The following is a 115343-nucleotide window of genomic DNA, read 5'->3' as shown; positions in this document are numbered from 1 at the left end:
TCGAGCGAGTCATTAACATCGAGTACAGGCAAGTTATCGACATCGGCTTGAGTGCGAACTTGACGCTCAAACTTTGGCCCCTCACCCGTCTCAAAGTACAGGCCAAGCCCCATCGCATCAGGAATGGTCAAGATGTCACTGAACAAAATAGCCGCGTCTAAATCAAAACGGCGCAGCGGCTGCAAAGTGACCTCAGTTGCTCGGTCAGTGTCCTTGCATAGACTCATAAAGTCGCCGGCCTCGGCGCGAGTCGCCTTGTACTCTGGTAGATAGCGTCCTGCTTGACGCATCATCCATACTGGCGTCGTATCTATAGATTCAAAACGCAGCGCCCGTAGCAACCTGTCGTTTTTTAGTGGCGCAAAGTCATGATTAGGTGAAACGTGATCTGAGGCGCTCATGCGCAAATCTCCAAGATGATTTATTGTCATTATAAAATAAAGGATGAGTAAGCAAAGTCATATCAAGTAAAGCTACAGCAAGCAAATCACATGGACAGTGCCAGATTGTCACGATGTACCATAACGACGCGCTCTTCGCTACTACCCAAGATTCTATCGAACTGCTCGGTACGTTCGCGAGCGACGCGCCGCGCCTCATTGGATGAAAAGTTCACTTGTCCAACCGCTATGCGCTCGCCAGTATCTTGATGAATAATCTCGACGACATCGCCTTCATCAAAACCGCCTTGTACCTCTACTACGCCAACAGGCAATAAGCTACGGTTATGTTGCGTTAACGCTTTGGCAGCGCCGTCATCGATAATCAGGCTGCCTGACATACGTAAATGGGCGGCAATCCACTGCTTGCGCGCGATAATTTTATCCGCCTCATTAGTCGTAAGTAGTGTGCCTATCGCCTCACCAGATACCACGCGAGTAATGACGTTTTCGATCGCGCCGCTAACAATAACGGTTGGACAACCGCCCATAGCCGCCAAACGACCCGCTCGGATCTTGGTCAACATACCGCCGCGCCCAAGCTTGCCACCATCACCTGCAATATCAAACAAGTAATCTGCCATAGCACGCTCTTGGCGGATCATCTTGGCATTGGGATTATTACGCGGATTGTCGGTAAACACCCCTTCTTGATCAGTCAAAATAATATAAAGATCGGCATTGATCATAGCCGCTGACATAGCACCTAGAGTATCATTATCACCAAATTTGATCTCGTCTACAGTGATAGTATCGTTCTCATTGATAACTGGCAGCACGCGCCACTCAAGCAGCTGCGTCAGCGCTCCTGTCGTATTAAGATAACGGCGGCGATTAGAGAGATCATCATGAGTTAATAATAATTGTGAGCTCTGTACGCCGTGTTGAATGAGCGCTGACCACCAAGTTTCGATCAGACCCATTTGACCGATAGAGGCACAAGCTTGCAGAGCGGCTAGCTTCTTTGGACGCTCCTCCAAATTCATCCGTACCACGCCCTCAGCAACCGCGCCTGAGGACACCAGCAGTACTTCTGTGCCTTGATTGTGCAGTTTTGCGATCTGTTTTGCCCACTCATATATAGCAGTTCGATCAAGTCCGCGTCCGTTATTGGTTAATAACGAGGAGCCAATCTTGACAATCACGCGCTTGATATTGAAGTTGCGAGTTTGCTGAATAAATCTTGCTTCCTCAGACGTGTTCTGGTTGTCAACTGCCATAAAAACTCCTATGTATTTATAAGTGAGTATCGGTTTGTTCGTATAATATATCGGTTTATGTGCGTAATAGTGTACTGGTATCAAGGCACGTAAACGACTTCAACATCGTAATCATCGTCATCGTCATTACTATCATCAGCATCTATGCCCTCGCGCTGTGCTTTACGAGCTGCGCGGTAAGCTTCGCGCTGCGCTTCGGTATTGCGGCGTACTTCAGCCTCTAAGCGCTCAAAGCGCTCTTTTTGCGCTTCAGCGAATATCGGATCTTCTAACTCGCGTTCACGTTCACGCTCAATCTCATTCATCAAGTGATATTTGACCGCGTCAACGCCCTCACCTGTCAATGTTGAGGTGCGAAACACAATACCCGTCCAGCCAAGCTCTGCCACGATGTGCGTACATAGCTCATTAAGCTCGCTCTCATCAACCACTTGATCTATCTTGTTTAAAACCAAAATTTGCGGCAAATTAGCCAGCTCTGGCGAGAAGCGCTCAAGCTCAGTGAGAATAACTCTAGCGTTTTGCACCGGATCACTACCATCGATGGGCTTGATATCTACTAAATGCAATAATCGGCGCGTACGTGCAACATGTTTTAAGAAGCGAATGCCAAGGCCTGCGCCCTCTGATGCGCCCTCGATCAATCCTGGAATATCTGCCATCACAAATGAGCGATGACGACCGATATCGACCACTCCCAAATTAGGCACTAACGTGGTAAAGGGATAATCTGCAACCTTTGGCGTGGCCGCTGAGACTTGGCGGATAAAGGTGGACTTGCCTGCGTTTGGCAGTCCTACTAAGCCGACATCAGCGACAACTTTCAGCTCAAACTTTAATACCTTAAGTTCGCCTTCAAACCCTGATGTAGCCTTACGCGGTGCTTGATTGGTTGAGCTTTTAAAGTGGGTATTACCCAAACCGCCATCACCACCTTTAGCAACTAGTATCTTTTGATCAATCTCAATGAGATCACCGATAACTTCATCGGTTTCGGTATCGATAATAGTGGTACCAATAGGGACAGGCAACAGTACATCATCAGAGCCTTTGCCTGAACAGTTACGGCTATGACCATTCTCGCCGCGCATTGCATCATAACGGCGAGTATAACGATAATCAACTAAGGTATTAGTATTATCAGCGGCGATGACATAAATATCGCCGCCACTGCCGCCATCACCGCCATCAGGACCGCCACGTGGCACGTATTTTTCACGTCGAAAACTGGCGATTCCGTTACCACCGTCACCTGCTTTTACCGTTACGACGGCTTCATCAATAAATCGCATTTTTCAATCCTTATGGTACATATGAGTGGCTAGGCCAAATTACTACTGAGCTTAAGTTGTCATAAAAGCTAAATTGCCACCGCGTGTTTTTATCATGCTATTTATAACATACTCAAGGCTAAAACAAACTCAGCTTTATAACAATAACATCCGATAATCAATCAGACTATCGGATGCTTAAACTTTAACTAACTAGCGGTTTGATTTATGCAGGTATGTGATTGTAGCTAATACCTGCCATTTGCGTCGCTAAGCGCAATACTTGCGTGCTATAACCGACTTCATTGTCATACCAGATATAAACGGTAGCATGGTTGTCAGTGACGATAGTCGCTTGCGCATCCAAAATACCTACGTGAGTGGTACCGACGAAGTCTGTTGATACCGCTTCAGTTGAATCAGTATATGCGATTTGCGATTGCCACATACTGCTATTAGCCATTTGGCGCATGTAGGCGTTGAGGGCGTCAGCGTCTTTAGGGGCCGTCTTTAGATTTAGGTTCAATATCGCAAGACTGACGTTTGGCGTGGGTACACGAATAGCATTACCGGTCAGCTTACCGCTAAGCTCAGGCAAGGCTTTGCCCACTGCTTTGGCAGCGCCTGTGCTCGTCATTACCATGTTCAACACCGCACTACGACCACGGCGATCAGCTTTGTGATAGTTGTCGATCAAGTTTTGGTCATTGGTAAAAGAGTGAATTGTTTCTACATGACCGTTTTCGATACCGTACTCATCGTTCAGTACTTTTAGCGACGGGGTAATGGCATTAGTGGTACAACTTGCCGCACTCACAATAGTATCATCACCGATAGTATCGTTATTAACGCCGTACACGACGTTTTTGATCTCGCCGCCAGCAGGCGCAGTCAGTAGGACTTTTTGCACGCCTTTAGAGGCTAAATGCTTACCTAGGCCTGCTTCATCTTTCCATTTACCTGTATTGTCAATCACGATTGCATTATCGATACCATAAGCAGTGTAATCGATCTCGCTTGGATCGTTGGCATAGATGACTTGCACAAAACGGCCATTGATGATGATGCCGTTGTTAGCCTCATCAACGTCAATGGCGCCTGAGAATCCACCGTGGATAGAATCGCGCTCTAGTAGCGAAGCTCGCTTGGCTAAATCGCCCGCTGCTGCAGGACGCACTACAATTGCTTTTAGCTGTAAACCCTTGCTACTAGAAGCTTGCGACAATAACAAGCGCGTCAAGATACGACCAATACGACCAAAGCCGTACAACACAACATCAGTGGCTTCGTTTTTAGCGCTTGCAGCGGACGTTAGCGCTGCTAATGCAGAGGCAACATCATTGTTGCTGGTAATCAATTGACCGACATCAATGCGTACGGTTTGCACGTCACGATTTGCAGCAATCTCTTTGACCATTGCCAAAGTATCTTTGATATCGATAGGCTTTGAGTCTGCGCCGCGAGTGCCAGCTTTTTGATGCAAGGCCAATATACTACCGACAGAACTTGCGTCTAAGGTTTCTCCAAACAGGGTAATCTGCACGTCTTGCTCATTATAGAGCTTGTTCAATAAGCTCATAAGTTCAATGGCTTGTTGCTCTTGGTTGTTGTAATGGTTTAGGCGATCTTGATGTAGTTGGCGTAAGGTATCGGCTTGGCTCACGAGAAACATCCTTATGGTCAGTAAATTGAGAAATAATATTTAAAAGAAGATAAAACGAATGCGGCAACTATGACGACTGCTAATATAGAAATTACGGTTAGGGTCTTTTGAATGAGACGATTTTAGCCTAAAACGCCTTATTTTGCCAGTTATAACCGAACTACGCGGTTTTATAATGAGAGATATAAAGAATAAAGACAGCCACTAAAGTTGCTGTCTTTTATCAGGTGAGCGACTGTTTCTATAAATTGCTGTTAGCACAATAAAATCAAGGAACAAGATTTACCGTCTGACTGCTCTGCGGCGTCAAGCTAAATTCTTTTAGGTCATAACCTTGCTGCTGCGCAATTTGACGATACTTAGAGTATGTTTGCTGAGAGATATTAGGCGAGCGAGCAAGTAACCACAAGTTACTATTATCCGGCGTACCTACCAAAGCAGTTTGATAGTTGTCATCGCGTGCTAATACCCAATAGTCCCCGCGACCAATAGGCAACCAGCGGATCCATGATGGCAAAAAAGTTACCTTTAATTTGCTGCCTGTTTCATCAACTGGCATGGCAAGTCCTTCGCTACTAATAACGGTGTTATTTTCTCCACTACACTCATTGAGTACAGTAATGTCTGAGCTGTTGGGCTTTGCACGATAAGTGGCGGTAACATCGCCTACACAGTTGCGCTGAAAAAATAGTGGCATTCGTCCTATCTCGTACCATTTACCGCTATATTTCTCAAGATCAACTTCATCAACAGTTGTTGGCATGTTTGCTGATTTGTAGATAATATCGCTAGGTGTTACGGACAGTACTGGTGACTTTAAGCTTTCATTTGCTGTATTAGCAGTTGTCACAGGGGCAGCATAAGCAGAGATCGCAGCTAGCGGAATAATAATCACTAGCGCTATTGCAGTGTGCTTAATAAGTCCGTTCATAAATATCCTTTCTGATACTTGAGGTATTGAGTTTTGATGCGTCATGTTAGCACGCTCTTTTGTCTTCTTAGAAACGCCTTCTTCATTCTCTATAGATTTTGTACGCTCGTTTGATAAATAATTCCAAGTTGGCTGCATAGTAGGATTTTGATCATAGGTGCTACTGTTTGCACTGTTTTTATGCACATTTGGCTCTGTTTGCATCTGCTCTTCTATAGTTTGCATTTGATCTTCTATAAAAGATAGATCTTGAGCTTTGTAAGTTGAGTCATCACTTTTGTAGCTATCATCGTTACTGGCATTCGCCTGGAGATTATCATTGCTATGATAATCATAGTATTTGTCACTTCGAAAATTAGAATTTGAGACTTCTACCTCAGTCCATTTTGATTGAAATGAGTCATTAATCATAAAAATGCCCTTACAACCAGCACAATAAGCCCGTGTTTGGGTACATCATCAGCTGTTTTGTTACCTATTGAATTGAAAACTTCAAGGTTATGGTCTTTATCATTATCATCACAAAAATTTGTAATACTGACCCTTTATTACCTTCTAGTCGTTATGAGAGCATAATAGGTACATCACTCTTTAATATGTAGTGTGGCTATGTAGGAAAACGCAACGGTTTGTAAATAATATATTAACGTATATTAACTAATAACGGTCTCAGTCTTCAGGCTTACAAGCCTATCAACCGAATTATAAAACAATACCTTACTCACTATAAGTAACTCAAATATTATCAATGTGACTGTGTTCATGCGCTTGTATATCTTTATAACATTCGTTGTCACTTCTATAATCAGTTCAATATAAAAACGATACAGCAAGACAAGATTGAAATAGTTTTTTGTAGCACCTGTTGGCATAAGCACAGCACGCAAGAAAAATTATTTCAACCTTGCGCTATAATGCGGCGTATCTGTTTTATTTAGTATAGCCACTGTAAAATTTGCTTATTGGCGGCTGGTAGCGGGTAGTCTATGTCTAAGAGTTGATCTTTTGTTACCCAAGATAAGGGCTGTCCCTCTAAGCCTTTTTTTTGATTTCTATGCTGAGTATATTGAGCTGCTGTCAATGCAACTATATAAGTATACAAACTTACCTGTTTATCAACGTAATCATGCGTGATAAGGTCCATTTCAATCATCGTATTTTGACTGATGTCGATACCCACCTCTTCGCTAACTTCTCGCACTAATGCAGTCTTAGCAGTCTCCTCTGTCTCTATTTTGCCACCAACAAACTCATACAAGTTACCTTGATGCTGATCAGAATGACGATAGCTTAATAAATACAGGTCTTGATAATGTAAGACTGCAATAGCGACATGTATGGACTTGTTATTAGTACTTTTAGGTTTGGTCATTTTTGTCCTTTCAACCGTTAGAGTCTATGACAAGATGATAAATAAAATAATAGCTAGAATCAGTACTTGCAATAGCTTAAATTATAAATGATAATCATTATCGTTAGTAAAAAACTTTAGCAATGATTCACCTTAGTAATGATTCATAGTGCCATCAACAAGGAGATTGTCATGAATATAAGCTTAACGCGTTATTTTGGAAACCCTGAAAACCGCTTACCGACGTTACAATCAGAGCATCTTTTTGCCTTAACTAAAGAGGTACGAATTGAGCATGAGGGCGAAGAGTATCGTCTGCGCTTAACTCGCAATAATCGTCTGATATTGACAAAATAGCAGTGCTTACAGTAGTACCTATATCCATATTTACAACTGTAAAAAACGCCTTTAGATAAGGCGTTTTTTATTACTCTCAACTAGCAGCTCTTAAAACTGCCAGCTATATACCACATCTACAGCGTTTTCGGCAGCAGAGGTGGCCTCAACATAAATACGGCGCGTTAGTTGATAACGTGCTGATAGGCTGTTTTGGGCGTTAAAGACGCCGACGCCGTAGCGGATGTATAGATCAGGCGTGACGTAGCCAGTCACGTTGATATTAGTGTCTTCGCTACTGCCCGAAGCATCTACTGTTAAGCTCTGAAAACCAAATGCTTGACCTATCTGATTGGTAAAGTTGCGCGTACCACCGAGTCCAAAGTTGAGGCCAGCTGCTGCCAAATTATTGGTAACTTGCGACTTAAAGCCTTGCTCACTGATTTGAGTCGCGCTACCATTATTGATACGACCTGTAACCAAAGCATTCATTGCTTGCTGCTGGGTGAGACCTGCATCATTAAAGACGACGATGTTTGGATTTTCAGTCGTACCCGTTACTCGCACCCCTACTGTACTATCATCAATGATTTTGACCGCTTCAATGCTTAAATTTGGCTTCATGACATTGCCATTAAAACGCACTTGACCGTAGTTTAGCTCTAAGTTCTGTCCAAAAGCATCGATAGAGGTACGGCGAGCAACCTGCACTACCCCTTTAGCACGCATAACGCCTGTGCCATTTTGAGTAATATTTAAGGCGCCTGCAAGCGGAATGACCGCACCAAAGCCACGGAAATTGATATCGTCGCCTAAATCTATGCCGATATCAGCGTTAATAGACCAAGGTTTGGATACGGCTAATACTTCATCAATATTGCCGATCAAGCGTCGATCTAACACGACCACATCTTCGCTTTGGGTAATGATATCTTCACTCGCCTCTGGCGGACGAATAGTCGCAGACGGTACACTTACAGCACCTTGAATATTGACGTAACGATCTTCTGGACGCACGATAATATCAATATCTGGGTTGATCTCAGCGACCAATAACGGCGGCTGGGTGATAACTAAGCGATCACCGATAATGCTTAGTTTGGCTTGAAGCTTTTGACGCCAGTCGATCGTACCTGTCAGCGTGCCCGTTCCTGTCCCGCTGTTGAACTTGCCATCGATTGTTGCCTGCGTCCCGCGTATTTTAGCTGAGGCATTGATATTGGTTAAATTAACAGGCAAATCAAGCATAGCCACGCGACCATTTACGAGATCCACATCACCATAAAACTGCGGTTTGCTCAGCGTACCACCTAAGCCACCTGCCATAGTGATATTGCCCTCGAGTACGCGCATACCTGGGAAAAACGGTTTAAATACTGCTAAATTAAGCTCATTTAATACTAGTGCCCCAGAGATAGGTTTTGGCGTCTTATAAGGGTCAACGACTACCTCAGCATAACCGCGTGCGCCGCGACCCGTATTGATATCAGCCCGTAGCTTGATACCTTCAGGTACCGATAAAGCAATTAAAGATATGCGCTCATACGGTAGCGAAACAGGTGGTAACCCATCGTCTTGCATGAGACCAATTTTGCCGTTATCTGAATACAAAGTCGTATTAATCGTTGGTGGTTGACCACGCTGCCAGCCGATGATAGCTTTGCCATTAATTTGTGCCTGCCAATCGATGTCTTTTGGTAAAAATACTGATAATAGCGATGTATCTAGTTTTTGAAGGGCTAAATTAACCTGACCACTATCAGGCGAAGCAATCAGGTTCTCACGCAGACATAGTTTGCCCGTTTGATCCGACGCCTGCCAGCAGTGCGCGGCTAGCTGCACTTTTAGGTCGCGAGTAGTGCCGTTTTGTTCACGCGGCAAATCAACGATCAATTGCGCCGGTTGTAATTGGTTAAGCGTGGCGTATTGCGACTTGACTTGACCTTTGCCAATAGCACCCGACCATCTGAGCTGATTACGATCAAAGCCGCCTTTGATACGAGCTAATATTTGAGCTTGCTCATTGGCAATATTCAAATTGACGACATGCGCCTGCTCAGTACCGTTAAAGGTTGCATTGACCTGCTTAAAGCTTTGGCCCGCAACGTCTAAGCCCTCAGCACTAATAATAAACTGGCTTGGACTATTAGCAAGATTGACCAGTTTGCCGCGTATACGCCCCTCACGCAATATAAAACCGGGCAAGGCAATACGCTCACCGACCAGATCGACATAAATAGTAGGTAGTGCCTGTCCTGCAGGCTGCGATAAGGTCGCGCCGCCTGAGACTTTACCACTGAGCTTGTCTGAGAGCTGATCGAGGCTAGTGATATTGATCTTGGCTTGCAGCTGTTTGGCGTTGCCATTAGCGGTGAGGTAATTGTCACCCCAGCGTAGCACTAAATTGTTGGCATTTAATCTTTCGATAAGCGCGTTTACTTGCTGATATTGCGTCTCGGCGTCTTGCTTTTGTAGGCGCTCAAAGTAACTGGCGATGTCTTTGGGCAGATTAAGCTTAGCACTCAAGCTACCTTTGGCACTAAGCGGCTGACCTTTGAGTATACCACTTAGATCAATCTGATTGATATTGATAATCTGCTCGCTATCGCTCCAGCGCCCATCGGTATTGATTGTACCTGTGATGACACTCGGCGTGTCTTTTAGAAAATACCCTACATTAAAGCGATTCATGACCGCATTGATATCCCAAGCGATACCTCGGCGTACATCTACAGTACCGCTTGCGCGAATACTGCCTGCCGCGCCCACATGGCTAAAGCGCTTGATAGTAATCACTTGTGAATTGCCGCTGGCGTCTATTATTAGCTTGCCAGCAGGCAATTGCTCAGCATCAAGCACACCATCAAAATTGATAGCAAATCGTTGTAATTTACCCTCATTGTTTTGATTGGCAGGTTGCCACTGTCCGCTGGTACTCAGATCACCTGTCAAAATCGCAGGATTGTTAGGCAAAAAATAGCCCAAATCAAAATTATCAAAACGGCCTGTAACATTCCAGCCAATGTTGTTACGTAGGTCTATCATGCCTTTAGCGTTAACCGATCCCGCTTCACCAGCGTAGTTAAGTTTGCGAATGCTAATGACTTTTGGTGTACCCGCAGCATCTATAGATAATCGACCTTTAGGAACATCTTGGGTATCTATCTGTCCATCGAAACGGGCATCGAATACTGACAACTCACCACCGATCAAATCTATACTGGCATCGCCGCTGCCGCTGATACCGATACGGCGATTATCTTGTGAGGCATCAAGGGTAGCTTGCAGATCAGTGTTATTAAAGCTGATGATATGACGCTGACCTTTGACGCCGTTTTTGCTAATATTAATCAATCGACCACGAGCGCTCAATTGTCCTACTAGACGCTCAAGCGGTAGATCGCTGCGATATTGCTTGGGCAGTAGTCCATTGGTACGGGCATCTATCTGCCACGTCAGTGGACGCTGCGCGGTTGCCAGTAGTATCTGACCCTTCCCTGATAGGTCGCCGACAATGCCTTTGTAATTAACTCGATTGAGATCAATTGTATTGCCGTTTTTACGCATACGCACGTCATAGTTGCCTTTCGGTGCCGCATTGAGCTCATTAATAAAGGCATTGGCGTCAACTGAGAGCGTAGAGCCACGCACAATCACATCAGCACGTCCATACGGGCTATCGATATTGCCAATATTAGGCACATCGCGGCGCGTCAGATTCTGCCAGCTGGCATCGATATATAAAGGTGCGGCCTGCGTCGATTTAGCAGATGTCTTACCGCGAACGATATTGGCATTGACGTGCTCGCCATCGCGCTGACGCAAGTCAATATCCACCTCAAGATTGTTGCTGATGTTGCGCTGCTGAAAATGTAGTGATAATCGACCATCGAGCGTTTGCGGAGCATAAGCCTTATAGTCAGCGTACTGCTCTGGAATGGCTTGGCGAATATCAAAATTGCTGCCTGTCGCGCGTATTTTGGCATCAAAGCTGTCTTTCCAGTCCAAAATGCCTTGTAGCGTTAGACGGCCTGCTGGCACGTCTGCATCTAAGCGATCAATACGCAATTGACTATTGGCAATAATAGCGCGGCCCTTATAACGTCCTGATGGAATGTCTTTTGCGTCAAGCTCAGTATTAATACGCAGACGTATATCAGAGATGACGCCACTAGCGGTAGCGATACCGCTTTTGAGGTGAATGTTTTGCTCCTCAGCGTAAGGCAGCAAGATATCATCCCACTGCAATTTGGCTTGAAATGGCGCGTCTGGGTCTAGCCCCTGCACCACAAAGTTGCCGCTGACATCGCTATCGTTATAACGGCTACGTACGCGGCCTACGGTTCGTTTTAGGCTACCTGTTGCGGTCACATTAAGCGGGTCGATGTAGGCCTTTTCAAGCGCGCTTACCTCGACGATAGCGGACAGATCTAGCGGATAGTCGCCTTGCAGATCAATCTCGCCTTGTAGCGCATTGACTTTGACAATATCAGCATAACGCAGATCACCGCGACCAACGGTTACTAAGGTATCCACCCAAGTCAAATCACGAGCCTTAATGTCATGTAAGGTAACAGGATCTTTGGTGACTTGCTTGTAGATAATGTTTTTGATTTTTGCTTGATCAAAGCGTAGATTGACAGGCAGCTGCAAGGTTTTGTAGTCGAACGGCTCGCCCGTGGGCGGCTTATTATTGATGATCTCTATCGTTTGAATATCCGCGTCGCGTAGATGCACCTCTTTAGCAAATATAGCGCGCCAGCCTATCTTGACATAGGCTTTGTCCACGAGTATCTCAAGGTCTTCATTGGCTTTGATATCAATATCATTGACCCAGATACCATCACGCAAATTGCCACTACCATAAGTCAGCTCAATACCCGTCTCTGCACTGATTTTTTCTAACAAAAACTTGGTGCCTGATTCTGTCCCTGCCATATAAAAGAAAACGGCAAACATAATCACTAGCACAATCAAAATCAGCATCATTAATTTGATTAAAAATGACAAAGGATACCAGCGCTTTACGGCGCGAGCATCTCTTTGAGCAGGATCTTGTGAAGGGTCATTGGGCTGAGAGTTATTGGGCAACATGAAAGTCAACTGCGTTAGATAATGTCATTATTAGCACTGCTAATATACGAGTAATAACGGCTAAAGCTAAAGCGGCGAGCCGATAAAAAAGTGTAGTCTAACTGGAATACTATCCTCTGTCACGCCAGCCGCGACATCAACGCGTACGACGCCAACTGGTGACGCCCAGCGAATACCGACGCCAACGCCAACTTTGGTCTCGGTATCAAAGTTGGTGTCATAAGCATTACCGATATCGGTAAACAATGCCCCGCGAAACCCAGGTCTAAACTCATAGTTATATTCAGCACTACCGACAGCGAGGACTTGTCCGCCTGTCAGGTAGCCGTTTTTGAGGGGTGATAAGCTCTCATAATCATAACCGCGGATACTTTGATCACCGCCTGCGAAAAACCGCAGCTTATAAGGCACGCCCTCAAAATTATCCGCCCAAATATAACCGGTATTAAAGCGACCTAGCAGCTGATGCTTGTCGTCTTCACCAAAGCTATAAAGCCCGCTGACGCCAGCTTTGATAATCGCCATGTCCGTATCGCTTAGCACGTCCTCAGAGCCCGCTTCGATACTGTAATACTGACGCATACCGCGCGTGGGATTGAGCGCGTTATCAACGTCAGTTTTATTAAGACCATAACCAAACAACAAGGCCTCTTGCGTGGGTTTGGAGGAAATAAAGCGAATAGGCAAATCTTCTAAATCTGCATCGTCAACGCCCGTCTCTAATTCATCCAAGCGGTATTTGACAAAGTAGCTACGATTCCAACCATTCTCGCGGCGAATGTTACGCGCCAAAGCTGCTTTGAGCGTTCTGGTCGATAGATCAAAGTTGCCTTCACCTTGATCAATGACCTCTTCTTCGTAAGTTAAACGTGCATCTAGCTTATCATTGAGCGGATGCTTCCAAGGCCTACTACCATATATCGTTGCATTTTTAGTGATACGCGAATACTCAACCTCAGCCCCTGCTTGATAGCCTTGACGATTGATTAGGTTGTAATCTATTCTTGCGGTGGCGCGTACGCCTGTATCTGTGCCATAACCAATACCTACCTCAGCATCACGCGGTCTCTCAGATGAGACAAAGACGTATAAAGGCACCTTTTTGGTCTCAAGTACTTGCTCAGGGGTAATGCGACCCGCTAATGTTGGCGGGACAAAATTCTCATCTTCGAACACACTTTTGTCATCAGGGAAGATTTTTTCGGCGATATTACTGATTGAGTCGCTAATTTTACCTAGAATGTTCTCCGCCTTTTCTTCTTTTTCATCCAAAACCCGATCGTTTGGCAACTGGATTAGGCGCTCCGCTTTTTGTTTGATGGCTTGCAGCTTTTCGCTGGTTTGTTCATCTACTTCAAACTCAATAGGCGCAATGTCCTCTTCATCGACGGTCGCACCGCTATTGGCATTGATACTCTCAGAGCCCACGCCACTAGTACTGTTGCTGTCGTCATTGCTACCAGCGCTTAATAAGTTGTCAGCGTTGTTTACAGTATCGTTATTAACAGCATCGCTATCTACATCATCATCTAAGCTATTGTTAGTGGCAGGTGCATTATCAAAGGCTAAAGTGCTATTTTGCGTGCGTTCATCTGGCGGCAAAATAGACTCGACGTTAACGGTATTGAAATAGCGAGTCGCTGATAAATCGTTGCTAAATTTGGTAATATCAGGGCGATAGAAAGGGTCACCCTCATTAAAATTATAAAGCTTTTTGAGTAAAGACAGCTCGACGGGGAGTTTGTCAGGATCACGAGTCAAGGTGCGAGTCTCTTCATCAAAGGTAAAAAATATCACCTCATCAAACTCATAGCGCGGACCAGTATCATAGACTAGTGAAACATCAGCGCTGTTATCAGGCAAGATAATATCGACAGATTTATTTAGCCAGTATTGATCAAAGTAGCCATAAGTACTACTCAACGCCTCAAGAGCGGCTTTGCTACTTTTGTAAACGCGGTGATTAAAGATATCACCCTCTTTAGGCGGTAGCTCTGCCTCTAGCGCTTGAAATTCTGGTAGCTGGGTTCCCTCGCCGCGCACCTCAACAATACGGTTATCCACCCGTACTGGCTCTCCTAATTGCTCGATAATGACATCGATACGATCACTACTAGGCTGGCGCAAACGCAGCACCACGTCATAGTAGCCCACTGCTTTGGCTGCATCTAAAGCGGTCTGACGCAAACGGGGCAAGGCGGCGGTAAAATCGACAACAGACTGTACGGTCGTATCATCAAGCGCCGCCTTAATATTGTTAATCGGCTGAATATCTTCGTCTGCCTCAATGAGTTTGGGCGTAGCATTACTCGCCTGCAGATCATCACTACCTTGTTGCAAGTAGACTGTGGTTTCAACATGCGGTAAGCCTGAGACGCCGCCATTAAATAGACGATTAAAGGTGCGTTTAAAGAAGTTACCTGAACTGCGCGCTTTGGGTTTTTTGTCCGCTTGGACTAAGCTGTCGGTGACCGCTTGTGTCTCGGTAGCCGCCTGATAGTCTGGCAGATAGTCATCAGGATTAAGATTATTCGTTTGATCATCGATATTACCAGGCAGCTGACCTGCGCTTAGCGAATCTCTTACCTCTGTAACCGTATCATCAGCGCCTGTGACTCTATTACTGTCTTGGTTTGCAAGCGCGCGCTCAGGATTGGCGCGCTCGGTAATATCATCGCTTGCGTTGATGCGCCCGCGACTAGCAGAGTCGCTGACATTGATAGGGCGCGCCAAAATCTCGGCAGTTTTGGCGCGATCAGCGGCGCGCGCGTCTCTTTGCGAAGTATCTGGTTGTAAGGTATCTAGATTGGTCGGTGTAGGCAGGTTTGCTGCATCAAGATCGGTATCAAACCCGACAGGGGCGCGCGTACTGTCTAACGTGGCGACAGGTGCGTCAAAATCAGCGTCAAGATTGCTGCTGTCAGCATTAGCACCATTCGTCATATCCATAGGTGCATCTAGCGCAGCAAGCTCTCTTTCGATCTGCTCAGGCGTCATCATCTGATAACCCTGCTGCTGTACACTGGCCGCCTGCTCTAGTAGCGCATTAGATGTTGAAGTTGCGTCGTCGTTATTGTAGGTATTGTCGTTATTAGCAGTGGACTGATCGGCTTTATTTTGGCGCTGATACTCAGTGAATACCGACTGATCGATATCACCTTGTTCAACCTCTTGTCGCAGTCTTAGCGCCGCAAGCGCTTTATCAAGCTGCGCCTCCTCCATCGTTGCCATAGATGAGTCTGTATTAGGCTCAGTCTCAGCGGCGTACACAGGCGCGATACCAAATCCAACCAAACTGGCTGCCAAGGCACTAAAGAGTGCGGTACGAGTAAATTGGACGCGCGGGATTTTGGCGGCGTCGCTAAGCGTTGCCTTAGAGTGATGAGGCGTTGAGGGCTGATATCTTGACATGCATATTTCCTATCGCCTCACGCGGCGTACTCAATACTAACGATTAAAAAGGGGTGTTAAATTGCCAACCAATCCATTTGAGCTATGATCAAAGGCTTGTGAGTAAAACGGACAAATCATAGCGCAGTTAAATAGGCAATCATAGCATCTAGCACATGTATTTTTGGCAAAGCCTTGCTATTATACGACCTAATATCGATAAATCCTATCTTATAATTCGATAAGTTTCTGATAATATTGATATTTGTATATCGTAGCGTTGCCCAAACTTAGACCTATCAAGATAAAATCTAGCCCACCCATTTGCACAACTTCTGTAGGAACATTCATGGCCAATCAGTTTCAACTCTTCAAGCGTCGCCGCTTTAGCGCTATGTTTTTTACCCAGTTTTTGGGCGCGTTTAATGACAATGTCTTTAAGCAAGCTTTAATTTTGGTGTTGACCTACACCGCTGCTAGTCAAATCGGTGTAGAGGTCAGTATATTGAACAATTTAGCCGCTATGCTATTCATCTTACCCTACTTTTTGTTTTCAGCCTTAGCAGGACAGATCGCTGATAAGTACGAAAAATCTAAGCTGACGCGCTTAACTAAAGTTTTAGAAGTCACTATTATGTCAGTGGCGGCAATTGGCTTTGTGTTTGAGTGGTATACGCTGCTGTTTGTGGCGCTATTTTTGATGGGAACGCATTCAACGTTTTTTGGTCCGATTAAGTACGCTTATCTGCCGCAGGCCATGCGCGAGGACGAGCTAGTAGGTGCCAATGGTTTGTTTCAGATGGGTACCTCTTTGGCTATTTTGGTCGGTATGATTGTCGCAGGGTTTTTAACGCAGTTGCCGCTATCTTTATATTGGATTAGCGCCACCGTAGTAGTCGTTGCCGTCTTAGGGTATTTGGCATCACGCTCTATCCCAGAGACGCCTGCGATGCAACCTGATCTTAAGATTAACTGGAATATTTTTACCACCAGTATGGCAACGGTGCGTTATTTATACTCTTTGCCGTTCTTGTTTTTTGTGATTTTGGGTAATAGCTGGTTTTGGTTTTATGGCGCGACGTTTTTGACCCAAACGCCTGAATTTAGCAAAGTCATCTTATTCGGTGATGAGTCGGTGGTTATTTTCTTACTCACGCTGTTTTCTGTTGGTGTCGCTATTGGCTCACTACTATGTAAGCGCTTGACTGATAATCAAGTGAGTTTGCGCTTATTGCCCTTTGGCATTGCAGGTTTGAGTATCTTTGCCATTGATTTGTACTTTTCACTCTCAAGCTTAACTATCATCTCTGATGGAACGCATTTATTTGGCATCAGTGATCTGCTGAGTATTTCTGGTAGCTTACGAGTATTTGCCGATTTATTTTTCTTAGGTTTTAGTGGCGGCTTATATATTGTGCCGTTATATGCTTCTATGCAAGCTTACGCGCCAAAGAGTCACCGCGCTCGTATCGTCGGCGCTAATAATATTTTTAATGCCATCTTTATGGTCACCTCAGCTATTTTTGCGATTGTCATTTTAAACGTAGTCAAAATGTCGCTACCGCAGCTATTTTTGATGACAGGTTTGCTTAATATCGTGTTTGGGCTGTTTTTATATACTAAGCTCAACAACCACATTAAGCAGGCGGTAATACAAACGCATGATGAGCCTATGATGTAAATTTAGACAACAGTGACAACAAATATACCGTACTGATAGAATCTTTTGTGCGGATAAACTTTATTATTTGCTATAGTAGTTTGTGTTTTATCAGCATCACTGAGCTATGCTTTAGGATGCTATAAACGACTTTGTTTTTATTTTAGACATCAGGAGTTTGCTATGACATCGCGTCCCTTATCCAAAGTGGATCAATGGCTACTCGGCGTTGACAAAGCTCTACGTGCAATTGTACCGCACTCAAACCCGAGCACTCGCCCACTACCTGTAAGCGACGATACTATTCCTGAGCTGAGTATTACAGAATCGCGTCACGTAGCAGGGCTTATGCGTATCAATCACACCGGCGAAGTCTGCGCTCAGGGCTTGTATCATGGGCAAGCGTTTGCGGCAAAAGATGACGGTGTCCGAGAAGCCATGCACCAATCCGCTCTTGAAGAGATTGACCATTTGGTCTGGTGCGAGACGCGCTTAGATGAGCTTGGTAGTCATGCCAGTCTGCTGACGCCGCTGTGGTACGGTATGTCGTTTGGTCTTGGGGCGGTAGCAGGCGCGATCTCTAATGAGTTTAGCTTAGGGTTCGTTGCTGAGACTGAGGCGCAAGTGAGCGAGCATTTGCAAGATCACATTGGCAAACTGCCCACGCAAGATGTACGCTCAAGAGAGATTCTAGCGCAAATGGATATCGAAGAGCTACATCATCGCGAATTGGCACTACAAAGCGGCGGCGCGGCGCTCTCGCCTCCTGTACGTGTGACGATGCGCTGGCTGGCAAACGGTATGAAGGTCGCAGCGTATCATGTATAACTGTTGCCAATGCGCAGCTAAAGCAAGATGAATAGCGTATTAATCATAATTTTAAAGGACTAATCCCTAAAACGGAGCATCGATCTACGCTTAGCATGTATAGTGACTTGCTAAGCGTGAGAATACAACATAACTTGAAACCACAAAGGTAGTGACTAATATGAGCCAGCTGACAACTAAAACCTACAAAAACCAAGCAGTAACTTTGACTGCTATAGCCGCCTGTATGATGATGATTGGAGCACCTGCTAGCGCCGCTGAAAACAATGGCAATAATGCCAGTGCGCCGAGTGCTATTGACTCAAGCAAGCGCGTGATTCGCTTAGCGCAGCCTACGACTGCTAATGCTACTGTCAATGTTAATACCGCGCCGCTAAGCCCACAAAACAGTATCAACCAATTACCAAGAGCGGCGGCGATTCCTGTACCAGCAGAGATGGCAGGAACTACTCGCGTCTTTGAGCGCACGCCAACGAGCGCCACAGGTATCGATCTTCGTAGTGGTCAGCTCTCCAATATCCCAACGCCGCAAGTACAGCTCTCTGATATAAGCTTTGTCAAAACGGTCCTGATACCGCAGCAAATATCAGGTATCGATAAGTTGGACGTGAGCTTATTAGATGACTTCATCGAAGATGTCTCGCCTAACGCGCGTCATTATCCACCAAACTTTCCAAACCGCTCGCAGCGTCACTATACGCGTGAAAAGATCAAAGTATTAGCAGACTGGATTGAGCCTTATGCGGATAAACCAGATGCCTCTTATGACGTGCTTATCCGTGCGGCTAAGCTAAATGGTATGGGGCGTAACTTAGATTTAGGGACAGATTATGCAATACGCGGCGGTCGGTATGTAGATCGTGCGATCAAAGTACAGCCAGAGAGCGGTGAAGCTAACTTTTTGTACGGTATGATGCTCTCAGAGGGCGGCGGCTTTAAAGAAGGTCAAAAGTATCTCGATCGCGCAGTTGCACTCAACTATACCGAAGCTGAGCAAAGCTTAGCACAGTCAGACTTGCTTAGTGATCGCCGTAGTCAGGCTTTAGATCGCTTGCGCAGACTTGAACAACAGATGCCCAACGACCCTATTATTCCGCAGCAGATTAAGCTCGTTGAAGACGGCAAATTCTATATCTGGGACATCCCTGCTCCTGACATCAACGTAAAACCAGCAGGCTAATGTCGCACTACTTTAGTGGTATTTAAGTTGCAACACTAAGCGTATTTGCCTTATATTGATATTGCATCAATACAAGGCAGATACGCTTTTTTAGTTTTGTCTGTATCAAGTATAATGCAAAATACTATTTCACTATAAAAATAATCATCACCTGCCATTGAGACGATATATGTCACTTGCTATTGCGATTACCTCAAACAAACCATTTTGGCTCAAGTGGTTTTTAACTCCTTTAATAGTCGCAATAGCAATACTTCCTGCTTGTAGTACAGTAACAGTCAATAAACAGGCGTCCTCTAAAACCATTGAAGCACAGCGCGGCAATATCGTCACAGACAATAAATTAAGCAGTGATACGGCCTCAACATTACTGTCAGCAGGATTAGATGAACAAGCGTGCTTACAAAATTTTGAGCTATGTCTAGCTCAGCTTAACGAGAGTATGCTCAATCAAAACTACCGTCCTGCCTTAGCAACTTACGCCGAATTGCACTATGCCAAAGCGCGCCAGCTTAGCGACTCTCAAGCTTGCCGCGATGCCCTAGCACGTCCGCCAATCGATCCCTATTTTGCCAATGCGCCTGTACCTGAAGATGAGCTAAAAATACAACAGCAAAATACCGAGCAGTGCTTGACTGATTACCAAAAACGTCTGTTTGATGCGATCAAAACCAGCTATACCTATCTGTTTTTTGACAGCCTAGAGCATGACTTTAGCGATGATAGCGCGGCGGCTAATCGCAATAAAGACACAATGCGCGCGCCAAACCGCATTCCAAATGATACCGATATTCAAACTCAAGACATCTATAACGCGGCCAGCAACGATATTATTACCCAGTTATATAAGTCCTCCGATAACCCTAATAAGATGACTGACGGTACGCGCGTGACTTATCTACCGACCAAAATTACCGATGATGATACCTCAAAACAAGCCGCTATCGCTAACCTTGCACCAATAAAAGGCAAGCTCACTGATCAGATTAAAGTGATGAAAGTAGACGTTGATGATTATCATCTCGATATCTATCTGCCTAATGAGAGCAACTATCTAAAAAATGCCCGCGAGCAGACCTCAGCCTTGGCAGACTTAGTGTCAACTTATGAGATACGCCTGTCCGGTATGAACTCAATCAGTAAGCGCTCAGGCTTGGGTATTAGCCTTGTAGCGTCATTGGATGATCGTTATACCACCACTATTCGTGATTTACTCAAAGCCTCAATATCAGGAAGACTGACCGATGATAGCGCTCAAGCTGATAGCAAGGATAGCCCACCAAGCTCGCGCATTTATCCTACAGGTCATCTGCTCTTAACGGGACTGATTAAGCCTGCTGGCGACAGCGTGCTTGACGCTCTAAGTAGTCGTCAGCTCGATATCCATCTGTACAACCCATATCGCAGCGAGAGCGTCAATATCTTAAATGATGACTATCCTTTGGCGGCGAACTTCTCTGCAGGGTACGGGATGTGGCTTGCTGAAAACCAGCTCGATGGCGTAGGTTATCTCAATCTTATTACGCGCCAGCCAGATGCGCGTTTGCCCAAACTGTTCATGCTTGAGCCTTATGATCCTGATAAGCGCGTGATTATTATGCTCCATGGTCTTGCCTCAAGCCCTGCTACTTGGGTCAATTTAACCAATGATATTTTGAACGATGCTCTGCTGCGTGATAACTACCAAGTTTGGCAGATATTTTATCCAACCAACTTGCCTATTATAGAAAACCGCTACCAAATACAGCGTCTAATCAATAGCACTTATGAGCAAACCGATCCTAAAGGACAAAATCGCGCGAGCAAAAACAGTGTGATTGTCAGTCATAGTATGGGCGCGCTTATCGCTCGCATGATGCTCTCAGACGACAACTTGGTCGATGACTTAGATCGACTCGATGATCAAAACCAGCTCACATTTAGCGAAAAAAATAAAATACGTGAGGCGCTCAAACAGTCCTTTGGTGAAGAGCAGTTAAAAGAGCGCTTTGAGCTGCATGCTTTGCCGCAAGTTGACACTGCCGTATTTTTGTCTGCGCCCTTTCGCGGTACCGACTACGCGGATCGCTGGTTTACTCGCGCGCTGCGCCGTATTGTCTATTTGCCCGTCGGACTTGTCAAAACGGTCACTGAAAACTTAGCTACGATCGCAACCCAAGGTGATTTGGCACAGAATCCTTTAGGCGCGCTATATTTGCAAAATGGTGCCAGTCAGCTCAGTGATCAATCCTCTTTTATTCAGTTAACCAAAGACATCAAAATCAATGATCGCGTCACTTACCATTCCATTATAGCCAGCAATGACTCCGACATTACTCAAGGGCTTGCACAAGCGCAGCCCGATGGCGTCAAAATCGATCTATCACAGCTGCAACCTAAAGAGACAGTAACAGGTGAAGATGACGTTGTTGATAACGATGTTAATGATGCAGTAGAGGCTCTACCACTTGTTGCTGCGGTCCGTGTTGATGGCGATATTAGTCAAGCATTAACCAAAACCTTATCAGATGGCATTGTGCCTTATACCAGTGCGCATCTAGAGGGAGCTGCCTCTGAGACGATTATCAATGGTGGACATAGTATTCAGACCAGTCCGCAAACTATCTTGACCCTGCGCCGAATCTTGCATACTCAACTCGAGCAATAAGCTTAGGCGATTAAAAAAGTATTGCGTTTAAGTATATTTTAATATACGTTACTATAATATATATTAAATAATATTAAAAGTTATAAGAGGGTTATCGACGTAAAATGAGTCACTATAGCTTCAAATAATAGAAGTTTATACACTCAAAAAGGCATTTTAAGCTTATTTATGTGTGATTTTTTCAATACCTATTGTAGGTTATAAGTGACTGATAGGTGTATAACCTGCAACTTGCAGCAACTAGGGTACAAGCGCATAATAAGTGAATACAAACTTTTAATATAACTTTGATTAACAATAACTTATTAATTTATAAGGATATAAATTATTAATTTAAGTTAAGCCGTTATGGTCACCTCATTAGTCCATCCGTTTAGCTTATTCATACTCACAGCCAAATCTTAGCTATTGACCGTACTACTTGTATTTAAGCTGCGGTTAGTAACTTGGGCGTATCACGGAAGCTTGCGCTATTTTGCTCACGAATAAAGGTAAGCGCTTATGTTCGCTGCATTTATGATCGACCAAATGGACGCGCTCATGCTAGCGCGTATTCAGTTCGCTTTTGTCATCTCCTTTCATATCGTTTTTCCCGCGTTCTCTATCGGTCTTGCCAGTTGGCTGACCGTATTAGAATTTCGCTGGCTCAAAACGGGTGATCCTATTTACGCTGAAGTCTATAAACACTGGGTCAAGATATTCGCCGTGGTCTTCGGTCTTGGCGTGGTATCAGGCGTGGTAATGTCTTATCAGTTCGGTACCAACTGGGCGGTATTCTCAGACAAGGCTGGTAACGTACTAGGGCCTTTGCTTGCCTATGAGGTTCTGACCGCGTTTTTCTTAGAAGCCTCCTTCTTAGGGATTATGCTGTTTGGTTGGGGACGCGTCAGCAAGCGCATGCACTTTGCCTCGACGGCAATTGTAGCCATCGGTACGCTTATCTCAGGGTTTTGGATTTTGGCGGCTAATAGCTTTATGCAGACGCCGCAGGGCTTTATGATGGGCGCTGATGGCCTTCTCTATCCTACCAATTGGCTTGAGATTATCTTTAACCCCTCATTCCCCTATCGTTATGCACATATGATGACGGCAGCATTTTTGACCACTGCTTTTGTCATCGGCGGTATCGGTGCTTATTATCTACAGTCCAAAAAACACAAAGAGCATCGCAAGCATGGCCGCGTAATGTTAGGTATGGCGATGATTATGGCTATCTTTGTAGCGCCCGCTCAAGTGTTCATAGGCGATATGCATGGTTTGAATACTTTAGAGCATCAGCCTGCCAAAGTAGCTGCGATGGAAGGACTGTGGGAGGATGAGCGCGGCGCACCTCTAGTGCTATTTGCCATTCCTGATCAAGAAGCACAAAAAAACCACTTTGAAGTCAAAATACCTTATCTCTCAGGTCTTATTTTGACGCATTCGTTAGACGGTGAAGTCAAAGGTCTTAAGAACTGGGCACCAGAGGATCAACCCTTTGTTCCTATTGTATTTTGGTCGTTCCGAGTTATGGTCGGTATCGGTACTTTGATGGTGCTAGTTGGTCTATTTAGTCTCTATAAGTACTTTAAAAAACAGCAGTTTGATCTTGATAGCAAATGGTTCCATAGGGCTTGGATGTTTATGACGCCGATGGGCTTTATAGCACTGCTCGCGGGTTGGTTCGTCACCGAAACAGGACGTCAGCCATGGACCGTTTACGGGGTTATCCGTACTAGCGAGAGCATGTCGCCGCTGGCAGCCCAGCAAGTGGCGACGACTTTGATTGGCTTTATCGTACTCTATATCTTTGTCTTTGGCGCAGGTAGCTTTTATATTATCCGCCTGATTACTCAAGGGCCTAAGCCGTACGAGGATCCTTCTGAGGATACCTACTATGATCATTCTGTGACCGAGGCTCAAGGCCGCGCTTTGAGCGGTGATGATGCGCCTCAAGAGAACACTAAAGATAAGGATGCTGAGAACTTAGACAGTCCTGCTGACGATGTCGATGATGGAGGATTACGCTAATGTTTAACTTCGGTGATGTATTAGACTTACCCCTTATCTGGGGCGGACTTATCGCGCTATCGGTCTTTATTTATGTGCTGCTCGATGGTTTTGATTTAGGCTGCGGTATTTTGTTCCCCTTTGCAGGCTCAGACAAGAACCGTAGCCGGATGATGAACTCTATTGCGCCCTTTTGGGATGGTAATGAGACTTGGCTAGTGCTTGGTGGCGGCGGTTTGTTTGCCGCTTTCCCTGTTGCGTACGGTATTATTATGACGGGTCTTTATTTACCAGTGACCTTTATGCTCTTTGGACTCATTATGCGCGGCGTGGCCTTTGAGTTTCGCTTTAAAGCCAATACCCGTCGCCATATTTGGGATACGTTTTTCTTTGTAGGCTCAGTGATCGCTACCTTCTCGCAGGGCATTATGCTTGGCGCCTTAGTACAAGGGTTAGAGGCTAGCAACCGCTTATACACTGGCGGTCCGTTTGATTGGCTCACGCCCTTCTCCATCGTTTGCGGCTTTGCCATGATTATCGGTTATGCGCTGCTTGGGTCCACTTGGCTCATTATAAAGACCGAACATACCCTACAAGTCTGGGCGCGCAAAGTCTCAGGCTGGATGCTCTTAGCGCTTGTGGTCGCGATGATAGTCGTCACCGCCTTTATGTTCTTCTCTGATATCGACGCGCTTGAAGGCTGGTTTGGTTTCCCAGGTCTGTTATATCTTGCGCCTATGCCGATTATCGTATTGGCTTTGTTCTTTTTGATGCGTAAAGACTTAAAAACAGAACGTGAATATCGCCCCTTTTTATTGACGGTAGCGCTGTTTTTAATGGGTTATATTGGTGTCTGTTTTGCCATATTCCCCTATATAGTGCCTTATCAGATGACCATTTATGAGGCGGCAGCCGCCGACACCTCATTGTCATTTATGCTCATAGGCGCGGTCATCATGCTGCCAATTATCTTAAGCTACACCGCATTTGCGTACTATACGTTTAAAGGCAAATCTGATCACAATCCTATGTACTGATGTTTATGCTACAGACAACGCGTGCAGCTGACAGTATAGGGTAGTTATAAAAGAGGACGCTATTATGAAAAAACTAAGTAAAAAACAAAGCCAATGGGCCTGGTTTGTGGGCTTGTATTTGGCAGGGTTTTTGGTCATCTTTACTATTGCGCAGCTGATTAAGCTGGCAATGGGAGTTTAAAATCTACTAGTGACAAAAAACGCAGTCTTGATTATCAAGGCTGCGTTTTTTTATGTTTACCTGCTGCGTGACGATTGCTTGTTAGTCTTAGAATAAGCTAGCCCTGCGGACTTTGGGTCATTTGGCGACAATATCCTGCCAAGTTCTCAGGCAAATCCTCTGGACAGACGCCGCACTGCTGATTGCCAGGTACCGCATGATCGATAAATTTAGGATACGGCAGGTTTAGATTATTCATGATGACTCTGAACTCTTCGATCGTCGTATCGCCACCAAGCCTTGGATTACGCTTTTTTTCTTGCGCAATTGAAGATACAAACCTCTCTTGGTAATCATGAGCAGGATAAACGAGTGTCTCATCAGGTAAAGAAAACAGTTTGTCTCTCACAGAGTGATATAGGGCGTCTGAATCCCCATTTTGAAAATCAGTGCGGCCGCAGCCTTCGATAAGCAGGGCATCTCCTGTAAATACGCGTCCATCATACAGATAAGCAAAATGTCCAGCGGTGTGCCCTGGCGTATGCAAAGGATGCAAAGTGATACCGTCAAGCTCAAAGGGAATGCCGTCCTCCAAGCCAATATCTGCGCACGCCAGTCGATCATAAGCAGGCGCTGCAATCTGACTACCCACCTCACGCTTCATCTCCAACGCTGCTGTAATATGATCAGCATGGATATGCGTATCAATGGTATAAGCTAGACTCAAGCCAAGTTTGTGCAGCTCAGCGAGGTCGCGATCCATCGTCGCAATGACCGGATCAATCAATACCGCTTGCCCGGTACTCGTGTCCCCTATCAAATAGGTATAAGTACTAGAGAGGGGTTCATACAGTTGTTTAAATATCATAATCATTCCTTTTTGATGTCTAGCTTTTGATAATGCTAACCTTTGCCTAGCTGTGATTTGTACAAGGACAACGCCTCTATATTAAATAATTATATATTACATTATAGTATATAGTATTATCAAAATCTGTGTCTTGCGACAAATTTAATAATGCACGAGCGTTCTACGCCACAACGAATCTACTAAACTCTAAATCATAACCCTTAACAAAAAGGCTGCACTATCATAATAGCGCAGCCCTTTATCGTCATTAGTCGTCGTCGTTCAATGTACTATACTTAAGAGTCAGATCTATCCTTTATAGTATCATTTTTAAGAAACTCATTGATTTGCGTTAAACGCTCAGGGGTGCCGACATCTATCCAATTGTCTTTGATAACCTCTGCTGTGACCTGAAACTTTAGCATGGCCTGCCTAAGTAGTGGCGCAAGGGCGGCAGGTTGCCCTGGCACTAGGCCATCAACCACTCTTGGCGACATGACACTGATTCCAGCAAAGGTGTATTTGTCCGCGTCCCCTATCGGCTGCTCGCTCGCCAGACCATTATTAATAGCAAAATCACCGCCATTATTGTGCTCAGGATTATCTATGAGTATCAAATGTGCTTTTTGGTCACTGCCAAGCTCATAGTCTTTTAACGGGCCAAAATCATAAGTCGTCCATACATCGGAGTTGACTAAGATAAAGGGCGCGTCTTTGAGCTTACCCGCTTGCAATGCTTGAAAAATACCGCCCGCGGTCTCTAATGGCTCCTCCTCTTCGATTGACCAATGCAATGTCACATCAAACTGCGAGCCATCGCCCAAAGTGTCCATTAACTTATCTGCAAGCCAAGAGGTATTGATTGTAATGTCAGTAATACCAGCCGCTTGCAGCGCTTTGATGTGCCAGACAATCAAAGGCTGTCCGCCGACTTCAACGAGTGGTTTTGGTGTCTCAAGCGTAAGCGGCCGCAGACGTGTCCCTTTACCTGCTGCCAAAATCATGGCTTGCGTTATTGCAGACATATCTGCTCCCTGATGTTTTGAATTTGTATGGTAAATCTAAATATACTGCTGAGAAAAACTACTTTGATAAGCGGGTAATACGGTCTCTATCATCCATGTGCTAAATGGAAGTATGACTTGCTTAATAGCATCATCGCTATGAGCGCCCAACCATTCAAGCTCAAAGAGCAAATCGCGCATGACTTTGGGGATATCCGCCAGATAACGATCTTTACCGTCGCGCTGGGAGAGACGAATAAAGATACCGAGCACCTTTAGATGACGCTGCACGCCCATAACATTTACATCGCGCTCAAACTGCTCAACACTAGCGGCTACTGGCAAACCTGCTTGCTGCTGCAGCTGCCAAAAGTCATGAATCCAGCTAGAGATTTGCGTTTCAGGCCAGTCGACATAAGCGTCACGTACCAGTGACACCAAATCATAACTATAAGCACCAATGACTGCATCTTGAAAATCAATAACGCCAAGGCCTGCTTTATCGAGCATCACATCTGACTGGTCTTGCATCAGATTACGACTGTGATAATCACGGTGCACAATCACTTGCGGCTGCATGAGTATCGCCTCAATTAGCGCTGTTTTGACATTGTGCCAAAGCGTCGCATCAAGTTGCACATCGATATAAGGGATAAACCACTCACTAAACAAATCCATCTCTCGATCCAGCATTGCCGCGTCGTAATCTGGCAATTTGTACTCATGCTTTGCAGTATCAACGGGGATTTTTTGTAAATCGATAAGCGATTGCATTGCTGACTGGTAATACAGGTTTACTTGCTCAGGCGTAGCACCCACTAATAGATGCGCAAACTCTACCGCACCGAAGTCTTGCAGCACCAAAAACCCCTTGTCAAGGTCTTGTGCAATCAAGGTTGGAACATTGACAGCAGGCGCCATAAGCTTAGCAACGGTGATAAATTGCTGCATAGCATCTTGCTCATCGGCCGAATCCATGACAATATATCGCGCGGTGATCGTATCATTCTGCAGTAGCTGTATGCGGTGATAACGACGTGCGCTGGCATCGCCTGGCAAACTATCTAAGCTATAAGGCTGATTGTCAAAAGTATGCTGTAGCCAGGTTTTAAGTTGCTGCTGGCGTGCATTATTGGCGCTGTCTGTCATGGTAGGCTCTTTTTTTAAAAGGGATATCATTAAGCTAATTAATAAGTCAAATACTTGCTAAAATAGGTGGTCATTGATAGGTATTATCAAGCGTTTTAATGCTCTTATCTAGATAATGAGCGCTAAATTGCGCTAAACAGTGTAGCTGATTTGGTTTTTTTTGACCATATCAAAGCACTTTTATAACCGATAAAACGGTCTTGCCCTGCAACATTATAATAGGCTACTTCTAAACTTTATATAGCACAGTCTGCAAAGTATGGTTATCATGATAGGCTTATTAGCATCTCGATATTCATATTTATTCGATAGGCTCGACAATCATAGGTGTGCCCTTGTTATATTCTCCGCTCTACCAAAGCATTCGTCTGATTTTATTTGGCGCCTTAGGGTTATCGAGTTTGGTTGCTACCGCGGCTGAACCAGATTCAATAGCAAACAAAGATAACGCAAGTATTGAACGTCCTAGCATTAGCAGCCGTGGGTCTGATAGCAGTGATGCAATGATTGTTGTCGATGGCGATTTTGCTGACAATACTATATATAGCAATGACGACAGCGTGCTCACTGATCTATCTCAAGACAACGATGGCATTGATAATTTTGAAATTACTCAAATAAATGACAATGTCAGCCAAGCACAGAGGACATCTACCCCTGTTGCAAGCCCCTCTCAAAGTCTTGCAAAACCCAAACCAGATAATACGCCGATTGATGTGAGCGATGAGACCATTCAAGACAGCTTGCAGCGCTTGGCGGAGTTTTATGAGCTGACGCCTGATAATAATGATAAAACGTCTATAAACTCGTCGTCTACCAGTATGGATCTAGATCCTAATACTTTAGCTGTAAACCAACAAGAGAGTAGCGAGCAAAGCGCGCGCCGACCATTGCGTCAATTAGGCACTGATCTAAAGCTGTTACCCAGCGCTATAGATAGTAGTCAGCGCTGTGAGGGGCAATGGGTCTATCCTACAAGCAATCCTAATTCTCAGCGAGTAAATAATACAGATATCAGTCAAGACCCAGACGTCGCAGATCAGACGCTCTACGCTGAGTCCGATTACGGCTATTATGATAATGTCGATTATGCCGAGCTGTCGGGCAATGTCATTATCGATCAAGGTGCGCAGCATATAGAAGCGGACAAAATCGTCTTGGATCTAACCAATAATGTGGCTGGCGCTCAAGGCAATGTGCTATTCACCGATCAGGCGACTCCTAATACGCAAACACCCAATACCCGCCTGCCAAATACTAGAAGATCTCTGACTGACGAGGCGACTAGCGGCGGACTTATTGGCGTAGCAGATAGCTTAGCCTATAATACTAACAACTCTCAAGCGACTGCTTATGGCGTTGCTTTCGCCAGCGTACCACTACAAGCACATGGTTATGCCAAGCAGTTAAACCGTCCCAATGATACCCAGTACGAGCTTGATCAAGTGATGTTTACCACTTGCCCGCCAACTGATCGCAAATGGCAATTAGAGGCGACTAGTATCGATTTGGATACAGATACAGGTCGCGGCGAAGCTTATAATACGACCTTTAGGGTCGCTGACATTCCCGTATTCTACTTGCCTTATTTTAACTTCCCTATAGATAGCAGGCGCAGTAGCGGGTTTTTGTTGCCAAGTGCTAGTATTGGTAGCGAAAGCGGTCTTGAGATTGATGTGCCTTATTATCTCAACCTATCTCCCAATTACGACGCGACGATTAACACCCACCTTTATACCAATCGTAATCCTATGCTCTCTGGCGAATTTCGCTATTTGACCGCAGACTATGGCGAGGGGATTTTTAACGGCTCATACTTGCCAAATGACAAAGAGTTCAATGGTGAGGATCGCAGTAGCTTTTTTTATGATCATTACTGGTCCTCTACGAGCATTCCGCGCCTAAATGGTGACGCTACTTATAGTTATGTGTCAGATGAAGAGTATCTCGATGATTTTGATACTTTAGGACTATCGGATAATACCTTGAACTTACCGCGCCGCGCCCGCTTAAATTACTACAATGACTATGTTAATGGCGAAGTTAAAGTTGAGACCTTTCAGACTTTAGATGCGTTCAATAGTAATGGTGAACCGTTACAGGACAAAGACAAGCCCTATTCGCGCCTGCCACAGTTATCGCTCAATTACAGGCTGCCTTGGGCTGAGAATTTTGACATCACTGGGGTTCACGATTCTGCTTACTTCAAAAAATCTATCGATGATGGCTCTGAAAATGAAAAAAGTGGCGTGCGCCTTTATAACAAATTGAGCGCCGCTTATCCTATGCAAAAACCTTGGGGTTATATCAAGCCCAAACTTAGCTTGCAGCATCTATATACCTCATACGATGAGGACAGCCTAGATGACAACGATCTGACTGATGAAGAAGGCCGTCAGTCGGTATTTGTGCCGCAGGCAAGTATCGATGCTGGGTTAAATTTTTATCAAGCCGGCTCTCCCTTTGGCGCATTTGACGACACGATGGGCGGCTATCAGCTCTTAAGTCCTAGACTTAAATACACCTATTCTCCTTTTGAAGCTCAGAACGACATTCCTAACTTTAATACTCGTATCGCCTCTATCAACTATGAGCAGCTGTTTTCAGATAGCTGGTTTTTGGGACAAGATCGCTTGCAAGATTTGCATGCCATTACCCCAGGCGTCAATTATCGTTACATCGATGCAACGGGTGTGACACGTTTTGATGGTAGCATTGCAGAGCAGTTTTATATCGATGATGGCCGCGTTACTTTAGATAATGAGACGTCCCTTTTTAACGCCTCATCATCAGGACTGGTCTGGAATACCAGCGCTCAGCCTTACAATAATGTTTGGGTCGATGTGAGCGGCGCACTAACTAGCGACTATGATCTTAATTACTTTACCACTGAGCTACGTTTTCAGCCCTCAAACAATAGCTTGTTCAATATTGGCTATGTAAAGCGCCAGCGTGATGATAATACCGATCAGCTGCCCCTATCGGCATTCACAGCATCAGCTATCTTTCCTGTGAGCGATAACTGGCGCGTGCTGGCACAAGGACAATACGACTATCGCCGTGATAAAGTTCTCGACTCTTTAATCGGTATCGATTATGAGGACTGCTGTTTTGGTTTTGCGGTTTATGGTCGTCGTTATTATAATGACTTAAACATTACCGACAAACCTACGCAAGCGGTGATGGCTGAGGTTAGACTCAATGGCTTAGGCAGCAGTAGCGGACGCCTGACTCGCCTGCTCTCTGAAAAGGTATTGGGTTTTGAGCCAGTAGAAAATGCTTGGAAGGATTAATATATATTTATAGCCTGTTTATATATGCAGCACTGATCTGATGCAACAGACTACACTTATCGCCATATCTGCACTTTTAGTGTTAAGTCAGACTATTTAACTCGATGACATTGATGAGGAACATCATGAGATTTTTTTGTTTAACGAAGACCAATCGCGCTGTACTCTTATCTTTGGGCATGAGTTTAGGCATAAGTGCACAAGCGGCCATATCTGAAACGACTGCAATGCCAGCGACATCTACTCAAGCAAGTGCTCAAACTAGTAGCGCTCAAACTAGTAGCGCTCAAACTAATAGCGCTCGCTTGTCTACTACAGGTAGCTCAGACGGTATCATCGCTTTAGTTAATGACAATGTTATCCTAAAAAGCGATCTCATTGATGCCATTAACCAAACTCAGGCGCGCGCTAGAGCAGCGGGAACGCCGATAGCGAACTCGCCTCAACTCCAATCTGAAGTACTAAACGCGCTTATTTTGCGTGAGCTACAACTATCACTAGTCAATCGCGTTGGTATCAAACCCGATGACGCGGCTATCAATCAGCGTTTGGCTCAAATTGCGCAAGCAGAAGGGGTTACCAGCATTGCAGCATTGCAGCAGCGCTTAGACGCCAGTCAAGCAGGTAGTTATGCAGCCCTTCGAGCCCAGCTAATAGAAGACGCCGCTATTCAAGCGCTGCAAACGCGTCAAGTCAATAACCGCGTACGTATCAGTGAGCAAGACATCGATGCTTTTTTGGCATCACCTGAAGCCAAGCGCTTAAACCAAAGTGAGTACCAGACTATTCACGTGCGTATCCCATATATTGATGATTACAGCAGGTTGTCACAAGCGCAGCGCGACGAAGCGCTAAAAGTAGCACAGGCGCTGCGCACGCGCCTGCTAGTACCAAATGCAGATATCGATACTGCCATTGACGAGGTACAAGGCGATTACCCTATCCCTCTACAAGGCGGTGATATGGGCTTCCACAAAGCGGCATCCTTGCCTACTGAACTATCTAGTGAGATCACAAAGCTTGAAGTTGGCGCAGTGAGCGATCCATTAGTGACCCCTGAAGGTATCGACATCATCAAGCTTGCTAGCAAAAAATCGGGTGATAAGGTGATGGTACCACAGTGGCGTACCAGCCATATCCTAGTCAAAGTTGATGAGCTCCAAACTGATGCTTTAGCAGAACAAAAGATTAATGATTTGTATGAGCAGCTGCGTGCTGGTGCCGATTTTTCTGCTTTAGCTTCTACCTACTCAGATGATCCAGGTTCAGCGGGGCGTGGCGGCGATCTTGACTGGGTGAGTGAATCAGACACTGTCGGCCCGTTTGAGGCGGCAATGAAGAATACAGAAGTTGGTGACTACTCGCTACCCTTTAAAACTCAGTTTGGTTGGCATATCCTAAAAGTAGAGGATACGCGTAACTATGATGCTAGTGATGAATATCGCCGTAGTATGGCGCGGCAAACTCTGTATCAGCGTTTATCTCCGCAAGCGCGCGAGGACTGGTTACAAGAGCTGCGTGCAAGCTCTTATATTCAAGTCATAGAATAATCTAGACCTTTTTAACTTAAAAAAAGCACATCTCTTTAAATAGAGGTGTGCTTTTTAGTGCGTAGATATTTTATGAAGCGTATTAAATAGCGCACAAAGAAAAGCCCCAAACCTAGGGCAATTGGGTTTGGGGCCTCAATACTTCATATTGTTATTATAATACTTCCTTGATGACCCATCCTAAGTCATAAATAATAACGTATAAGACAGTGGGCTGACCTGCTCATAAGCTAGTATCTCAACACTGCATCCATGCTTATCCTTGTGTTGATAGGGCTATTTTAGGCAACTTTGTGCGGCGCGCCTAGCTGCTAAAAGCCCTATTTTATGTAAGCATAAGCGTACGTCATCTACATTATGACGGATTGAGAGGCAGCGCTAATTTCGACTCTTTTTCATGCGCTTCTGACATCTCTTTACCTTCTTTTTTGCCTTCCTCTATTTTGTTATCTGCCTCCTCGATATCATCAGCGTCTTTTGTTGGCGCATTTTGCTCTTGCTTGGACGCTTCTTCAGGCTCGTACTGGAGTGTAGTAAGCACTGGAAAATGATCAGAGCCCACCGATGGCATGCGCTGAATATCAACAACAGTAAAGCAAGCACTGTGAAAGATATGATCAAGCGCCCAACGCAAGAACGGATAATCGGCATGGAAGGTGTTGATAAAGTGTCGACCGATACGCGGATCAAGCAAGCCTGAGATACGCTGAAAGCGCCGCGTCGTTTTTGACCAAGCGACATCGTTCAAGTCCCCTGCTAGTATTGCCGTTTGGTCGTTTTCTTTGATATGTTTGCCGACCATTAATAATTCAGCGTCACGAGTCGTTGATTTGTCCGCCTCAGTTGGACTTGGCGGCATAGGGTGCAAGCAGTAAAGCCAAATTACACGTCCGCCTTGCAAGCGTAGCTGCGTATGAATCGAGGGGATATCATCGACCATCAAGTACTTAACCTCAGGGTCTATCAGCTCAAGTTTTGAGTACAGATGCATGCCATATAGATTATCCAAAGGTATTTTGACAGTATAAGGATAGTCGTCCTCGACGACGCTGAGTGCCTGCTCCCATTTCTTGTCAGACTCAAGCGTGATTAGAATATCAGGCTGCTTATCTTTAACCAAATTGACTAGTTTATACGTGTCATCATTAGGCGTAAGTACATTGGATACCATAATCTTGACTTGGTGCGACTCGGGTTTATCTTTAGCCTTTTGTACTTCTTTTTTCCATATTTTGGTATAAGGCAGCACCATTCTTAGCTGAAACCCAAGCGTGCCTGTGAGCGCAATAAATAACAACCATTGGCCCAGTTGCCACTGCTGCCAAAACACTAGCATCCCAATCCAAGCAGCTATCCCTAAGAACAGAATCTGGATACGGGGAAAATCAACTGCACGTACCCACCAATGATCAAGCGGCAGCCAGCCCCAAGCGGTGACAAAAGCGATGAATCCTGCCAAAATTTGCACGCCGTAATATAAAATGGAGGAATCCATAGAATCAAATAGTCCATATTGTGATAAGAGAGCGCTCTAACATCATACAAGCGATGTCATTTATTAGAGCATACTTTATCATCTAACAGCGCCCTCGCCTACCTTTTAGCCTAGTGTGTCATCAAAACGACACATAAGGACTAAGAGCTAACGATAATCGTACATCGCTCCACTCAATACTATTATCCTTTATAAAATCCATGGTTGTTGAATACTTAGATTGATGCAAATACTGCTCAGTAAGCATAAAATGAGTCGAATAGTATAAAATACCTTGATTTTTGTTAGTAATGACGGCATTGTTATCGGTTGGCATAATGATAAATAATCGTAAAATAGGAAGGCGGTTCATGAGCAATTTGACAGTAGGTTTGGTAGGCTGGCGCGGTATGGTAGGGTCAGTTCTAATAGAACGTATGAGAGCGGAAAATGACTTTGAGGGTATAACACCCGTGTTCTTCTCAACCAGCAATGCAGGCGGCAATGCGCCAAACTTTGAGGGTATCGAGACCGGTCAACTAAAAGATGCTCATGATATTAAAGCGCTCGCTGACTGCGATGTTATTATTACCTGTCAAGGCGGCGACTATACGCAAAAGGTACATCAGCCGCTACGTGATAGTGACTGGGATGGATACTGGATTGATGCTGCCAGCACGCTACGCATGAAAGATGACAGTATTATTATCTTAGACCCTGTCAATCGCAATGTCATCGATGATGCATTAGCTAATGGCACCAAAGACTTTATCGGTGGTAATTGTACCGTCTCTTTAATGCTGATGGCTATCGGCGAGCTGTTCAATAGAGGCTGGGTTGAGTGGGTCAGCGCTATGACTTATCAAGCGGCAAGCGGCTCTGGCGCTAACAACATGCGCGAGCTGATTAGCGGTATGGGCGTGTTGCACGATGCGGTTGAGGACGAGCTTGCCAATCCTGCCAGCGCGATCTTAGATATCGACAAGAAAATAGCGGACACTCAGCGTTCGACAGACTTTCCTCAGCAGTATTTTGGCGTACCACTCGCCGGTAGCTTGATTCCTTATATCGATGTACAAATGGATAATAAGCAGTCAAAAGAGGAATGGAAAGGCGGCGTTGAAACCAACAAGATCTTAGGTAATGACGCTGATAACACCATTGCTATCGACGGTATGTGCGTGCGTATCGGTGCCATGCGCTGTCATGCACAGGGCCTCACCATTAAGCTCAAAAAAGATATTCCATTAGAGGAAATCGAAGCGGCGCTCAAAAACAGTGACAATCAATGGCTTGATGTGGTCGAAGATGATAAAGAAGCTACCATCAACCGTTTAACGCCAGTCGCTGTTACTGGCACGTTGACAGTGGCACTAGGACGCTTGCGCAAGCTGAATATGGGTCCTGAGTATTTGGGTGCTTTTACGGTAGGTGACCAGTTATTATGGGGCGCAGCAGAACCTCTACGCCGTATGCTGGGTATCATTCGTGAACAAAAAAACCCATAAACTTATTTAGTACCCGTAAAAAAGACAGCTTCGGCTGTCTTTTTTTGATTTTGTACTCATCTAAACTTCTTACTCATAACGAATCATAATCTCATTACGGCGCATAAACGGCAGTGTCCATGGCGGGTTATAACGTGCCATCTCAGGTTGAGATGTCAGGGTCAAATTCTGATTTTGCATCCAAGTATTGAGCTCTTCAGTTTTGCGCGCGACTTTTGTCTCGCCCGTCAGTCCTGAAAACTTAATAACACCATAAGTTTGCGCTGGAACTTCGATAATACTCACCGCTGAGTTATTGGGCTTGGGCAATGTCTGCATCGTATATTGACTGGGCATCACAAAACGTACCCGCCATTTGCCGTCTGTTTGCTGATTTTTTTGCATAGTGACAGGTGCGGTCATCGCAATTTTCTGTGATGCGCCGGCTTGCGGTGATTGCATCTTTACAGGCGCGGTCATGCTGATTTTACTGCTCTCGCCACTTGGCGCGGTATTATTACCAAATATATAATCGGCTAAGACTTTAAAGCCTTTATTGCCCGCGTCCTTTTGATCGCCTGTTACCCACGTTTGCGCGACCAGTTGCGGCGCATAACGGCGTAGCTCAAAGTCATCGTCTTGTGATAGTACAGTATAGTCGGGCTCTTCAACGGCCATAGCGGCTCCTGATAAAAATAGTAAACTGCCAAGCGATACATATATAGCGGCTTTCATGCTCAATCCCCAATAACAATCATTTTTTAAGTGCTCAATCATCTTTAAGTACTGTCGTTACCATCATTACGCTAAAAATTGTCAGCGGTATGCTAATGACTGTACAAGCTGGCGGAGCCTCTGTCTGTTATTTTAAGTAGGACTAAACTTGCAGACTAGAAGGTACCGTTTGTATTTTTTGGTTTATACCCAATCTCATACAAACATCCAAGCCCCTAGAAATACTCAGTAATGATATAATTAGCGTCATTTTTATCGACTGGGTAGTGATCCTTCTATGCAATTTGTATTACATAAAACCGCAAGCGGACAGACGCGTGCGCGCCGCGCAACTGTGCATCTTAATCATGGTGACGTACAGACGCCCGCCTTTATGCCTGTAGGGACTTATGGCACCGTCAAAGGTATGCTACCGCGCGACATCGAAGCGATTGGCGCAGATATCGTCCTTGGCAATACCTTTCATCTGTGGCTACGCCCAGGCACTGATATCATCGACAAATTCGGTGGTTTGCATAAGTTTATGCATTGGGACAAGCCTATCTTAACCGATTCTGGCGGCTTTCAGGTCTTTAGCCTTGGCGCGATGCGCAAAATCACTGAAGAAGGTGTCAACTTTAAGTCGCCTATTGATGGCGCTAAAGTGTTTTTGTCTCCTGAAAAATCCATGCAGATTCAGTACAGCCTCAACTCAGATATTGTTATGCAGTTCGACGAGTGTACGCCCTATCCGGCTACTCACGCAGAAGCCAAAGAGTCCTTGGAGCTGTCATTGCGCTGGGGCAAGCGCTGCCTTGATGAGTATCAAAACCTTGGGAGCACCAATGCTCTATTTGGTATTATTCAAGGCAGTATGTACCCAGATTTGCGCCAGCAATCGCTCGATGGCCTGCTTGAGATTGGTTTTGACGGATACGCTATCGGTGGTCTGTCTGTCGGTGAGCCAAAAGATGAGATGATGGATGTTTTAGATTACATTCCAGATGCTATGCCCGCAGACAAACCGCGCTACCTGATGGGTGTCGGTAAGCCTGAGGATATCGTTGAAGCAGTGCGCCGCGGCGTCGATATGTTTGATTGCGTCATGCCTACTCGCAATGCACGAAACGGTCATTACTTTGTCACAGGCGATCCTCAAAACGTCGGCGTCGTGCGTATTCGAAACAGTCAGTACCGAGAGGATACAAGCCCACTCGATCCTGAGTGCGACTGCTATACTTGCCAAAACTTTAGCCGTGCTTATCTTTATCATCTTAATAAATGTAAAGAGATGCTGGGCGCGCAGTTGGCTACCATTCATAACTTGCGCTATTATCAGCGCTTGATGCAAGGTATCAGAGACGCTATCGAAGCCGATACTTTCGATGAGTTTGTCACTGAATTTTATAGCAAGCGCGGACAGAGCGTTCCTAAGCTTAATCTAAGATAATCAAAACAGCTCTTGTTGGTAATCAAAACAGCTCTTATTTTTGGTGCATACTGTTTATTTAAGATAACTGTTTATTTAAGATAGATGCAAAAACGCCAGTCAACTTGCATTGACTGGCGTTTTTATTAGATGGTTTTACTTAATTTAGTAAATATCATCATCAGGTAGCTGACTCATTGGAATGTCAGGATGATTTCTTAGATGCAAAATAGCGGCAATCAATCCGCCCCATATTAGTAGCATTGAGATAATCATAAAAATAATCGCTGAGGTACTCATAATATACTCCTATTGTATGTGATCTAGCCGTTATCTACGGGCATCATCTAACGCACGAGATTTATCATCTTCAGCGTCATGAATACCTTTCATACGAGTGAGTATGAACGCCCCTAAGCCAAAGAAGACCACCACGCCCCAACCAAACAGTAAGAGGATAGTAGTAGAGTAACCCTCATAAGGCTCTTGCACTAAGTTAATCAGTTTTAGACCTAAGGCTATCGTCAGCACTGTAGGTGTGATGACTGTCAACATAAATACCCAAGCGCCGCCAAGCTTGATGCTCGAGGTACGGTTGATATGAGCAAGCAGACCTGGAATCTTTTGACGGTTAAACCAAGTCACCCAAACAATCGACATGAGGCCACCTGCCACAATACCGATGTTATTAGCAAAGTGATCGATCACGTCAACGAGTACTAATGAGCTACCAGTAGAGAAGGCTGAGATGGATATCACCGCGCAGACGCCAACGATTATAGCGACAGCTTTTTTACGAGACCAGTCAAACTTATCTTGAAAGGCAGAGATCGGGACTTCTAAGATACTAATCAGTGAGCTGATACCTGCGACCACTAGTGAGCCAAAGAATAAGAAACCAACAAAATCACCGCTTGAACCCATAGATGACAGTATCTTTGGAAAGACAAAGAACGCCAGTCCAACGCCACCACTAGCGACTTCTGCGACATCTTGGCCTGATGACATCGCCATAAAACCAATCGCGGCAAAGATACCGATACCAGCGATAAGCTCAAACGAGGAGTTGGCAAAACCAACCACTAAGCCTGCGCCGGTTAAGTTGGTGTTCTTTTTGAGGTATGAGGCGTACGTGACCATAATACCAAAGCCGACTGATAAGGAGAAAAACACATGCCCATAAGCGGCAAGCCAAACGTTTGGATCTTGCATTTTGACCCAGTTAGGCTCAAAGAAGGCGTTAATACCAACTATTGCGCCTGGCAAAGTGATCGCCTTAAACACCATGATACCGAACAGTACAATAAGCAGCGGAATACAGATTTTGTTGGCAAGCTCAACACCCTTACGGATGCCGCCAAACATAATCAAGATAGCAACGGCCCATACGATGATAAGACCTGTGAACATCTGGGGTACAAATACTGAGGTAAGCTCCCCTGTATGCTGCACAAAGTCGCTGACAAAGAAGGTTGTGGTATCCTCGCCCCATTTTTGCCCAAACGAGAAGAACATATAACTCCCCGCCCAAACGATGACGGCGGCATAATAAATAGCAATTACGAACGACACTAGCGTCTGCCACCACCCAACAAATTGCGCCGAGGGCACCATTTTTTTGTAAGCACGGGGCGCGGCTGCGCGATATTTGTGACCAATGATATAGTCCAAAAACAGTAGAGGAATACCTGCGGTTAATAAGGCGATAAGATAAGGCACCATAAATGCCCCGCCGCCGTTATCATAGGCCACATAGGGAAACCGCCATATATTGCCCAGTCCCACTGCTGAACCGACAGCGGCTAGAATAAATCCAGTTCGGCTGGACCAACTTTCTCTTGGCTCTGCCATAAAGCACTCCTAAATTTGCTTGCAAGTCCCTTTGAGTTATTTCACTTGATAAAGGCTAGATACTTAAAGAGACGACAAGTCAGCTATTGGTTAAAATAAGTAACAGTACATGACTAGGAAGTTTCTGCTAATCATTACAAAAAGTCAAGAACTCATAAACACAAAAAAGCCATAACGCTAGGTCATGGCTATCAAAAACTACAAGGTGACAATTTTATAAAAAAATCTATTTTATCGTACTACGCCGCGTTGGCTGTGTTGCAAGGAATCTATAAGCAGTTGAATCTTTGGCTCTTGTGGCAGCAGGTCTTTATGCAATATCTCAAGCGCTTGTACGGTAGTCAGGCCCGACCTATAGATGACGCGGTAGGCTTGACGTAGTACATCTATGGTTTCTTTGGGCCAGTTTTTGCGGCGCATGCCCTCGACGTTTAGACCGTGAGCGCTTGCAGGATTGCCAGATACCATCGTAAAAGCAGCCACGTCTTTTAGGATTAAACTTGCGCCACCAACGAGGCTATAATCATCAACACGGCAAAACTGGTGGATACCTGAGTTGCCGCCAATGATAGTATGGTCACCAATAGTAACATGTCCTGCAATACCGACGTTGTTGGCAAATATATTATGGTCACCAATAATGCAGTCATGCGCCACATGAGTATTGACCATCAATAGATTGTGACTACCAATCTTGGTCAAACCCTTATCCTGTATCGTTCCTCGGTGTAAGCTGCAGGCTTCACGAATCGTATTATAATCACCAATCTCAAGCCAAGTGCGCTCGCCATCGAACTTTAAATCCTGACAATCCTCGCCGACACTCGCAAACTGATAGATCTGATTGTGCTGACCAATGCGCGTTAATTTGGATACGACAACATGACGATGCAGTGTGGTGTGCGCGCCGATACTCACCTCGTCCCCTATTATGCAATAAGGTCCTATGACAGCAGTGTCATCAATCGTAGCGGATGGTGAGATGATTGCTGTCTGGTGAATCTGACTCATATTGTAGGTCTCAATTGCTGAAAAGTATAAGATGATTAGTATAGCGCTGGTATTGTTAAGCATGCATTGCTCAGAGCGCGCATTACTTAGCAGGTTGCTCTTGACGAGCAATCATAATTTGCGCGCTGGCAGCCAGTTGGTTGTCTACGTGTACGGTACAATCAAATTTATAAATGCCGCTTTTTTGCATAGTCGTCTTTGAGCGGATGATGAGTTGATCACCAGGTATGACTCTACGTTTAAAGCGAACCTTGTCCACGCCTGCAAACAGATACAAATAACCATCCTCTGCGGTTAATCCGGCACTGATAAACCCAAGCACCCCTGATACTTGTGCCATCGCCTCTACCATTAGCACCCCTGGCATAATGGGCTCGCCTGGAAAGTGACCGTTAAAAAACTCTTCGTTAATCGTAACGTTCTTGATACCAGTAATAGACTCATCCGGTTTGCAAGCGGTGATCTTGTCTACTAGCATAAAAGGATAACGATGCGGCAGATAGTGCTTTAGGGTATGGTAGGTTAAGGGTAGAGTCAGTCCTTGCTCCGCCAGTTTACTGATGTCGTCATCGCTGAGTGTTTCAAAATCTGCTGTGCTCATAATATGCCTTCCTTGCTATAAGCGGTTATTTACGACTATTTATTAGCGGATTATTAATCATAACCTAATTTGCGAAATCTTACCGCAGCTTTGCGCCATTTAGCAGTGGGCATCGCTGGAGTCCCAGATGAATATGCGCCTGCGACCTTTATCGACTTGGTCACCATAGACATGCCAGATAAGGTGACATCGTCTGTAATACTAATGTGACCTGTAATACCCACAGCGCCGCCTATGATACAGCGTTTACCGATAGTTGTGCTTCCCGCAATGCCTGTCTGCGACGCTATAGCGCTGCCATCACCTATGCGCACGTTATGCGCTATTTGCACCAGATTATCAATAATAACATGATTGCCAATCACCGTATCATCAATAGCGCCGCGATCTATGCAGGTATTACTACCGATACGGACATGGTTGCCGATAACAACGCGGCCCAATTGCGCGATGCGCTCCCAGCCACTAGTACTAGGGTCTTTGCTTGGCGCAAAACCAAAGCCTTCAGCACCAATACTTGCCCCTGCATGCAAGCGCACATGATCACCAAGGATACAGTGGTGGCTCACGACTACCTGAGAGTTTAAAACACAATCTGTACCTATAACAGCATGAGCCTCAACGACAACATGAGCGTCCAAGCAGCTACGCGCGCCGATGGTAACCTGATCCCCTATAACACAAAAAGGGCCGATACTGACCGCGTCGCCGATAACTGCACTCTCAGCAATAATAGCAGATTTGTGAATATGACTGGTCGCTGAAGTAAAGGCAAACAGCTGACTGCTGCTAGCATAAGCCAGATACGGGTTATCAACAACCAAAGGGATAATACCTGCGGGCACCTGCTGCTGATACTCTTTAGTCACCAAGACGGCCCCTGCCTGACTCTGAGCCAGACTGGAGATATAATTTGGGTCTGCCAAAAAGCTCAATTGCTCGCAGTTTGCATCAAATAGGCTGCCGATACCAGTCAAGCTCGATTGCAATTGCTCGCAGCTAAGCTCAGATTTGTTTGATACTGGCTGACGCATCTGAATTTGGGTAATAAGTTGCTCAATCGTTGTCATAATTGATCGTAGTATTGTAGTTATGAATAAAAGAGTTGTGAGTACATCAGTCATCTGTTCAATGACTGACCTTAAACAAAAACACTTAACTTAAATCTCAAATAAGTAAAAACATAGTTAAGTAAAAGATGACTATAGATAACCGCTTATCTATAGTCGTTATTTTGAAGTCATTACTTGGGTAATTTTGAAATCTTTTCTTAACAGCTACTATCTAAAAGGTGCTACCGATCTGGAACTGAACTTTTTCGGTCTCATCACCTTCTTTATCATTAAAAGGCACCGCATAACTGATTGAAATAGGCCCAATAGGCGTATACCAAGTGACGCCAGCGCCTGCACTAAAGCGCAGGTCTTTATCTTGAGTTAATAGTTTGACTGGACTACCATCAGGGTTTACGGTCACGTTGCCATTTGGATCGACGAAGTTTTTGTCTTCTCTATTAGTCGTATCAAAGACTTGACCACCCTCAGCGAACAATACTGGACGGACTTGATCGGCCCAGTCGCCTTTGAATGGTAGTGGTAATATTAGCTCACCGCCAAAGGTTGCTAAGGCATTACCCCCAACTTCCTCGTCTCTGAGGCTACGGATGTCCTGATCACTGATCGCATCAGCATAGCTTTGTGATCTAGGACCTAAAGTAGAGGATTCATAACCTCGAACTGAGCCATAACCGCCTGCATAAAAATTCTCATAAAAAGGTAAGTCATTACCATAGCCAAGCTTGGTATAACCGCGTGCTACCACGTCTTTATATAGTGGATAATAGACATTACCACGGTAGATGAGTTTTTGGTAATTGACATCACCAAGGCCAATAGTCGCATCGACAGTATGACTCATACCCTTAGTCGGAAATACAGGGCGATCGAGCGTACTGTAATCCCAACCAAGGAGTAGATTGTAGGTCGTATAATCGTTTTTAAAACCCGTACGTCCTTCAAATTCCCCTGTAAAGTTCTCAAACGATCCGCCGTCGTCAATGATTTGATCGACGTTTGATACACCTAAACGGCGTCCACCGCGCACATCGGTGTTATCGATATTGATACCTGCGCTAACGCGTTTGGTTTCATCAACCGGATAGCTATAATTAAGAGTAGCGCCATAAGAGTCAGTGACGTAATTACTAACGTTACGATCATCGAACTTAGTTTCGCGGTAGTAGGCACTGATACCTTGTGATACGCCGTTTTCGGTAAAGTAAGGGTCAGTATACCCTAGACTATAAGCGTCGCGAGTCTCCGAGCGTGACAATGACGCTTTGACGCGATCCCCTGTACCCATAAAGTTGTTTTGGGTGAGATCCAACTGAAAGGTCACGCCGCCACTTTGTGAGTAACCTGCTGCAATCGTTGAGCTACCAGAGGGCTGCTCTTCTACTGTATAATTGATATCGATTTGATCAGGCTGGTTAGGGACGGGTCTGACATCAACATTGACGGTCTTAAAAAAACCTGTACGCAATAATCGCGTACGGGATAATTGAATGTTTTGGTTAGAAGCCAGTGCTCCTTCTAACTGACGCATCTCGCGGCGCAGTACTTGGTCTTGGGTCTTTAAGTTACCACTAAAATTGATACGACGAACATAAATAGGACGCGCAGGATCAATGTAATAATCGACATCGACGACTTTAGTCTCATCATTAATACGCGGTACAGGGCGCACTTGCGCAAAATAGTAGCCTTCATTGCCGTAGCGATTTTTTAGTGCTGCGGTTGTCTCATCTAGGTTGGCTTGAGAGTACTGCTCATTGGGTGCAAAAGTAACCAGTTCTCGCAGCTCACTGCTCTCAAAAGTCGGCTTACCCAAAAAGTTGACTTCACCAAATTGATACTGATCGCCTTCCGTTAGGCTGATTTCGATAAACACACTCTTCTTGTCTTCACTAATATTAAGAACCGCGTTGTCGACATTAAAGCGCACATAGCCGTCATTTTGGTACAGGGCTTTTAGGTTCTCTAAACTTGCCGCCAGCTTCTCTTTGGCGTAGCGATCAGATTTAGAAAGCAGACGCGTCCAAGAGGACTCTTTGACGGCAAAGACGTCCTTGATATCTTCATCACTAAAGTGACTATTGCCAATGATATTGATATCAACAACTTTAGCAGGCTTGCCTTCGATAAAACGCACATCGAGCTTGACGCGGTTGCCATCGAGTAAGGTTTGATCGACTTCGATATTACTATTGTAATACCCTTGAGAGATATACTGCTGCTGTAGCTCGTTTGCGACCGCCTGTAGCGTTGACTGCTTGAGTACATCGCCAACTGATAGACCCGCACTCGCCAAACCTTCCTCTAAGCCTTCTTCGGGTATGAGCTTGTTACCCTCAAAGTTGACCTCAGCGATAATAGGACGCTCAATGACTTCAAAGCTTAGCTGACTGCCCTCGACGCGGCTTTGAATGTTGGCAAAATTACCCGTAGCGTAGAGCGCTTTGATGCTAGCGGCAAGGCTACTATCGGTTACCGTATCGCCTACATCGATGGGCAATACAGGATAAAGACTGTCAGGAGTTAGGCGCTGTAAGCCTGTAAAACCAATATCGGTCACTACAAAGGTGGCTGCTTGTGCAGGCACACTCATCATCGCTACAACTAACGGCAACCCTGCCGCACTCATCAATAAAGGCGTACGCATAAACACTATCCGTCAATAAAAAACTTGCTTAAGTTAAGTTAAAAAATATACGTGGTCAAGTGCTATCACCTTTAATAAATGATAAACGACCATGAGCAGCTTAGGACACTTTATATAAAACGTATTACAAAATAAACTAAAAATTACGATTAGTACAGCAGTCAAGCTTGGATGCTGTCAGTAGCATACCCTTATAAATTAGGCTTTACCACCTTACATCCATTAGTCTATCGCGCTTGACTCTTTTAAGGGCGCTATTAAGCATTAAAATAGCCGGCTGATGTCATTACCAATCGCTAACACCATGAAACCTACCAGCAAGAGTAAACCGATATTTAACCCCGCTATTTGTATGCCTTCAGGTAGTGGCTTACCGCGGATAAGCTCTATAATATAATAGACAATATGACCGCCATCGAGCACTGGAATCGGAAGCAAATTGAGCACAGCAAGACTTAGGCTTATAAGCGCAGCGGTCGATAGCACCACCTCCCAACTGATATCAAAGCTTTGCTTGGCAACTTTAGCGATAGTGATCGGCCCTGATAAATTATCTAATCCAATCATTCCAGAGAGCATCTTGCCCATCGAGCTGACCGTCATCACCGCTAATTGCTCTGTTTTTTTGAACGATTGTACCAAAGCGGCGCCCGCGCCGTACTCGACCATGGTCTTATAAGCATCTGGAATTACAATGTCAGTCTGTGCGACCATAGCACCTATCTGTCCATAGCGGTTACCCATAGTATCTTTTTTGGCCTGCGGCATAATCTGCAGAGTCATCGGTTTGCCATCGCGTAGTACCGTAAAATTAAGCAGCGTCTCAGGACTGTCTTTAATGATTCGAGTGGCACTAATCCAATCGCTTATAGCGATATCATTGATAGCAGTGATTTGGTCGCCAACTTGCATACCTTGCAAGCTTGCCGCGCCGTCAGCGGACAGCTCACCGATGATAGGAGCAATCGTCGGTTGCCAAGGCAACATACCAAAACTAGTCAAGGCGTCTTTGCCTTGATCATCGCCTTGCATAAACTCGCTAACAGGTGCCTGATACGTTTGGACGGCTTGCTGGTCAGACTCCAAGGTTACGCTGACGCTTTGGGTCTCACCCATGAAACTGGCTAAGCGATAATTGATCGCCTCCCAAGTTTGCACCTCATGACCGTCAATCGCGACGATTTTGTCACCCGCTGGCATATTAGCCATTGCCGCTGGCGTGTCTGGTAATATTTGACCAATCTTGGTCGCTAATTGCTCAGATGGCGTCATAAACAGCACCCAAAACAGCGCAATCGCAATGATAAAGTTCATCAAGGGGCCTGCTGCGACAACCGCTATCTTTTTTAGCGGATGCTGGCGATTAAACGCCAAGTGCAGCTCTTCCTTTGCAACTTCGCCCTCGCGCTCATCGAGCATTTTGACATAACCACCCAGAGGCAGCGCTGAGATACGATAATCGATACCGCTTTTTTTGCTCGTCCAGCCTGCAATCTTGGGACCAAAGCCAATAGAGTAAGTCAACACTTTGACGCCGCAAAGACGCGCCACAATATAATGACCCCACTCGTGCAAGGCAATGAGCGGACCTAATACAAAAATAGCCGCCAGTAGCGTCAATATAAATGTCATGATAAGTCTCGTTTAAATCTCGCTATATTGTTGGCTGATTAGACTTTGAGCATGGCGACGCGCTAGGGTGTCGATAGCTAAAATGTCGTCGATGTCAGCATCAGCTCCGAGCGCGGATACTGCGACTTGAGCTAATGTACGCTCATTAATATCGGCGATATCGGTTAGGCGAATTTGCCCGCTCAAAAATGCGTTAACGGCAATCTCATTAGCCGCGTTCAATACAATGGTCGCCTGCGTACCCGCTTGCATTGCCTGCCTAGCCAAACGCAAACAGGCAAATTTTTGCAAGTCAGGCTTGATAAATTCAAGCGCACTTAGAGCAAATAAATCTAAAGGCTGCGCGCCGCTATCGATACGCTTGGGGTAGCTGAGCGCGTGAGCAATAGGCGTCTTCATATCTGGACTACCAAGCTGTGCCAAAAAGCTGCCGTCACTATATTCTACCATTGAGTGAATGATACTTTGCGGATGCATGACGACATTTATTTTGTCCTCTGGCAAATCAAATAAATGACACGCTTCTATCAGCTCAAGTCCTTTATTCATCATCGTCGCAGAATCTACCGATATCTTTTGACCCATCGACCAATTGGGATGCTTGACCGCTTGAGCGACGCTTGCTTGCTGCATCTGCTCAAAGGTTTGATCCAAAAAAGGTCCACCTGATGCGGTCAGCCATAATTTGCGCACACCAAAGCTACTGTCATGGATTTGCTCAGGGTCTTGTTGAATACTCGCAGGTAAGCATTGAAATATCGCATTGTGCTCTGAGTCAATCGGTAGTAGCGTGGCCTTATGCGTTTTTACGGCGCGTATCAGCACTTGACCTGCCATGATCAAAGCTTCTTTATTCGCCAGCAAAATACGTTTGCCTGCGCGCGCGGCAGCTAAAGTAGATGGCAGACCTGCTGCACCAACGATAGCAGCCATAACCGTATCAGTTTGCGCGTCGGTTGCAATATCGATAAGCCCTGCTCTACCGCCTACGACATCAAGGTTTAAGCCTACCTCTTTTAGGCGCTGAGCGAAGCTGTCGACATCCGCGCTAGGGACACAGACGCGCATGGGTTTGAACTGCTGACATAGCGCAAATAGTTTGTCTAAGCGCTGATAGCCTGATAACGCATAGACAGTATAATCATCAGGGTGATCTGCCAAGATAGCCAGCGTGCTATCACCGATTGAACCCGTTGCGCCTAATACAGCGATGCGTTGTGTCATGATGAGTATTGCCTATAGATGATGTCAAAGTAAGAAGTTTTTGGATATGGATAAGGTAGTTCGCAATTAGGGCATTTTTGATAAGCCATCACTCACCTTAAACACGTATAACTTTCTTATTTTAAAAAAAGTAAGCCATACCTGTTTGTATTTAAATCACCAAAAGATTTGAGTATTGTAGCGCCCAAAAGCCAAGAGCAAAAATAGGCGTGGCTGATAGTAGCGAGTCGATACGATCAAGTATACCGCCGTGACCGGGCAAGATAGTCCCTGAATCTTTGACTTTAGCACGGCGTTTGAGCATAGATTCAAACAAATCACCGAGTACCGAGACCAGTATGGTGAGCGCAGATAAGGTAGCAAAAGCGATTAAGGGCAAGCCTGTCAATTGCAACTTAAAGACGCTGATAGCAAGCACCACTAAAAGACCCGTAACCAGTCCACCTGCAAGCCCTTCCATGCTCTTATTCGGTGAGACGTTGGGCGCCATCTTACGCTTGCCGATTTTGCGCCCGACAAAGTAAGCGCCGCTATCAGCGCACCATACTAGCAAGAACACATAAAGTAGCCACCACGGTGACAACTGCCACAAATAGAACATCGCGGTAATAGACGAGGTTAGGATAACCACGCCCATCAATGCTAGCTGCTTGCCATACCAATTGGTATGCGTTGGAAACCTGCCTACCCATGACAGCGCCATGATCCAGATGATTAAGGAGGCGACCCACCATCCGATCCAAGTGACTTTAAAGAACAAAGACACCAGCGTTATGATAAGTACTATAAAGACAAAAACCGCAGGTTGACGCCACTTAGGCATCAGTTTAGTCCACTCGTGAGCTGAGATGGTCACGCCAATAGCGAGCAGAGGAAGAATCAAATAAGGCTCTTGACTGGCGAATAGCGCAATACCAACGATAATAACTAGAACAATTGCTGTTTTAATCCGTTGCCACATGGTCACCTAGCCTTATAAAGTCAAAAGAGGTCTAAAAATGACCACAGTATAACAGTAAATACAGCGTCTTAAATAAAACCCTTGCGGTATAGCGCGCAAAATGACGCGCCCCAAATAGCAGTTTTTTATAAATCTAGACTCTAAGACAAGTCTTGTACTTGAACTTGCTCACTGGTTTTGCCAAAGCGGCGTTGACGCTGCGCGAAATCAGTGAGCATAACTTCAAGCTCATTTGGCGTAAAATCTGGCCACAAGGTCTGAGTAAAAAACAGCTCTGCGTACGCTGATTGCCAAAGCAAAAAGTTAGAGAGCCGGTACTCACCGCCTGTGCGAATCAGCATATCTACCGCTGGCGCGTCCGCTAATTGTACGTGCGCAGCTAAGCGCTCCTTATTGATATCCTCAATTTGCAACTGTCCTGCTAGCACTTGCTCGGCAAGCGTTTTTGCAGCATGTGCCACATCCCACTGCCCGCCGTAGCTGATGGCAATAACTAAGGTCATCGCTTCAAAATCAGCGGTTTTTTGTTCAGCGTCAATCATCAAATCTTGCAACTCGCTATTGAGCTGACTGCGATCACCGATAAAACGCAGACGAATGCGATATTTTTGCATTCTTGGTAATTGCTCATTGATAGTCAATGCCAACAAGCGCATTAACAGCGCCACCTCGTTAGGCGGACGCTGCCAATTTTCACTCGAAAAAGCAAAAACAGTCAACACTTCAATACCAGTGCTTACGCAGTACTCGACGATAGGATCTAGTGCATCTTTGCCTGCAATATGACCTTCACCTTTAGCGAGTTTATGATGATCGCCATAGCGGTTATTACCATCCATAATGATAGCAATGTGGCGAGGCAAGAGAGCTTGATCATGAGCGTCGTTCAATGTGGACATAAGGTCGTCTACTTGTTGTAATAGTGAGGGTATCATAGCGTGCTAAATATCGTAGCAAAAGCCTTGCGCTAGTATTTCACAAACTTATCATAAATAGGATAACTTCTTAAATAAGCTTACTATGGCGTGTTTGAATACCCTTTTTAAGCGATTTGAAGTGATAAATCTAAAGATGGAACCAGTTTTTAATATTAGACATGATTTGATGGCAATGGCTAGATAACAAACAGCCCATAGCATCACACTATAGGCTGTAATTAACCAAGACCTAAAATGCTTTTATACTTCCATCAAGTCGCTTTCTTTTTTGCTTAAACGGCTATCGATAGTGTCGATGTACTTATCCGTGATCTTTTGGATATCATCATTAGCGCGGCGCTCATCGTCCTCCGAGATCTCTTTTTCTTTGGCCAATTCTTTGATGTCATTCATCATATCACGGCGAATATTGCGAATAGAGACACGGCTATTTTCAGCCTCACTACGTGCAAGCTTTTGCATATCGCGGCGCGTCTCTTCAGTGAGTGCTGGCATCGGTACACGGATCACATCAGCGGTCATAGGGTTTAGACCTAAATCCGCTTCGCGGATAGCCTTGTCCACTGCTTGTACCATAGTGCGATCAAAAGGCTGCACGAGCAGGGTACGCGAGTCTTCGACGTTAACGCTAGCGACTTGGTTTAAAGGCGTTGGCGCGCCATAATAGCTCACCATAATCCCTGACAACATTCCTGGATGGGCGCGGCCGGTACGGACCTTACTAAAGGTGTTCTCAAGCGCCTCTAGCGTTTTTGCCATGCGCGCGTCGCCATCTTGTTTAATCTCTTTAATCATAATAGATCCTTATATCGATAATATTTGCTATGTTATAGCGCTATAGACTAATTGTGCATTATTTTTTATTAATGATAAACGCGCGTGCCTTCATTTTCGCCCATAACCACATTTAGAAGGGCATTGGGCTTGGTCATATCGAACACTTGCAAAGGTACGTTATGCTCACGGCACAGTGCAATTGCGGTTAAATCCATAACGCCAAGTTTTTGCTCGAGCACCTCATCAAAGGTTAGACCATCATATTTGACCGCATCGCTATGCAAGCTTGGGTCTTTGTCATAGACGCCGTCTACTTTAGTCGCCTTTAATATAAGACCCGCTTCAATCTCAATCCCGCGTAAACAAGCAGCAGTGTCCGTCGTAAAGAATGGATTGCCTGTACCAGCCACAAAAATACAAACCTCACCGTTTTTGAGATAGCGAATTGCATTACGGCTGCTATAACTCTCAGTCACTTCACCAATAGGTAGCGCTGACATCAGGCGCGTCTTAATATTGCGGCGCTCAAGTGCGTCACGCATCGCAAGGCCGTTCATCACTGTTGCAAGCATTCCCATTTGATCGCCGGTCACACGTCCGACCAAGCCCTCTTTTTGTAACTGCGCGCCGCGATAGAGATTGCCACCACCGACGACGATACCGACCTGAACCCCAAGACCGCGCAGATGGGCGATAGATAAGCTCATTTTATCTAGCACTGAGGTATCAATACCCATGTCTTTGCCGCCTGCTAACGCCTCGCCTGAGAGTTTGAGTAAAATACGCGAGAATTGAGGGTTCTTGTCAGACATAGGATTACCTTTTATGATTGGGTGATTTATAATTGGGTGATAACAAAATTTTGGATGTGCTCTCAACCTAAAGCGTCAGATGCGTACTCGGATAGACGCTTAGGTCAAATTGCGCTAATTGTAGCAAAAACTGCTCGTCGTTGGGCAATTTTCACTGGCGTTAATGGTTAAATCTAAATGTGTTTATGACTTAGGCTAAATCACAATCTATCTGCCAATTTAACCTAGCTTTCACTTACCCTATTTTTTATTTTAATCTAGCTTTTAGTTTAACCTTGATAGCTGGCAAATAAATCATATTCGCTAGCGTCATCAATCGTGACCGTTAGGAGGTGGCCCACTTTTACAGTGGCATTAATATCATCGACGTAGACATGACCATCAATCTCTGGCGCATCGGCGTAGCTACGGCAAATAGCGATGCCTTCCTCAAAGTCTATCTCGTCAACGAGTACTTGCAGGGTTCTACCGACTTTTTCTTGCAGCTTTTGCGCTGAGATGTCTTGTTGTAGCGCCATCAAACGCTCATAGCGAGACTGCTTAACGTCCTCTGGTACATGATTGGGCAAGTCATTAGCAACCGCGCCCTCGACTTCTGAATAAGTGAAGGCGCCGACGCGATCAAGACGTGCGCAGGCCAGCCAATCGAGCAGACACTGAAAATCGGCTTCGGTCTCACCTGGGAAGCCAACGACGAACGTCGAGCGAATAACAATCTCAGGGCAAATCTCGCGCCATTTGTGGATACGTGCCAAGGTGTTTTCGCTATGCGCTGGGCGCTTCATGGCTTTTAAGATGCTATGACTGGCATGCTGGAACGGAATATCGAGATAAGGTAACAGCTTGCCCTCGCCCATAAGCTCGACCACTTTATCGACGTGCGGATAAGGATAAACGTAATGCAAGCGTACCCAAATCCCTAAGTCATTCAATGCTTGACACATGTCATAAAACTTGGACTTAAGCGGCATGCCATTCCAAAAGCTGGTCTTATATTTGAGATCCAGACCATAAGCGGAGGTGTCTTGTGAGATAATAAGCAGCTCTTTGACGCCAGCATTTTTGAGTGCTAATGCTTCGTTCATGACGCTATCGATGGGACGCGAGACCAAATCACCACGCAGGCTTGGAATGATACAAAACGTGCAGCGATGATTGCAGCCCTCAGATATTTTTAGATAAGCATAATGACTCGGGGTTAATTTAATACCCGCCTCATTAATCAGATCTATTTTTGGATCATAGTTGTTATCTATGTTGCGCGCGGGCTTAGGCACGTGTTGCCCGACTGCGGTAATGACGTCATCATAAGCATGGGCGCCCGTCACCGCAAGCACAGCAGGATGCATCTGACGAATTTTGTCCGCATCGCCGCCCAAGCAGCCAGTAACGATGACTTTACCGTTTTTGCTAATGGCCTCACCAATTGCATCGAGCGACTCTTGTACCGCTGACTCGATAAAGCCGCAGGTATTGACCACGACCAAATCAGCACCTGAATAGTCACTTGCCACTTGATAGCCATCACGCGTAAGTTCTGTAATAATACGCTCGCTATCGACCAAGGCTTTTGGGCAGCCAAGCGAGACAAAACCGATCTTTGGCGCCGCGTTCACCGGCATGCTCAAGCTTGCTTCACCACTTTGCTCAATGCTCCGGTTCTGATTATGATTGGCCTTATGATGATAAGGCTGCGCCGGCTCCTCAGGCGCCTGCAACTGGGCAGGATTAAAGACGGTGGCAGTATCTTGCAGCGCTGATTGCGGTTTGCTATTTGTCGTCAATGATTCGGTTGAGATTTTGGACATGGCTGACCTTGCTTAAGATAAAATAACTGTGCGCATTGTACGTTTTTTTTAGTCAAATCACCAGTTTAAACGTCCAATTTGCCGCGCCAGTTTTAGCAGCAAGCTTTTGATTTATGGTTAAATATTCTATTTATGACTTCTTGTGTTGATTATAATGCTAAGTGAAATGCCAATTTTTTATGGATATCCCTTTTGTGACTACCACTGTGCCAGGCTCCAATGAGTTGCAAACCGCTTTTATCTCCCAGCACCTATTTACCGCCGTGCTATGGGTCGATGAGGCGCTTATTATTCAATGGCTAAATCCGCAAACCGAGCAATTACTCGCTATTAGCCGCGCGCGATTATTAGGTCACTCTATTCTAACCCTGCTAGCGCCAGATGAGGTGTCTAATCACTTTAAAGGCTCAGATGCAGCAAATAAACCTTGCTTACTAAAAGAGCGTTTTGCGCAAGCTCAACACTTTCAGCAGCCCTTTATCGATCACGATCATGTTATCAGATCGCCATTGAGTAATAGCGCGTTACTATCTATAGACTATAGCGTGACGCCAGTCATTTATCAGCAGCAGCCGTTTTTTATCATAGAGATGTGGGGTAAAAATCGTCAAAGCCGCATTACCGAAGATCAGCGCAAACAGCAGCAGTACGAGGTGGCACGGCAAATGCTCCGCTCGGTCGCTCATGAGGTCAAAAACCCATTGGCAGGTATTCGCGGCGCAGCGCAGTTGCTTGAGCGACAATTTAACAAGCTATATGATATAAGTGAAAATAATAGCTTGTCTAACTATTCTAATAACAATCTTGTTCCGTCTGAACCTGCTGCTCGTACCGTTGCGCAAAAGCTTCGTAGTTATACTGATATCGTGATCTCAGAGACCGATCGCTTAACGGCTCTTATCTCCCAATTACTGGGCTCCAATCAGTTGCCCAATTGGCAAGCTGTCAATATTCACGAACCGCTTGAGCATGTGCTGATGCTTGCGCTCAATCAATATCCTAATGTAACCATTGAGCGAGATTATGATTTGTCCTTGCCTGAGCTTATTGCCGATAAGGATCAGCTGATTCAAGTGGTTTTAAACCTGATTAATAATGCTTGCGAGTCGATGAGTGAAAAGATTTATGATACGTCTGTTCAACCAGCCACACTTCGTATTCAAACGCGAGTTGCCTTTCAGCATACCATCGGTCATCAGCAGCACAGACAAGTACTGCAAGTTGCTATTACAGATAATGGTTTGGGGATAGATCCTTTGCTTATCGAACAAATATTTTTCCCGATGGTGACTCACCGCGCAACTGGTACAGGTCTTGGACTCTCCATCGTACAAGATATCGTGCATCGCCATCATGGTATGATTGAGGTGACATCAGATCAGCAGCAAACGCACACATGCTTTACGCTGTATTTACCTTTTGAGCAACCGAGCGATACCGTCGGTACCTCGTAAAACATCACTTAAGATTGCCCTTTAGGCTTTTTATATGACTGAAAATAACTTTCATAAATCTTCCGCAACGCTATGGCTAATCGATGACGATGCGGCCTTGCGTCTCATTCTCGCCGATACCTTTACCGATGCCAATCTCAATGTCGTCAGCTTTACGCAGGCAAAAGCGGCCTGGACACGGCTTAATGATATATTAAAGGAGCGTGAACCCATATCCGAGCTGCCCGATGTGATCTTGACCGATATTCGCATGCCGATGATGGACGGCTTATCCTTTAGCGATTGGGTACGCCAGCATTTCCCTGATCTGCCCATCGTCATTATGACCGCACACTCAGACATCACCTCAGCGATTAACAGCTATCAAGCAGGCGCGTTTGAGTATCTGCCTAAGCCTTTTGATTTAGACGATGCGGTCGCAACCATTTATAAAGCTATCGATTATCAACCAACAGACAATACCAGTCCTCAAAACTGCACTGAAGATAATAAAACCACTACGATAGAAAATAAAACAAGTAAAAAAGACAAGCCAGTCGAGGTAAAACCTACTTGGCCACTCAAAAAACAGGGGCAAGATAAGACCGCTCACAAAACTAACAACCCTAACCTCAATCCTAATCCCAGCGGCATTATTGGTCAATCACTCGCGATGCAGACTGTGTTTCGTGCTATCGGGCGATTGGCGCACTCCCCTATTACCGTCCTTATCACAGGGGAGTCAGGGACTGGAAAAGAGCTGGTTGCAGGCGCACTACATCAACACTCACCGCGCGCGCAGCAGCCTTTTATCGCCTTAAATATGGCAGCCATTCCTCATGATTTAATTGAATCCGAGTTATTCGGACACGAAAAAGGCGCGTTCACAGGAGCCACCACGCGTAGGCAAGGACGCTTTGAGCAAGCGGATGGCGGCACGCTATTTTTAGATGAGATTGGCGATATGCCGTTTAGTACTCAGACAAGGCTGCTACGAGTCTTAGCAAATGGCGAATTCTATCGGGTTGGTGGTCAGCAGCCAGTCAAAGTTGATGTACGCATCATCGCCGCTACCCATCAAAACCTTGAGCACTTAGTTGAGCAAGGCAAGTTCCGTGAGGATCTATTTTATCGGCTCAATGTGATTCGTATGCCGCTGCCACCGCTACGCGCGCGTATCGATGATATTCCAGCATTAGCAGAGTATTTTATGCGGCGTGCCGCTGAGCAAATGGGCACAGAGCCCAAGCAGTTACACACCGATGCCATGCGCATGATGCAAGGGTTTGAGTGGCGCGGAAATGTTCGTCAGTTAGAGAATGTCTGTCTATGGCTGACCGTCATGACCACAGGCGATACCGTTATGAGCGAGGACTTACCGCCTGAATTACTTGCTCAAGTCTCTATCAATACCGCCATACCAAATGATGCGCAAAGAGATTTGACTCAAAACAGTCAACCGCTATCGATAGCCGCACAATCTGATTCCGGTTATAGCGAACGCTGGCAACAAGTCTTGTCCGAATGGGCGCAGCAAGCCTTGCAATCAGGCGCTACCGATATACTGCAAACAGCAACGCCTGAATTTGAGCGTATCCTTCTGAGGGCAGCACTCAAGCATACCGGCGGCAAAAAAATAGCAGCGGCCAACCTGCTTGGCTGGGGACGCAATACCTTAACGCGTAAATTACAACAGCTCGATATATCGTCCTAAGCGTATCGCTGGGACTATTCAAAACGCGCTAATAGTCGTTGAGCGCTATCAACATAAAATTAAATAACGTTAAAAAATAAAAAATAATTGTCAAAAGGGGTTGTCAAACGATTCAAACTCTATATAATAGCCAACCACTGAGACGCACTACCGAATCAGTTATTTGTCTTGAACACGTTTGAATATAGACGTTTTTGATGATAGAGTAACCAAAATGGGGCTGTGGCGGAATTGGTAGACGCACCAGATTTAGGTTCTGGCGCCGCAAGGTGTGAGAGTTCGAGTCTCTCCAGCCCCACCATTTTTCGATAGTAACTCTTAGACCAAATACCAAAGCCTGCTTATTAGCAGGCTTTTTTGTGTTTTATAAATAACTCAAATCTTCCAAAACCTCCTCCATACTCAAATACCTCTTCTCTACCCGCTTCGCAAGCGCCTTGTCCAAAATCAATTGATAACGACGACATTGAGAAGGTAATAGCGGAATAGACTGCTGACAATGCTGAATGGCCCAATCTCTTATCGGCTCATGACTTTGATTATCAATTTTATATGCTCGCTCGCCCATTAATATCTCATACAGCATAATGCCAAAAGCATAAATATCACTTTGCACCGTTGTGCTACAACCTTGCCAGCATTCGGGTGCTAGATAAGCGGGCGTGCCTGAGCTAGTTTTTAAGTTATTTTTCTTAGCACTTTCAACAGAGTTGGGATCAATCAGTTTTGCCAAAGCAAAATCAGTAAGTAATAAAGCAGGATTTTTCGTATCGATAGAGTGGTTATTATTAATTATAAAATTGCTCGGTTTGATGTCGCCATGACTCCAGCCAGCGTTATGCAGATGAGCTATCAAGCGTGCCGCCTGCATTATGAGCTGATGCTTTTGCAGCTCAGTTAAAGGCTGGGTGAGATACTTCGCCAAACCTCCCTGCGCGTAATAGGGCATGACGAGTAAGGTTAGGGTTTGCTGCTTTTCTAATACTTTCAAATGTAGGATGTCAAAAGCCAATACTGACGGCGCGGTAGCAATTAGATTCTTATGATTTTGCTCTAGAGCACGCAAGACTTTAGCTTCATTATGAAACTCAGATGAGCAGTCATCCATACTGAGCTGCCATTTGATCATGACATCACCGAACTGCTCATGCTGAGCGCGGGTTATACCTTGATATATCTGCGTATTATCAGCCTGCTGACTGATCCGTTGATGAGCCATGTTTTGATAGCCCAGCTTGAAAAACTTGCGTGTGATCATAGGCAACAGCTGACTCGCCTGCACTTGCAAGGCTTGTTGTTCTAAAGACATCGCGGCGCTATCTTTCATGATAAAATAAAGCCCTTGTATTTAACGAACAAAACAAACCCCTATTCTAACTACTCTTGATGATAAGAAAAACTATGTCTCAGTACGCTCTACCTAAGCCTGTATTAGACTTGCTCACTCAGTACTTACAGCAGCAATTACCGCCTACTATTGAGATTGATCCCGAGCAGCTCGCTTATCGCTGGGTCGGCGGCGCGCAAGGTCATCTAGAACCTTTAGCCGTCAACCTGTTTTTGAGTTTAGATGACTTGCATGGTATCGATACGCAAAAGGCAAAACTGGTACAGAACACGCGCCAGTTCTTAAAAGGCTATCCTGCCAACCATGTACTCATGACAGGAACACGCGGCGCAGGTAAATCATCATTGGTGCGTGCATTATTGCAGGCCTACCATAACGAAGGGTTGCGCATTATCGAGATTGCCCGTGACGATTTAAAGGTACTGGACAAGATTCGCGCGGCGATCAATGCACTGCCAGCCGATTGCCACTGCCGCTATGTGGTCTACTGCGATGATTTGGCGTTTAACGGGCAAGATGAGAGCTATCGCACGCTCAAAAGTGTATTAGACGGCGCGCTGGACTCTGAGCAAGACAAGTTACTTGTCTATGCCACTAGTAATCGACGTCACCTACTGCCGCAGCTCATGAAAGATAATGTCAGTATTTATGACGGTCAGACCGATGAGGTCAACCCTTATGAGACCATAGATGAAACGGTATCGCTCTCGGATCGCTTTGGTCTATGGCTGTCCTTTCATCCGATGGATCAGCGCACCTACTTACACATTGTCCATCATTACCTAAACACCATGTCTTTTAGTGCGGTGTCTGATGAGAGTAAAACAGATGCAAATGATGACACTCTACCAGAATCTATCAAGGCTGAAGCGCTACGCTGGGCCGCGCAGCGCGGCGGTCGCTCTGGGCGAGTGGCCTATCAATTTAGTCGCTACTGGATAGGACAGGTGCAATTGGCAATGGATGATGATAAGTCTTAATATCAAAGTCTACGAATTTAGCTTACTTAAACTAGAATCCAAAGTAGAACCCAAAACAGTCACTTGTCTATCAGCCCCTTCAACTAAATATTGAGCAAAGTCGGCAGCCAGCCATAGATTGCCCTGATAGGTGCTTTGAGCATCAGTGCGGATATGACCCATATTTGGCGTGCTGCTATTAGGATTATCAAAGCTCTGAAAACGCGCACTAAAATGCGTCAAAATTAGATTGGGCACACCCCTATCTTGCGCAAACTGTCCGATGAGTGCCGCGCTACTATGCATAGGATCAAACTCAAGATTTTTTGCCTGAATTTTGGCAAGCACTGGCGTAGTATAAGTGGCTTCGTGTATGAGCAGGTCTGTATCCTGTAGCGCGGTTTGTAAGCACGTAGGCGTGTCGTTATCTCCTGCGACGACAATACGAGTGCGTTTTTCCTCGGTGTTAACATAATCGGCTGAATATAGCCGCTTACCCTCTTTGGTATAGACGTCTTCGCCCTGTTGCAACTGTCCCCATATCTTACTAGCGGGCACCCTATCAGCGATTAACTTATCAGTGTTGAGCGTACGTCGACTTATCTTTTGCGTCATACCAAATGCGTGCGAGGGTACGCGGTGTGACAAGAGCGTAATATCAATATCGATATGATGCTGATCGGTTATGTTAAGACGAATTTTATTGTCTTGGCTATCTTTATCTTGTGATAACACCTCTTCTATGGCTATAAAATTAATAGTATAAGGTAAGTACAGATCAGTCGCTACTTTGACAGCCTCAATTAGCTGGTTGATGGCTTGCGGCGCGATAATCGTTAGTGGCTCAGAACGTCCCGACATTGCGCTGCTAGCAAGCAAACCTGGCAGACCGTAGCAGTGATCGCCATGGACATGAGTAATACAGATAGCGGCGAGCTGATGGACTGATAATGTGGTACGCAATAACTGCTGCTGAGTGCCCTCGCCGCAGTCTATGAGTAGCCACGGACGTGACTTCTTAGACGGTTGTGATGCAGATGCTTTTGAGTGAGAACAATAGGGATTAAGACATTCAACCGCCAGCGCTGTGACATTGCGATCTTTGGTAGGTACGCCTGCTGAGGTTCCCAAAAAGGTTAGCTTAAGCATAAGCTACAGCTCTTATTCATATCCGTCAAAACGTGTGCTTGTGCGACTAAGGTAATTGGCATGATAGCGTTCTCCCCCCTTCAACCATCTTGCCGCCACTAGCATAACAATCATTGACCATATTGGACTCGTACGATTTCCAGCCGCCATAAAAACTTGCTACGCATAGCAGCGCGACCAGTAGCTTTTGTCCCCAAGACTTCATTGACACAGGCTGCTGAACGATGTCTTCTTCATTAAATGGGTTTTTTAGATTTTTTGGGTCTACCATTATAATACCTTTGTATTTACATCCAAAACAAAAGGGTGCGTTATCAATAGTTTAATCGATAACGCACCCTTTGTCTTACTTTAAGTCCTATTAAAAATTTTTAAACGATATTTTAGAACTTTAAACGACCGCCTTTTTCTTCAGCACGTTTAAAGGCATCACGCTCTTCGCAGCGGTTAAGCCAGTTAAGCAAGTTAGCATACTTTCTTTTATCTAGTCCTTTACCCGCATTGGCACCAAGTACAGCCAGATGCATCTGGATGTCAGCGGCGCTAAACTCGCTACCAGCGAAGTAACGATTGTCCTCTAAATGCTGCTCCATCATCGTCAGCATCTTATCCAAGCTGCTACTAATCATGCTTTTTTCAACTTGATCACGAATCTTTTTACTAACAGGTTTGATCAGCATAGGAGACTGCTCGACGACTTTGCTAAATACCAAGCGCATAACTAGTGGCGGCATGACCGACGCTTCGGCAAAGTGCAACCAAAACGTATAGTTCTCCCACGCCGTCTCTTGATCATCAGTAGGTTTAAACTTATGCTGAGGATCATAATGCTTGAGCAAATACTCGATGATAAACCCTGACTCTATCAGCGCTCGTCCATCAACTTCTAGTATCGGAGCATGACCGATAGGATGAATCTGTTTAAGACTATCAGGCGCGCGATAAGCCTTGTTACGCACATAACAGGTGAGCTTATAGTCAGCGCCCAACTCCTCTAATAGCCACAAAATACGATGTGAACGTGAGTTTTCTAAATGATGAAGATGTAGCATAAATTATCCTAATTCAATAATGAGTACGTTATAAATTTTGGTTATTATAAAGCTTATACGCGCGCGTCTTGTTATCTTTATTAATAAAAAACAGGATAATTGTAAAACTCAAAACAGACAATAGGCAAGACTCAAACGCTATTAATGATAAAGTATTTACCATACCCAATAGCAAACCTGTCTCTAACTTGAACCCATATTTTCTATTTTTTGTGATAATTTATCTATTTTTTTGTTGATACTTTTGGATTTTACGGAATCGATGCGCCGCTAGCGCGCCCTCGATACGGCGGGTAGTTAGGCGGCGACGCGGCGGAAAGCTGTTCACTTGTGGCTCGTTGTAACCGTATAGATTATCCTTTGTGCGGCGCGTGATATAGCCCTTAGCACTATCGATAATCATTACTAGCAGCGCCAAACTAATCATCGCGTACATAAAAAGTGAGCCACCCTCATCTAGACTTTGACTGAGTACCGTTACGGACAATACAAACAGGAGCATAGGCTCAACATAGCTCAAAGCGCCAAATAGTGAGATAGGCAGTTTGCTACTAGCGACCATAGTCAGCGACATCGCAAAGGCACTAAACGCCCCTAACAGCGGCAGCAAGTACCAAAACTTACTCGCTTGCATCGCCATACTAAAGCCGCCGCTACTGTAGAGCATGATCAAAACAAAGGGCGTCAGTAAAGTCAAATCAGACAACAAGCCTGTAATAGGCGGTACGGCAAGTTTGCGACGCATCAAAAAATACGGTGGATAACCCAAACAGACAAATAAGGTCGCCCAAGAGACGGTGCCATACTGAAAAATATCATGACCAATACCAATAGCTGCAAAGATTGCCGCTGCCCACTGTAGCGCACTCATATACTCATGATACAAAAACCGCCCGACAATAATCATCGCAAGTGGCAGTAAAAAATAGCCCAAAGTCACATCAAGACCGTAACCATTGACAGGTCCCCACATAAACAGCCAAATCTGCCCGCCAAGAATGGGCGTCGGTAAAATGAATAACAACCAGTCCATTGGTGTCTTTATGGTCTTTAGATAATCAACCACATGCTGCCACTGCCGAGTAAAGCTCACTAACAATATCAGGCTAAGCAGCATCATTAGCACCCGCCACGAGGCCACTTGCGTACCCGATAAAGGCTGCATAAACAGCCCAAACAAAAACATCAAAGAAAACAAGAAGCTTGCTGCTATAGAAGCGACTGTGCCTTGAAACGTTTGATTGGTCGTGAGCATAACAGTAGCCTCATAGGTTAGATGGGTTGAAGATACTAACGTGATAAAAGCAGTTAGCAAAAACTAAAAACCCCCGACGATAACGTCAGAGGCTTTTTTTAAAAAAGTGTCCCGTCCTAGAATGAGTTGACACTTTTTAGGCGATAATATGTCAAACGTAGAGAGTAAGAGAGCGAAACGCAGTCAAAAAGATTACACCTTAGGCTTTAAATTAAGCATTGTACATAGTGTTGAAAAAGGCGACATGACCTATAAACAAGCCCAGAGTATTTATGGCATACAAGGACGCAGTACCGTTTTGGTATGGCTACGAAAGCATGGTAAATTGGACTGGACAGGTTCTAATCAGCGGAGGCGATGTCCTATGTCAGCCCATAACCCTAGTGTAGAAACCCCTGCTCAGCAGATAAAGCGTCTAGAACGAGAGCTTGCAGACGAAAGAGATCGTAATCTTATTTTAAATACCATGATTGATATATATGACAAAGACCATGGAGTAAACTTAAGAAAAAAGTCTGTCACGACAGTCTCTGGCACCTTAAACAAAACGGACAAGTGAGTTTAGCTAGGGGCTGTCGCTTATTAGGAATCAGTACTCAAGCCGTTTACCAACATAGAGCGCGACACCTCAAGCGAGTAGACGAGTTAGCCATACTGTCTGAATGGGTTGTATTTTATCGCCAGTTTATGCCAAAGCTTGGCGGACGTAAACTGTACTACTTGCTCAAACCTAAGCTTATAAAAGCAGGTATCAAACTAGGTCGAGATGGTTTCTTTGATTACTTGCGGGCACATGACTTACTGGTGAAACCCAAACGTAGCTATACTAAGACGACTGACAGTAAGCACTGGCTCAAGAAATATCCTAATTTGTTAAAAGACAACCAAAACCAACCGCTGATACCAGAGCAAGTACTCGTGGCGGACATCACCTACGTAAAGTCTAGTGAGGGCATTCATTATCTATCGCTGGTGACAGATGCTTGTTCAAGACAGATTATGGGCTATCACTTGAGTAACGATATGAGAGCGTGCAATGTGGTCAAAGCGTTAAAGATGGCGCAGTCTAACCGCTACTATGATCATGCTATGATTCATCATTCAGACAGAGGACTACAGTACTGCTCCGAGCTATACCAAGAGGCACTAAAAGCTTATCAGATAACGCCGTCAATGACGGATGGCTATGATTGTTACCAAAATGCCTTGGCTGAGAGAATCAATGGTATTTTAAAATATGAGTTCTTACTATACGAGTGTAATACTTTTGATGAGTTGAAAGTAATGATAGACGAGTCTATACATATCTATAATGAGAGGAGACCGCATTTAAGTTTGAATATGCTCACACCGAACCAAGCTCATAAAAATATAAGAAGTGATATTCCAAAAAAAAGCCAGATACTTGCAGTATCTGACTCCTTATAAACCCTCAACCTATTTTAGGACGGGACAAAGGTTAAAAGTAAGAGTATGTTAGTCGCTTAGCAGATCAGCTCTCATCGGCGTCGCCTTCATTGTCTAAAGTAATATCGCCTAAAGCACCATCATCTTTTAGCTGATAGTCATTTGCAATATCGATAGAGTCATTGATCTCATCATGAGCGCTACTATCTGTCTGTGCGTCTATATCGATCTGCTCTTGGGCGTCAACATCAAAGGTGCCGTCCTCACGCATAGCATCGACGAGTGCATTATCACTCTCATCATGCTCAACACGGGCCATAGCCACGAGTTTCTCATCTTTTGACAGACGAATCAAAGTAACGCCTTGCGTATTACGGCCTGAGCTTGCGACATGCTCGACAGGGGTACGAACTAGCGTACCCTTATCTGAAATGAGAATAATGTCATCTTCAGGCTCCACCTTAGTCGCGCGAACCAAAGCACCATTACGCGCACTGGTTTTGATAGCGATAACGCCGCCACCGCCGCGGTTTTGGGTATTGAACTCATCGATAAAGGTACGCTTGCCAAAGCCGTTTTCACAGGCAATCAAGATTTCGCGGACATCATCTTCGATTACGACTAGGGATTTGATCACTTCATCGTCGCTCAGACGCATACCGCGCACGCCTTTTGCAGTACGGCCCATAGAACGCGCATCATTTTCATCAAAACGAATAGCCTTACCACTTGAGGCAAACAGCATAACCTCTTGACTACCACTAGTAATGCGAGCGCTAACGAGCTTGTCATCATCCTCTAAACCAACAGCGATTAGGCCATTAGAGCGAATACTAGCAAACTGCTCTAGCTCAACGCGTTTCACTGTACCGTTAGCGGTTGCAAAGAACACAAAGTGACCGGTAACATCAGCGGTATTTTGCGGTATTGGCAGTATCGTCGTGACGGTCTCATCACCCGTCAAGCCAATGAGATTGACTAATGGACGACCGCGCGCGCCGCGACTAGCAATAGGTACTTCAAAGCCGCGTAGACTAAAGACACGTCCGGTATCGGTGAAGCAAAGCACCGTCGCATGCGTTGAGGTCACCACCAAATGATCGATGACATCGTCTTCTTTCATCGCCGTCGCAGACTTGCCCTTGCCGCCGCGTTTTTGAGCGACATAATCATCGATTGGCTGCGTTTTAGCGTAGCCTGTACGTGATACCGTCATGACAACCGTTTGCTCAGGGATTAGGTCTTCACGGTTAAAGTCGGTACGCGAGTCAATAATGTCAGTACGACGCTCATCACCGAAGTTGTCCCGAATCTCAATCATCTCATTAGAGATAATGGTCATCAGCTTATCAAAATCACCAAGGATAGCTTCTAAATTGGCGATTTCACGCAGTAGATCTTGATACTCTTCAGTTAATTTGTCCTGCTCAAGACCTGTTAAGCGATGCAATTGCATATCCAAAATTGCATTGACCTGCTCAAGTGATAAACGATAACTTTGCTCGCCTTGTACTGAGCCATCAATTAGACCAAAAGGTGCTTTGGGATCTTCGCCTTCAATATACTCTGGTCGTACTGACTGACTACCTGCGGCGGCGAGCATAGCAACGACGCTACCTGAGCCCCAAGTATTACCTAGCAAGCTCTCACGCGCCTCGCCACGATTGGCTGAGGCTTTAATCGTCGCGATAATATCGTCAATATTAGCGAGTGCAACCGTTAGGCCCTCAAGCAAATGACCACGAACGCGCGCTTTATTTAGCTCATAAATAGTACGGCGCGTCACCACTTCTTGACGATGACGTACAAAGGCGGCAATGAGCTGACGCAAGGTCAATAGCTTAGGCTGACCATTATCTAGCGCCACCATATTGATACTAAAGCTCGATTCAAGCGGCGTTTGCAAGAATAAGTTATTGACGATAACCTCAGCGGTCTCACCACGGCGCAGATCGATAGCGATGCGCATACCGTCTTTGTCCGACTCATCACGAATCTCTGTGATACCTTCGATCTTTTTGTCACGAACCAGCTCTGCGATACGCTCAATCAGCTTGGCTTTATTGGTTTGATAAGGCACTTCAGTGAATACGATACGCTCGCGATCACGGTTGACGCCTGTATCACTCATCGGCTCGATGATATAACGACCACGCACATGCAAGCGGCCTTTACCCGTACGATACGCATCTAGGATACCTGCGCGGCCATAGATGATACCGCCTGTCGGAAAGTCAGGACCTGAGATATGCGTCATCAGCTCTTCCGCTGATATTTGCGGATTATTGGCATAAGCGAGGCAGGCATTAATGACTTCGGTCAAATTGTGCGGAGCCATATTGGTCGCCATACCGACCGCAATACCAGTTGCACCGTTGACGAGCAAGTTTGGAATACGCGCCGGCAACACGCTTGGCATACGCTCAGAGCCGTCGTAGTTGTCTTCCCAATCGACAGTGTCTTTATCCAAGTCAGCGAGCATCTGATGAGTCAGCTTGGTCATGCGTACTTCGGTATAACGCATGGCGGCTGGTGGATCATCATCGATCGAGCCAAAGTTACCTTGACCATCAACCATGGGATAACGCAAGCTAAAGTCCTGCGCCATACGCACGATAGCATCATAAACGGCGCTATCACCATGCGGGTGATATTTACCGATAACATCACCGACCACACGTGCCGACTTTTTGTAAGCTTTGTTATAGTCATTTGATAGCACATGCATCGCATACATAACGCGGCGATGCACAGGCTTGAACCCATCACGCACATCAGGCAGCGCGCGCGAGACGATCACGCTCATCGCATAATCCAGATAGGATTGCTTTAACTCGTCTACGATGGCAATAGGACTGATCGAGTCGCTCATATATACTCCTTTACTCGCATTTCGTTCTACCGTTTATGCCTTTGTCAAAATGGCTAACTGTCATACGTAAATTAGACGCAAAAACGCGTCATTATTAGTAAAACTGACCATAAAAAGGAATTATAAGTAATGTAAAACAGTAGGAAAATGGCGATAGTTTTAAGGTTTAAATAAAGAAGCTATTTTAGCATAAATTTAGGCGCTTAGGGGTATCTGAGTGTCATTAAAATCAGGCAAAAGCGCTAAATATTGGCTTATATTTTAAGGCGTTTTAGACTCCAAAATCATGCTAGCTTCATCTCACTTTTTATCGCAAGTTTTAGTCCAGATTTAACCGACTCATTTGACACTAAAACAAAAAAACTGCATCCGATTGGATACAGTTTTTCGTTTGCTTAATATTTATGAGTTTATCGAAGATTAGCTCATTCTAAGCGGCGTTTGAATCACTCTATCATTGTCTTCTTGGTTAGCCGTTTGATTAAAGTTTTGCTCAAAGAACTCGCGCGTCGCTTGAGTACAGGCAGTGCTTGCAAGTGCACCGTGATAGTTTGCCAGTGTCGCCTGGCCTGCAGCTTGCGCTAATAGTATAGGATCAGTTACCCCTGCTGCTCTAGCATTTGCTATAGCCCGATTCTGCACAGCGGTCAAACTTGCGGCAAATCTACTTTGAATATTATCAATAGTATCGGTACTCATCCAAGCATTACTCATAGCACTACCGATTGAAGTAACCGTATTTTGGTCGCGATCATCATCATTGGTCGCATCTACATCCAGAACGGTAATGTTTAAATTAGCAGAGGGCGCAGCGCTTGCTTGTTGCAATATAGCAGACATAGACCCTGTATTTAAATCATAAAATACTGTTGGATCCTGATTGCCCCCACACAGTAATGTTGGCATCTTTGGAATATATCCACGCAAATCATTATCTTTTAACGCTTTACGAAGGTTGTTTTGTGGGTTCGCTGCTGGTAAGGCACCTGTCATTGCGATCAAACTATCAGGATTGGCTAATGCATCAGTAACAAAGGCCGCTCTAAAGTCAGTTTTGATAAGATAGTTGGTATCACTAAATCCTATCGATGCAAAAGGTAGTGGGCTTCTTGGTAGCGCATCAAGTACAGTATTGCCGGTAGGCTTTGCTTCAAATAGCGCAAACTCAGGTAATTTACCAGCATCCACTAACTCATCAAAGGTAAGCAAACTTGGCAACTTAGTATTGGCATATTGGCTGCTAAATATATCTGTAGTATTACGATAAATATCTTTGTATTTTTTCTCTAAACCTGTTGCCAATAATGGCGCAAAGCGCGTAGCGCCGATGTTTACGTTGCCAGAAAAGATAGCATCACCAAACGCTGCTAATGCGTAAGGGCCAGATAATGGTGCGATAGCGGTGACTGTTTCGCCATCTTGCTCTAACGCTCTAGCTGTGGCCATAGCTACGTGACCACCTTGTGAGTACCCACTGATAAACAGCTTACCAGAATCCTCAATACCAGTGTAATTTGCATTATTATTGTCCTGTTCATCATCAATGATATCGCGTGCACTCTCTAATGCATCGATCATATCAGTAGACTGCTGCTCAGCGACCAAATACGGATGATAATCGAGATCTGACTCATCATAACCGGCGTAGTTAGGTGCGACAACGATATACCCTTGAGCAGCAAAGTTTGCCGCGATTAGAGTTGCTTCACCCACCGCTGGGTTTTGTGGATTACCGACTTGAGCAAAATCGTAGTCTTTATCCGTTGTGGTACCATGAGCATAGAGTAAGATAGGACGATCACCTTGACAGTCCGCATTATCACTACTAGGCAACATCAAGGCTGCGGTTGCAGTGGTATCTTCGCCAGCAGCGCCTTCAGTTTTATAAGTGACTTTTTCTATTTTGATGTCACATTTAGCATCAGGTATTGACGGATCATTTGCACTAAATGCGCCATCTATTGTTGCCCGATTAAATTCACTAATAGACTCAACACTAATGTCTGAATTATCGGTTATTCTTTCATTAAAGTCGTTATCATCCCCGCAGCCTACTAGCAGTAAACTACTGGCAACAGCGACCGATAAGATACAACGAGTCATAGTAGGTGTATTAACAGAGGTGGATTTGGGTATAATCATAGGTGCTGTCCTTAGCATGAGTTGGGCAGATAATTGCCTAAAATCCTTGGCAGTAAAAGTGCATCAGCCTATCATTCGATAACGAGCAATTAAAAGCTTAATTATCTATAACTTAGTCAATAGGCGTCATTATTTATACCGTAAAAAAACTTCAAAAGCTACTGGTATAATATCCTTGCCGTTCACTTTTATTTTACTAAATCTTGTAGCGCGAGAAATAGAAGCCACTTCTTGATAGAACAACAAATAAAGACCCAACTATTATGCACAATAAAAGCCAGACGCATCAACATAGCACGAGTCAAACGATAAATTCAGTAGAGCCAGAATCACAAGACAAGCGAGCGGATCGCAGTTTTGATGATGTCGCTGATCATTTTGCAAAAAAAGTCTATGGCGGCCTAAAAGGCGATATAAGATTAGCGGTGTTGCGACGCGATATCTTTGAATATGTCGAAAATATGAGCGACGAGCTTGGGCGACCCTTACGTGTTTTGGATGTAGGCGCAGGACTCGCGCAAATAGCGACCCAGCTGGCAGCTTTGGGTCATACTGTCGTCATTAACGATATATCAGCGAATATGTTGGATAAAGCTAAAGACAGCATCACCTGTCAGGATACTTTAGATAATATCACGTGGCACGCTTGTCCTTATCAGCAGTTAGAGGACAAACTTGCTGTTGACAAGATAATAGATGATGACAATAATGACGCGGATAAATTTGATTTCATTGTATGTCATGCGCTGCTTGAATGGCTGGCGAATCCTCGCGAGATTATGGATTTTTTTGGTCGTCAGCTGACAAGTAATGGCGCGCTATCTTTATGCTTTTATAATCCAGCCAGTTTCGTTTATCGCAATCTGATAATGGGTAATTTTAATTTGTTAGATAGCTTACTAGAGGATGACGGCTACAAAGCGGACAACAAAAAAAGCCTGACGCCCAATCATCCCGTTGCCAAGGTAGAGGTAGAATCGTGGCTACAGCAGCATGACTATCAAATAGTGTTAGAGAGTGGCTTGCGCGTGTTTCATGATTATGCTCCGCTTAAACGCGGCGGTCATAACAACCCTGAAGATGTGATACGAATGGAGCTATGCTACTCAAATCAAGAGCCCTATAAGCGTATGGGGCGTTACTTGCATATCTTGGCGCGTCGCTATTTTTGATAGTTTATTATTAAAGTTAAAGCACTGAGTTAACTATTAACTCGGTCATATTCTGACCACGTCGTGGCATTGATTTCTTTTTCATCGAATACCACGACATGCTCAAGTATCGGCAAAATACCGATGTGCGAGCCAATCTCGTGATTGTGATGACTGGGTACTAAAGACAAAATCGTCTGACCGTCATCGAGTTGCAAGCGGTAGAGATAGTTGGCACCGCGAAACACCCGCCCTACAACGAGTGCGGTCTGTGTACTCTCGTCATCATGAATGATATCGTCAGGTCGCACCAGTACTTTGATGGGCGTACCGTTAGGATAGTCATACTCACAATATGTTGATTGTCCCGTCTCATCATAGACCTCCATGCGCCGATAAATATCACCAAGCGCCGTCTCGACGTGCCCTTCTTTAATGATGCCATCTATCATCGCCCCTTCTCCAACGAACTCTGCGACAAAAGGACTGATTGGCTCATGATAAAGCTCGCTTGGCGTTGCCCACTGGACAAGCTTGCCGCGATGCATAACGCCAACTTTATCTGCGATGGCAAAGGCTTCATTTTGATCATGAGTGACTAGTATCGCAGTAGTATTGGTACGCTTTAAGATATCGCGCACACTCATCGCTAGCGACTCACGCAGCATAACATCTAGGTTTGAGAATGGCTCATCGAGCAGTAGCAGTTTAGGTTTAGGCGCCAAAGCCCGCGCTAGTGCTACGCGTTGCTGCTGACCACCAGAGAGCTCATTGGGACGTTTATCTGCATGTTCGCTCAGCTCAACGAGTTTGAGCATCTCATCTACTCGCGCGCGTCTATCGGCAGATGACCACTTATTGAGACCAAAAGCGATGTTTTTGGCGACGCTCAAGTGTCCAAACAGCGCATAGTCCTGAAACACCATACCCATACCGCGTTTGGCGGGTGCGACTGCGAAGGAAGTGCGCGCGGTCTGCTTAGTCAAACGCTTACCGTTTAGGCTGATAATGCCCTCACGAGTCGGCTCTAAACCTGCGATTGCCCGTAGTGCGGTAGTCTTGCCGCAGCCACTATAACCCAAAAAGCAGCCGATCTCGCCTTGTTGCAACTCCAGTGACAAGGATTTGACGACCACAAAATCATCATAGCCTACGACCAAGTCTTGCACTTGCAAATACGCCTCACCATTAGCCGTGCTATTAGTATGCGGTTGGTCGTAACTTGAGTCGGTAGGCATAGATGGCACCAGTCGCTATTAATAAATAAGAGTAATTAATGAATATTTATATTGAAGCTAAATACTAGCCTTGTTTTTCGCTTTGTCTTAGCAGTATCCAAACGGGAATAAGACCTACGAGCACTATGAGTAAACTAGGTAGCGCTGCTCGCGCCCACATGCCTTCACTGGTCATTTCAAACACGCGCACCGCTAGGGTATCCCAGCCTTGCCGGCGTGTCATAAGCGTGATCGGCATCTCTTTCATCACTTCAACGAAACCCATAAGCAGCGCAGTAAGCACGCCAGGACTGAGCACTGGTAGTACTACACGTTGCCAGCGCTGTAATGGACTGTCGCTAAGTAGTTTAGCGGCCGCTTCTTGATTGATAGTCAAGCGCTGAAGTTGTCGATCTATAGGCTGAAAACTAACGGTCAAAAACCGCGTTGATAGCGCTAGCAGCATGACAATCACGCTACCTGAGAGAAACTGTTTTGAGGTAATGCCAAAGGCAATGAGTTGATTATCAAGCCATGCAATAGGAATAAATACCCCAACCGCCAGCACCGTACCTGGGACGACGTAGCCTAGGTTAGCTAACGTGGTCAAAAGCTTGGTGGTTTTGTCTGGATACTGACGTTTTATCCAAGCGATAATGATAGCAAAAAACGCGATGAGCAAGGTGGTCATACTAGCAATCATCAAGCTATTGGTCACAAAATCGATGTAACGCGCATCAAAATCTTCTTGATAATTCATCGCAGTCCAATAAATCAGCTGCAAAAACGGTATCAAAAACGCAACCAAAAAAACGGTCGTACAAAACAGCGTCATCGCCAGTTTGCTTGCGCTACTGCTGTCAAAACGTCGGTTGCTACCTTGCGTCACTACGTTGCTGCGCCGCGCTTGCCAATATTGCTCAAAGAGCACGACGATAAACACCACGCCTATTAATAACGCGGCAAGTTGGGCGGCGGTCGTTAAACTAAAAAATCCAAACCATGCTTTATAAATAGCAGTGGTAAAGGTATCGACATTGAATACCGATACCGCGCCAAAGTCCGCCAAGGTCTCCATACAAGCAAGTAGCAACCCACCAATGATCCACGGCAGCGCTTGCGGTAATGCTAATTTAAAGAACACCCGACTGCGGCTAAATCCTAGCATTTGCCCCGCTTCGATCGCACGGCGTCCTTGCGATAAAAACGCTTGACGCGCCAGCAGATAGACATAAGGATAAAAGGCCAACGACAGTATCAGTCCTGCGCCCCACACGTTGCGCACTGATGGTATAGCAGTCGTCAATCCAGCATCACGCAAAAAAGTCTGCAAAGGACCACTAAAATCAACAATACCTACCGTGACGAATGCTAAGACATAAGCCGGTATCGCAAGTGGTAGCATCAATGCCCAAGTAAAAAACCGTTGTCCTGGGAAGCGGTACATACTTGTTAACCAAGCCAGTATGGTTCCGATGCTGCCAGAGAGTAGCGTCACTATGACCAGCAAGATAGCAGTGTTTTTGAGGACTTGTGGCAACACATAATCTGCCATGTGTGTCCAGATATCGGCTACTGGCTGCGTCCACGATAGCAGCACGATCAAAATCGGCACCAACATAAACAACGAAATCAGCCCTAAGACTGATTTCGATAAAATACGCTGCACAACCGTATAGTCACGGCGGCTGGCGCGCTTTTGGCGGATATCTAACTTATTAATAATATTACCTTGCAAGACGTTTTCGGTATGTTCCTCACCTATCTCTATTGTATATAAATAAAGCTAGAGGAGAGTGCTTTTATTACCGATAATCCCTATTTGCTCTTATTTTTACTGTTATTTATAGCCCGCTTTATCCATCATTTGAATAGCTTGGGTTTGAAGCTCACCAAATTTTTGTACATTGATATCGTCTTGTTTGAAATTGCCCCAAGATCTGAGCATATCTGACTCATCAACGCCTGCTTTGACAGGATATTCTTTATCAGCACTGGCGTAGATACCCTGTGCTTCATCAGATGACAACCATTCCATCAGTTTCAGTGCGCCATCTGGATTGTCTGAGCCTGCGACCACGCCTGCGCCAGAGATATTCACATGAGTACCCGTTCCACCTTGATTAGCCCAGAATATATTAACAGGGAAATCAGGCTTTTCATCGAGCAGACGACCATAGTAGTAGCTGTTTGCGATACCGACTTCACACTGACCAGCAGCGATTGCCTCAAGCAAGCTGGTATCATCGCTAAAGACATCCGTTGCAAGGTTATCCACCCAGCCGCGGATGACCGCTTCAGTTTGCTCTTCACCTAAGTGCTCTATCATGCTGGCGACTAGGGACTGGTTATAAACCTTTTTAGAGGTGCGCAGACATAATTTACCTTTCCATTTTGGATCGGCCAGGTCAGCATAGGTAGACAACTCTTCGGCATCAATTTTGCTTGGATCGTAGAATATAGTACGCGCGCGTAATGATAAACCCGTCCACTGACCTTTTGGATCACGGTATTTGGCAGGAACGTTTGCAGTTAGCACCTCTGATGCGACAGGTTGCAAGAGACCTTGCTGTCCTGCCTGCCATAAGTTACCCGCATCGACAGTCAATAGCATATCGGCTGGCGTGTTGTCACCTTCAGCTTGCAGGCGCGCCATAAGCGGACCGTCTTTGTCAGTGACTAGCTCAACCTCGATACCTGTCTCTTGGGTATAGCGATCTAAAAGGGGTTTGATCAGCTGCTCGTTACGAGATGAGTAAACAGTTACCGTAGGCTCATTGCTGTTAGTCGCTACGGTTTCAGTAGCCTCAGTTTCAGTAGCTGGCGTCTCGCTATCAACACTCGTTTCAGGAGTAGAGGCATTATTACAACCCGCTAATCCTAACATTGCCCCAAATACAGCAACAGATAAAATTTTGGTCGAGGGCAAGCTGATGCTCGTAGCGCTAATTGACATGGTTATCTCCGCAGTAATGCTCGTCGTTATAGAGGCTTTTGATAGAAGCTGCTATCTATAGAATGCAATAAATAAATAAAAAATCAGACCCAAAAGTCCGAAAACAACATACTAATCTAAATGAGATTAATTATCAATACATTTATTTAGCACAACCTGCTATCTATAGTTTACGTGTTTTACTGATACATAAGGTAGGCTTTTAACTGAGTTTACGGATAGTTTTGACTTAGTAACCACTGCCCCAAGATTACATTGACCGCCGCTTCAGTACGCAGTATCCGTGACCCCATGCTAACCGCTTGACAGCCTTGTTTGGCAAGCAGGTCAATCTCATAATCAATCCAACCGCCCTCGCTACCGATACAGACGACAGAAGGTAGCGGCGTAGATCTGGTCTCATTGCCAAGCGTCTGCATATATTGCGTCAATGACACTTCACTATAAGGATGCGCGACGATAGCGCCTGTGGTGATTAAGTCTGCAAGCTTGTCCTCGACGAAAGGTTTAAAGCGTTTTTCTAGCGTGATACTAGGCGCAGTAGTGTCAACGCCTTGTTGTAAGCCCTCTAGTACAAACTCATCGAGACGATCAAGCATTGGACTTTGCCAATAGCTCTTTTGCGTACGATAGCTGTTAACCAATATGATGTCGCGGACGCCTAAAGCGGTCATATCCATCATTAAACGGCGCAGCACTTTTGGACGTGGCAAGGCTAAAACCACGCTAATATTGAGCTTAGGTGGCGGCTCAACGGTCAAGGTAACACCACAAAGACTAATCTGAAGCGGCGTTATGTGTTCAATAATAGCGCTACCAATATTACCGCTAAGTTGCCCTATTTTTAGGCTATCCCCTACTTTTAGGCCAAGCACTTTGTCAATATGTTCAATCTGCTTAGCATCATCAATGACTGCAGTCGGCAAAGTGATATTGGCTGCGGGTAATAAAATACAGTTCATGTAAAATGCCGTTTTCAGTAAATTGATTTATAAGCTTTCAAGGATAAATGCTTATAAGCATAAAGGCTTTTAAGGATAAAGGTAATCTAAGCCTTTATCGCTGAATACTCTTTTATAACTTCTTCAATCATAGACAGTTGCCGCGTCAAGACAGACTGCTGCTCTAATGTCATTGTCTTGCCTGCCTTACCTGCCGTAAGTGCCAGTTCTGTCTCACTAAGCCATAGCTTTAGTTGCTCATAAATCAGCGTGTCGTCAGTCGTTTGATTATCCAAAGCCTCTTGATCCTGCTTATGGATAGCTTGATAATAAGGATTATAGGGTTGATACAGCGCGCCGGCGCTCGCCAATTTATCAACCACACTCTGACACGATTGTGTATAGCGCCCTATCAGTACTGGTGTCCCAACGCTAGCAGGCTCTACTGGATTGTGCCCACCGATATCGACCAAAGAGCCACCGACTAGTGCTACGTCAGCGAGCTTATACCAGTGCATGAGCTCGCCCATACTATCAGCCAAATATACTTGGGTCTGATCAGTTATTTGCTCATCAAGACTACGCCGTGCCATTGTCAGTCCTGACGCTTTAATAAGCGTTGCCACCTCATCAAAGCGCTCAGGATGCCTAGGGACGATGATAAGTAAAACCTTATGAAGCGCTGATTCTGCTAGCAATCGTGTATGCAACGTCAAAGCTGCTGCTTCCTCACCACTATGGGTACTCGCCGCTACCCAAATGGGACGCGCTAATGCGTCTCGTTCTGTGTTAGCAGCAGATGTAACGTTGGACTCTTTTTTTAAGGCCTTGTTTTTTGTCTTATCCTCAATCTCAACTGTCGCTTGAGGATTTTTTGCTGTGATCTGCGGGGTATTTATGACCCATTTGAGCGAGCCTGCCACCCGAATCTGCGCGCTTTGCGCACCTAACTGACGAAAGCGTTTGGCCGACTCATCATCTTGCGCGATGATCAGCGTCAAATTCTCCATCATGCTCGTGCTGACCGCTTCTATCTTTTGATAGCGCTTAAAAGAGGACGCAGACAGACGACCATTCACTAAGATGCTAGGTATTTTGTGCTCAGATAGTTTGCTCAATATATTAGCCCACAGCTCAGTTTCGACAAACAGTGCAGCAATAGGCTCTACATGCGCCAAAAACGTCTCGACCACCGCAGGCGTGTCTACGGGAACATAGCTGTGGCTCAGCCTGCCTGATGCGATATCATTAGCAAAACGGCTAGCACCGCGTGCAAATCCTGTCTGCGTGGTATTGGTCAGCCAGATCTGGTAGCCCTTTGCGAGTAAGGCATCGAGCAGTGGCGCAATAGTGTTAGTCTCACCCAAAGATACGGCATGACACCAAATAACAGTTTGCTGATTGCTTTTATTCTGCCCGTTTACCAGATCAAATTGATGAGCAGCATTTTGAGATACTGGAGGCGGCGGATAATGCTTGCCAAAACGCTGCGCTACTTCTTGCTGATAGTTGTCGTTCTTGTGCGAGCGTCGCCAGACTTGTATACGGTACAGAGGCTTTAATAAGCTAATAACCAATCGATAATAAAAAGGCGGCTGATGCGTGGCCTGCACGGTTGATAGTACTGGACTTACTGGGTCTGATGGCGACATATGAGAGGATGGCATAAAATAGCCCAGTTAAAGGTAGAATAAAGAAGAGTTTGACAAGCGCGCTTATTTTAATGCAATTTTATGACAAGTGGTAGCAACTCTTATGAGCGCTTTGTCTTAGACAAAAATAATTAATAATAGTGCGACAATGATGATAGCGCCGATTAGTACCTGATAACGCTTGATACTGTGTTGTTCTTGTTTTTGTGTGGTTATGAGCATTTGGGCTTGTTGCCACTGCGCAACCACACTTGCCGCTTCACTATGACCATTATCCGCCGCTTGCTCTAGCCAATACTTACCCTTGTCGACGTCCTGCGCAACCCCAACTCCTTGATAATACAGTTTGCTCAGTAGACGCTGAGCACGGCTGTCATCTTGGTTCGCCGCTTGCTCGATTAAACGCACTCCTGATGTCATGCCTGTCTCTTTATCTGTGGACACACCCTCACCGAGTAGCTCATACATAGCCAGTCGTAGCATCGCGGCACTATTGCCAGCATTGGCTGAAGAGTGCAAAACAGACACCGCTTTTTGGCGGGCTAATTGATGCGCCTTTGAGAACTGAACCTCGTGGCGCGGTTTATTTTGCTTAGCAATATGCTGCTCAAATTGATCGAGTACCCGACGCGCGCGATTGTAATCGTCCGTACCTGCGGTCTGTATGACCTCAATCTCATCTAACTCTTTTAATAATTGAGTAAACCTCTCAGGGGTGACGATTACTTTGGGCTCTTGCAGTTTTTGTATGGTTGGTTCTAGATTTGTCTCAACAGGCGCTATATTAGGTTGAGAAGGTGTCGATTGCGATGGTAAGACATTTTCTTTAGACACTTTGTTATTCAACGCCTGAGTATCGGTTGCAATTACAGATGATTTCTCTGGATGCTGGGAAGATAGATTCTGCGCATCTACTGGTTCTGATTCTAGTTCTAGGTTTTGATTAGCGCTTACAGCATTGACGTTATTGATATCTGACTTGATACTTTTAGTCGGCTTACTTTTAACTGGCTTACCACTAACTGACTCACTAGGTATTTGCGCATCTGTTGTGGAAGATTGAGCGCTAAGATTTTGATCAAGTGTATTTTTAGCTAAACACGTACTATCTAAATGCACATTAGGAGGCAAACGCACTTTGACCGCTTGATACAATCCGCTTGCGACTTGACCGCCTTGTACCGCTATAAAGGGGCGATCGATATGACCGAACAATCGCAGTCCTATAGGCTCTAATGGAAAAAATAAATCATCACCGCTTTTATCATTTTGACGATACACAACTGCCATATGCTGATAAAAATCATCCGCTGTTAATACAAGACTAGGATAACGTTTTTGCAATTCAAATTGACCATACCAATGCGCGGTGTGTTGCCACTTTGACGCCAGTACGCGCCCAGCATAGAATCCCAAAAATATCAGTAAGTTACGATAGGGCTCCTCTGATAATATCTTTTTCTCATTCCAACGATCCGCTTTGATCAGTTCGCGCCGTATTTGTGATAACAAAGTATCGATACGCTGCAAACTAGCTAAAGACTCATCTAAACTGTACTCTCTTAATAGGGCCTCATAAGCTAAGCCGCCTGCAATAGGACGCTTAGCTAAAAAGTCTTGCCAATATCCTGTGGCAATATAATCTAAAGGCGTCAAAGGTGAGTCAGACATCAGGCAGGTACTTCCTTAAAAGTATTTATAAATGGATAAAAAACAATCTACCTTAGCGTAAAATTCAACGCACTACAATAAAGGGCTAAACAGCCGCACAACATTATCAAATAGACGCGCATAGCTTGAGCGCTGTTGCCACTCAGTCAATGACAACAAGCGACAATTTTGTAGATAAGTCGCTTGCGCATCTGCAATTTGTGCCACCATCTGCGGCGTATAAATCGCCAAGCTGACCTCCATATTTAAGTAAAAACTGCGCATATCGATATTTACCGTACCAAATAGACAATAGTCATCATCGATAACGACAATTTTGGCATGCAACAAGCCGCCTTTGAACAGTGCGATATTGACGCCAGCCTCAAGCAGCTCTTGATAATAGGCTTGCGAAGCATGTTGCACCAAGAACGAATCCACCTTTTTGGGAATAATAAGGGTCACTTCTACCCCGCGTTTAGCAGCTGTCGCAAGCGCGCCTGATAATGCTTCGTCAGGAACAAAATACGGCGTCGTTATCTGAATACGCTTATTAGCGCGGTGAATGACAGTGACGAGCGTGTTGTAAATGACATGCGCAGTCACCTGCGGAGCAGAAGGTATTAGCTGCGCAATGACCTCGTCTACAACAGGCATTTGCGGGATGACAATAGACGTCGACCCTGTATCAGGCGGCTCTATAAGATCGAGATTTGCACCTAGGACTTTTATACGGCTATTAATATCATTGATAGTCGGCGACATGACGTATAACTTACGCGTGTAGTTATTTACCCGCTGATCGAGCACATCTAGATTGTAGTTGTTTTCAGCGCCGATATCTGTGACGACCACTTTTGCTATAGCGGTTGCAATGTTGACTGGCCGCTCGCTGACAATGCGCATCATCATATCGATCCACTGCCCGACTCCTTTGTCTTGCTTAAAAAATGCGGGGTCAACTAGATTAAAACTACCTATATAACCAATGTACTCATCAATGGCGACCATCTTGCGATGATTACGTAAATCAGAGCGTACAAATAAAGTTTTGAATAGCCCTACCGGTAGCGATTGATGAACAAATACACCCGCTTGCTCAAGCAGTTTGTGCTCGGTACTGTTAAAGAATCTAAAACTGCCGACGCTATCGGCTAATATATGGCACTCAACTCCGCGCTTAGCTGCTGAGACTAGCGCCTGTATAATATCTAATACTTGACCCTTGGGATAAATGATATAAAACTCTAGCAATATCGTACGCTGAGCGTTCTCAATATCGGTAATCAAACGCCCAAAAATGTGATGGGGTGTGGTGAGCAGTTGCATTTGGTGATGCGCAAACACACCAAATCCCGTCCAGCGCGTGCCAATTTGACTGACGCCGCGGTAGTGATCAGGCAACAGGTCTTGACCTTGATCAAAGACCAAACGCTCACGCTTAGCCATGTCATTCATCAGCCCGCGTGCCTGCTCCAAACGCTGACGATAGCGACGCCCAATCATGGGCTCACCGAGCAAAACATAAGCGATAAATCCAACTACAGGCAAAGTATAAAGCACAGCGATCCACGCAATCGACACGCCAATATTGCGCTGTACCGATACAATGCGCAAAGTCATCACTATCATAAGGATAACGTGTAGTAATAGTCCAAATCCTGCAAAATCACCCCAAGACCAAGTGGCAAAATGCTGCTCTACATCCCAAGCGTCTATACTTACCTCCATTGATCAAATGAGAGCCTACATTAATACATAACCGCAGCTACTCAAAACATTCAGCCTGCGACATTATAGTCGTATTTGCGTGCATCATAAAAGGACTACTCCTTGTGTCCTTTTTACGTCTATAACAAACATTTTATAAATTGCGCAAAATAATATTTGACAGGCTTTGTTAAGTCTATATAATACACACCCACAGCAAGGGGCTTTGATAGTCTTTATGTTGTGGGAAGTTAATTAAGAGGTGACAATCTTGATTGGCTATATTTTTAGAAGTTCGATAGCATTTTTTAGATGCAGAATTTCTAGAATTTTCCCCTAAAGGAAAATCCTCTTGCGAAGCTAAAAAAGCAGTGCTTTTTTTATACGCTTCTCAGGGTGATTAGCTCAGTTGGTAGAGCGTCTGCCTTACACGCAGAATGTCGGCGGTTCGAGCCCGTCATCACCCACCACTTAATAGCAAGTGGGTCCTATTGATAAGGGCAAGATGCTAGTACGACCTTAGCAGCGGTAGTTCAGTTGGTTAGAATACCGGCCTGTCACGCCGGGGGTCGCGGGTTCGAGTCCCGTCCGCTGCGCCATATTTAAAACGAATTTAAACCTTTGGGTTTAAGCAAGTTTCGCCTCAAACATTAGCTTGTTTGGGGTTTTTTTGTATTTGTATCATCGATTTTTAACAATTACCTTTGACGACGGTGTGCACATAGCCTGACTTATAGTTTGTAAGTGTTTTGAATCTATAACCTTTTATATTCATAACGTGAGTAACGTTCCGTAAAAATTGGAAATTTGTTAACCTTTTAGAGTGCATTTAAGGTAAAATATAGCAGAATACATTTGTGCACTGATTTCAAACACGGAGGTTTTATATGTCAGAGTCGAGAGCAGAAAGTCAAAAAGTAGCCATGGTAACAGGAGCACTAGGTGGTATCGGTACCGCTATTTGTGAAAAACTGCTAGCTAAGGGTTATCACGTCATTGCTACTTTGAGCAAAGAGGATCCAGAACGCACCAAAAAATGGTGTGATGACAATGGATTTGACTCAAGCCGCTTTGAATTTCTTGCCGTTGATTTAAGTGATCACGAGACCGCTATGGCAAATATTCAAAAAACCATTGATAAGTATGACAACATCTATGCCTTGATAAATGGCGCTGGTATCACCCGCGATAGTAGCTTTAAAAAGATGAGTTTTGAGCAGTGGAAACAGGTTATCGATACCAATTTGACCTCGCTATATACCATTGTTCACCCCGTCTTTGTCAAGATGCTGGCGCAAAAAGAGGGCCGCGTTGTCAACATCAGTTCGATTAACGGTCTGCGCGGTCAGTACGGTCAAACCAACTACTCTGCGGCCAAAGCGGGCATTATTGGTTTCACCAAAGCTTTAGCTTATGAAGGCGCAACCTCATCAGTCACTGCAAACGTCGTTGCGCCAGGCTACACCTATACCCCTATGGTAGAGACTGTGCCTAAACATATTATGAACAAAATTAAAGAAACCATTCCGATGAATCGTTTGGCAGGTGCCAACGAAATTGCTGCAACTTGTATGTACCTCATTAGTGACGAAGCTATCTTTGTCACAGGCGAGACCATATCAGTGAACGGCGGACAGTATATGTCCTAGATTGAGTATTATTAGGTCATATCTGTTATACTATTAAGTCAAATTTTTATACAACCCATGCGCGGAGAAGCAGTATGTCACAGCAAAACCCTCAAGATTTTATGAATCAGTTCAACAACATGAGCGAAAACGCTCAAAAAATGTTTGAGCCTTGGACTAAATTGAACCAAGCCTTTTTAAAAAACGCAGAAATGATGACTGAGTTCTCATTGAACACTATCAAGTCCTACTCTGAGATGGGTCTTGAGAACATGCGTCAAGTGTCTGAGATCGACTCACCAGAATCTGCTGAGAACTTCAGTAAAAAACAAGCTGAAATGCTAAATACTATCAGCCAAAAAATGCTAGCAGATGCTAAGCGTATGACAGAGCTTGGTAGCAGCATGCACGATGAAGTGATGCAAGTAATGGGTGACGTATATGGTCAAACCAGTGAGCAGATGCAAAGCAACATGCAAAAAACTGCTGACCAAGCGACCAAAGCGGCACAAGAATACTCAGCTAACATGAACAAAATGGCTGAAAAAGCAACTGAGCAAGTTTCTAAAGCCACAGCTGCTGCTAAGCAAAATGCTACCAAGGCAACTGAGCAAGCCAATAAAAATGCTAAAGAGTACACTGAGAACATGAAAAACATGACTCAAAAAGTCAAAGAGCAAGCAACCAAAGCCACTAGTGCTGCGAGCAAAGCTCAAACGAATGCCACCAGTAAAACTGCTGCCAAAACCAACACTAAGTAATTGTTTAGTTAGCACAGTTTTATGTCGTCATTATTATATAAAGGTGGGTAAGAGAGCTCTTTCCCGCCTTATTTTTATGGTGTTGGCAATATGCGCTTTTACTACTAACATAAGCTTTTACTACTAACATAAGCTTTTACTACAAAATAAAAAGCACCATTAAATAGCTCGTAACATCAGATAATTTGTACCATCAGATAAACAATGGATAAAGATATGGATAATCAACAGTCCGGCGACCACTCAGACGATAATAAAAGTCAGTCATCACACGACTCAACTACCGAAGATACCAACAACTTTGGGTTCAATAGCTTTGGTCAATATTATCTAGATCAACTAGATCAGATCAATAAGATGAATCAATCTTTTTTTGACAAGTCTAAACAGACGGCCAATCCTTTTGAAGCCAATATGAAGCTATGGCAAGACTCTATGAGTCAGTTTGGTCAATTCATGACTCCAAATATGGCTCAGAGCGCTGATGAGTCGCCATCAGATACCAGCAACGCTATTGACGGTATCACTGACTTTACCCAAAAGTTTATGAGCGAATCTCTAAAGCGTGCAGGTCAAGACGACAATATCAGCCAATCCATTATGCTCAACATTATTGATGGGTGGCAGAACCTGACAACGGGCGTCACTGAAAAAAGCCCGACAGCCTTGATTGAAAAACAGATGATGCTATGGCAGCAGCAAGTACAGCTAAGCCAAAATGCTTTGATGAATTTCTCTGGCAATCAGACCGAGCCGCTTGCTACTCCAGAAAAAGGCGATAAGCGCTTTAATGATGAGGAATGGTCGAACAACTCTATTTTTGACTTACTCAAACAAAGCTACTTGCTGATGGTTGATAGCATGATGTCTACCATAGACAAGGCTGATGGTATCGATGATAAGACGCGCCAGCGTTTATCATTTTTTACTCGTCAGTGGCTAAACGCGGTCGCTCCGAGCAACTTTTTGTGGAGCAACCCTGAAGTGCTACGCCTAACTATGGAGTCAGGAGGTCAAAATCTGGTCAAAGGTTTAAAACAGCTTACTGAAGACATGGAAAAAAGCGCCCAAGTGCTCAGCGTACGAATGACGGATGACGATGCTTTTAAGCTAGGTGAAAACATTGCTACTACCCCTGGCAAAGTGGTGTTTCGCAACCATATGTTTGAGCTGATTCAGTACACGCCAACCACGGATAAAGTCCATAAGCGTCCGCTACTGATCATTCCGCCTTGGATCAACAAGTTCTATATTATGGACTTGCAAGAAAAGAACTCCTATATCCGCTGGGCACTAAATGAAGGTCATAGTGTCTTTGTTATCTCATGGGCTAACCCTACCCCAGCGTACAAAAATGTCGGTATGGATACCTACATGCATGACGGTTTGCTCACCGCTTTGGATACGATACAAGAGATCACAGGCGAGCCTGATGCTAACGTCATTGGTTACTGTATCGGCGGTATGTTACTCGCGTTGACCTTATCTTGGCTTACTGAAAATGAACAAGCCGATCGTATCGCTAGCGCCACTTTTTGGACAACGATATTCGACTTTACAGATCCAGGCGATTTAGGCGTATTTATCGACGAGCGCGTTGTAGGTGCCCTTGAAAAAGAAGGCAATGACAAAGGGGTATTCGATGGACGTATGATGGGCGTGGCCTTTAGCTTACTACGGGAGAATAGCCTATACTGGAATTACTATGTACAAAACTATCTAAAAGGCGAGCGCCCTATTCCTTTTGATCTTTTATATTGGAATTCTGATTGCACCAACGTCACCGCCGCTTTGCATAGTTTTGTACTTCGTGAGCTGTATCTTGGCAACAAAATGATCGAAAAAGGATCGCTTGATTATGATGGTATCAAAGTCGACTTATCAAAAGTGACAACACCGACCTACGTCGTAGCAACGCTACAAGACCATATTGCAAAATGGAAAGGCAGCTATACGTCTACGCAAGTGCTCGGTGGTGACGTGACTTTTGTACTCGGAGAGTCAGGACACATTGCAGGTATCATCAATCCGCCTACTGGTAAATATGGCTTTTATACTCATGATGAGTACGCCTCTGACCCCGATGAATGGTACGCCAAAGCACAAAAACAAGATAGAAGCTGGTGGCTTCATTGGGAGGAGTGGATCGACCAGCATAGCGCAGGACAAGCTGATAGCCGTATGCCTGGCGTCGATCACAAGGGCCAAGAGTGGCAAGTATTAGGTGACGCGCCTGGTACATATGTTCACGTTAGAGCAGAAGATGCACTAAAGTCCTCTGGAAATTAATTTTTATTTGTCTAAAAGTACTATTTGTCTAAAAGTACTATAAGCGGTAAGAGCGCTACTTGTTTGCTCTTACCGTTATTTGTTTTATAAAACCTCCGACTTAACTTTTATTTCATTGTATTCTTCTTTACTTTATCGTACCGTGGTTTACTACCAGATTGACTCTATAACGTTAAAGCTAAAACTTATATTCTAGATTTACAGGTCTAGGTTACTGCCTTGTCAGGATCAAAAATTTTAGTATTATAACGAGAGCTAACCCTTATAAATTTATAAACTATTTAGGCGTGTACGACACTCACTTCTAGCATCTTAAATGCTCAGATGCTGGTGTTTAGGTAAATACGTCACGCCCTACCCCTATACAAACTGGAATACCCTATGTCAGATATTATCGAAGAAAACATCGAACAGCCAGATAAAGCCCAAGTTTGGCTAAGTCGCAACAACCCACGTCAAAGAGTGCCCGGTTCTGTACCGAACTTTCAAGACATGATGAACAATCAGTTTTATAAAAGCGAAAACAACATCAACGACTTTACGCGTCAAAAGCGCTATTCCGAAGACAGCGCAGTGTTGATAAAAGAAGTCACCTCAAGACATATGGCGCAGACCAAACAACAGATTCAAGACAATATTCAGACGCTCAAGCAAGATGCTAATGATATCGTTAGCAGTCTAAAAAAGACTTATACGCCAAATAGAATCTGGCAAGAGTGGCTTAGTTACAGCACAGACAGCACCAAGCGTCTATTGCAAACGGCTGATGTGCTCAAAGAGCGTGGCGATGTGTTTTTGGAGCACGAGGCAGCAGGCTGCCCGCCCGTTTTAGATTATGATTATGACGTCATAATGGACGCCAGTAATTTTGATCGCCCCTCCAATTATGTGTTACTTAGAATCATACCGCCCGCCGGAATTATCACTGATGACAGCAAGCGTCCTTACATTATAATTGACCCAAGAGCAGGACACGGCGCTGGTATTGGCGGCTTTAAGCACGAAAGCCAAGTCGGCGTTGCCCTAAATCAGGGGCATCCTGTGTACTTTGTGGCGTTCAAGCGCTTACCTGAGCCAACACAAACGATCGCCGATATCACTTATGCTGAAGGCTTGTTTGTTCGTCAAGTAGAAAAAAGCCATCCAAAATCAGATGACCCTGTCATCATTGGCAATTGCCAAGGTGGCTGGGCGGCGCTTATCTTAGCCGCTACTAATCCAGATATTACAGGTCCTATCGTGCTAAACGGCGCACCAGTATCCGCTTGGAGCGGAGAAGTTGGTGTCAACCCTATGCGCTACAAAGCTGGCGTTAACGGCGGTACTTGGTTGTCCATGCTCAGCGCTGATCTCAATAATGGCGTGTTCGATGGTGCCGCTTTGGTCGATAACTTCGAAAAAATGACACCATATCGTAACTATGTCGGTAAATATTACGATTTATACAAAAACCCGCAAGCCAACCGTCAGCGCTTTTTGGATTTTGAGCGCTGGTGGGGCGGGTTTTTCTTAATGAATGACAAAGAGATTCAGTGGATTGTAGAGAATATCTTTATCGGTAATCGCTTAGCTCGCAATACCGGGCAGCTTGAGCCAGGTGTCAATATTGACCTGCGTAATGTCAAAGCGCCAATTATCGCTTTCGCTTCACGCGGTGATGATATTACCCCGCCGCAGCAAGCGCTGTCATGGATTTTGGACGCGTACAGTGACGAAAAAGATGTTGAAGTCTGTGGTCAGCGTATTATTTATATGATCCATGAGCAAGTGGGTCACTTAGGTATTTTTGTCAGCTCAAAAATTGCGAATACTGAGCATACTGGTATTGCCTCAATCATGGATATGATCGAAGTCTTACCACCTGGTCTCTACGAGCTAGATATTGCTGACTTTGAAGGTAGCGGAGAAGAAAAAACCTTTGCCGTCAATCTTGAGCGCCGCACCTTTGATGATTTGAGCCAAGCCATTGGTGAGTACCGTACCGATGAAGAGCCGTTCAAAGCAGTACATCGCTACTCTATGTCACAAACGCAAGCTTACGAGCACAACCTACGCCCTATCGTCAAAGCGATGAGCAATGAGACCTCTGCGCAGTTTTTGCGTACAATGCATCCGCTAAGACTACAAAGAAGTATCTGGAGCAGCAAAAACCCAATAGCGATGGCGACGAGTCAAATGAGCCAAGTGCTCAGTGGTAGCATTGAGAAAAACCAAAATCAAGAGTTTGTCCCGGTTGAAAAGGACAAGAAAACGCATGAGCCCTCTGACGTTTATGCCAGAATCAAGTTGCCTGCTATCGAGTCGCTCCAGCAAGACAATCTTTTTTTACAGATAGAAAAGATGTTTATGGATAATACTAGAATGACGCTTGATTTTTGGCGCGATTGGCAAGGACGCTATACTGAAAGCAAATTCTTTAGTATCTGGTCTATGCCTTGGTTCCGTCAGTACGGTGAATCAGTCGGCTCACGTCGCCTGCTTGATAAAGACTCATTGCACGAATTACCAAAAGTAGATGAAGCGCTTACCAAAATCGCTGATGGCGGCTTTAATGAAGCGGTCGTACGTATGCTGATTTTGAGCAACTTGGTCGCGGACAACAGTATCGATCGTAATCAGCTGATACGTCTGACAGAAGTTTTGACAGAAAAAGCACCGTTTACTAAAATGCCGCAAGCGGATCTATCAACTATGATACATACGCAAACGATCATCGTGCGCTTCGCTGAAGATGAGTCTATTGCTTCACTAAGCACGTTACTCACATCAAAAGAGCAACGTATTGAGGCGCTAAAACTGGTGCATTATGTAGTTGGTGATAAGCTGGTCGATCAAGACCCTGCTATTTTATCTATCAAGAAGCGTATCGAAGCGGCGTTAGCGCTAAAAGACGCTGATATCATCTAGTTTTTAAAGCTAAACGTTAAAACAAAAAAAGGGGCTATCTAAATGATTTAGGTAGCCCCTTTTTATGATCACTTATCGCGATTGTGCGGCGCCTCAAAATCAAGCTTGGGGCCAACAGGAACAATACCTGTCGGATTGATATTGGCATGACTGATGTAATAGTGCGACTTGATGTGATCCATATTTACAGTCTGCGCAATACCCGGTACTTGATACAGCTCCTTTAGGTAGCCCCACAAATTAGGATAATCAACAATACGGCGCAGATTACATTTAAAATGACCAAAATACACCGCGTCGAAACGCACTAGCGTGGTAAACAGTCGCCAATCGGCCTCGGTAATACTATCTCCAACCAAATAGCGACTGCCTGCCAAACGTGACTCCAATACGTCTAAAGCTGCAAATAGCTCGCCAACGGCCTCTTCATAAGCGTCTTGCGTGGTTGCAAAGCCCGACTTGTACACGCCATTGTTAACCGCCGAATAGACCAAAGCATTAATCTCATCGATCTCGTCCCATTTATCTTTAGGCAGAAAATCAACGGGCAATGCACCTACCTCATCAAATGCAGAATTGAACATCCGAATGATTTCAGAAGATTCATTACTGACAATAGTATTGGTTTTTTTATCCCACAAGATAGGCACAGTGACGCGGCCAGTATAGTCCGCTTTTGCAGCGGTATAGATCTCATAGGCATAGTCCGCATGATTGATAGGATCAGCGATGACGCCTGCGCCGTCTTTAAAGGTCCAACCATAATCACCCATAAAGGGATGGACGACTGATAGTGAAATCATATCATCTAACCCCTTGAGCTTACGAAATATCGTCGTACGATGCGCCCAAGGACAAGCTAGGGACACATATAGATGATAGCGATCATGTTCGGCTTGAAACCCACTTTTGCCCGTTGGTCCTGCGCTACCATCTGCTGTGACCCAATTTCTAAACCCAGACTCTTCGCGCTTAAAGCGCCCGCCACTAGCGTCGGTATCGTACCAAGTGTCCTGCCATTTACCATCAACCAATAAACCCAAGATTACTCTCCTCACAAATGTTGTTATCTATACTGATAATTTCAAACACTAAATTTCAAACACTAAGTTGTTTTTAAACCATCATTTTATTAGCGTACCAAAATCACAGGGGATACGGTGCTGGCGATAATTTCTGTCGTGGTACTGCCCAAGAATAGCTGCTGCCATTTAGAGCGTCCATACGCGCCAATAACAATGATGTCGATGTCGTTTTGCGTCTGATGAGTAAGCAGACCATTGACCGCATCTGTCTCTGGCAAATGATGCGTCTGCACCTCAAACCCTGCTTGGTTTAACTGCTCAGCGGCTACTCTTAGACTCTCCTTTGCTTCATCATTATTATGACCAATCATCACAATATGCCCGGGCATACCTTTTAACAGCTCGCTTTTGGCAACCAATCCGACCGCTTTGATAGCCGTTTTGCTGGCATCAAAGGCCACCATATATGAGCGTGGCTCCTTGTAAGCTTCTGAGCAAATCAAAATTGGAATGCTAGAGGCACGTGCTACCGTCTCGATTTGACTACCGATATTGATTCGCGCGTTTTTGTGATCCTCACCGCGTCGTCCCATGACGATAGCGCGGTTATCTTCTTTGAAATGCTCGATAGCAGATAGCAATTTGCCGCGGCGCTGATAAACCTTAATTTGGACATCAAAGCTGCTTTGTATATGGCTTTTGGCATCTTGTACTAAAGCATTGCTGTAGCTATTGACGACTCTTGCCCGCTGCTCATCTAAATGCGAGAGCTCTTCTAATAGAATCTGGCGACTGTCGAGTCCTATCGCGCCAGATAGGTCGCGCCGTTTGGATGCAGGCACTTCGGTCACATTTAATAAGGCTACAGGCAAATTTAGGCGACTGGCGTACCATGCGGCGTAGTCACTGACGGAACCTGTGACTGCTGAGCCATCGACACAAGCTAGAATATGCTGCTGGGTCATCATCACTTCCTCCTAAGATTAAATAAAAGTAAGGTATATATAGAGTCTACCAAGTTTATGAGCCTTATAGTCAAGCTTAGCAAATTAAAACATTAGGCTCACCTCAAATGGTTAATACGCCTAAGATTATAGATCCAATAGTAAAACGCTAGCTTGTTTTGAGAAGAATAAACGCCATTAAAATGATGATGCAAACACAAACCTAACTATAGGAAGTTATTATGAATAATACCAAGAAAGCTGAGCCACTCAGAATAGATATTGTCTCCGACGTAGTCTGTCCTTGGTGCGTTATCGGTTATCGTCAGCTAGCGCAAGCACTTAAGCAGACCAATACTGAGCATAAGATATACTGGCACCCGTTTGAGCTCAATCCTAACATGCCAGCCGAGGGCCAAAACTTACGTGAGCACATTATAGAAAAATACGGCTCGACCAAAGCACAATCTGATGCCAGCCGTGAGGCGATGACTCAAGCAGGTCGCGAGGTTGGTTTTGAGTTTAACTTCAATGATGATACGCGTATGCATAATACCTTTGATCTACATCAGCTACTGCACTGGGCGGAGCAGCAAGGACATATGCACGAGTTAAAACAAGCACTATTCGTCGCCCACTTCACTGACGGCCTTAATATCTCTGATATCGAGGTGCTCGCTGATATTGCAGCTCAGACTGGGCTTGATCGTAGCGAAGCATTAGCGGTATTAAAAGATCAGCGCTTTGCTCAAGACGTACGTATGGCTGAACAGCATTGGCAGCAGCAAGGGGTTCACAGCGTACCTGCTATTATCTTTGATGAGCGTCATTTGGTCAGCGGCGCGCAGGGCATCGATAACTTTAAGCACGTTTTGCAAAAAATAGCAGATATGCCTGACTAAGTTGCTTTGAGCTGACAAAAATAAAAACGCCGCTTCAATATCGAAGCGGCGTTTTTATGTGGATATGATTTAATTTATGATAAATCCTGTCCTAAAAATGAATCACCGTACGAATACTCTCACCCTTATGCATTAAATCAAAGGCTTCATTTATATCTTCTAATGGCATGGTATGAGTGATAAAGTCTTGTAATGGAATCTCACCTGCTAAGTAACGCTCAACGTAGCCTGGTAATTCGCTGCGACCTTTGACGCCGCCAAATGCTGAACCTTTCCAGACGCGACCTGTCACTAGCTGGAATGGACGGGTTGAAATCTCTTGCCCTGCGCCTGCGACCCCAATGATGACCGACTCGCCCCAGCCCTTATGACAACACTCCAGCGCTGAGCGCATGACATCGACATTACCGATACACTCAAACGAGTAATCTACGCCGCCATCGGTAAGCTCAACGATAATGTCCTGAATAGGATGGTCATAGTCTTTTGGATTGATGACGTCTGTTGCGCCTAATTTTTTCGCCAGATCAAATTTGCTCTCATTGATGTCAATCGCGATGATACGGCGCGCTTTTGCCATTTGAGCGCCAATAACGGCTGATAATCCGATGCCGCCGAGACCAAAGATAGCGACGGTAGAACCTTCTTCGACTTTTGCCGTATTCATAACCGCGCCCATGCCGGTGGTCACGCCACAACCTAGCAAGCAAACTTTTTCTAACGGTGCGTCTTTGTCCACTTTGGCCAACGAAATCTCTGGCAAGACGGTATATTCTGAAAAGGTCGAGCAGCCCATGTAGTGATAGATAGGTTCGCCGTCTTTGTAAAAGCGCGTCGTACCATCTGGCATCAGACCCTTGCCTTGAGTCTCACGTACGGCTGAGCATAGATTGGTTTTGCCTGATCGACACATTTTGCAGACGCCGCACTCTGCAGTGTATAAAGGAATAACGTGATCGCCGACTTGGACGCTGGTCACGCCTTCACCGATCTGTTCAACGATACCGCCGCCTTCGTGACCTAAGATAGCTGGGAACACGCCTTCTGGATCTTCACCAGATAAGGTAAAGGCGTCAGTGTGGCAGACGCCACTGGCGACGATTTTTACCAACACTTCGCCTTTACGTGGCAGCATAACGTCTACTTCTTCAATAGATAGTGGCTCATTTGGGCCCCAAGCGATGGCGGCTCTTGATTTAATAAATTCATCTGACATAGTTGTCTCTCTTTTTAATTAGTTTTATCGGTTATTGAGCACAGACCTATTCATCTTATAGTGCTGACTTAGTAGAGGCAAGCGACAGCTGAACCTGTCTGTGAAGCATTAAACTTTACACTAACTATTATAGTCGTTTCTGCCATGATAACAATGTGCTATATTTACAAATATCTTTTACACAGTGGTAATAATCATGCGCTGGGATGGCATTAGTGAATTTGTTTACGTCGCAGAATACGAAAGCTTCACACGTGCTGCAAAAGAGTTGGGCATCTCAACCGCGCAAGTCAGTCGGCAGATAAGCGCCTTAGAGAAGCGCCTCAGTATCAAATTGCTATATCGCACAACGCGTAAGGTAACACTGACTGAAGAAGGCCGCGTGTTTTATCAGCATTGCCGCAGCGTGCTCGATGGCTTGGATGCCGCTGAGCAAGCAGTAAGCAACTTACAATCAAAACCCCAAGGCAGGATTAAACTGACCGCTCCTGTCACTTATGGCGAGCAGCAATTATTGCCACTGGTCAATGACTTCATGGTGCAATATCGTGATATCGAAGTGACGGCATTTTTGAGTAATCAAAAAATTGACTTAGTAGATGGCGGCTATGACTTGGCAATTCGTATTGGCAAATTAAGCGACTCAACCATGATGGCAAAAAAACTTAGCCGTCGTACCAACTTCGTCTGTGCCGCACCCGCTTATCTTGAAAAATACGGCACTCCTCATGCTCTGTCCGAGCTAAGCCAACATAACTGCTTACTTGGCACTCGTGACTATTGGCATTTTATAGATTTTAAAAAAACAGATTCTGGAAAAACAGGTTCTGGAAAAGACGCTGATAAAGAAAAAAACCTGCGCGTGTTTGGCACTGTGCAATATAACAGTGGTCACAGCCTAGTTGATGCCGCTTTAAAAGGTCTGGGTATCGTGCAGCTACCTGATTATTATGTGCAAAAATACTTAGCATCAGGCGCGCTGGTCAGCTTACTAGATAACTATAGAGAGCCTGAAGAAAGTATCTGGGCCGTCTATCCGCACAACCGTCATTTATCACCAAAGATTCGATTGCTCGTAGATTATCTGGCGGAGCGTTTGGCTGTGTAATTAGTTTTGGCTTAGTCATTCTTTTAGAGGTGTTGTCATGCGACCCTTTACTATGCGTAGTTTATTACGCACAATGTTATGAAGCACAATGTTATGGTTCACAATGAATATTCGATGTTGTCAGCCATCACTCGCTGAATAAACGACCACAATAAAAAAGGACTTTTTATGCTTAAAATTATCTCTATCGCTGCTCTAGCTTTGGCTGTATCCTCTTGCGCCAGTGTTGAAAATATTTTAAACGCGTCAGACAAGGGGCAGTCAACGCCAAAAACGATGGCTGCTATTAATGCTGAGAAGGGTTTGGTGACGATGCAAAGTAATCACTCCGTTCAAGATACTGCGGATAAACTGGCATCGATTATTGAAAGTAAAGGCATGAAGGTGTTTGCGCGCGTCGATCATCAGAAAAATGCGCAAGGTGTTGATTTAACATTAAGACCCACACAAGTGATTATGTTTGGTAATCCTAAAGCCGGTACACCATTGATGAATTGCGAGCAAAGCGTCGCTATTGATTTGCCGCAAAAAATCCTCATCAGTGAAGATGCTGATAAAAAAGTTTGGTTATCGTACAACAATCCTGAATATCTCAAAGACCGCCATAATATAAAAGGTTGTGATACCCAATTAGGGAATATTGCAAAAGCATTGGATGGTGTTAGTAAAGCAGCTATTGCAAAGTAATACCAAACCCAAAAATGCAATTAGCGGCGTCAAACTCGCTTAGCATATTATAAATGTAGAATAGTCAGTTGGAAGTAAAAAGGTTATAACTTCAAACGCGCTACTGGTATAAATTTTACTTGCGTGCTGCGTTCACAGAGGCTGCGCAAAATTCATCCCAGTAGCGCTGTATTTACTTTATAGTACATCGACTATACTTGCACTCGTTTTCCTTGCTACTCTAATTTTTGGGAATGTTATAAGCTTTAGGTAAGAATCTAAACAAATAAAAAGGTGGGATGCAAAAGCATAACCCACCTTTTTCATGTTTTAGAAAATTAACTTATTAGGAGTTCTCAGATTGTGCTATTTGCTCATGTAACTCTACTTTCAACTTCTTTGCACATTCAATAATTTTCTTTCTATCGGCAGGAATAGCACCGTTTTCGATAGCAGTTAAGCGCATTTGCACCGTAACATCATAGTGCGGATAACTGGCATTACGGTGAAATAAGCGTTTATCCACTTCAATCAGTGCGGCAAATTCATGCAACTCTTGCAAAGTATCTGCCAGCATATGGCACCATTTATAGCCTTTAAATTCTATCTGCATAAAATCGACGTATATCGCCATATTGACTGTCCTTTTTATTGCGTACCCTGAGCATGCTGAGGAATCGGAAATACCTTGTCATAAGCCCAATTAAAGACAAACGCATACACAAGATAAAAGGTCGCCATCGCTATATCCATAACAAAGGCTTCCCACAAGCTAATCTGTAGGTACCATGCGATTAGCGGTAAGAATAATACCAGCAGACCACCCTCAAACAGTACCGTATGTCCGACTCGTAATGCTACGGTCTTGTGGACACTGCCGCGTAATCTAAGCATTGCTTTATCGAATAAAATATTATAAAAATAATTCCAGACAGTGGCGACTATGGAGCCTGCAATAGCAATGACGCCCATCAGCTCAAGCTTAAAACCAAACACTAAGCTCGCTAATGGTGCAAAAATAAGCAGCCCAATAATCTCAAAGCTCAAAGCGTGGCGAATACGATCTTTGGTCGTGCGCATAAAAGCTCTTTGTTATTCATTTAAGCCGCAAGCTTCAATAGTGTCTAAACGCTATGCACTTTATAGACCTAAAGGTGCATTACAGCATACGATTAATGAGCTTATCTTTTTTGACAAACTGATGATAAAGCGCGGCTGCAATATGCAAGGCGGTAAATACTAATATTAGATTCCAAATAATATCAGTATGCACATCATTAAAAAACCGTGCCAAACCGCGATCAGGGGTGACAAATACAGGAATATCAAACAGCCCAAACATACTTACCGCACGCCCGCCGTAGACTGACATTAGCAGCCCTGCCATAGGCATCGCAATCAGTAATGCATAAAGCATAAAGTGACTAATCTTAGAGATCATCTCTTGCCATTTAGGCATAGGGACAGGCGGCGGCGCTTTGGTAAATACGCGGCTAATTACTCGCGCTATCATCCAAAACAATAAGCTAACGCCAAAGGCTTTATGCAGGCCAATGTAGAACGAGTTATCCGTATTCTCATAGGTAAAAATCATAACCCAAGTGACGAGCAGCAGCAATGCGCTGACCCAGTGAAAAAAGCGACTGATCGCAGACCATTTATTGACATGGGTTGTAGTAGGTTGAACTGGGCTCATATCTTACCTATTGGGTTATAAAACACTCTCGGACAAAATATATTTCTTAAACTAAAATTTTACTGTAAGCTTGCGCCAATAATCACTGCTGAAAAATGGCGTTAGCAGATCACTTCACCAAGACGCTAATGACGACGCGCTGCGCTGCGTGATAAAACCATCTGGCGTCTGACCGTTGTCCGCCTGCCAGCGCTGAAACGCATTACGAGTGTTGGTACCGACAATGCCGTCAGTACCCTTGGTGTCGTAGCCAGAACTGGTTAAACGGCGCTGCAAATTGGTCACTTGCACCGTAGAGAGTGGACGCTCGTAACGTGGCCATGATTTTTGTAGACCGCTTTTGCCCGCGATGGCTTTGCCAAGCAAACTCACCCCAAGCGCGTAGCTTGAAGAGTTGTTGTATACCTTGATAACATCAAAATTAGGGCTAAGCAGTAGGACAGGACCATCTTTACCAGCAGGCAGCCACAGCTCCATCTGAGTATTGGCATCCAAAGTGACATCCTCAAGCGTATCAATACCCCTCGATGCCCATCTGGCAGCAGATTGTTTGGTACCGACTAAGGAGTAATCAAAAGAGGCAGGAATAGTTGCTTCATAAAAAGGCGCCAAACCACGCACCCAACCTGAATTATTGAGATAATTGGCAGTCGATGCTAACGCGTCCCCTGTCGCCCATGGATTACGGCTACCGTTATTATCACCATCAACGCCATACTTGAGCCATGTATCAGGGATAAACTGCGTCTGTCCCATGCCGCCTGCCCACGAGCCATCGAGCTGCGACCAAGACACATCACCGCGTTGTAGCAAGGTTATAAGGGCTAACAACTGGTTTTCGGCGAACTCTTGGCGGCGACCATCGTAGGCAAGACTAGCAAGCGAGCTTGGAATATAGCTATTGCCAGTGACAACGCCGTAGGAGGATTCCATACCCCAGATCGCGGCGATGACTTCAGCATCGACGCCATACCTGGACTCTAACTGTGATAAAAATCCGCGCTGTTCAGAGAACTTACGCTTGCCAGTACTCACGCGACCTTCTGATACCGCAGAATCAACGTATTCCCAAGGCATTTTTGAGAACTCAGGCTGCCCTGAATCGAGTGAGATAACTTGCTGATTTAAATTTGCAGACGCAAGCAAGCGCTGCACATCATAACTGCTATAGCCTGATGATAGCGCGCGCATAGAAAAATCAGACTTCCAGTCCGAAAAACTCTGATAGCTAGGTTTGACAGGTTGCGGTTTGGGCGTGATAACTGGCGCAGGTGTCGGTTTTACAGTAATCGTCTGCTGCTGAGTAATCTCTACTTTGCCTTGGCGTACTGGCACCGTTTTGCTTGGCTGCTGCATGGCTTGCTGACTGGTACAGCCGACAAAAAAAAGCGCGGGAAGCAAAGCGGCGTATTGTTTTTTTAGCATGATACAACTCTCATATTAGGAATTAGCGCGCTAGTACTGCACGTGGATCAATAGGATTACCATTTAAGCGCACTTGAAACTCTAAGGCGACTTGATCGGTTTGACCACTGCGGCCCATATTGGCAATACGCTGACCACGCTGTACTTGATCGCCTTCTTTGACCAGCAACTGACTGTTATGGGCGTAAGCGGTAATATAGTTGTCACTATGACGTATCATAATCAGGTTGCCATATTCAGGCAGTCCATTACCAGAGTACAGTACCGTACCTGATTGACTCGCTACGACAGGATCGCCTTCTTGACCGGCAAACCACATACCCATGTTGCCTGATTGAGCATCAAAGTTGCGAATCACCTGATTGCTCGTTGGATAGCCATAATTTGTCGTCGAGTTGGCCGTTGCGTTATATACTGGACTTTGAGTGACAGGTGCACTGGTGACAGGCGGCGTGTAGGTAGGCTGTGGCTGCGGCGTCTGACGGACTGACGTGTTGTAGCTGTTGTTGGCAGCAGGCGCCGAGCCGCCATCCCACAGTTTAAGCCATTGACCGCTATAGATAGTATATTTACTATCTAAACCATTTAGCGAACCGATTTGGCGATAGTTCAGCCGATAGCGAGAAGCGATTTGACTGACGGTATCGCCGCGCTTGACTAGATGATAATTAGGCACACCTTGAGCGTTGGTAATGATTTTGGGACCGCTTAGATTGGTCGGCTGATAAGCAGGCTTAGTTGCGCAGCCAACCATCGCCACTGTCATTGCTCCGAGCAAGGTTGCCGTCGCTAATTGCGATCTCATCGTAAGCTTTTTCATACAAGATATCCTATTTGTAGTGTGACTTGTCGTAGTGTGACTTATTTATGGTAAAGCTAGTATCTGGTTTAAATTATTATTTTATATATCTAGCGCCTGCAACTGTTTGAGCGCCGCTTTTGGAGTATGGTGTAGCCTAACTGGTGACAGACTAATGTAGCCTGCTGCAACTGCTTGTATATCTGTATCAGCCGATGCTTGATCTTGATTCTGTGCGTTATCTTTGCGTAAAGACAACCAGTAAGCATCACGTCCGCGTGGATCAACCATATGATACACAGGCTGTGCAATCTGGCTATGACCTAGGCGCGTGATTTTGCGACCTTGAATATCATCAGCACTTTTTACATTAGGAATATTAACGTTTAATACATGATAGGGCAAACTTTTACAGGTATCTATTATCGATGTTTGAGTTAATAATTTGACGATCTCGTTTGCTGCCCTATCATAACTTTGATCTTGGTCTGATATTTTATGAGCGCCGCCAACTAAGGAGGTTGCAATAGCTGGAATACCAAAAAGCTGCGCGGTAAGAGCGGCGCCAAAGGTACCTGAATATAGAACGTCTTGTCCCAGATTTGCTCCTGAATTGATTCCCGTTACGACGCAATCGAATGCTACGCCCTGATAAAGATTGTGCAGTGCTAAATGAATACAATCAGCAGGCGAGCCATTTACAGCGATAAAGCCAGATGGCAGAATGTGAGTATGTAAGGGACGCGTAATAGTTAACGCACTAGCTGTACCGCTCTGCTCAGTATTTGGTGCGACGACGACCACTTCTCCAATGCCAGATAAAGCCCTGTACAAAGCTGCCAATCCAGGTGCATATAAGCCATCATCATTACTAATTAAAAATCTCATTAATACTCTTTTTCTATAGTAGATGACGCTATAAAAGTCATCATGATTTGCTAAATTTTGGGGTTTTGATGATATAGGATTATCATATCCTTTGTACACACTGTATTTGTTGTTCAATGCCAAAATGCTTAAAGCTCTAGGTGATTGACACCTCTTAACTAGTACTTGTATATCTCAAGTGCTGCCTGCAAACAGACAGTGATAAAACTAAATAAGAGATAAATTGCTCAAAGCTGCCTTATATAATAGTGAATAATATTAAATTAATCTTTGTACACCAGTGCCTGCATTTAGCGTTATACTCTGTCTGCCCTATTCACTTAACGTCTAAGGTTTTGTTTTGTCAGTCTATTTATCAAAACCGGTGCCCTAAAAAATATGCCAATGCGTTACAATAAGCAATAATTAACAACATTATTTACCCTTTGCTTTATCTTGACGTAACTTGTCTGCTCATAGCTCTGCTATGTTGCTGAAACACGGGCTAAGCTCACAATATATCTACACATAGACGAAGAATTCATGTGACTTTTATTTTTATAACTATTACCATATGACCATCAAATAATGATAAGCGAGCGTAATACTGAATGAAGAATCAATCGATATTGTCTACAGCTTTTACTATGAAACAAGCCGCCTCCAAAGTCGGTTTTGCTAGCGCCATAGCGTCTGCATTCTTGCTCTCTTCAGTAACAACTGCAGCAGATAACTCTACAACGATCCCTTTAGATATGTCTGGTATGAACATCACTAAGCATGAAATAGCTGTCATGCAAGTGCTCTCAGAGATATGCCCGCCGATGCTCAATGGCAAACAAAAACAGCGTTTTTATAAGTCTTATAATGTACAGCTTCACGAATTGATGCCGTCATTAGAGGATCCAAAAGCGGCTATCCAGTACTTGTCTACTCAGCAAGATTATCGCCAAATCTTGCAAGGCATTCGTAGCTGGACTATGGGATTCTCTAGACAAGAAAACAAAGCGCTATGCGAGGACTTGGCTAACGCGGCTATCTAACGGGTAGTACTGGTTGCAACAGACAATGTCTCATACGACTTGCGATGATTTATAGCCTTTGGCGATAAGTGATTGCAAGTTTTTTATTATCTTAACAATCTCCCCCGGTCTTATTTAGTTGCATTTAACAATTCCCCATCGCCGGGCATTTTGCTACTATAAGGCGTTATTTTTTTATGTCTATCGCTTAGGCAATATACTGTGCTCATCTGTCAATTATGAGTTTTGAGGCTCGGTATAAAGGTTACCAAACATACGTTTATATCCTTAGCTATGCGGTAGATACATTTGGTTTTTTGATGCGGTGTAACAATTTATGATAGTAAAGCAGGTAAAAAAACAGCTCATCCAGCTTATGGTGGCAAGCGCTTCTATGAGCGCGGTCATGGCAGGCGCCGCCATTCAAACTCCTGAAATGGACAATACTGCTTATGTATTGATGGACTACAATACAGGCGAGATTTTGGCACAAAAGAATGCCAATCAACCTCTGCCACCAGCATCCTTGACCAAAATGATGACCAGTTACATCATCGAGCAACGCTTAGCCTCAAATGATTTGAGTGAAGATGACCAAGTATTGATGAGCGAAAACGCTTGGTGCCGCGGTAGTAGTAGCCAATCTTGCATGTATGTCCCTGTCAACAAAACAGCAAGCGTGATCGATATGCTTCGCGGCATCATCATTCAATCAGGCAATGACGCCTCAAAAGCAATGGCTGAGCATATCGCTGGTAGCGAATCGGCTTTTGCTATTTTGATGAACGAGCAGGCGCAAAAGCTGGGTATGGAAAACACCAATTTTGTCAATTCAACGGGTATGCCAGATGATGGTCATTATGCCTCAGCGATGGATTTGGCCAAACTTGCGCGCGCTATTATCAAAAACAGCGGTGAGTATTATGATATCTACGCTGAAAAGGAGTTTACTTATAACGGTATTACTCAAGGCAATCGTAACGCCCTACTCGCGACCGATTCGACAGTCGATGGTTTAAAGACAGGACATACCAACGCTGCTGGTTACTGCTTGGTAGCTTCTAGCGACCGTGACGGTATGCGCCTGATCTCCGTTATTATGGGCACAGAGAGTGCGCAAGCTCGTGCGGATCAGTCGCGCGAACTACTCAACTGGGGCTATGGCCACTTTACAACCGTTACCAAAGCGCCTTCAGGTCAGTTTGTAAGCAAACTGCCAGTATGGTTTGGAGAAAATGAAGAGGTTGAGCTGGCGACTGCTGATAATTTGCAAATCTTGACCACCAAGACACAAAAAAATAAAATCACTACGGTCGTCGACATACCTGAGAGCTTAGAGGCACCTATCGCCAAAGGCCAAGAAGTTGGCAAGATGATGGCGGTTATTGATGGTAAGGCTGTAGCTTCTGTACCTATCATCGCTACCAGCGCCGTCGAGGAGTCAGGGTTTATAAGCCGGATGTGGCAGCATGTGGTACGCTGGGCGCAGAACCTGTTTTGATATATGACTTAGTTGTAAAAAAAGACGCCTAAATATCAGGCGTCTTTTTTTATGCTCAGTAGTTTTTTTGTGCTGATAGTCTTTCTTGTGCTAAGTAGTCTTTCTTGTGCTAAATAAGAAGTCCTATATCCATGCCAGCCACTCCTTAATGAGTTTCATTAATGTTTTGCTATTGATATCTGAGCTGTGACAGTAGTCGACGCCGACAGCCTTGATCCCATGCTCAAAACTCCCTAAATTCGGCGCTTGCTGCGGCGGATACCAGTAGATAATCAGCGCGCGATGCGCCTTTTCGTATTGACGGATGGATTTAGTGAGCGAGATCACTCTGGTTATCTGTACGTCTTCAGCGCACATGACTATATCTACCTTTTTAATACTCATCTGCTCAATAACAGATTTTTCGTACTGATGATAATGAACATGAGCCCCTAGTCGCTCAAGAGTAGCTGCTAGATGTCCTTTTTCGCGGTAGTAGTAATAGATAACCGTCAACTCACTAAAAACCGATTGCTGCTGAGTATGATGCTGACTGCTCATAGGAATGGTAAGCGTGAATTGACTACCCACATTAGGTGTACTCTCAACCTCTACTGTGGCACCGATGAGCTGCGCCATTTGCCTGACCACAGTCAGACCAATACCAGAGCCTTCGTATTGACGCGTCTGTGACGAGTCCGCCTGAAAGAAGGGATCAAAAATATCGTTTAGATAATCGGCATCAATACCAATACCTGTATCTTTGATCACAATCTGCCAGCGATTACTGCGATCAAAATGAGTAAGCTGCGATTGAAGGCTAATCTCACCTTTTGTAGTAAATTTTATTGCGTTATCTAGTAACGTCGATACCATCTGCTTAATCTTGTTGACGTCCCCTTGGAGCACATAATCGATATGATGAATATGACTAACAAGCGCAAGCCCTTTTTGTTGAGCGATAGGCTCATACTTAGCGAGTAAATCAGCGATAACCTCTAGCGGATTAAATTCTCGCGTCTCGATACTAATCTGACCTTTATCAATCTGATTTAGTAACATGATTTGATCAAGCATTATCACAAGCTGCTGCGCGCCTTTATTGATAATGTCAGCAGTGTCTTTTTGTTCGATATTTAAGCCTTGGCTATCGAGTAGTTGTAGGCCGCCTACGATAGCATTGAGTGAAGTTTTAAGCTCGTGATTGATCATGCTTTGAAAGGTGTGGCGTTGCAGGTTTAAAGACAAATCTTTGTTATGTAGTTGCTGCTCTAATATGGCTAGCTCTTTATAGTCGCGCTTCGTATTCTTTAAGCGCTCAAACAAAGTGATAAAAGCGTGCTTGGCTTGCATAAGCTCCTTAAACTCAAGGCGCTGCTTGGTGACAGGTAGTTGCTTGAGCTCTGGATTTTCTATGACCAGTTTGAATACATCCGTTAATGCATCTACGTCTTTGATAAACCAGTTGATTTTACGCAGTATAAACATGATCCAAGTCAGACTGAGTCCTACGATGAACAACCATAGCAGCAAATTATCTTGTAGCCAGTTGCTACGCATACGGGCTGTATCAAGCGTAATATTAAGATAGCCAACCAAACTGCCAGTGTCTTGATTCTCAGTATCAGCACTGGCATCAAGAGCTTCGTCAATAAACGTGCTACTACTAACATCACGACTGATGACAGGATAGTTAAAGCTAGCAGTATTTGAAAACAGTGCATTTTGCCAATCGCTACGAGTCTCATCACCCTTGTCTTGAGCGTTATCGGCGATAGAATATGTCGTCGAATAAAACCTAATACTCTCAATACTTGGCTCATTAGCTAACACGAGTCTCACCTGATCGGCGATTAGATTGGCACCAGCGGGCGTTGAAGCACTAGTGGTTAGTAGCGCCGCTAACTGATCAACGTGTTGCTGCTTTTGCTTATAGTGATAAACCAGACCGTAAATAACAGACAGTAAAAACCCGGTCAGCACAGTTACAAGGGTTACTTGTAAAACAGCGCTCCAAGCAATAGCGGAGAGAGTCTTTTGTGGACGGTTTTTCATATCGCGTCACTGCCATTAGACAACTGTAATGTTATAAATCTAAATACTCCCATACATACTACTGGTATTTATGCTAAGTCACAAAGGCTATTGCACCCTTTTATAGGTTTAAAAAATAATTTTAGAAGATGAGCGATTACAGCTTTGCAAACGCTCATTAAAACGTGAGCTATCGATCTCTTTTATCACCTTTAGTGAACTTTTTGCGCTGCTTGCGCTGAAGCAGTTGCTGCGCCTTTGCTTTGGTCGGTGTACTGCTTTTGTGAGCGTACGGGTTTTCGTTGAGTTTGAATACCACGTTCAAAGGCGTGCCCTCTAATTTAAACACTTGGCGAAACTGATTTTCTAAGTAGCGCTGATAGCTTTTGGGTAGCGAGCCAGTTTGATTACCATGAATAACAATAACGGGTGGATTGTGCCCACCGATATGAGCATAGCGCAGTTTGATTCTACGACCACCAACGGTTGGTGGCGGATTTGCAGTCACCGCATCTTGCAAGATTTGCGTCAGGCGGTTGGTCGATACCTCAAACATCGAGGACTCATAAGCGCGGCGAATAGACGGGTATAGATTACCGACGCCTGTACCATGAAGCGCAGATATCAGATGCACTTTGACATAAGGAATAAAGTTAAAACGGCGATCCATCTCAATCTTGATATAGTTTTTTTGATCTGGAGTCAGACCATCCCATTTGTTGATTGCAACGACTAAGGCGCGGCCTGCGTCAAGTGCATAGCCAATCATATGCAAATCTTGATCAACGATACCCTCTTGAGCATCAATGACAATGACCGTAACGTTGGAGTCCTTAATCGCCTGCAAGGTTTTGATAACAGAGAACTTCTCTACCTTTTCATCAATCTTACCGCGGCGGCGCACGCCTGCGGTATCAATTAATACATAGTCTTTGCCGTCGCGCTGATAAGGAATGTAGATACTATCACGTGTTGTGCCTGGCATATCAAATACCACAACGCGATCTTCACCTAATAGACGATTGACCAGCGTTGACTTACCGACGTTGGGACGACCGATCACAGCAAGCTTTAGGCCATCAGGCTCCTGTCCGTGCCCATCCTCTGGCATATCAGCAGTAAGTACCTCAAGTAGATTACCGACACCGCGACCATGACTTGCCGCCATTGGATATGGCTCGCCAAGTCCTAATGCATAAAACTCAGCAGGCGCTGAATCATGAGCGCCATCGACCTTATTGGCAACGACATACACAGGTTTGCCTAAGGTATGCAAAAACTTACCGATCTCAGCATCTGCGCCAATCAAACCTGCGCGCGCATCCACGACGAATACAATGATATCTGCCTCATGTATAGCAGTGTGCGACTGCTCAGACATGTAATCATCGATATTGCCGCTACCATCATCCGCCTCGCCAATGCCGCCTGTGTCAACGACAATAAAGGACTTATCTTCATATCTGGCATCACCGTACTGACGATCACGAGTAAGCCCTGACAAATCGGCAACCAAAGCCTGACGACTCTTAGTAAACTGGTTAAACAAGGTGGATTTACCGACGTTTGGGCGACCGATTAAGGCGACCACAGGCTTGATACTCATGCAATACTCTCTATGGTGTGCTTGGTAGTAAACACAGTAGCGGACAGGATTAAAGCGATAATGCTTTAAAGCGATAATAGATCAATAATAAAGGCATTAGGCACAATAGCAGCGCCTAATGCCTATGATAATAAAAAACAGCACTAAAAGGTAGCAATGCTAATTAACGTGCCAGTTGCCAAATGGAGGCTTGACCTGTGGTGCTTTGAGCCAGTAGACGATTATTATCAGACTGTAGCGTCGTCAATGCACCTTTGGTCTGAACACGGCTGACAATAGCACCAGTCGCTGGGTTAAATAGATGCACTACCCCATCCAAGTCACCAATAGCAATATAGTTGCCTATCATCACAGGGTTAGTGAGTTTGCGATAAGCCAGCTCGTTGCTCTCCCATAGCATCTCGCCGCTATTGCGATCATAAGCGATGACCTTGCCGTCTAAACTGGTCGCGATCACTTGCTGATTGTTCACCGCTAACGACTTTAGGCTAGCAAGCTCATTTATGTACATGACCTGCTTTGATGCCAAATCGATACCTAAAAGCTGACCGCTATAGCTGATTGCAAAAAGCTGATCGCCATCAACGATAGGCTTGCCATCAACATCACTCATACGCTCAACTTCACTACTGCCTGTGCCAACGCCTATGCGACGTGACCATTGCGGCAGACCACTATCAGTGGTGATAGCGTGCAGACGACCATCAGCTGTTGCCAAAAGTGCAGTCTTATCATCTAATAAGGTGGGCGCAGCTGTACCTCGAATGCTAATAGCGGGCACTTGAGTTGCAAACTGCCAAACCGACTGACCTGATTGAAGTACTAACCCGTGCAAAAACCCGTCGTTGGCGGACAGTATCACGCGGTTATTGGTAATGAGCGCAGGCGTGAGTACTGAGCCTGATAATTGCTGCTGCCAACGCTTGGCACCTGTTGTACTATCAAAGGCGAGAACCTGACCATTACGAGTAGTAACAATAGCAGTCTGACTAAACGCATCTACCGCCACGCCGCCTGTGATCTCATCACCGACATTCACTGACCATAAACGTTGACCAGTACTATCAAACCCTAGTAAATCACCACCACGCGAGGCGGTAACTATCTGACCATTATCAAAACCGACCTGCAAGCTTAAAGGATCTTTTTTGCTTGCCTTTTTGTTGCCAACATCAACATTAAAGACAGGTTGTAGCACACTAATAGGCTGCGCAATCTGTACCAGTTTTACTGGATCGTTGACGACAGGCTTGATACCGCGGTTACACCCAACGACAGCAGTCGTCATAAGCGCCAGTATTGCCGCATTCATAACCGTCTTTTTGACCATGCTTTTAGAGCGAATCGATCGAGTCATTATAGGTTCTCACTACGAGTAAATGATAAATAAGTATGCAATATAAAATTATTGTGCTGTCTCTATTGCTACGCTTTGAGCTTCAGAAGAAGCAGGTTCGACACTGATTGCCTGCGGCGCAGCACTCGAGGCTTGAACCAGACTCGCCTGCTCAGTGATAGGATCAGGTACCACACCCAAACTCTCCATTTTCAGTGCTAATACTGCACGAATTTCCTTACGCTCTCGTAACAACTCCCAAGCATTATTGTAGGCTTGAATCGCTTCATCTTGCTTATTTTGTGCCAAGTAGATATCCCCTAACAGCTCTTGTTGACTGGCTTCAAACGAGATTGGGAACTCGTTATTAGCGGCAGACAAGGCGCTATCGGCATCACCCATAGCAAGTAGGGTTTCGGCATAACGCAATTGAGTGATCGCCTTTAGACCTGCGTCACCCAAATCAATAGCCAATGCCTTTTGTAGCGTCTCGCTAGCACCTTTAAAGTCATCGTTGTCAGCTTGCGTACGCGCCTTTATCATCAGCGCTTGCCAAGCATAAACAGAGTCGCCATGAGTTTGCACTAAAGTGTCAATGTTTTGATTAAGCTGAGTGCGACTATCTGCAATCGCGGCCAAAGCATCCGCCTCCAAGTCAGGATTTTGCGACGCCAAATTAACCTCTTCATTGAGCCTTTGAATATCAGCGTACTGATCTGCGGCAACGGTATCTACGCGCGCATGGTTATTCTGCCAGTACGTCCAGCCAAAATAGCCTGCCAATGCGAGCAAAATCACAGTGATAATATTGCCACCATACTTTTGCAAAGCCTGCATTGAGTTATCGGTATTTGGTGAATTAGGGTTCAATGCCATGATCATCTGCCTACTAAATTATTAAAAAAGTATCGCGGTACAAATGCAGCTTTACTATTGTCGCTAAATTTAATTGTCACTAAATCGAAAAATTATCCGTACTAGATAACCACTGCTGCTCGACCGTCTGCTGCTCGCCTGTTTGCATATTTTTGATGCTAATGGTCTGCTCATCAAGCTCTTGCTGTGCGATAATAACGGTCAATCTAGCACCCGATTTATCCGCTTTTTTCATTTGTGCTTTAAGGCTCGTTGCCCCGCCCATTTTTATGCGCAAGTCCGCTCTATCATAGCGCAGATTTTGTGCAAAACGTACGCCTGCGCTATAGACATCAGGGTGCGCAACCACAAAGACATCACATGCAGCGACGTCATCAAAAGGTGCGACTGCTTCTATTAATAAAAGCAGACGCTCCAGACCCATAGCAAAACCAACACCAGGCTCAGACTTAGCAGGTTTGTCAGTATTCATAGATTTTAGCTGACCAATAAGTCCATCATAACGCCCGCCTGCGCACACCGTTGCCTGACTACCAAGCTTATCAGTCACCCATTCAAAGACGGTTTTGTTGTAGTAATCAAGGCCCCGTACCAAATGCGGGTTAATCTCGTACTTAATGCCCAACTCATCCAAATAAGCTTTGACTTGTTCAAAGTGAGCCGTGCTTTCATCACTCAAAAAGTCAGCAAGCTTTGGCGCATCCGCTAAGAGAGCCTGCGTGCTCGCCTCTTTACTATCCAATATCCGTAGTGGATTGGTACTCAAGCGGCGCTTGCTGTCTTCATCGAGCTGATCTTGCTTATCCGTTAAATAGCTAACCAGCGCATCACGATAAGCATGGCGCTCATCACTCTCGCCTAAGCTATTGAGTTGCAGCTGCATCTCGTCTTTGAGACCCAGCATTTGCCACATAAGATAAGTCATGGCAATCAGTTCAGCATCGGCATCAGGTAACGCACTACCAAAGCTCTCGACACCGAGCTGATGAAACTGACGATAGCGGCCTTTTTGCGGACGCTCATAACGAAACATAGGCCCTATGTACCACAATTTGGGTGCATCACCGCGCAACAGGTTATGCTCGATGACCGCGCGTACCGCTCCTGCCGTACCCTCTGGGCGCAAGGTAAGCGGCGTTGGTGGCTCAGACTTATCAATAAAGCTATACATCTCTTTTTCGACGATATCGGTTGCCCCACCGATCGCTCTTGCAAACAGATCTGTCTGCTCAACGATAGGCAAACGGATATGTTCATAGCCATATCTAGCGAGTACTTCTGCTAGTATTTTCTCTAAACGTAGCCATTTTGCCGCTTGTTCTGGCAAGATATCGTTAAACCCTTTGATCGCTTTTATCATGGTGCCTTTATATCCCTAAGAATCACTTGTACTTTATCATTATTATTTAGTGCTAGACTATTTAGTGCTAGTTTTTAAGCTACTCGACTGCTTATCCGACTCTGATAATCTCATTTTCGCGTGCTTTGGCAAGCTTATCAGCATGCTCACGCACCATCGTTTCGATTTCATCAACTAAGTTGGTGGTATCAATCAGATGACTCTTCTCGCCCATGCGGTAGACCAAAGATTTGGGCGCTGCACCCACAATTCCTATATCCGCCTCTTTAGCTTCACCTGGGCCGTTAACCTTGCAGCCTATAACCGATAAATTCATCGGCTCGCGTATATCCTCTAAACGCGACTCAAGGGCAGTCATGACTCTAATCACATCAAACTCTTGGCGCGAGCAGCTTGGACAAGCAATAAAGTTAACGCCATTTGAGCGAATATTAAGGGACTTTAGAATATCAAAACCTATTTTAATTTCTTCTTCAGGCTCTGCGGCGAGCGATATACGAATCGTATCGCCAATACCATCAAGTAGTAAACCGCCTAATGCAATAGCTGACTTGACCGCGCCAGTACGATAGACGCCCGCTTCAGTCACGCCCAAATGCAGCGGATTATCAATCTGCGCAGATATCAGGCGATACGCATCCATCGTCAAAAATACATTACTGGCTTTGACTGAGACTTTGTATTGATCAAAGTTTAGACGATCTAAGATATCGATATGACGCATGGCCGACTCAAGCATCGCCTCCCCAGTCGGCTCGGTGTATTTGCGCTGAATGTCTTTTTCGAGCGAGCCTGCGTTGACACCAATACGAATCGGAATATTATGATGACGAGCACAAGCGACTACTTCACGTACCTTGGCATCGCTACCGATATTACCTGGGTTAATACGCAAGCAATCAGCGCCCGCCTCTGCTACTGCTAAAGCAATTTTATGATCAAAATGTACGTCGGCAATTAGCGGCACACTAACTAATTTGCGAATCTTGCCAAAGGCTTCGACCGTATCCATCGTCGGCGTCGATACGCGCATCATATCAGCCCCAGCCTCAACGCAGCGCTCAATCTGAGCAACGGTAGCTGCAACATCGCAGGTGTCAGTATTGGTCATACTTTGTACACTAATAGGCGCGTCGCCACCGATTGCCACATCGCCAACATAGATTTTTTTGGTTTGACGACGGTTAATAGGTGTAGGCATAGACATATAAACATCCTTTATTTAAAAATCGCAATCGATTGATACCGCTAAGCTTGGCGTTTTATTTAAGCTTATAAGCTTATGGATTTAAGATGAAGCTGGCTTGGTCGCCCGCTGCATACTCATCCATAGCAACTGGCTCTTGATTAAACGTCATGCTGACACCAGCGGTATCACTGATATTGACGTTCAAAGGCGGCGCGCCTAAAAGCTCATAAGTACCCGCAGTCTGATCACCTGTCATAAGGCTGCTGCCTGCAGCGTCTGTGATATTGACGACGACGGGATCGGTAATACTGACCACAAGTGGCAAGCGAGCATTAGTCGTAGGCTCACCTAAATTAAGCGCCGATCCTGAAGCGCCAACCGTATCTTGGTTATCGATTGCAGCGCCTTGAGTCTGCTCAGCAACTGAGATGTCCTCTGATAGCGGCGTTGGCTCTTGAGCGTTATCGCTGGTAGCATTGCTCACCATACGATACAAGAATATCGCTAGGATAATTAGAGCAATCACAGCGATAACAAGCATAGGATTAAAACGGATACGATTGTGCGTATCGCGCTGCAAAGTACCCATAGGTCTAAGTGGCGAGTCGATATTATTGACTGAGAGCTGCTTAAGCTCATTGGGGTAAGCGGCATCAAAACTATCTGCGACTTTGATTGGATCCAAATCTAAGAACTTAGCATAATTAATCGCAAAACCACGCGCAAAAGCAACTTGCGGCAAATCAGAGAAGTTCTCATTCTCCAATGCTTGCAGGTGACGCTTTAATATAAATAGCTCGCTAGCAGCCTCGTCTAAACTGATCTGCTTTGATGCTCGCGCCTGCTGCAACATAGCACCGAATGATCCCTGAGCGCCAGATGATTGATGTGATGAAGGGGTGGTCATTTCCATGGAGCCTCTGGGTTATTAAGCCAATTCTTAAGTTGTTTTGCTTCATCGCTGAGTGGATAAGCGGATAGAAGTTGCTGCGCTAACTGCTGGCGCGTTGATATCTGGTTTTGTGCGTCAGCAAGTTTGATGCCTTGGAGCATAAGTCGTGGACTTACGCCTTGCCCTTGCACCAGTATTAAAGTCTCATCATAGAGTCGTTGTGCTTGCTGTACGCGCTGCTGCTCAAGGAGCAGATCAACCAGCTCGATATGGGCAATAATACTACTACGGTTACCGTCTAGTGCGCGCAAAAATGCTTTTGCTGCAGCTGGATTATCATTGAGCTGAAGGTAGGTGCGCCCCAAATTTTCAAGCGCGCCGATCCGGCCTTCGTAACCGAGAGTCGCGCCTGCAATCTCAAACTGCTCAGCGGCTTCCTTATAGCGATCCATCTGTGATAAATAAACACCGTAGTTGTTACGCGCCTGCACAAAATCAGGATCTAAGGTGATCGCCTTTTTAAAATACTGATCCGCCTTTTGCAAATTTATGCGGCTGCCTTCTTGCTGTAACAAAACGCCCATCATATCATAGGCAGGCGCGTACCTGCTATCGGCAGCAAAAGCTTTTTCGAGTTGTCGCTGCGCGGTATCCAGCTCATTTTTTCGAATATATTGCGCAGCAAGCGTGGTACGAACGCGCGCCACTTCCTGCTTATCGACACTACGATTATCGCTTGCCTGCGTTGTGGTCTGATAACGCGTACCACCAAGCAAGTCTGTATTTTGACTGCTCTGACACCCTGCCACAGATAAGAGAACGACACTTGCCGTCACCAGTTTATAAGTCGCAAAGCTTTGTCTACAGTGTGTACTTTTATGAGTTAAAAAAGAGCATTTGGGTTGATATAAGTATTTAAGCATCATTAAAGCTACCATTAAACGATTATTCAAAACAGGTTTTTCACCTTGGTTATCGCGTGCAGCTTAGGCACTCTAACGCGATAAGATCTTTGGTGATTGTCAACACTGTGAAACGGTGCAGCATCAGTTTAATAGATTTGCAATCTATAAGTACAATTTACTTTGCCAAGTGAATATTATACTGTCATAAAAAGACAACTTACTAGCCTCAGCTCTCTTCTCTATCTTTAATACTTTGTTGCCACGCCGCTGAGCGCCGAGTACGATCAGCCACCTGTCCGACCAATTGACCACAAGCGGCGTCAATATCATCGCCACGCGTTTGACGTATGGTACAGACAAAACCAGCTTCGCTTAAAATATTGCTAAAGGCATGAATGCGATTATTACTTGATTTGTCGTAATTGGCATGTGGGAACGGATTAAACGGAATCAGATTAATTTTACTAGGCAGATCACCTAGTAAAGCGACTAATTCCCGCGCGTGCTCATTACTGTCGTTGACACCATCTAGCATCACATACTCTATCGTCACATGTTTTTTGTGGCGTGGATTGACCTCATAGACATAGTTGCGAGCAGCGGCCATCAATTGCTCAAGCGGGTACTTTTTATTAATAGGTACCAGCTCATTACGTAGCTCGTCATTTGGCGCATGCAAGGATATAGCGAGCGCCACATCGATATCTTGTGCCAGCTCATACATCTTGGGCACCACGCCTGACGTTGATAAGGTCACGCGGCGCTTGGATAAGCCATAGCCATGATCACTGAGCATCAGCTCCATAGAGCTAACCACAGGGGTGTAGTTGAGGAGCGGCTCGCCCATGCCCATCATCACCACGTTAGTGACGTTGTTCTCCCACAAACTATGATCGACATGCTCTAAGCTGTCATTGTCATCAGTCATATAAGAGGCATTAGCGACCCACAACTGACCTAATATCTCAGCGGCACTCAAATCACGCTCGAAGCCTTGTTTGCCGGTGCTACAAAAACTACAATCCAGCGCGCAGCCCACTTGTGAGGATATACATAAGGTTTTGCGGCCGTTTTCTTTACTGTCATCTGCCGGTATCAATACGGTCTCAACCAAAGAGCCGCCTGTGACTTCAAACACCCATTTACGCGTACCGTCGTTACTATACTGACGATGAATTACCTTTGGCGGTGTCACGCAGGCATTTTGTGATAATTTATCACGCAAGGATTTACTTAAATTGGTCATCTGATCGAAGTCAGTGACACCGTGCTGATAGATCCATTTAATGACTTGGGTGGCGCGAAACGGCTTCTCGCCTATACTCTTGAAGTACTCGGCCAGTTGCGCTTGCGTCATACCAAGTAGATTGGTCTTGGCTTTTGCTTCGTCTACTAGCTTGATACTTGTAGTCTTGGCAGGGACATGCTGAGTTGGCGCTTGAATGGTTTGAATCGTTGACATAATAAATACCTTTTTTGCACCCACTCATAAGCGGCGCAAGTATTGAGATGCAAGTATATAAATCATCATGCTAGAAATGCGGCATAAGCAATCCGTTATGAGCGTGCTTTTTGTATTGAATAATAGAACATGCTGATAAGGGATTGATAACGCTATGTAAATACAGATGATGAGGCAAATGGTCGCTAATTTCAACAACAAAGCGCTAAAACGGCTTATACCCATAAGATATAAGCCGTTTAAATATTCTATATCGCTTTAGTGGTTACCAGCGATACAAATTAACGGGTACGCGCACAGACTTCATCATCGTTGAAGAAGTAGCTGATTTCACGTTTGGCAGATTCTGCTGAATCTGAACCATGTACCGCGTTTTCATCGATGCTGCTAGCAAAATCAGCACGGATAGTGCCTTTTTCCGCGTCTTTTGGGTTGGTTGCACCCATGATTTCACGATGACGAGCGATAGCGTTTTCGCCTTCTAGTACTGATACGAGTACTGGACCTGACATCATGAATGATTTTAGATCGTTATAAAATGGACGCTCAGCGTGCTCAGCGTAAAAGCCGCCTGCTTTTTCGTCATCTAATTGCATCATTTTTGCGGCAACGATTTTTAGGCCCGCGTCTTCAAAACGGCTATAGATTGCGCCGATATGATTGCCGCCAACCGCGTCAGGTTTAATAATAGATAAAGTACGTTCGTTAGCCATGTGTAGCTCCTAATAAAATGTGAATAAAAAGGGTAAATATCTGTGATCACTATGACGTTTAGGCATACTAATGCGTATATCTGCGCCTAAACGTGTGATTGCTGCCTATTATAATGATTGACGCTATAAATGATAGGGATAATTTATAATTGTCCCTTAGTAAAAGATAACTATAGACCCAAAAACAAAAAGTCCCAATACTTATTGAGACCTTTTAAATCAAAGCTATTTATTTACTGTCAGCAAAATATCAATTAAGCATCATACGGATCGCGCAGTACGATAGTCTCTTCGCGGTCAGGACCCGTTGAGATAATATCGATAGGACAATCGATGAGTGCTTCGATACGCTTGATGTAGATTTTGGCATTTTCTGGCAGATCATCATAGTTAGTGATACCGACTGTTGACTCGCTCCAACCTTGCAAGGTTTCGTACTTTGGCGTCACAGACTCATAAAACTCGGCATCATGAGCGCCTGCGCATTCAGTCTCTGGCAGATTGTAACCCACACCAATCATCAGCTCTTCTAAACCGTCTAATACATCAAGCTTAGTCAAGCAGATACCTGACAATGAGTTTAATACCACAGCGCGGCGCAGGGCTTCGGCGTCGAACCAACCACAGCGACGCGCACGTCCCGTCGTCGCACCAAACTCATGACCAACACGGGCAAGATGCGCGCCCACATCATCAAACAGCTCCGTTGGAAACGGACCGCTACCGACGCGAGTGGTATAGGCCTTTGTGATACCTAAAACATAATCTAAGTATAAAGGACCGATACCCGTACCCGTAGAGACGCCGCCTGCGGTAACACTAGAGCTGGTGACAAACGGATAAGTGCCATGATCGATATCGAGTAGCGTGCCTTGCGCGCCTTCAAACATCAAATTCTTGCCCGCTAAACGCAACTGATTCAAATCTTCAGTGACATCAGTGACCATACCTTTGATTTCCTCGCGCCACTCTTGGCACAGCTTGAGCGTCTCATCAAAGTCAATGGCATCGACTTTATAGTACTGCGTCAATTGAAAGTTATGATACTCAATAAGGTTACGTAGTTTTTCTTCTAGATCATCACGGAACAGATCAGCAAGCTTGATCGCACGGCGAGCGACTTTGTCTTCATAGGCAGGACCAATACCGCGACCTGTCGTACCGATTTTGCCACTGCCGCGGCGAGCTTCACGAGCTTGATCAAGTGCCACATGATACGGCATGATAAGTGGGCAATTGGGCGAGATACGCAAACGCTCGCGTACTGGAACATCGTTAGCCTCAAGCTCCCTCATCTCTTTGAGCAAAGCGTCAGGCGCTAGCACCACGCCATTACCAATAAAGCAAGTCACGCCCTCACGTAGGATACCTGATGGAATCAGATGCAAAATAGTCGTTTTTCCGTCGACCACTAAGGTGTGACCTGCGTTATGACCGCCCTGAAAACGTGCAACGGCAGTGGCTTTTTCAGTCAGCAAATCAACGATTTTGCCTTTGCCTTCATCGCCCCATTGGCTACCCAAAACTACGACATTCTTACCCATGATAAATCCTTACGCTACTGTATTGAGTACTCGTTTTAAACCAGCTTACTCTCAAACTTATCAGCTTACCTTTGGTAGTACTGATACATCTGATAATTGCGCTACTATAAAACGGTACGAGTGTATTTAATAAACTTTTGGTGCCGTTATAAATGCTATATGTTTAAACAGCGATCAATTGCCAGTCATTATTATGCAGTGTGAGTCGATGCGTCATGCCCTGCGGACTATCTTGCTCATTTAACGGCATAGTCACGCGATTGCCCTGCTCACGTAGCTGTACTATTTTTTGCTGTAGCGCCTGTTTCTGACTCGCGTCAGCATTACTGCTCGCTTGGTAATCTACAAGGACAACGGTGGCATCATCTAGTTTGACATGAGCTAGCAGGCGACTGACATCCATACTAAACCCTGTCGCCGCGCGCTTAAGCTCGTTCAATAGAGGCTCGTTCGATAATTGACTACCGCTCATCCCATCAAATCGTCCGCCGCGCACTAAAGGCTGGGTCTCGCTATTGATATAACCGTTAAAGACGATGCCTGTATGATAGTGATAGCCTGAGAGCTCAGTAATATCGATACTCACATCGCATCGCCATTT

At 45.0% G+C, this 115343-nt stretch carries 87 protein-coding genes and 3 tRNA genes (2 of these 90 running past the window's edge); 29 read left to right on the top strand and 61 right to left on the bottom strand.

The window, feature by feature from the left end:
• From hemE to ACR64J_RS04525, 6 genes are all read right to left on the bottom strand, one after another.
• Positions 1-401 carry the beginning of a uroporphyrinogen decarboxylase gene (hemE, locus tag ACR64J_RS04550; RefSeq protein WP_435950695.1) on the bottom strand. It extends 733 nt beyond the left edge of the window, so 401 of the gene's 1134 nt are visible here — the first part of the coding sequence; the start codon lies at positions 399-401; its stop codon lies off the left edge, out of view.
• Positions 402-487: 86 nt separating this feature from the next.
• Positions 488-1660 carry a glutamate 5-kinase gene (proB, locus tag ACR64J_RS04545; protein WP_317199719.1) on the bottom strand — a complete coding sequence of 391 codons (1173 nt, stop codon included), beginning with the start codon at positions 1658-1660 and terminating at the stop codon, positions 488-490.
• An 80-nt stretch (positions 1661-1740) separates the two neighbouring features.
• Positions 1741-2952 carry an Obg family GTPase CgtA gene (gene cgtA / locus ACR64J_RS04540; RefSeq protein WP_435950692.1) on the bottom strand — a complete coding sequence of 404 codons (1212 nt, stop codon included), beginning with the start codon at positions 2950-2952 and terminating at the stop codon, positions 1741-1743.
• A gap of 205 nt (positions 2953-3157) precedes the next feature.
• On the bottom strand, positions 3158-4603 hold the full coding sequence (locus tag ACR64J_RS04535) for a glyceraldehyde-3-phosphate dehydrogenase (RefSeq protein ID WP_435950690.1): 1446 nt from the start codon (positions 4601-4603) through the stop codon (positions 3158-3160).
• 259 nt (positions 4604-4862) lie between these two features.
• On the bottom strand, positions 4863-5936 hold the full coding sequence (locus tag ACR64J_RS04530) for a lipocalin family protein (RefSeq protein ID WP_435950688.1): 1074 nt from the start codon (positions 5934-5936) through the stop codon (positions 4863-4865).
• Positions 5937-6459: 523 nt separating this feature from the next.
• Positions 6460-6897: an NUDIX domain-containing protein gene (locus ACR64J_RS04525; protein WP_435950687.1), complete on the bottom strand. Its 438-nt coding sequence runs from the start codon at positions 6895-6897 to the stop codon at positions 6460-6462.
• A 171-nt stretch (positions 6898-7068) separates the two neighbouring features.
• On the opposite strand from ACR64J_RS04525, the gene hemP reads away from it, so the two are divergent.
• Entirely contained in the window at positions 7069-7233 is a 165-nt protein-coding gene (hemP, locus tag ACR64J_RS04520; protein WP_317199714.1) for a hemin uptake protein HemP, read from the top strand.
• A gap of 90 nt (positions 7234-7323) precedes the next feature.
• Here the strand turns inward: hemP and ACR64J_RS04515 are convergent, their stop codons facing one another.
• Positions 7324-12306: a translocation/assembly module TamB domain-containing protein gene (locus ACR64J_RS04515; RefSeq protein ID WP_435950685.1), complete on the bottom strand. Its 4983-nt coding sequence runs from the start codon at positions 12304-12306 to the stop codon at positions 7324-7326.
• A gap of 66 nt (positions 12307-12372) precedes the next feature.
• Positions 12373-15717: an autotransporter assembly complex protein TamA gene (locus ACR64J_RS04510; RefSeq protein ID WP_435950683.1), complete on the bottom strand. Its 3345-nt coding sequence runs from the start codon at positions 15715-15717 to the stop codon at positions 12373-12375.
• A gap of 328 nt (positions 15718-16045) precedes the next feature.
• On the opposite strand from ACR64J_RS04510, the gene ACR64J_RS04505 reads away from it, so the two are divergent.
• From ACR64J_RS04505 to ACR64J_RS04475, 7 genes are all read left to right on the top strand, one after another.
• The gene (locus ACR64J_RS04505) at positions 16046-17377 is read left to right on the top strand and encodes an MFS transporter (protein ID WP_435950681.1); all 1332 of its coding nucleotides are present in this window, start codon (positions 16046-16048) and stop codon (positions 17375-17377) included.
• Positions 17378-17539: 162 nt separating this feature from the next.
• Complete coding sequence (gene coq7, locus ACR64J_RS04500) at positions 17540-18184, top strand: 2-polyprenyl-3-methyl-6-methoxy-1,4-benzoquinone monooxygenase (protein ID WP_435950679.1); 645 nt, start codon at positions 17540-17542, stop codon at positions 18182-18184.
• A gap of 160 nt (positions 18185-18344) precedes the next feature.
• Positions 18345-19364, top strand: coding sequence for a tetratricopeptide repeat protein (locus tag ACR64J_RS04495; RefSeq protein WP_435950677.1), 1020 nt, complete (start codon positions 18345-18347; stop codon positions 19362-19364).
• Between the two features lie 169 nt (positions 19365-19533).
• On the top strand, positions 19534-22011 hold the full coding sequence (locus tag ACR64J_RS04490; protein ID WP_435950675.1) for an esterase/lipase family protein: 2478 nt from the start codon (positions 19534-19536) through the stop codon (positions 22009-22011).
• A 501-nt stretch (positions 22012-22512) separates the two neighbouring features.
• Positions 22513-24021, top strand: a complete 1509-nt coding sequence (locus tag ACR64J_RS04485; protein WP_435950673.1) for a cytochrome ubiquinol oxidase subunit I — start codon at positions 22513-22515, stop codon at positions 24019-24021.
• Positions 24021-25037 carry a cytochrome d ubiquinol oxidase subunit II gene (gene cydB / locus ACR64J_RS04480; protein WP_317199707.1) on the top strand — a complete coding sequence of 339 codons (1017 nt, stop codon included), beginning with the start codon at positions 24021-24023 and terminating at the stop codon, positions 25035-25037. Before ACR64J_RS04485 ends, cydB begins: the two co-directional genes overlap by 1 nt.
• Positions 25038-25101: 64 nt before the next feature.
• Positions 25102-25218, top strand: a complete 117-nt coding sequence (locus tag ACR64J_RS04475) for a DUF2474 domain-containing protein (protein WP_317199706.1) — start codon at positions 25102-25104, stop codon at positions 25216-25218.
• Positions 25219-25315: 97 nt separating this feature from the next.
• Here the strand turns inward: ACR64J_RS04475 and ACR64J_RS04470 are convergent, their stop codons facing one another.
• From ACR64J_RS04470 to ACR64J_RS04460, 3 genes are all read right to left on the bottom strand, one after another.
• Complete coding sequence (locus ACR64J_RS04470; protein WP_435950670.1) at positions 25316-26065, bottom strand: MBL fold metallo-hydrolase; 750 nt, start codon at positions 26063-26065, stop codon at positions 25316-25318.
• Positions 26066-26343: 278 nt separating this feature from the next.
• Positions 26344-27072, bottom strand: a complete 729-nt coding sequence (murU, locus tag ACR64J_RS04465) for an N-acetylmuramate alpha-1-phosphate uridylyltransferase MurU (RefSeq protein ID WP_435950668.1) — start codon at positions 27070-27072, stop codon at positions 26344-26346.
• Between the two features lie 36 nt (positions 27073-27108).
• Positions 27109-28200, bottom strand: a complete 1092-nt coding sequence (locus ACR64J_RS04460) for an aminoglycoside phosphotransferase family protein (protein WP_435950666.1) — start codon at positions 28198-28200, stop codon at positions 27109-27111.
• 335 nt (positions 28201-28535) lie between these two features.
• Here ACR64J_RS04460 and ACR64J_RS04455 point away from each other — a divergent pair, with 335 nt between their 5' ends.
• Positions 28536-31493 (top strand): LPS-assembly protein LptD, encoded by a 2958-nt coding sequence (locus tag ACR64J_RS04455; RefSeq protein ID WP_435950664.1) that lies wholly within the window; start codon positions 28536-28538, stop codon positions 31491-31493.
• A 125-nt stretch (positions 31494-31618) separates the two neighbouring features.
• Positions 31619-33043 carry a peptidylprolyl isomerase gene (locus tag ACR64J_RS04450; RefSeq protein WP_435950662.1) on the top strand — a complete coding sequence of 475 codons (1425 nt, stop codon included), beginning with the start codon at positions 31619-31621 and terminating at the stop codon, positions 33041-33043.
• 355 nt (positions 33044-33398) lie between these two features.
• On the opposite strand, the gene ACR64J_RS04445 is transcribed toward ACR64J_RS04450, so the two are convergent.
• Positions 33399-34538, bottom strand: a complete 1140-nt coding sequence (locus ACR64J_RS04445) for an endonuclease/exonuclease/phosphatase family protein (protein ID WP_435950661.1) — start codon at positions 34536-34538, stop codon at positions 33399-33401.
• Positions 34539-34888: 350 nt separating this feature from the next.
• On the opposite strand from ACR64J_RS04445, the gene asd reads away from it, so the two are divergent.
• On the top strand, positions 34889-36025 hold the full coding sequence (asd, locus tag ACR64J_RS04440; RefSeq protein ID WP_435950659.1) for an aspartate-semialdehyde dehydrogenase: 1137 nt from the start codon (positions 34889-34891) through the stop codon (positions 36023-36025).
• A 69-nt stretch (positions 36026-36094) separates the two neighbouring features.
• On the opposite strand, the gene ACR64J_RS04435 is transcribed toward asd, so the two are convergent.
• Positions 36095-36739 carry an SOUL family heme-binding protein gene (locus tag ACR64J_RS04435; protein WP_435950657.1) on the bottom strand — a complete coding sequence of 215 codons (645 nt, stop codon included), beginning with the start codon at positions 36737-36739 and terminating at the stop codon, positions 36095-36097.
• 277 nt (positions 36740-37016) lie between these two features.
• Between ACR64J_RS04435 and tgt the strand changes: the two genes are divergently transcribed.
• On the top strand, positions 37017-38168 hold the full coding sequence (gene tgt / locus ACR64J_RS04430; protein ID WP_435950656.1) for a tRNA guanosine(34) transglycosylase Tgt: 1152 nt from the start codon (positions 37017-37019) through the stop codon (positions 38166-38168).
• 144 nt (positions 38169-38312) lie between these two features.
• Here tgt and ACR64J_RS04425 read toward each other — a convergent pair whose 3' ends face one another.
• From ACR64J_RS04425 to rimO, 13 genes are all read right to left on the bottom strand, one after another.
• Positions 38313-38447 (bottom strand): methionine/alanine import family NSS transporter small subunit, encoded by a 135-nt coding sequence (locus ACR64J_RS04425; RefSeq protein ID WP_317199697.1) that lies wholly within the window; start codon positions 38445-38447, stop codon positions 38313-38315.
• Positions 38448-38477: 30 nt separating this feature from the next.
• The gene (locus ACR64J_RS04420) at positions 38478-39998 is read right to left on the bottom strand and encodes a sodium-dependent transporter (protein ID WP_435950654.1); all 1521 of its coding nucleotides are present in this window, start codon (positions 39996-39998) and stop codon (positions 38478-38480) included.
• Between the two features lie 231 nt (positions 39999-40229).
• Positions 40230-41009 carry an acyl-ACP--UDP-N-acetylglucosamine O-acyltransferase gene (lpxA, locus tag ACR64J_RS04415; RefSeq protein WP_435950653.1) on the bottom strand — a complete coding sequence of 260 codons (780 nt, stop codon included), beginning with the start codon at positions 41007-41009 and terminating at the stop codon, positions 40230-40232.
• A gap of 82 nt (positions 41010-41091) precedes the next feature.
• On the bottom strand, positions 41092-41610 hold the full coding sequence (gene fabZ, locus ACR64J_RS04410; protein ID WP_435950651.1) for a 3-hydroxyacyl-ACP dehydratase FabZ: 519 nt from the start codon (positions 41608-41610) through the stop codon (positions 41092-41094).
• Positions 41611-41663: 53 nt separating this feature from the next.
• Positions 41664-42680: a UDP-3-O-(3-hydroxymyristoyl)glucosamine N-acyltransferase gene (lpxD, locus tag ACR64J_RS04405; protein ID WP_435950649.1), complete on the bottom strand. Its 1017-nt coding sequence runs from the start codon at positions 42678-42680 to the stop codon at positions 41664-41666.
• A 214-nt stretch (positions 42681-42894) separates the two neighbouring features.
• On the bottom strand, positions 42895-45330 hold the full coding sequence (gene bamA / locus ACR64J_RS04400; protein WP_435950648.1) for an outer membrane protein assembly factor BamA: 2436 nt from the start codon (positions 45328-45330) through the stop codon (positions 42895-42897).
• Between the two features lie 264 nt (positions 45331-45594).
• Positions 45595-46962 (bottom strand): RIP metalloprotease RseP, encoded by a 1368-nt coding sequence (gene rseP, locus ACR64J_RS04395; RefSeq protein ID WP_435950646.1) that lies wholly within the window; start codon positions 46960-46962, stop codon positions 45595-45597.
• Positions 46963-46974: 12 nt separating this feature from the next.
• A complete protein-coding gene (gene ispC, locus ACR64J_RS04390; RefSeq protein ID WP_435950644.1) occupies positions 46975-48186 on the bottom strand; it encodes a 1-deoxy-D-xylulose-5-phosphate reductoisomerase in 1212 nt (403 codons plus the stop codon).
• A 151-nt stretch (positions 48187-48337) separates the two neighbouring features.
• Entirely contained in the window at positions 48338-49147 is an 810-nt protein-coding gene (locus ACR64J_RS04385) for a phosphatidate cytidylyltransferase (RefSeq protein ID WP_435950643.1), read from the bottom strand.
• A gap of 140 nt (positions 49148-49287) precedes the next feature.
• Positions 49288-50046, bottom strand: a complete 759-nt coding sequence (uppS, locus tag ACR64J_RS04380) for a polyprenyl diphosphate synthase (protein ID WP_435950641.1) — start codon at positions 50044-50046, stop codon at positions 49288-49290.
• Between the two features lie 279 nt (positions 50047-50325).
• Positions 50326-50880, bottom strand: coding sequence for a ribosome recycling factor (gene frr, locus ACR64J_RS04375; RefSeq protein WP_435950639.1), 555 nt, complete (start codon positions 50878-50880; stop codon positions 50326-50328).
• 68 nt (positions 50881-50948) lie between these two features.
• On the bottom strand, positions 50949-51674 hold the full coding sequence (pyrH, locus tag ACR64J_RS04370; protein WP_435950637.1) for a UMP kinase: 726 nt from the start codon (positions 51672-51674) through the stop codon (positions 50949-50951).
• Between the two features lie 269 nt (positions 51675-51943).
• Complete coding sequence (rimO, locus tag ACR64J_RS04365; RefSeq protein ID WP_435950635.1) at positions 51944-53482, bottom strand: 30S ribosomal protein S12 methylthiotransferase RimO; 1539 nt, start codon at positions 53480-53482, stop codon at positions 51944-51946.
• Between the two features lie 179 nt (positions 53483-53661).
• On the opposite strand from rimO, the gene ACR64J_RS04360 reads away from it, so the two are divergent.
• The 3 genes from ACR64J_RS04360 (at position 53662) to ACR64J_RS04350 (ending at position 56930) form a co-directional block, all read left to right on the top strand.
• Complete coding sequence (locus ACR64J_RS04360) at positions 53662-54936, top strand: two-component system sensor histidine kinase NtrB (RefSeq protein WP_435950634.1); 1275 nt, start codon at positions 53662-53664, stop codon at positions 54934-54936.
• Between the two features lie 34 nt (positions 54937-54970).
• Complete coding sequence (locus ACR64J_RS04355) at positions 54971-56629, top strand: sigma 54-interacting transcriptional regulator (RefSeq protein ID WP_435950632.1); 1659 nt, start codon at positions 54971-54973, stop codon at positions 56627-56629.
• Positions 56630-56845: 216 nt separating this feature from the next.
• Positions 56846-56930 (top strand) — tRNA-Leu (locus ACR64J_RS04350).
• A 63-nt stretch (positions 56931-56993) separates the two neighbouring features.
• On the opposite strand, the gene ACR64J_RS04345 is transcribed toward ACR64J_RS04350, so the two are convergent.
• A complete protein-coding gene (locus ACR64J_RS04345; RefSeq protein WP_435950630.1) occupies positions 56994-57956 on the bottom strand; it encodes a serine/threonine protein kinase in 963 nt (320 codons plus the stop codon).
• Positions 57957-58030: 74 nt separating this feature from the next.
• Between ACR64J_RS04345 and ACR64J_RS04340 the strand changes: the two genes are divergently transcribed.
• The gene (locus ACR64J_RS04340; RefSeq protein ID WP_435950628.1) at positions 58031-58957 is read left to right on the top strand and encodes an ATP-binding protein; all 927 of its coding nucleotides are present in this window, start codon (positions 58031-58033) and stop codon (positions 58955-58957) included.
• Positions 58958-58966: 9 nt separating this feature from the next.
• Here ACR64J_RS04340 and ACR64J_RS04335 read toward each other — a convergent pair whose 3' ends face one another.
• The 4 genes from ACR64J_RS04335 to rarD form a co-directional block, all read right to left on the bottom strand.
• Positions 58967-60085 (bottom strand): MBL fold metallo-hydrolase, encoded by a 1119-nt coding sequence (locus ACR64J_RS04335; RefSeq protein WP_435950626.1) that lies wholly within the window; start codon positions 60083-60085, stop codon positions 58967-58969.
• A 46-nt stretch (positions 60086-60131) separates the two neighbouring features.
• The gene (locus tag ACR64J_RS04330; protein ID WP_435950625.1) at positions 60132-60356 is read right to left on the bottom strand and encodes a hypothetical protein; all 225 of its coding nucleotides are present in this window, start codon (positions 60354-60356) and stop codon (positions 60132-60134) included.
• Between the two features lie 112 nt (positions 60357-60468).
• On the bottom strand, positions 60469-61137 hold the full coding sequence (locus ACR64J_RS04325; protein WP_435950623.1) for a glutathione S-transferase: 669 nt from the start codon (positions 61135-61137) through the stop codon (positions 60469-60471).
• A 220-nt stretch (positions 61138-61357) separates the two neighbouring features.
• Entirely contained in the window at positions 61358-62392 is a 1035-nt protein-coding gene (gene rarD, locus ACR64J_RS04320) for an EamA family transporter RarD (RefSeq protein WP_435950621.1), read from the bottom strand.
• A gap of 148 nt (positions 62393-62540) precedes the next feature.
• Between rarD and ACR64J_RS04315 the strand changes: the two genes are divergently transcribed.
• Positions 62541-63820 (top strand): IS3 family transposase gene (locus tag ACR64J_RS04315; RefSeq protein WP_435949542.1). Its coding sequence is split into 2 segments (ribosomal slippage): positions 62541-62919 and positions 62919-63820, totalling 1281 coding nucleotides; the frame shifts between segments, so codons are not numbered across the junction.
• Positions 63821-63884: 64 nt separating this feature from the next.
• Here the strand turns inward: ACR64J_RS04315 and gyrA are convergent.
• Both gyrA and ACR64J_RS04305 read right to left on the bottom strand, forming a co-directional pair.
• Positions 63885-66671: a DNA gyrase subunit A gene (gene gyrA / locus ACR64J_RS04310; protein ID WP_435950619.1), complete on the bottom strand. Its 2787-nt coding sequence runs from the start codon at positions 66669-66671 to the stop codon at positions 63885-63887.
• Positions 66672-67091: 420 nt separating this feature from the next.
• Positions 67092-68813, bottom strand: a complete 1722-nt coding sequence (locus ACR64J_RS04305) for an alpha/beta hydrolase family protein (protein ID WP_435950617.1) — start codon at positions 68811-68813, stop codon at positions 67092-67094.
• A 263-nt stretch (positions 68814-69076) separates the two neighbouring features.
• Here ACR64J_RS04305 and ACR64J_RS04300 point away from each other — a divergent pair, with 263 nt between their 5' ends.
• Positions 69077-69985, top strand: a complete 909-nt coding sequence (locus ACR64J_RS04300; protein ID WP_435950616.1) for a methyltransferase domain-containing protein — start codon at positions 69077-69079, stop codon at positions 69983-69985.
• Positions 69986-70014: 29 nt separating this feature from the next.
• Here the strand turns inward: ACR64J_RS04300 and ACR64J_RS04295 are convergent, their stop codons facing one another.
• The 7 genes from ACR64J_RS04295 to ACR64J_RS04265 all read right to left on the bottom strand — a co-directional run bounded on the left by ACR64J_RS04295 (position 70015) and on the right by ACR64J_RS04265 (position 80111).
• Positions 70015-71202 (bottom strand): ABC transporter ATP-binding protein, encoded by a 1188-nt coding sequence (locus ACR64J_RS04295; protein WP_435950614.1) that lies wholly within the window; start codon positions 71200-71202, stop codon positions 70015-70017.
• 64 nt (positions 71203-71266) lie between these two features.
• A complete protein-coding gene (locus ACR64J_RS04290; protein WP_435951023.1) occupies positions 71267-72850 on the bottom strand; it encodes an ABC transporter permease in 1584 nt (527 codons plus the stop codon).
• A 171-nt stretch (positions 72851-73021) separates the two neighbouring features.
• Positions 73022-74137, bottom strand: a complete 1116-nt coding sequence (locus tag ACR64J_RS04285; RefSeq protein WP_435950612.1) for a Fe(3+) ABC transporter substrate-binding protein — start codon at positions 74135-74137, stop codon at positions 73022-73024.
• 212 nt (positions 74138-74349) lie between these two features.
• Positions 74350-75099, bottom strand: coding sequence for a 16S rRNA (uracil(1498)-N(3))-methyltransferase (locus tag ACR64J_RS04280; RefSeq protein ID WP_435950611.1), 750 nt, complete (start codon positions 75097-75099; stop codon positions 74350-74352).
• Between the two features lie 86 nt (positions 75100-75185).
• Positions 75186-76745: a 3-deoxy-D-manno-octulosonic acid transferase gene (locus tag ACR64J_RS04275; protein ID WP_435950609.1), complete on the bottom strand. Its 1560-nt coding sequence runs from the start codon at positions 76743-76745 to the stop codon at positions 75186-75188.
• A gap of 102 nt (positions 76746-76847) precedes the next feature.
• A complete protein-coding gene (locus tag ACR64J_RS04270) occupies positions 76848-78401 on the bottom strand; it encodes a tetratricopeptide repeat protein (protein WP_435950607.1) in 1554 nt (517 codons plus the stop codon).
• Positions 78402-78473: 72 nt separating this feature from the next.
• Positions 78474-80111 (bottom strand): cardiolipin synthase, encoded by a 1638-nt coding sequence (locus ACR64J_RS04265; protein WP_435950605.1) that lies wholly within the window; start codon positions 80109-80111, stop codon positions 78474-78476.
• A 373-nt stretch (positions 80112-80484) separates the two neighbouring features.
• Between ACR64J_RS04265 and ACR64J_RS04260 the strand changes: the two genes are divergently transcribed.
• The 6 genes from ACR64J_RS04260 to ACR64J_RS04235 all read left to right on the top strand — a co-directional run bounded on the left by ACR64J_RS04260 (position 80485) and on the right by ACR64J_RS04235 (position 87675).
• Positions 80485-80560 (top strand) — tRNA-Val (locus tag ACR64J_RS04260).
• 52 nt (positions 80561-80612) lie between these two features.
• Positions 80613-80689 (top strand) — tRNA-Asp (locus ACR64J_RS04255).
• Positions 80690-80977: 288 nt separating this feature from the next.
• Entirely contained in the window at positions 80978-81739 is a 762-nt protein-coding gene (gene phbB, locus ACR64J_RS04250) for an acetoacetyl-CoA reductase (RefSeq protein WP_435950603.1), read from the top strand.
• Positions 81740-81813: 74 nt separating this feature from the next.
• Positions 81814-82479, top strand: coding sequence for a phasin family protein (locus tag ACR64J_RS04245; RefSeq protein WP_317199968.1), 666 nt, complete (start codon positions 81814-81816; stop codon positions 82477-82479).
• Between the two features lie 216 nt (positions 82480-82695).
• Complete coding sequence (phaC, locus tag ACR64J_RS04240) at positions 82696-84768, top strand: class I poly(R)-hydroxyalkanoic acid synthase (RefSeq protein ID WP_435950602.1); 2073 nt, start codon at positions 82696-82698, stop codon at positions 84766-84768.
• A 381-nt stretch (positions 84769-85149) separates the two neighbouring features.
• Entirely contained in the window at positions 85150-87675 is a 2526-nt protein-coding gene (locus ACR64J_RS04235; RefSeq protein ID WP_435950600.1) for a DUF3141 domain-containing protein, read from the top strand.
• Positions 87676-87743: 68 nt separating this feature from the next.
• Here the strand turns inward: ACR64J_RS04235 and ACR64J_RS04230 are convergent, their stop codons facing one another.
• Both ACR64J_RS04230 and ACR64J_RS04225 read right to left on the bottom strand, forming a co-directional pair.
• The gene (locus ACR64J_RS04230; protein ID WP_435950598.1) at positions 87744-88718 is read right to left on the bottom strand and encodes a glutathione S-transferase family protein; all 975 of its coding nucleotides are present in this window, start codon (positions 88716-88718) and stop codon (positions 87744-87746) included.
• An 89-nt stretch (positions 88719-88807) separates the two neighbouring features.
• Positions 88808-89668, bottom strand: a complete 861-nt coding sequence (locus ACR64J_RS04225; RefSeq protein WP_317199964.1) for a universal stress protein — start codon at positions 89666-89668, stop codon at positions 88808-88810.
• A gap of 218 nt (positions 89669-89886) precedes the next feature.
• Here ACR64J_RS04225 and ACR64J_RS04220 point away from each other — a divergent pair, with 218 nt between their 5' ends.
• Positions 89887-90546: a DsbA family oxidoreductase gene (locus ACR64J_RS04220; RefSeq protein ID WP_435950597.1), complete on the top strand. Its 660-nt coding sequence runs from the start codon at positions 89887-89889 to the stop codon at positions 90544-90546.
• A 91-nt stretch (positions 90547-90637) separates the two neighbouring features.
• Here the strand turns inward: ACR64J_RS04220 and ACR64J_RS04215 are convergent, their stop codons facing one another.
• Complete coding sequence (locus tag ACR64J_RS04215) at positions 90638-91762, bottom strand: S-(hydroxymethyl)glutathione dehydrogenase/class III alcohol dehydrogenase (RefSeq protein WP_435950595.1); 1125 nt, start codon at positions 91760-91762, stop codon at positions 90638-90640.
• A gap of 196 nt (positions 91763-91958) precedes the next feature.
• On the opposite strand from ACR64J_RS04215, the gene ACR64J_RS04210 reads away from it, so the two are divergent.
• On the top strand, positions 91959-92870 hold the full coding sequence (locus ACR64J_RS04210; RefSeq protein WP_435950594.1) for a LysR family transcriptional regulator: 912 nt from the start codon (positions 91959-91961) through the stop codon (positions 92868-92870).
• Positions 92871-93038: 168 nt separating this feature from the next.
• A complete protein-coding gene (locus tag ACR64J_RS04205) occupies positions 93039-93557 on the top strand; it encodes a DUF302 domain-containing protein (protein ID WP_435950592.1) in 519 nt (172 codons plus the stop codon).
• A gap of 325 nt (positions 93558-93882) precedes the next feature.
• Here ACR64J_RS04205 and ACR64J_RS04200 read toward each other — a convergent pair whose 3' ends face one another.
• The 6 genes from ACR64J_RS04200 to surE form a co-directional block, all read right to left on the bottom strand.
• A complete protein-coding gene (locus ACR64J_RS04200) occupies positions 93883-94170 on the bottom strand; it encodes a DUF4031 domain-containing protein (RefSeq protein ID WP_435950591.1) in 288 nt (95 codons plus the stop codon).
• Between the two features lie 14 nt (positions 94171-94184).
• Positions 94185-94616, bottom strand: coding sequence for a PACE efflux transporter (locus ACR64J_RS04195; protein WP_435950589.1), 432 nt, complete (start codon positions 94614-94616; stop codon positions 94185-94187).
• A gap of 79 nt (positions 94617-94695) precedes the next feature.
• Positions 94696-95232: a cytochrome b gene (locus tag ACR64J_RS04190; protein WP_435950587.1), complete on the bottom strand. Its 537-nt coding sequence runs from the start codon at positions 95230-95232 to the stop codon at positions 94696-94698.
• A 114-nt stretch (positions 95233-95346) separates the two neighbouring features.
• Positions 95347-96657, bottom strand: coding sequence for a lytic murein transglycosylase (locus ACR64J_RS04185; RefSeq protein ID WP_435950585.1), 1311 nt, complete (start codon positions 96655-96657; stop codon positions 95347-95349).
• 22 nt (positions 96658-96679) lie between these two features.
• Positions 96680-97477, bottom strand: a complete 798-nt coding sequence (locus tag ACR64J_RS04180; protein ID WP_435950583.1) for a LysM peptidoglycan-binding domain-containing M23 family metallopeptidase — start codon at positions 97475-97477, stop codon at positions 96680-96682.
• Positions 97478-97558: 81 nt separating this feature from the next.
• Positions 97559-98344 (bottom strand): 5'/3'-nucleotidase SurE, encoded by a 786-nt coding sequence (gene surE / locus ACR64J_RS04175; RefSeq protein WP_435950581.1) that lies wholly within the window; start codon positions 98342-98344, stop codon positions 97559-97561.
• 626 nt (positions 98345-98970) lie between these two features.
• On the opposite strand from surE, the gene ACR64J_RS04170 reads away from it, so the two are divergent.
• Together ACR64J_RS04170 and ACR64J_RS04165 are read left to right on the top strand one after the other, a co-directional pair.
• Positions 98971-99366, top strand: coding sequence for an MCR_0457 family protein (locus tag ACR64J_RS04170; protein WP_435950580.1), 396 nt, complete (start codon positions 98971-98973; stop codon positions 99364-99366).
• A gap of 316 nt (positions 99367-99682) precedes the next feature.
• Positions 99683-100846 carry a D-alanyl-D-alanine carboxypeptidase family protein gene (locus ACR64J_RS04165; RefSeq protein WP_317199952.1) on the top strand — a complete coding sequence of 388 codons (1164 nt, stop codon included), beginning with the start codon at positions 99683-99685 and terminating at the stop codon, positions 100844-100846.
• A gap of 123 nt (positions 100847-100969) precedes the next feature.
• On the opposite strand, the gene ACR64J_RS04160 is transcribed toward ACR64J_RS04165, so the two are convergent.
• The 12 genes from ACR64J_RS04160 to ACR64J_RS04105 form a co-directional block, all read right to left on the bottom strand.
• The gene (locus ACR64J_RS04160; protein WP_435950579.1) at positions 100970-102880 is read right to left on the bottom strand and encodes a sensor histidine kinase; all 1911 of its coding nucleotides are present in this window, start codon (positions 102878-102880) and stop codon (positions 100970-100972) included.
• A gap of 169 nt (positions 102881-103049) precedes the next feature.
• Positions 103050-104465, bottom strand: a complete 1416-nt coding sequence (gene der, locus ACR64J_RS04155) for a ribosome biogenesis GTPase Der (protein ID WP_317199950.1) — start codon at positions 104463-104465, stop codon at positions 103050-103052.
• A gap of 163 nt (positions 104466-104628) precedes the next feature.
• A complete protein-coding gene (gene bamB / locus ACR64J_RS04150; RefSeq protein WP_435950576.1) occupies positions 104629-105822 on the bottom strand; it encodes an outer membrane protein assembly factor BamB in 1194 nt (397 codons plus the stop codon).
• A 48-nt stretch (positions 105823-105870) separates the two neighbouring features.
• Positions 105871-106677 (bottom strand): YfgM family protein, encoded by an 807-nt coding sequence (locus ACR64J_RS04145; protein ID WP_317199948.1) that lies wholly within the window; start codon positions 106675-106677, stop codon positions 105871-105873.
• Positions 106678-106756: 79 nt separating this feature from the next.
• Positions 106757-108037 carry a histidine--tRNA ligase gene (gene hisS, locus ACR64J_RS04140; RefSeq protein WP_435950574.1) on the bottom strand — a complete coding sequence of 427 codons (1281 nt, stop codon included), beginning with the start codon at positions 108035-108037 and terminating at the stop codon, positions 106757-106759.
• A gap of 91 nt (positions 108038-108128) precedes the next feature.
• Positions 108129-109244 carry a flavodoxin-dependent (E)-4-hydroxy-3-methylbut-2-enyl-diphosphate synthase gene (gene ispG / locus ACR64J_RS04135; protein WP_435950573.1) on the bottom strand — a complete coding sequence of 372 codons (1116 nt, stop codon included), beginning with the start codon at positions 109242-109244 and terminating at the stop codon, positions 108129-108131.
• Between the two features lie 73 nt (positions 109245-109317).
• Entirely contained in the window at positions 109318-110133 is an 816-nt protein-coding gene (locus ACR64J_RS04130; RefSeq protein WP_435950571.1) for a helix-turn-helix domain-containing protein, read from the bottom strand.
• Positions 110130-110954, bottom strand: a complete 825-nt coding sequence (pilW, locus tag ACR64J_RS04125; protein WP_435950569.1) for a type IV pilus biogenesis/stability protein PilW — start codon at positions 110952-110954, stop codon at positions 110130-110132. Before pilW ends, ACR64J_RS04130 begins: the two co-directional genes overlap by 4 nt.
• Positions 110955-111249: 295 nt before the next feature.
• Complete coding sequence (gene rlmN, locus ACR64J_RS04120; protein ID WP_435950567.1) at positions 111250-112485, bottom strand: 23S rRNA (adenine(2503)-C(2))-methyltransferase RlmN; 1236 nt, start codon at positions 112483-112485, stop codon at positions 111250-111252.
• A 281-nt stretch (positions 112486-112766) separates the two neighbouring features.
• On the bottom strand, positions 112767-113198 hold the full coding sequence (gene ndk / locus ACR64J_RS04115; RefSeq protein WP_435950565.1) for a nucleoside-diphosphate kinase: 432 nt from the start codon (positions 113196-113198) through the stop codon (positions 112767-112769).
• Between the two features lie 254 nt (positions 113199-113452).
• On the bottom strand, positions 113453-114742 hold the full coding sequence (locus tag ACR64J_RS04110; protein ID WP_435950564.1) for an adenylosuccinate synthase: 1290 nt from the start codon (positions 114740-114742) through the stop codon (positions 113453-113455).
• A gap of 163 nt (positions 114743-114905) precedes the next feature.
• Positions 114906-115343 carry the 3' portion of an ATP phosphoribosyltransferase regulatory subunit gene (locus tag ACR64J_RS04105; protein WP_435950563.1) on the bottom strand. Its footprint extends 837 nt past the window's final position, so the window shows 438 of its 1275 coding nt (coding positions 838-1275); the start codon falls outside the window, past its right edge — the gene reads right to left on this strand; it ends in the stop codon at positions 114906-114908.

The organism is Psychrobacter sp. DM8 (genome assembly GCF_051307025.1).
Lineage (GTDB): Bacteria > Pseudomonadota > Gammaproteobacteria > Pseudomonadales > Moraxellaceae > Psychrobacter.
Note: the sequence above shows the minus strand (reverse complement) of the source record. Positions and strands in the feature narration are given on the sequence as shown.

Excerpts from the sequence above, each read along its gene's own strand:
- rarD (WP_435950621.1), bottom strand. The coding sequence starts at position 62,392 with ATGCTCACGACCAATCAAACGTTTCAAGGCACAGTCGCTTCTATAGCA.
- ACR64J_RS04385 (WP_435950643.1), bottom strand. The coding sequence starts at position 49,147 with ATGTGGCAACGGATTAAAACAGCAATTGTTCTAGTTATTATCGTTGGT.
- hemP (WP_317199714.1), top strand. The coding sequence starts at position 7,069 with ATGAATATAAGCTTAACGCGTTATTTTGGAAACCCTGAAAACCGCTTA.
- ACR64J_RS04525 (WP_435950687.1), bottom strand. The coding sequence starts at position 6,897 with ATGACCAAACCTAAAAGTACTAATAACAAGTCCATACATGTCGCTATT.
- ACR64J_RS04325 (WP_435950623.1), bottom strand. The coding sequence starts at position 61,137 with ATGCTACATCTTCATCATTTAGAAAACTCACGTTCACATCGTATTTTG.
- ACR64J_RS04235 (WP_435950600.1), top strand. The coding sequence starts at position 85,150 with ATGTCAGATATTATCGAAGAAAACATCGAACAGCCAGATAAAGCCCAA.
- ACR64J_RS04510 (WP_435950683.1), bottom strand. The coding sequence starts at position 15,717 with ATGTCAAGATATCAGCCCTCAACGCCTCATCACTCTAAGGCAACGCTT.
- pyrH (WP_435950637.1), bottom strand. The coding sequence starts at position 51,674 with ATGTCTGACAAGAACCCTCAATTCTCGCGTATTTTACTCAAACTCTCA.
- ACR64J_RS04470 (WP_435950670.1), bottom strand. The coding sequence starts at position 26,065 with ATGATATTTAAACAACTGTATGAACCCCTCTCTAGTACTTATACCTAT.
- asd (WP_435950659.1), top strand. The coding sequence starts at position 34,889 with ATGAGCAATTTGACAGTAGGTTTGGTAGGCTGGCGCGGTATGGTAGGG.
- ACR64J_RS04190 (WP_435950587.1), bottom strand. The coding sequence starts at position 95,232 with ATGAGCCCAGTTCAACCTACTACAACCCATGTCAATAAATGGTCTGCG.
- ACR64J_RS04305 (WP_435950617.1), bottom strand. The coding sequence starts at position 68,813 with ATGATTATACCCAAATCCACCTCTGTTAATACACCTACTATGACTCGT.
- tgt (WP_435950656.1), top strand. The coding sequence starts at position 37,017 with ATGCAATTTGTATTACATAAAACCGCAAGCGGACAGACGCGTGCGCGC.
- gyrA (WP_435950619.1), bottom strand. The coding sequence starts at position 66,671 with ATGAGCGACTCGATCAGTCCTATTGCCATCGTAGACGAGTTAAAGCAA.
- rseP (WP_435950646.1), bottom strand. The coding sequence starts at position 46,962 with ATGACATTTATATTGACGCTACTGGCGGCTATTTTTGTATTAGGTCCG.
- bamB (WP_435950576.1), bottom strand. The coding sequence starts at position 105,822 with ATGACTCGATCGATTCGCTCTAAAAGCATGGTCAAAAAGACGGTTATG.
- ACR64J_RS04450 (WP_435950662.1), top strand. The coding sequence starts at position 31,619 with ATGAGATTTTTTTGTTTAACGAAGACCAATCGCGCTGTACTCTTATCT.
- ACR64J_RS04210 (WP_435950594.1), top strand. The coding sequence starts at position 91,959 with ATGCGCTGGGATGGCATTAGTGAATTTGTTTACGTCGCAGAATACGAA.
- ACR64J_RS04355 (WP_435950632.1), top strand. The coding sequence starts at position 54,971 with ATGACTGAAAATAACTTTCATAAATCTTCCGCAACGCTATGGCTAATC.
- phbB (WP_435950603.1), top strand. The coding sequence starts at position 80,978 with ATGTCAGAGTCGAGAGCAGAAAGTCAAAAAGTAGCCATGGTAACAGGA.
- ACR64J_RS04180 (WP_435950583.1), bottom strand. The coding sequence starts at position 97,477 with ATGAAAAAGCTTACGATGAGATCGCAATTAGCGACGGCAACCTTGCTC.
- cydB (WP_317199707.1), top strand. The coding sequence starts at position 24,021 with ATGTTTAACTTCGGTGATGTATTAGACTTACCCCTTATCTGGGGCGGA.
- ACR64J_RS04165 (WP_317199952.1), top strand. The coding sequence starts at position 99,683 with ATGATAGTAAAGCAGGTAAAAAAACAGCTCATCCAGCTTATGGTGGCA.
- ACR64J_RS04195 (WP_435950589.1), bottom strand. The coding sequence starts at position 94,616 with ATGCGCACGACCAAAGATCGTATTCGCCACGCTTTGAGCTTTGAGATT.
- ACR64J_RS04285 (WP_435950612.1), bottom strand. The coding sequence starts at position 74,137 with ATGTCAATTAGCGCTACGAGCATCAGCTTGCCCTCGACCAAAATTTTA.
- ACR64J_RS04300 (WP_435950616.1), top strand. The coding sequence starts at position 69,077 with ATGCACAATAAAAGCCAGACGCATCAACATAGCACGAGTCAAACGATA.
- ACR64J_RS04295 (WP_435950614.1), bottom strand. The coding sequence starts at position 71,202 with ATGCCTACCGACTCAAGTTACGACCAACCGCATACTAATAGCACGGCT.
- der (WP_317199950.1), bottom strand. The coding sequence starts at position 104,465 with ATGAGTATCAAGCCTGTGGTCGCCTTAATCGGTCGCCCAAACGTCGGT.
- ACR64J_RS04490 (WP_435950675.1), top strand. The coding sequence starts at position 19,534 with ATGTCACTTGCTATTGCGATTACCTCAAACAAACCATTTTGGCTCAAG.
- ACR64J_RS04200 (WP_435950591.1), bottom strand. The coding sequence starts at position 94,170 with ATGGCGATATACGTCGATTTTATGCAGATAGAATTTAAAGGCTATAAA.
- rlmN (WP_435950567.1), bottom strand. The coding sequence starts at position 112,485 with ATGTCAACGATTCAAACCATTCAAGCGCCAACTCAGCATGTCCCTGCC.
- ACR64J_RS04185 (WP_435950585.1), bottom strand. The coding sequence starts at position 96,657 with ATGCTAAAAAAACAATACGCCGCTTTGCTTCCCGCGCTTTTTTTTGTC.
- ndk (WP_435950565.1), bottom strand. The coding sequence starts at position 113,198 with ATGGCTAACGAACGTACTTTATCTATTATTAAACCTGACGCGGTTGGC.
- ACR64J_RS04275 (WP_435950609.1), bottom strand. The coding sequence starts at position 76,745 with ATGCCATCCTCTCATATGTCGCCATCAGACCCAGTAAGTCCAGTACTA.
- ACR64J_RS04245 (WP_317199968.1), top strand. The coding sequence starts at position 81,814 with ATGTCACAGCAAAACCCTCAAGATTTTATGAATCAGTTCAACAACATG.
- ACR64J_RS04460 (WP_435950666.1), bottom strand. The coding sequence starts at position 28,200 with ATGACAGACAGCGCCAATAATGCACGCCAGCAGCAACTTAAAACCTGG.
- surE (WP_435950581.1), bottom strand. The coding sequence starts at position 98,344 with ATGAGATTTTTAATTAGTAATGATGATGGCTTATATGCACCTGGATTG.
- ACR64J_RS04220 (WP_435950597.1), top strand. The coding sequence starts at position 89,887 with ATGAATAATACCAAGAAAGCTGAGCCACTCAGAATAGATATTGTCTCC.
- ACR64J_RS04425 (WP_317199697.1), bottom strand. The coding sequence starts at position 38,447 with ATGAGTACCTCAGCGATTATTTTTATGATTATCTCAATGCTACTAATA.
- ACR64J_RS04485 (WP_435950673.1), top strand. The coding sequence starts at position 22,513 with ATGTTCGCTGCATTTATGATCGACCAAATGGACGCGCTCATGCTAGCG.
- uppS (WP_435950641.1), bottom strand. The coding sequence starts at position 50,046 with ATGTCCACATTGAACGACGCTCATGATCAAGCTCTCTTGCCTCGCCAC.
- ACR64J_RS04360 (WP_435950634.1), top strand. The coding sequence starts at position 53,662 with ATGGATATCCCTTTTGTGACTACCACTGTGCCAGGCTCCAATGAGTTG.
- proB (WP_317199719.1), bottom strand. The coding sequence starts at position 1,660 with ATGGCAGTTGACAACCAGAACACGTCTGAGGAAGCAAGATTTATTCAG.
- ACR64J_RS04130 (WP_435950571.1), bottom strand. The coding sequence starts at position 110,133 with ATGACCACCCCTTCATCACATCAATCATCTGGCGCTCAGGGATCATTC.
- phaC (WP_435950602.1), top strand. The coding sequence starts at position 82,696 with ATGGATAATCAACAGTCCGGCGACCACTCAGACGATAATAAAAGTCAG.
- ACR64J_RS04505 (WP_435950681.1), top strand. The coding sequence starts at position 16,046 with ATGGCCAATCAGTTTCAACTCTTCAAGCGTCGCCGCTTTAGCGCTATG.
- ACR64J_RS04475 (WP_317199706.1), top strand. The coding sequence starts at position 25,102 with ATGAAAAAACTAAGTAAAAAACAAAGCCAATGGGCCTGGTTTGTGGGC.
- ACR64J_RS04145 (WP_317199948.1), bottom strand. The coding sequence starts at position 106,677 with ATGGCATTGAACCCTAATTCACCAAATACCGATAACTCAATGCAGGCT.
- ACR64J_RS04330 (WP_435950625.1), bottom strand. The coding sequence starts at position 60,356 with ATGGTAGACCCAAAAAATCTAAAAAACCCATTTAATGAAGAAGACATC.
- ispG (WP_435950573.1), bottom strand. The coding sequence starts at position 109,244 with ATGTCTATGCCTACACCTATTAACCGTCGTCAAACCAAAAAAATCTAT.
- coq7 (WP_435950679.1), top strand. The coding sequence starts at position 17,540 with ATGACATCGCGTCCCTTATCCAAAGTGGATCAATGGCTACTCGGCGTT.
- fabZ (WP_435950651.1), bottom strand. The coding sequence starts at position 41,610 with ATGAGCACAGCAGATTTTGAAACACTCAGCGATGACGACATCAGTAAA.
- ACR64J_RS04170 (WP_435950580.1), top strand. The coding sequence starts at position 98,971 with ATGAAACAAGCCGCCTCCAAAGTCGGTTTTGCTAGCGCCATAGCGTCT.
- ACR64J_RS04265 (WP_435950605.1), bottom strand. The coding sequence starts at position 80,111 with ATGGAGGTAAGTATAGACGCTTGGGATGTAGAGCAGCATTTTGCCACT.
- hisS (WP_435950574.1), bottom strand. The coding sequence starts at position 108,037 with ATGATAAAAGCGATCAAAGGGTTTAACGATATCTTGCCAGAACAAGCG.
- ACR64J_RS04215 (WP_435950595.1), bottom strand. The coding sequence starts at position 91,762 with ATGTCAGATGAATTTATTAAATCAAGAGCCGCCATCGCTTGGGGCCCA.
- ACR64J_RS04435 (WP_435950657.1), bottom strand. The coding sequence starts at position 36,739 with ATGAAAGCCGCTATATATGTATCGCTTGGCAGTTTACTATTTTTATCA.
- ACR64J_RS04205 (WP_435950592.1), top strand. The coding sequence starts at position 93,039 with ATGCTTAAAATTATCTCTATCGCTGCTCTAGCTTTGGCTGTATCCTCT.
- murU (WP_435950668.1), bottom strand. The coding sequence starts at position 27,072 with ATGTCTGCAATAACGCAAGCCATGATTTTGGCAGCAGGTAAAGGGACA.
- ACR64J_RS04345 (WP_435950630.1), bottom strand. The coding sequence starts at position 57,956 with ATGAAAGATAGCGCCGCGATGTCTTTAGAACAACAAGCCTTGCAAGTG.
- ACR64J_RS04110 (WP_435950564.1), bottom strand. The coding sequence starts at position 114,742 with ATGGGTAAGAATGTCGTAGTTTTGGGTAGCCAATGGGGCGATGAAGGC.
- ACR64J_RS04445 (WP_435950661.1), bottom strand. The coding sequence starts at position 34,538 with ATGGATTCCTCCATTTTATATTACGGCGTGCAAATTTTGGCAGGATTC.
- bamA (WP_435950648.1), bottom strand. The coding sequence starts at position 45,330 with ATGCGTACGCCTTTATTGATGAGTGCGGCAGGGTTGCCGTTAGTTGTA.
- ACR64J_RS04270 (WP_435950607.1), bottom strand. The coding sequence starts at position 78,401 with ATGTCTGACTCACCTTTGACGCCTTTAGATTATATTGCCACAGGATAT.
- lpxA (WP_435950653.1), bottom strand. The coding sequence starts at position 41,009 with ATGAGTCAGATTCACCAGACAGCAATCATCTCACCATCCGCTACGATT.
- frr (WP_435950639.1), bottom strand. The coding sequence starts at position 50,880 with ATGATTAAAGAGATTAAACAAGATGGCGACGCGCGCATGGCAAAAACG.
- lpxD (WP_435950649.1), bottom strand. The coding sequence starts at position 42,680 with ATGACAACGATTGAGCAACTTATTACCCAAATTCAGATGCGTCAGCCA.
- ACR64J_RS04420 (WP_435950654.1), bottom strand. The coding sequence starts at position 39,998 with ATGGCAGAGCCAAGAGAAAGTTGGTCCAGCCGAACTGGATTTATTCTA.
- ACR64J_RS04280 (WP_435950611.1), bottom strand. The coding sequence starts at position 75,099 with ATGAACTGTATTTTATTACCCGCAGCCAATATCACTTTGCCGACTGCA.
- ACR64J_RS04495 (WP_435950677.1), top strand. The coding sequence starts at position 18,345 with ATGAGCCAGCTGACAACTAAAACCTACAAAAACCAAGCAGTAACTTTG.
- ACR64J_RS04535 (WP_435950690.1), bottom strand. The coding sequence starts at position 4,603 with ATGTTTCTCGTGAGCCAAGCCGATACCTTACGCCAACTACATCAAGAT.
- ACR64J_RS04515 (WP_435950685.1), bottom strand. The coding sequence starts at position 12,306 with ATGTTGCCCAATAACTCTCAGCCCAATGACCCTTCACAAGATCCTGCT.
- ACR64J_RS04340 (WP_435950628.1), top strand. The coding sequence starts at position 58,031 with ATGTCTCAGTACGCTCTACCTAAGCCTGTATTAGACTTGCTCACTCAG.
- cgtA (WP_435950692.1), bottom strand. The coding sequence starts at position 2,952 with ATGCGATTTATTGATGAAGCCGTCGTAACGGTAAAAGCAGGTGACGGT.
- ACR64J_RS04335 (WP_435950626.1), bottom strand. The coding sequence starts at position 60,085 with ATGCTTAAGCTAACCTTTTTGGGAACCTCAGCAGGCGTACCTACCAAA.
- ACR64J_RS04225 (WP_317199964.1), bottom strand. The coding sequence starts at position 89,668 with ATGATGACCCAGCAGCATATTCTAGCTTGTGTCGATGGCTCAGCAGTC.
- ACR64J_RS04160 (WP_435950579.1), bottom strand. The coding sequence starts at position 102,880 with ATGAAAAACCGTCCACAAAAGACTCTCTCCGCTATTGCTTGGAGCGCT.
- ACR64J_RS04530 (WP_435950688.1), bottom strand. The coding sequence starts at position 5,936 with ATGATTAATGACTCATTTCAATCAAAATGGACTGAGGTAGAAGTCTCA.
- ispC (WP_435950644.1), bottom strand. The coding sequence starts at position 48,186 with ATGACACAACGCATCGCTGTATTAGGCGCAACGGGTTCAATCGGTGAT.
- rimO (WP_435950635.1), bottom strand. The coding sequence starts at position 53,482 with ATGTCCAAAATCTCAACCGAATCATTGACGACAAATAGCAAACCGCAA.